This is a genomic window from Nocardioides guangzhouensis, assembly GCF_004519545.1.
GTDB lineage: Bacteria > Actinomycetota > Actinomycetes > Propionibacteriales > Nocardioidaceae > Nocardioides > Nocardioides guangzhouensis.
In genome coordinates, this window is the sequence record NZ_SDKM01000001.1 from 110873 (window position 1) to 226215 (window position 115343).

The 115343-nt window shown below is 71.4% G+C and carries 102 protein-coding genes, 4 tRNA genes and 2 pseudogenes (2 of these 108 running past the window's edge); 41 read left to right on the plus strand and 67 right to left on the minus strand.

Annotated features, from left to right (window positions below; genetic code table 11):
- Positions 1-838 carry the 5' portion of a winged helix DNA-binding domain-containing protein gene (locus EKO23_RS00540; protein WP_134712991.1) on the minus strand. It extends 362 nt beyond the left edge of the window, so only the first 838 of its 1200 coding nucleotides appear in the window; the start codon lies at positions 836-838; its stop codon lies beyond the left edge, outside the window.
- A 161-nt stretch (positions 839-999) separates the two neighbouring features.
- On the opposite strand from EKO23_RS00540, the gene EKO23_RS25745 reads away from it, so the two are divergent.
- The gene (locus EKO23_RS25745; RefSeq protein ID WP_134712993.1) at positions 1000-2001 is read left to right on the plus strand and encodes a hypothetical protein; all 1002 of its coding nucleotides are present in this window, start codon (positions 1000-1002) and stop codon (positions 1999-2001) included.
- 13 nt (positions 2002-2014) lie between these two features.
- Positions 2015-2992, plus strand: a complete 978-nt coding sequence (locus EKO23_RS26375) for a DUF4190 domain-containing protein (RefSeq protein ID WP_175582638.1) — start codon at positions 2015-2017, stop codon at positions 2990-2992.
- A 354-nt stretch (positions 2993-3346) separates the two neighbouring features.
- Here EKO23_RS26375 and EKO23_RS00560 read toward each other — a convergent pair whose 3' ends face one another.
- Genes EKO23_RS00560 through EKO23_RS00570 form a run of 3 tightly spaced genes read right to left on the minus strand, consistent with a single transcriptional unit; the run spans position 3347 to position 7269 of the window.
- A complete protein-coding gene (locus EKO23_RS00560; protein WP_134712995.1) occupies positions 3347-5329 on the minus strand; it encodes a TIGR03960 family B12-binding radical SAM protein in 1983 nt (660 codons plus the stop codon).
- 48 nt (positions 5330-5377) lie between these two features.
- Positions 5378-6295 carry a TIGR03086 family metal-binding protein gene (locus tag EKO23_RS00565; protein WP_134712997.1) on the minus strand — a complete coding sequence of 306 codons (918 nt, stop codon included), beginning with the start codon at positions 6293-6295 and terminating at the stop codon, positions 5378-5380.
- Positions 6295-7269 carry a hypothetical protein gene (locus EKO23_RS00570; protein ID WP_134712999.1) on the minus strand — a complete coding sequence of 325 codons (975 nt, stop codon included), beginning with the start codon at positions 7267-7269 and terminating at the stop codon, positions 6295-6297. Before EKO23_RS00570 ends, EKO23_RS00565 begins: the two co-directional genes overlap by 1 nt.
- Before the next feature lie 79 nt (positions 7270-7348).
- Between EKO23_RS00570 and EKO23_RS00575 the strand changes: the two genes are divergently transcribed.
- Positions 7349-8473, plus strand: coding sequence for a calcium:cation antiporter (locus tag EKO23_RS00575; RefSeq protein ID WP_134713001.1), 1125 nt, complete (start codon positions 7349-7351; stop codon positions 8471-8473).
- A 284-nt stretch (positions 8474-8757) separates the two neighbouring features.
- Here EKO23_RS00575 and rodA read toward each other — a convergent pair whose 3' ends face one another.
- The 12 genes from rodA to ndk form a co-directional block, all read right to left on the minus strand.
- On the minus strand, positions 8758-9924 hold the full coding sequence (gene rodA / locus EKO23_RS00580; protein ID WP_246050827.1) for a rod shape-determining protein RodA: 1167 nt from the start codon (positions 9922-9924) through the stop codon (positions 8758-8760).
- A complete protein-coding gene (mrdA, locus tag EKO23_RS00585; RefSeq protein WP_134713003.1) occupies positions 9921-12044 on the minus strand; it encodes a penicillin-binding protein 2 in 2124 nt (707 codons plus the stop codon). The genes rodA and mrdA overlap by 4 nt, the downstream gene beginning before the upstream one ends.
- Positions 12044-12556, minus strand: coding sequence for a rod shape-determining protein MreD (gene mreD / locus EKO23_RS00590; protein WP_134713005.1), 513 nt, complete (start codon positions 12554-12556; stop codon positions 12044-12046). The genes mrdA and mreD overlap by 1 nt, the downstream gene beginning before the upstream one ends.
- Positions 12553-13470: a rod shape-determining protein MreC gene (gene mreC, locus EKO23_RS00595; RefSeq protein ID WP_134713007.1), complete on the minus strand. Its 918-nt coding sequence runs from the start codon at positions 13468-13470 to the stop codon at positions 12553-12555. The genes mreD and mreC overlap by 4 nt, the downstream gene beginning before the upstream one ends.
- 25 nt (positions 13471-13495) lie before the next feature.
- Positions 13496-14524 carry a rod shape-determining protein gene (locus EKO23_RS00600; RefSeq protein WP_134713009.1) on the minus strand — a complete coding sequence of 343 codons (1029 nt, stop codon included), beginning with the start codon at positions 14522-14524 and terminating at the stop codon, positions 13496-13498.
- 90 nt (positions 14525-14614) lie between these two features.
- A complete protein-coding gene (locus EKO23_RS00605) occupies positions 14615-15157 on the minus strand; it encodes a hypothetical protein (protein WP_134713011.1) in 543 nt (180 codons plus the stop codon).
- On the minus strand, positions 15154-16965 hold the full coding sequence (locus tag EKO23_RS00610; protein WP_134713013.1) for an alpha/beta hydrolase: 1812 nt from the start codon (positions 16963-16965) through the stop codon (positions 15154-15156). The genes EKO23_RS00605 and EKO23_RS00610 overlap by 4 nt, the downstream gene beginning before the upstream one ends.
- On the minus strand, positions 16962-17258 hold the full coding sequence (locus tag EKO23_RS00615) for a hypothetical protein (RefSeq protein ID WP_134713015.1): 297 nt from the start codon (positions 17256-17258) through the stop codon (positions 16962-16964). The genes EKO23_RS00610 and EKO23_RS00615 overlap by 4 nt, the downstream gene beginning before the upstream one ends.
- Positions 17258-17848 (minus strand): hypothetical protein, encoded by a 591-nt coding sequence (locus EKO23_RS00620; RefSeq protein WP_134713017.1) that lies wholly within the window; start codon positions 17846-17848, stop codon positions 17258-17260. Before EKO23_RS00620 ends, EKO23_RS00615 begins: the two co-directional genes overlap by 1 nt.
- Before the next feature lie 120 nt (positions 17849-17968).
- A complete protein-coding gene (locus tag EKO23_RS00625; RefSeq protein WP_134713019.1) occupies positions 17969-20746 on the minus strand; it encodes a PxKF domain-containing protein in 2778 nt (925 codons plus the stop codon).
- Positions 20747-20899: 153 nt separating this feature from the next.
- Complete coding sequence (locus tag EKO23_RS00630; protein WP_134713021.1) at positions 20900-21889, minus strand: hypothetical protein; 990 nt, start codon at positions 21887-21889, stop codon at positions 20900-20902.
- A gap of 60 nt (positions 21890-21949) precedes the next feature.
- Positions 21950-22357, minus strand: a complete 408-nt coding sequence (gene ndk, locus EKO23_RS00635; RefSeq protein ID WP_134713023.1) for a nucleoside-diphosphate kinase — start codon at positions 22355-22357, stop codon at positions 21950-21952.
- A 32-nt stretch (positions 22358-22389) separates the two neighbouring features.
- Between ndk and EKO23_RS00640 the strand changes: the two genes are divergently transcribed.
- Positions 22390-23394, plus strand: a complete 1005-nt coding sequence (locus EKO23_RS00640; RefSeq protein WP_134713025.1) for a Gfo/Idh/MocA family protein — start codon at positions 22390-22392, stop codon at positions 23392-23394.
- A gap of 1 nt (position 23395) precedes the next feature.
- Here EKO23_RS00640 and EKO23_RS00645 read toward each other — a convergent pair whose 3' ends face one another.
- The 3 genes from EKO23_RS00645 to EKO23_RS00655 form a co-directional block, all read right to left on the minus strand.
- Positions 23396-23800: a DUF4233 domain-containing protein gene (locus tag EKO23_RS00645; RefSeq protein ID WP_246050828.1), complete on the minus strand. Its 405-nt coding sequence runs from the start codon at positions 23798-23800 to the stop codon at positions 23396-23398.
- Entirely contained in the window at positions 23797-25161 is a 1365-nt protein-coding gene (gene folC / locus EKO23_RS00650; RefSeq protein WP_134713027.1) for a bifunctional tetrahydrofolate synthase/dihydrofolate synthase, read from the minus strand. The genes EKO23_RS00645 and folC overlap by 4 nt, the downstream gene beginning before the upstream one ends.
- A 125-nt stretch (positions 25162-25286) precedes the next feature.
- The gene (locus tag EKO23_RS00655) at positions 25287-26174 is read right to left on the minus strand and encodes a GNAT family N-acetyltransferase (protein WP_134713029.1); all 888 of its coding nucleotides are present in this window, start codon (positions 26172-26174) and stop codon (positions 25287-25289) included.
- Between the two features lie 113 nt (positions 26175-26287).
- On the opposite strand from EKO23_RS00655, the gene valS reads away from it, so the two are divergent.
- Positions 26288-28894, plus strand: a complete 2607-nt coding sequence (gene valS / locus EKO23_RS00660) for a valine--tRNA ligase (RefSeq protein ID WP_134713031.1) — start codon at positions 26288-26290, stop codon at positions 28892-28894.
- A 335-nt stretch (positions 28895-29229) separates the two neighbouring features.
- Here valS and EKO23_RS00665 read toward each other — a convergent pair whose 3' ends face one another.
- The 5 genes from EKO23_RS00665 to EKO23_RS00685 all read right to left on the minus strand — a co-directional run bounded on the left by EKO23_RS00665 (position 29230) and on the right by EKO23_RS00685 (position 33843).
- Complete coding sequence (locus tag EKO23_RS00665) at positions 29230-29937, minus strand: hypothetical protein (protein ID WP_134713033.1); 708 nt, start codon at positions 29935-29937, stop codon at positions 29230-29232.
- A 209-nt stretch (positions 29938-30146) separates the two neighbouring features.
- The gene (locus EKO23_RS24970) at positions 30147-31028 is read right to left on the minus strand and encodes a hypothetical protein (RefSeq protein ID WP_167880261.1); all 882 of its coding nucleotides are present in this window, start codon (positions 31026-31028) and stop codon (positions 30147-30149) included.
- 166 nt (positions 31029-31194) lie between these two features.
- Positions 31195-32475 (minus strand): ATP-dependent Clp protease ATP-binding subunit ClpX, encoded by a 1281-nt coding sequence (gene clpX / locus EKO23_RS00675; RefSeq protein WP_134713037.1) that lies wholly within the window; start codon positions 32473-32475, stop codon positions 31195-31197.
- A gap of 146 nt (positions 32476-32621) precedes the next feature.
- On the minus strand, positions 32622-33230 hold the full coding sequence (locus tag EKO23_RS00680; RefSeq protein ID WP_134713039.1) for an ATP-dependent Clp protease proteolytic subunit: 609 nt from the start codon (positions 33228-33230) through the stop codon (positions 32622-32624).
- Between the two features lies 1 nt (position 33231).
- Complete coding sequence (locus EKO23_RS00685) at positions 33232-33843, minus strand: ClpP family protease (RefSeq protein ID WP_134713284.1); 612 nt, start codon at positions 33841-33843, stop codon at positions 33232-33234.
- Positions 33844-33966: 123 nt separating this feature from the next.
- Between EKO23_RS00685 and EKO23_RS00690 the strand changes: the two genes are divergently transcribed.
- Positions 33967-35070, plus strand: coding sequence for a sulfite oxidase (locus tag EKO23_RS00690; protein WP_134713041.1), 1104 nt, complete (start codon positions 33967-33969; stop codon positions 35068-35070).
- Positions 35071-35085: 15 nt separating this feature from the next.
- Here the strand turns inward: EKO23_RS00690 and EKO23_RS00695 are convergent, their stop codons facing one another.
- The 7 genes from EKO23_RS00695 to EKO23_RS00725 all read right to left on the minus strand — a co-directional run bounded on the left by EKO23_RS00695 (position 35086) and on the right by EKO23_RS00725 (position 40636).
- Positions 35086-36267: an esterase/lipase family protein gene (locus EKO23_RS00695; protein ID WP_134713043.1), complete on the minus strand. Its 1182-nt coding sequence runs from the start codon at positions 36265-36267 to the stop codon at positions 35086-35088.
- A gap of 109 nt (positions 36268-36376) precedes the next feature.
- A complete protein-coding gene (gene tig, locus EKO23_RS00700; protein ID WP_134713045.1) occupies positions 36377-37786 on the minus strand; it encodes a trigger factor in 1410 nt (469 codons plus the stop codon).
- Between the two features lie 44 nt (positions 37787-37830).
- Positions 37831-37903, minus strand: a tRNA-Pro gene (locus EKO23_RS00705).
- 99 nt (positions 37904-38002) lie between these two features.
- Positions 38003-38076 (minus strand) — tRNA-Gly (locus EKO23_RS00710).
- 79 nt (positions 38077-38155) lie between these two features.
- Positions 38156-39259: a PP2C family protein-serine/threonine phosphatase gene (locus tag EKO23_RS00715; RefSeq protein WP_134713286.1), complete on the minus strand. Its 1104-nt coding sequence runs from the start codon at positions 39257-39259 to the stop codon at positions 38156-38158.
- Positions 39259-40119 carry an Fpg/Nei family DNA glycosylase gene (locus EKO23_RS00720; RefSeq protein WP_134713047.1) on the minus strand — a complete coding sequence of 287 codons (861 nt, stop codon included), beginning with the start codon at positions 40117-40119 and terminating at the stop codon, positions 39259-39261. Before EKO23_RS00720 ends, EKO23_RS00715 begins: the two co-directional genes overlap by 1 nt.
- The gene (locus tag EKO23_RS00725; RefSeq protein WP_134713049.1) at positions 40112-40636 is read right to left on the minus strand and encodes a ribose-5-phosphate isomerase; all 525 of its coding nucleotides are present in this window, start codon (positions 40634-40636) and stop codon (positions 40112-40114) included. The genes EKO23_RS00720 and EKO23_RS00725 overlap by 8 nt, the downstream gene beginning before the upstream one ends.
- A gap of 96 nt (positions 40637-40732) precedes the next feature.
- On the opposite strand from EKO23_RS00725, the gene EKO23_RS00730 reads away from it, so the two are divergent.
- Positions 40733-42229, plus strand: coding sequence for a trypsin-like peptidase domain-containing protein (locus EKO23_RS00730; RefSeq protein ID WP_134713051.1), 1497 nt, complete (start codon positions 40733-40735; stop codon positions 42227-42229).
- 130 nt (positions 42230-42359) lie between these two features.
- On the opposite strand, the gene EKO23_RS00735 is transcribed toward EKO23_RS00730, so the two are convergent.
- Genes EKO23_RS00735 through metG form a run of 3 tightly spaced genes read right to left on the minus strand, consistent with a single transcriptional unit; the run spans position 42360 to position 45361 of the window.
- Complete coding sequence (locus EKO23_RS00735; RefSeq protein ID WP_134713053.1) at positions 42360-42626, minus strand: hypothetical protein; 267 nt, start codon at positions 42624-42626, stop codon at positions 42360-42362.
- 35 nt (positions 42627-42661) lie between these two features.
- Positions 42662-43540: an alpha/beta hydrolase gene (locus EKO23_RS00740; protein ID WP_134713055.1), complete on the minus strand. Its 879-nt coding sequence runs from the start codon at positions 43538-43540 to the stop codon at positions 42662-42664.
- 18 nt (positions 43541-43558) lie between these two features.
- Positions 43559-45361, minus strand: coding sequence for a methionine--tRNA ligase (gene metG / locus EKO23_RS00745; RefSeq protein ID WP_134713057.1), 1803 nt, complete (start codon positions 45359-45361; stop codon positions 43559-43561).
- Positions 45362-45787: 426 nt separating this feature from the next.
- On the opposite strand from metG, the gene EKO23_RS00750 reads away from it, so the two are divergent.
- Complete coding sequence (locus EKO23_RS00750) at positions 45788-46462, plus strand: GOLPH3/VPS74 family protein (RefSeq protein WP_134713059.1); 675 nt, start codon at positions 45788-45790, stop codon at positions 46460-46462.
- Between the two features lie 51 nt (positions 46463-46513).
- On the opposite strand, the gene EKO23_RS00755 is transcribed toward EKO23_RS00750, so the two are convergent.
- Complete coding sequence (locus tag EKO23_RS00755; protein ID WP_134713061.1) at positions 46514-47113, minus strand: DsbA family oxidoreductase; 600 nt, start codon at positions 47111-47113, stop codon at positions 46514-46516.
- A gap of 205 nt (positions 47114-47318) precedes the next feature.
- Between EKO23_RS00755 and pepN the strand changes: the two genes are divergently transcribed.
- Positions 47319-49865 carry an aminopeptidase N gene (gene pepN, locus EKO23_RS00760; RefSeq protein WP_134713063.1) on the plus strand — a complete coding sequence of 849 codons (2547 nt, stop codon included), beginning with the start codon at positions 47319-47321 and terminating at the stop codon, positions 49863-49865.
- 99 nt (positions 49866-49964) lie between these two features.
- On the opposite strand, the gene EKO23_RS00765 is transcribed toward pepN, so the two are convergent.
- Both EKO23_RS00765 and EKO23_RS00770 read right to left on the minus strand, forming a co-directional pair.
- Positions 49965-50351, minus strand: coding sequence for a DUF5130 family protein (locus EKO23_RS00765; protein ID WP_246050829.1), 387 nt, complete (start codon positions 50349-50351; stop codon positions 49965-49967).
- Positions 50338-50724 carry a hypothetical protein gene (locus tag EKO23_RS00770; protein WP_134713067.1) on the minus strand — a complete coding sequence of 129 codons (387 nt, stop codon included), beginning with the start codon at positions 50722-50724 and terminating at the stop codon, positions 50338-50340. Before EKO23_RS00770 ends, EKO23_RS00765 begins: the two co-directional genes overlap by 14 nt.
- Positions 50725-50786: 62 nt before the next feature.
- Between EKO23_RS00770 and EKO23_RS00775 the strand changes: the two genes are divergently transcribed.
- Entirely contained in the window at positions 50787-51836 is a 1050-nt protein-coding gene (locus EKO23_RS00775) for a mechanosensitive ion channel family protein (RefSeq protein WP_246050830.1), read from the plus strand.
- A 112-nt stretch (positions 51837-51948) separates the two neighbouring features.
- On the opposite strand, the gene EKO23_RS00780 is transcribed toward EKO23_RS00775, so the two are convergent.
- Positions 51949-52374 carry an OsmC family peroxiredoxin gene (locus EKO23_RS00780; protein WP_134713069.1) on the minus strand — a complete coding sequence of 142 codons (426 nt, stop codon included), beginning with the start codon at positions 52372-52374 and terminating at the stop codon, positions 51949-51951.
- Between the two features lie 92 nt (positions 52375-52466).
- Between EKO23_RS00780 and EKO23_RS00785 the strand changes: the two genes are divergently transcribed.
- Complete coding sequence (locus EKO23_RS00785; RefSeq protein ID WP_134713071.1) at positions 52467-52883, plus strand: globin; 417 nt, start codon at positions 52467-52469, stop codon at positions 52881-52883.
- 12 nt (positions 52884-52895) lie between these two features.
- Here EKO23_RS00785 and EKO23_RS00790 read toward each other — a convergent pair whose 3' ends face one another.
- Complete coding sequence (locus EKO23_RS00790; RefSeq protein WP_134713072.1) at positions 52896-53768, minus strand: acyl-CoA thioesterase; 873 nt, start codon at positions 53766-53768, stop codon at positions 52896-52898.
- A gap of 46 nt (positions 53769-53814) precedes the next feature.
- Positions 53815-54012 carry a hypothetical protein gene (locus tag EKO23_RS00795; RefSeq protein ID WP_134713074.1) on the minus strand — a complete coding sequence of 66 codons (198 nt, stop codon included), beginning with the start codon at positions 54010-54012 and terminating at the stop codon, positions 53815-53817.
- Between the two features lie 146 nt (positions 54013-54158).
- Between EKO23_RS00795 and EKO23_RS00800 the strand changes: the two genes are divergently transcribed.
- Together EKO23_RS00800 and EKO23_RS00805 are read left to right on the plus strand one after the other, a co-directional pair.
- Positions 54159-54779: a TetR/AcrR family transcriptional regulator gene (locus tag EKO23_RS00800; RefSeq protein ID WP_134713076.1), complete on the plus strand. Its 621-nt coding sequence runs from the start codon at positions 54159-54161 to the stop codon at positions 54777-54779.
- A 69-nt stretch (positions 54780-54848) separates the two neighbouring features.
- Complete coding sequence (locus EKO23_RS00805) at positions 54849-56063, plus strand: acetyl-CoA C-acetyltransferase (protein ID WP_134713078.1); 1215 nt, start codon at positions 54849-54851, stop codon at positions 56061-56063.
- Between the two features lie 14 nt (positions 56064-56077).
- On the opposite strand, the gene EKO23_RS00810 is transcribed toward EKO23_RS00805, so the two are convergent.
- A complete protein-coding gene (locus EKO23_RS00810) occupies positions 56078-57202 on the minus strand; it encodes a DNA glycosylase AlkZ-like family protein (RefSeq protein WP_217702390.1) in 1125 nt (374 codons plus the stop codon).
- A 17-nt stretch (positions 57203-57219) separates the two neighbouring features.
- On the opposite strand from EKO23_RS00810, the gene EKO23_RS00815 reads away from it, so the two are divergent.
- A complete protein-coding gene (locus EKO23_RS00815; RefSeq protein WP_246050831.1) occupies positions 57220-57705 on the plus strand; it encodes a MarR family winged helix-turn-helix transcriptional regulator in 486 nt (161 codons plus the stop codon).
- A 29-nt stretch (positions 57706-57734) separates the two neighbouring features.
- The gene (locus tag EKO23_RS00820; protein WP_134713080.1) at positions 57735-58184 is read left to right on the plus strand and encodes an SRPBCC family protein; all 450 of its coding nucleotides are present in this window, start codon (positions 57735-57737) and stop codon (positions 58182-58184) included.
- 104 nt (positions 58185-58288) lie between these two features.
- On the opposite strand, the gene ettA is transcribed toward EKO23_RS00820, so the two are convergent.
- The 5 genes from ettA to EKO23_RS00845 all read right to left on the minus strand — a co-directional run bounded on the left by ettA (position 58289) and on the right by EKO23_RS00845 (position 65303).
- Positions 58289-59971 carry an energy-dependent translational throttle protein EttA gene (ettA, locus tag EKO23_RS00825; RefSeq protein WP_134713082.1) on the minus strand — a complete coding sequence of 561 codons (1683 nt, stop codon included), beginning with the start codon at positions 59969-59971 and terminating at the stop codon, positions 58289-58291.
- Positions 59972-60043: 72 nt separating this feature from the next.
- A complete protein-coding gene (locus EKO23_RS00830) occupies positions 60044-60550 on the minus strand; it encodes a single-stranded DNA-binding protein (RefSeq protein ID WP_134713084.1) in 507 nt (168 codons plus the stop codon).
- A 130-nt stretch (positions 60551-60680) separates the two neighbouring features.
- Positions 60681-62336: a GTPase gene (locus EKO23_RS00835; RefSeq protein WP_134713085.1), complete on the minus strand. Its 1656-nt coding sequence runs from the start codon at positions 62334-62336 to the stop codon at positions 60681-60683.
- Between the two features lie 61 nt (positions 62337-62397).
- Positions 62398-64179 carry a dynamin family protein gene (locus EKO23_RS00840; protein ID WP_246050832.1) on the minus strand — a complete coding sequence of 594 codons (1782 nt, stop codon included), beginning with the start codon at positions 64177-64179 and terminating at the stop codon, positions 62398-62400.
- On the minus strand, positions 64176-65303 hold the full coding sequence (locus tag EKO23_RS00845) for a PrsW family intramembrane metalloprotease (protein ID WP_134713087.1): 1128 nt from the start codon (positions 65301-65303) through the stop codon (positions 64176-64178). The genes EKO23_RS00840 and EKO23_RS00845 overlap by 4 nt, the downstream gene beginning before the upstream one ends.
- A gap of 154 nt (positions 65304-65457) precedes the next feature.
- On the opposite strand from EKO23_RS00845, the gene EKO23_RS00850 reads away from it, so the two are divergent.
- Positions 65458-66795, plus strand: coding sequence for an aminopeptidase P family protein (locus tag EKO23_RS00850; RefSeq protein ID WP_246050842.1), 1338 nt, complete (start codon positions 65458-65460; stop codon positions 66793-66795).
- A gap of 9 nt (positions 66796-66804) precedes the next feature.
- On the opposite strand, the gene EKO23_RS24975 is transcribed toward EKO23_RS00850, so the two are convergent.
- Positions 66805-66966: a hypothetical protein gene (locus EKO23_RS24975; protein ID WP_167880262.1), complete on the minus strand. Its 162-nt coding sequence runs from the start codon at positions 66964-66966 to the stop codon at positions 66805-66807.
- Between the two features lie 150 nt (positions 66967-67116).
- Here EKO23_RS24975 and EKO23_RS00855 point away from each other — a divergent pair, with 150 nt between their 5' ends.
- Both EKO23_RS00855 and EKO23_RS00860 read left to right on the plus strand, forming a co-directional pair.
- Positions 67117-68163 (plus strand): phosphoinositide-specific phospholipase C-related protein, encoded by a 1047-nt coding sequence (locus EKO23_RS00855; protein ID WP_134713091.1) that lies wholly within the window; start codon positions 67117-67119, stop codon positions 68161-68163.
- A 244-nt stretch (positions 68164-68407) separates the two neighbouring features.
- On the plus strand, positions 68408-70327 hold the full coding sequence (locus EKO23_RS00860) for a PAS domain S-box protein (protein WP_246050833.1): 1920 nt from the start codon (positions 68408-68410) through the stop codon (positions 70325-70327).
- A gap of 40 nt (positions 70328-70367) precedes the next feature.
- Here EKO23_RS00860 and EKO23_RS00865 read toward each other — a convergent pair.
- From EKO23_RS00865 to EKO23_RS00875, 3 genes are all read right to left on the minus strand, one after another.
- Positions 70368-70441: transfer RNA gene (locus EKO23_RS00865), tRNA-Arg, on the minus strand.
- A 267-nt stretch (positions 70442-70708) separates the two neighbouring features.
- A complete protein-coding gene (locus EKO23_RS00870; RefSeq protein ID WP_134713095.1) occupies positions 70709-71218 on the minus strand; it encodes an ester cyclase in 510 nt (169 codons plus the stop codon).
- Between the two features lie 178 nt (positions 71219-71396).
- Positions 71397-72704: an MFS transporter gene (locus EKO23_RS00875; protein WP_134713097.1), complete on the minus strand. Its 1308-nt coding sequence runs from the start codon at positions 72702-72704 to the stop codon at positions 71397-71399.
- Between the two features lie 267 nt (positions 72705-72971).
- Here EKO23_RS00875 and EKO23_RS00880 point away from each other — a divergent pair, with 267 nt between their 5' ends.
- The 11 genes from EKO23_RS00880 to EKO23_RS00925 all read left to right on the plus strand — a co-directional run bounded on the left by EKO23_RS00880 (position 72972) and on the right by EKO23_RS00925 (position 84300).
- Entirely contained in the window at positions 72972-73574 is a 603-nt protein-coding gene (locus EKO23_RS00880; RefSeq protein WP_134713099.1) for a helix-turn-helix domain-containing protein, read from the plus strand.
- A gap of 30 nt (positions 73575-73604) precedes the next feature.
- Positions 73605-76370 (plus strand): winged helix-turn-helix domain-containing protein, encoded by a 2766-nt coding sequence (locus EKO23_RS00885; RefSeq protein ID WP_134713101.1) that lies wholly within the window; start codon positions 73605-73607, stop codon positions 76368-76370.
- A gap of 166 nt (positions 76371-76536) precedes the next feature.
- Positions 76537-76845, plus strand: coding sequence for a hypothetical protein (locus tag EKO23_RS00890; RefSeq protein WP_217702391.1), 309 nt, complete (start codon positions 76537-76539; stop codon positions 76843-76845).
- An 11-nt stretch (positions 76846-76856) separates the two neighbouring features.
- Positions 76857-79037 (plus strand): MMPL family transporter, encoded by a 2181-nt coding sequence (locus tag EKO23_RS00895; protein ID WP_134713103.1) that lies wholly within the window; start codon positions 76857-76859, stop codon positions 79035-79037.
- Positions 79038-79291: 254 nt separating this feature from the next.
- Entirely contained in the window at positions 79292-80035 is a 744-nt protein-coding gene (locus tag EKO23_RS00900; protein WP_134713105.1) for a hypothetical protein, read from the plus strand.
- A 99-nt stretch (positions 80036-80134) separates the two neighbouring features.
- Positions 80135-80797 carry a class I SAM-dependent methyltransferase gene (locus EKO23_RS00905; RefSeq protein ID WP_134713107.1) on the plus strand — a complete coding sequence of 221 codons (663 nt, stop codon included), beginning with the start codon at positions 80135-80137 and terminating at the stop codon, positions 80795-80797.
- Between the two features lie 14 nt (positions 80798-80811).
- Positions 80812-80964, plus strand: a complete 153-nt coding sequence (locus EKO23_RS24980) for a hypothetical protein (protein WP_167880255.1) — start codon at positions 80812-80814, stop codon at positions 80962-80964.
- A 142-nt stretch (positions 80965-81106) separates the two neighbouring features.
- A complete protein-coding gene (locus tag EKO23_RS00910) occupies positions 81107-81340 on the plus strand; it encodes a DUF3099 domain-containing protein (RefSeq protein ID WP_134713109.1) in 234 nt (77 codons plus the stop codon).
- 307 nt (positions 81341-81647) lie between these two features.
- On the plus strand, positions 81648-82991 hold the full coding sequence (locus EKO23_RS00915; RefSeq protein ID WP_167880263.1) for an amidase: 1344 nt from the start codon (positions 81648-81650) through the stop codon (positions 82989-82991).
- A gap of 150 nt (positions 82992-83141) precedes the next feature.
- Positions 83142-83588 carry an SRPBCC family protein gene (locus EKO23_RS00920; RefSeq protein ID WP_175582641.1) on the plus strand — a complete coding sequence of 149 codons (447 nt, stop codon included), beginning with the start codon at positions 83142-83144 and terminating at the stop codon, positions 83586-83588.
- A 13-nt stretch (positions 83589-83601) separates the two neighbouring features.
- A complete protein-coding gene (locus EKO23_RS00925; RefSeq protein WP_134713115.1) occupies positions 83602-84300 on the plus strand; it encodes an alpha/beta fold hydrolase in 699 nt (232 codons plus the stop codon).
- A 425-nt stretch (positions 84301-84725) separates the two neighbouring features.
- Here EKO23_RS00925 and EKO23_RS00930 read toward each other — a convergent pair whose 3' ends face one another.
- Positions 84726-85256: a DUF6326 family protein gene (locus EKO23_RS00930; protein WP_246050834.1), complete on the minus strand. Its 531-nt coding sequence runs from the start codon at positions 85254-85256 to the stop codon at positions 84726-84728.
- A gap of 123 nt (positions 85257-85379) precedes the next feature.
- Here EKO23_RS00930 and EKO23_RS00935 point away from each other — a divergent pair, with 123 nt between their 5' ends.
- Together EKO23_RS00935 and EKO23_RS00940 are read left to right on the plus strand one after the other, a co-directional pair.
- The gene (locus EKO23_RS00935) at positions 85380-86519 is read left to right on the plus strand and encodes a sensor histidine kinase (RefSeq protein WP_134713117.1); all 1140 of its coding nucleotides are present in this window, start codon (positions 85380-85382) and stop codon (positions 86517-86519) included.
- Positions 86516-87172 (plus strand): response regulator, encoded by a 657-nt coding sequence (locus EKO23_RS00940; RefSeq protein ID WP_134713119.1) that lies wholly within the window; start codon positions 86516-86518, stop codon positions 87170-87172. The genes EKO23_RS00935 and EKO23_RS00940 overlap by 4 nt, the downstream gene beginning before the upstream one ends.
- A gap of 5 nt (positions 87173-87177) precedes the next feature.
- On the opposite strand, the pseudogene EKO23_RS26005 reads toward EKO23_RS00940, so the two are convergent.
- The 3 genes and pseudogenes from EKO23_RS26005 to EKO23_RS00945 form a co-directional block, all read right to left on the minus strand.
- A pseudogene (locus EKO23_RS26005) lies at positions 87178-87345 on the minus strand (IS3 family transposase); the annotation flags it as partial.
- Position 87346: 1 nt separating this feature from the next.
- Positions 87347-87479, minus strand: a pseudogene (locus EKO23_RS26635) (transposase); the annotation flags it as partial.
- 190 nt (positions 87480-87669) lie between these two features.
- A complete protein-coding gene (locus EKO23_RS00945; protein WP_134713121.1) occupies positions 87670-89079 on the minus strand; it encodes a hypothetical protein in 1410 nt (469 codons plus the stop codon).
- Between the two features lie 429 nt (positions 89080-89508).
- Here EKO23_RS00945 and EKO23_RS00950 point away from each other — a divergent pair, with 429 nt between their 5' ends.
- Positions 89509-90204 carry a PadR family transcriptional regulator gene (locus EKO23_RS00950; RefSeq protein WP_217702392.1) on the plus strand — a complete coding sequence of 232 codons (696 nt, stop codon included), beginning with the start codon at positions 89509-89511 and terminating at the stop codon, positions 90202-90204.
- Complete coding sequence (locus EKO23_RS00955; RefSeq protein ID WP_167880264.1) at positions 90204-90629, plus strand: DUF1707 SHOCT-like domain-containing protein; 426 nt, start codon at positions 90204-90206, stop codon at positions 90627-90629. Before EKO23_RS00950 ends, EKO23_RS00955 begins: the two co-directional genes overlap by 1 nt.
- Before the next feature lie 229 nt (positions 90630-90858).
- On the opposite strand, the gene EKO23_RS00960 is transcribed toward EKO23_RS00955, so the two are convergent.
- Both EKO23_RS00960 and EKO23_RS00965 read right to left on the minus strand, forming a co-directional pair.
- On the minus strand, positions 90859-92727 hold the full coding sequence (locus EKO23_RS00960; protein ID WP_167880265.1) for a P-loop NTPase fold protein: 1869 nt from the start codon (positions 92725-92727) through the stop codon (positions 90859-90861).
- A gap of 160 nt (positions 92728-92887) precedes the next feature.
- Positions 92888-93460 carry a hypothetical protein gene (locus EKO23_RS00965; protein WP_134713129.1) on the minus strand — a complete coding sequence of 191 codons (573 nt, stop codon included), beginning with the start codon at positions 93458-93460 and terminating at the stop codon, positions 92888-92890.
- 190 nt (positions 93461-93650) lie between these two features.
- On the opposite strand from EKO23_RS00965, the gene EKO23_RS00970 reads away from it, so the two are divergent.
- The 3 genes from EKO23_RS00970 (at position 93651) to EKO23_RS00980 (ending at position 100862) form a co-directional block, all read left to right on the plus strand.
- Complete coding sequence (locus EKO23_RS00970) at positions 93651-97922, plus strand: nSTAND1 domain-containing NTPase (RefSeq protein ID WP_281280831.1); 4272 nt, start codon at positions 93651-93653, stop codon at positions 97920-97922.
- Between the two features lie 535 nt (positions 97923-98457).
- The gene (locus EKO23_RS00975) at positions 98458-99201 is read left to right on the plus strand and encodes a hypothetical protein (RefSeq protein ID WP_134713133.1); all 744 of its coding nucleotides are present in this window, start codon (positions 98458-98460) and stop codon (positions 99199-99201) included.
- Positions 99202-99368: 167 nt separating this feature from the next.
- Entirely contained in the window at positions 99369-100862 is a 1494-nt protein-coding gene (locus tag EKO23_RS00980) for an APC family permease (protein ID WP_246050835.1), read from the plus strand.
- 72 nt (positions 100863-100934) lie between these two features.
- Here the strand turns inward: EKO23_RS00980 and EKO23_RS00985 are convergent, their stop codons facing one another.
- The 7 genes from EKO23_RS00985 to EKO23_RS01015 all read right to left on the minus strand — a co-directional run bounded on the left by EKO23_RS00985 (position 100935) and on the right by EKO23_RS01015 (position 109071).
- Complete coding sequence (locus EKO23_RS00985; protein WP_175582642.1) at positions 100935-101582, minus strand: histone deacetylase; 648 nt, start codon at positions 101580-101582, stop codon at positions 100935-100937.
- A gap of 8 nt (positions 101583-101590) precedes the next feature.
- Positions 101591-103177 (minus strand): peptide ligase PGM1-related protein, encoded by a 1587-nt coding sequence (locus EKO23_RS00990; protein WP_134713137.1) that lies wholly within the window; start codon positions 103175-103177, stop codon positions 101591-101593.
- Positions 103174-104313 carry a response regulator gene (locus EKO23_RS00995; protein WP_134713139.1) on the minus strand — a complete coding sequence of 380 codons (1140 nt, stop codon included), beginning with the start codon at positions 104311-104313 and terminating at the stop codon, positions 103174-103176. Before EKO23_RS00995 ends, EKO23_RS00990 begins: the two co-directional genes overlap by 4 nt.
- Complete coding sequence (locus EKO23_RS01000) at positions 104310-104693, minus strand: response regulator (RefSeq protein WP_134713141.1); 384 nt, start codon at positions 104691-104693, stop codon at positions 104310-104312. The genes EKO23_RS00995 and EKO23_RS01000 overlap by 4 nt, the downstream gene beginning before the upstream one ends.
- Positions 104690-106960 carry a GAF domain-containing protein gene (locus EKO23_RS01005; RefSeq protein ID WP_134713143.1) on the minus strand — a complete coding sequence of 757 codons (2271 nt, stop codon included), beginning with the start codon at positions 106958-106960 and terminating at the stop codon, positions 104690-104692. The genes EKO23_RS01000 and EKO23_RS01005 overlap by 4 nt, the downstream gene beginning before the upstream one ends.
- A 136-nt stretch (positions 106961-107096) precedes the next feature.
- A complete protein-coding gene (locus EKO23_RS01010; RefSeq protein WP_134713145.1) occupies positions 107097-107633 on the minus strand; it encodes an LURP-one-related/scramblase family protein in 537 nt (178 codons plus the stop codon).
- A gap of 85 nt (positions 107634-107718) precedes the next feature.
- On the minus strand, positions 107719-109071 hold the full coding sequence (locus tag EKO23_RS01015; protein ID WP_217702393.1) for an ATP-binding protein: 1353 nt from the start codon (positions 109069-109071) through the stop codon (positions 107719-107721).
- A 308-nt stretch (positions 109072-109379) separates the two neighbouring features.
- Between EKO23_RS01015 and EKO23_RS01020 the strand changes: the two genes are divergently transcribed.
- Both EKO23_RS01020 and EKO23_RS01025 read left to right on the plus strand, forming a co-directional pair.
- Positions 109380-109775, plus strand: coding sequence for a hypothetical protein (locus EKO23_RS01020; RefSeq protein ID WP_134713147.1), 396 nt, complete (start codon positions 109380-109382; stop codon positions 109773-109775).
- Positions 109776-109866: 91 nt separating this feature from the next.
- Positions 109867-110337, plus strand: coding sequence for a PGPGW domain-containing protein (locus EKO23_RS01025; protein ID WP_134713149.1), 471 nt, complete (start codon positions 109867-109869; stop codon positions 110335-110337).
- Positions 110338-110359: 22 nt separating this feature from the next.
- Here EKO23_RS01025 and EKO23_RS01030 read toward each other — a convergent pair whose 3' ends face one another.
- The 3 genes from EKO23_RS01030 to EKO23_RS01040 form a co-directional block, all read right to left on the minus strand.
- Entirely contained in the window at positions 110360-111379 is a 1020-nt protein-coding gene (locus tag EKO23_RS01030; RefSeq protein ID WP_134713151.1) for an adenosine deaminase, read from the minus strand.
- Positions 111380-111486: 107 nt separating this feature from the next.
- A complete protein-coding gene (locus tag EKO23_RS01035) occupies positions 111487-112215 on the minus strand; it encodes a DsbA family protein (protein ID WP_134713153.1) in 729 nt (242 codons plus the stop codon).
- Positions 112215-112715: a MauE/DoxX family redox-associated membrane protein gene (locus EKO23_RS01040; protein ID WP_134713155.1), complete on the minus strand. Its 501-nt coding sequence runs from the start codon at positions 112713-112715 to the stop codon at positions 112215-112217. Before EKO23_RS01040 ends, EKO23_RS01035 begins: the two co-directional genes overlap by 1 nt.
- A gap of 92 nt (positions 112716-112807) precedes the next feature.
- Between EKO23_RS01040 and orn the strand changes: the two genes are divergently transcribed.
- From orn to EKO23_RS01055, 3 genes are all read left to right on the plus strand, one after another.
- On the plus strand, positions 112808-113446 hold the full coding sequence (orn, locus tag EKO23_RS01045; protein ID WP_134713157.1) for an oligoribonuclease: 639 nt from the start codon (positions 112808-112810) through the stop codon (positions 113444-113446).
- 46 nt (positions 113447-113492) lie between these two features.
- Positions 113493-113568: transfer RNA gene (locus EKO23_RS01050), tRNA-His, on the plus strand.
- Positions 113569-113742: 174 nt separating this feature from the next.
- Positions 113743-115149 (plus strand): tyrosine-type recombinase/integrase, encoded by a 1407-nt coding sequence (locus EKO23_RS01055; protein WP_134713159.1) that lies wholly within the window; start codon positions 113743-113745, stop codon positions 115147-115149.
- A gap of 50 nt (positions 115150-115199) precedes the next feature.
- On the opposite strand, the gene EKO23_RS01060 is transcribed toward EKO23_RS01055, so the two are convergent.
- On the minus strand, positions 115200-115343 hold the 3' portion of the coding sequence (locus EKO23_RS01060; protein ID WP_134713161.1) for a HEPN domain-containing protein. It continues 378 nt past the right edge of the window; the window shows 144 of its 522 coding nt (coding positions 379-522); its start codon lies off the right edge, out of view; the stop codon is at positions 115200-115202.

Genomic DNA, 115343 nt, shown 5'->3' on the forward strand with positions numbered 1-115343 from the left:
GCCAGCCGGTTGCGCCGCCGTCCAGCGACACCTCGACCGCGCCCAGGGTGGCCAGCGCCTTCTTCACCGCGCCCACGGTGGAGCCGAGCCACCACTGGAGGTCGCGGATCGTGCCGGGCCCGAACGTGGCCAGCCAGCGCCGCACCAGCTCGGCGTACCCCTCGTCCTCCGGCAGCGGCTGGGCGCCGGCGCCCAGCCAGCGGTCCATCGGCGTCCACAGGTGCCGGCTGACCCGCCAGTGGCCGTCGTTGCCGCCGCGGACGATGGCACCGGAGACGCCGAGCAGCGTGAGCACCCGGGGCGCGATCGGCACGTCGCCGCCCCACTTGGTGCCGGGCGCGACGGAGACCGTGCCGGCGACCTCGGGCACCCGGGCGCGCACCTCGGTGGTCGTGAGCCCCCGATCCTCGCCCTCGAGCACGGCGAGCACCGCCGCACAGGCGGCCTCCAGCCACGCCTCCCCGTCGCCCGCGTGGGCGGCGGCGAGGCCGGAGGCGGCGGCGTCCCGGGCGATCTTGCGACGCTCCTGGCCGGCGACCCGGGCCGACGCGCTCCCCCACGCCGCGGGGAGCAGGTCGCGCGGGAAGACGAAGAGCGTGCGGCGCATCGCGAGCTGGCGGACCAGCGACCGGTCGTCGAAGAGTGCCGCGTCGATGTCGGAGACCTTGATCCCCTCCACCCGCTGTGCCACCGAGAGGTAGACCGTCGGCGGCTCGGTCGCGTGCAGCACGGTCATCGCGCGGGTGGCGGCGACAGCGTCCTCGAGCCGGTGGGCGGGCGCGATCCCGTGCCGGAGGGCGATCCGGTCGCGACGTTCCTGGTCTCCGACGTGGCGCACGAGGGCATCATGCCCGGCAGCACCGACAGCCTGCGCGACCCCGCCGGGAGCGGTTCCGGGCGGTGCGTTTCTTGTGCCCCGGACGGGGGCACCGTTCGGATAGTCTGCGACCGCATTGCCGCGCGTGCGGTCGCCCGATCCACCTCGGAAGGTCAGTGAAGATGTCGAACCAGCCGCCGTACCCCGGATCGCCCGAGCAGGGCGGGGACGAGCCGACCCGGTACAAGGGCGGCGACCAGCCGGGCGAGCAGCGGGGTCAACAGCAGAGCCAGCAGGGCCAGCAGGGCCAGCAGGGCCGACCGGGCGAGCAGGCGGGCAGCCCCGGGCCGCAGCAGGGCCAGCCGTACGGCGGCCAGCCGGGGCAGCCGTATCGCGGTCAGCCGGGGCAGGGCGGACAACCCGGCCCGTACCCCGGGCAGCAGGGAGGCCAGTACGGGCAGAACCCCTACGGCCCGCCGGCGGGGCCGAACCCCTACGGCCAGCCGCAGCAGAACCCCTACCAGCAAGGCCCCTACGGCCCGCCGCCCGGGCAGAACCCCTACGGCCAGCCCCCGCAGCAGCACAACCCCTACCAGCAGAGCCCGTACCCGCAGCAGAATCCCCCGCAGCAGCCCGTGTGGCAGGGCCACCAGGCGCCGCAGCAGCAGTACGGCCAGAGCGGGCAGCAGTGGGCACAGCAGCAGTACGCCCAGCCGCAGCAGCAGAAGCCGCGGAAGAAGTGGCTGGTCCCGGTGATCGCGGTGGTGGCGATCCTGCTCGTGGTGGGTGGCGTAGTTGCCGCGCTGGCGCTCACCGGCGGCGACTCGGCTGCCGGGGTGGCGGTGGACGACCTGTCCGAGGGCGACTGCCTGGTCAGCTCCGACATCGCCGGCGCGAGCGACTCGATCGGCGACATCGAGACCATCGACTGCGGCAAGGACCACGACGCCGAGGTGTTCGCGACGTACGACGTGAGCGGGGACGAGGCCGACGACTTCAGCCTGGACGCGGCCGGGTCGAAGTGTGTCGACGAGCTGCCCTCCAGCACCACGCTCGACGACCTGGAGTCCGACGGCAACGAGGTGCGGCCGCTGGTGGGCAGCGACAGCCCGGCGGAGGGCGACCAGGTGGTCTGCTTCATCCGCAACAGCGACGGCGACCCGCTCACCGACTCCGCGCTCTGAGAGGCTGCTCCCGATGACGCAACCGCCCTCCTGGCCCGGCTCGGGCAACGACGGCTCCGGCGACGGCAACGGTTCCGGCAACGGTTCCGGCAACGGTTCCGGCAACGGTTCCGGCAACGGGGCCGAGGACGACCGGACCCGTATCGCCGGCCAGCCCACCCCCGGCCAGCCCTCCGGACAGCCTCCCGGGCAGCCGGGCTCCGGCCAGCAGCCCCCGTCGTACCCGCCGCCCCCGACGCACCAGGAGTACGGCCGCACGAGCGACCAGCCGCCGGCGTACGGCGACTACGGGCAGCCGGCGTCGGGCCAGCAGCCCTACGGTCAGCCCGGCTACGGCCAGCCCGGTCAGCCGGGCTACGGGCAGCAGCCCTACGGCCAGCCGGGCTACGGTCAGCCCTACCCGCAGGGCGGCCAGTACGGCGCCTGGCAGGGCGGCAACGACGCGAAGCGAGGCACCAACGGCACCTCGATCGTGGCGTTCGTGCTCAACCTGACCCCGTGCGGCCTCGTGGTGCCGGGCTGGGTGTGCGCGGGGATCGGTCTGCGCCAGATCCGCCGCGACGGCACCAAGGGCCGCTGGATGGCGGTGACCGCGATCGTGCTCGGCTTCGTGTGGCTCGCGGCGTTCGTGGCCGGCGGTCTCGGCCTCAAGTACTTCGTCGACCAGTTCGTCACCGTCGACACCGCGCAGGTCGGCCAGTGCGTCGACACGGACACCACCTCGGACAACGAGGTCACGCTGATGAAGAGGGACTGCACCGAGTCCCACGACGCCGAGGTCGTCGCCGTCGGCACCCTCGACGAGGAGAACATGGCGAACCTGCTCCAGGGCGAGCAGACGTTCTGCGAGTCGGTCTACGAGGGCGACGCGGACCTCGACGGCTTCCGCTGGCAGGCGATCGCCGAGGACGTGCCCCCGCAGCGCGGCGACAAGTTCGTGTGCATCGTCGAGCCGAACGACGGCTCGAAGCTCACCGAGCCGGTCGGCTGAGCGTCCAACGGCCGCCATTGGACGGGCGCTCGGGGTCGGCGCCCTGTCACAACCCCGCAATTGCAGCCGTATGACACGTCCTGGACCGTTGGAACTGTCACAACCCCGCAATTGCAGCCGTATGACACGTCCTGGACCGTTGGAACTGTCACAACCCCGCAATTGCAGCCGTATGACACGTCGGGGACCGTTGGAACTGTCCCGAGCCCGCAATTGCAGCCGTACGACATGCCCGGCGCCGTGCCGGACTGTCACAACCCTGCAATTGCACCCGTATGACATGGCGCAGCGCCCGGACCATGCACTCGGGCTGCAATGGCGGCCGAACGACGCCCGGCCACCCGGAGGGCCGTCTCAGACGACCGACAGCGGGAGCAGCTTGCGGCCGGTCGGGCCGATCTGGATCTCGGTGTTCATCTCCGGGCACACGCCGCAGTCGTAGCACGGGGTCCAGCGGCAGTCCTCGACCTCGATGTCGGCACCGTCGGCGGCGGCGAGGGCGTCCTCCCAGTCGGCCCACAGCCAGTCCTTGTCGAGGCCGGAGTCGAGGTGGTCCCAGGGCAGCACCTCGTCGTACTCCCTCTCGCGGGTGGTGAACCAGTCGAGGTCGATGCCGGTGCCGGCCAGGCCGCGCCCGGCGGCCTCCATCCAGCGGTCGTAGGAGAAGTGCTCGCTCCAGCCGTCGAAGCGGCCGCCGTCGCGCCACACCTCCTCGATGATCCGGCCGACCCGGCGGTCGCCGCGGGAGAGCAGTCCCTCGATGATCCCGGGCTTGCCGTCGTGGTAGCGGAAACCGATCGCGCGGCCGAAGCGCTTGTCCTCGCGCACCGTGTCTCGGAGCTTGCGCAGCCGCTCGTCCGTGGTCTCGTGGTCGAGCTGCGCGGCCCACTGGAACGGCGTGTGCGGCTTGGGCACGAAGCCGCCGATGGAGACCGTGCAGCGGATGTCGTTGCGGCCGGAGACCTCACGGCCCTTGGCGATCACCTTCTTGGCCAGGTCCGCGATCGCGAGCACGTCGTCGTCGGTCTCGGTGGGCAGGCCGCACATGAAGTAGAGCTTCACCTGCCGCCAGCCGTGGGAGTACGCCGTGGCGACCGTGCGGATCAGGTCCTCCTCGGTGACCATCTTGTTGATCACCTTGCGCATGCGCTCGGAGCCGCCCTCGGGCGCGAAGGTCAGGCCGGAGCGGCGGCCGTTGCGGGAGAACTCGTTGGCCAGCGTGATGTTGAAGGCGTCCACCCGGGTCGACGGCAGCGACAGCGAGACGTTGGAGCCCTCGTAGCGGTCGGCCAGCCCGGAGGCGATGTCGCCGATCTCGGTGTGGTCGGCGCTCGAGAGGGAGAGCAGGCCGACCTCCTCGAAGCCGGACTTGCGGATGCCGTTCTCGACCATGTTGCCGATGGTCTCGATCGACCTCTCGCGCACCGGCCGCGTGATCATGCCGGCCTGGCAGAAGCGGCAGCCGCGGGTGCAGCCGCGGAAGATCTCGACGCTGAACCGCTCGTGCACGGTCTCCGCGAGCGGGACCAGCGGCTTCGCGGGGTACGGCCAGGCGTCGAGGTCCATCAACGTGTGCTTGGTGACCCGGGCGGGCACGCCCGGACGGTTGGGTACGACGCCCTCGATCGCGCCGTCGTCGGCGTACGCGACGTCGTAGAACTTCGGGACGTAGACCCCGCCGCTCGCCGCCAGCCGGCGCAGCACCTCGTCGCGGCCGCCGGGCTCGCCCTCCGCCCGCCACTCGCGGATCACCTCGGAGATCGCGAGCACGATCTCCTCGCCGTCGCCGAGCACGGCGGCGTCGAGGAAGTCCGCGACCGGCTCGGGGTTGAACGCGGCGTGGCCGCCGGCCAGCACGATCGGGTCCTCGTCGGTGCGGTCGACCGCGTGCAGCGGGATGCCGGCGAGGTCGAGCGCGGTGAGCATGTTGGTGTAGCCGAGCTCGGTGGAGAAGCTCAGGCCGAAGACGTCGAAGGCACGCACCGGGCGGTGGCTGTCGACGGTGAACTGCGGGATCGGGCCCTGTGCGTCGCCCGTGCGCATGACCTGCTCCATGTCCGGCCACACGGCGTACGTGCGCTCGGCGACGATCCAGTCCCGTTCGTTGAGCACCTCGTAGAGGATCGCGACGCCCTGGTTGGGCAGGCCGACCTCGTAGGCGTCGGGGTACATCAGCGCCCAGCGGACCGTCGGCCCCTCGGGCGCGCAGTCCCAGTCCTTGACCGTGGAGTTGAGCTCGCCGCCGACGTACTGGATCGGCTTGGAGACGCCCGGCAGGCGCGGCTCCAGGCGTGCGAAGACGGACTCGGGGGCACGGTGGTCGAGACCCGCGGACACTGCTGCACCTCGGTGTGATCGGGGGGAAGGACGACCCCCAAGGTTACGTCAGCCCTTGACGTACGAGAACTTCTCGCAGATCAGCCCGTCCCGGAACCGGAGCACGTCGACGCCGCGGACGTGGCCTTCCGTGCCGTCCTCGTCGATCCAGTCGTAGCGCCACCGACTGGTCGCCCGGTCGCCGCAGTGGAAGGTGTCCTCTTCCGTGAACTTCGCGTCGGGTGAGCCCGTGAACAGCCGGATCCACTGCTCACGCACCGCACCGGCGCCCTCGTGGCGGACCCCGTCCGGGGCCGGACCGGTCGACTCGAACACGCAGTCGTCGGTCATCTCGGCCATCATCGCGTCGACGTCGTGCCGGGCGGTGGCCTTGCCGAAGCGGGTCAGGCAGGCGTGGTTCGGGCCCCAGTGCGGGTCGCGCCCGAACGCCGCGAGCAGCCGGGACTGCGGGTCGGCCTCGGCCGGCGGGCGCGCCGCGATCGCGCCGGCCTGGCGGTAGAGGTCCTCCCGCTCGGCGAACCACGCCGCCACCTCGGTCACCAGGTGCGGGTCGAGGCGCGGGTCTCCCCCGGTCGCCACCGCGATGTCCCACCCGTGGATCAGGTGGTCGGCGGCGAGCTGGAGGACGTACTCGTCGGCCTTCTCGTCGCCGTACGACAGGTGGACGGTGCCGTGCTGCGGCAGCGTCTGCGCGACGGTCTCCTTGGCTTCCCACGCCGCGTCGAGCGCGCGCCGGATCGGCTCCTCACCGAGCAGGTCGCCGTCGAAGCGGTCCCCCACGTCCGCGATCGTGCTGCCGCGCATCAGGGGCGTGGTCCACAGGTCCTCGCCGGCGACGTGGTTCGCGAGGTCACGGACGGTCCACTCGGTGCACGGGGTGGGCGCGTCCCAGGCGTCGGCGGGTACGGCGTTGACCCGGTCGGCCCAGCTCTCGACCGTCCGGTGGTACAGCGTGTTCAGGTCCATCAGAGTGCTCCGCTCTCGAGCGTGATGCGTGCCTCGCGGACCCACCAGTCGAGGTCCGCCCGTTCCCGAGCCCGGACCGCGGGGTCCGGGTTGTCCACGATGTCCAGCGCCTTGTTCCAGCCCAGCCACACGAGGGCGGCGAGCAGGGCCAGCCGCATCGCCTGCTCGTCGTACGCCGGGCCGGCGGCGTGGGCGTACGTCGCCAGCACCTCCTCGCGGCTCGGCTCGATGACCGAGGAGCATCCGGCCACGAACCGGGCGACGTCGAGGGCGCCCGGCGCCGCGCAGGGCATCGCCCAGTCGAGCAGCACCAGCTTCTCCTCCTCGAACGCCATGTTGACGGTCGCGAGGTCGCCGTGCGCCAGCGTCACCGGCCGCGCGGCCAGGGCGCGGGCCAGCGGCGCCAGGTCGTCCAGCAACGCCAGGACCGGGTCGGCCACGTCGGCGGGGACGCAGTCGGGGAAGAGCTCCCAGCCGCGCAGCGCGAGGCCGACCAGCGGGTTGCGCTCGCGGTCGACGGGCGCCATCGTCCGCGGCGCGAACAGGGCCAGGACCCGTTCCAGTGGCGCCAGCCCGGACGGAGCGTGCCCGAGGTAGGCGCGGTGCAGGGCGGCGACCCGTCCCAGCGCCCACCGGCACTCGGCGCTGCTCAGGTGCCGTCCCCAGGTGAGGACCCGGTGGCCGAGGTCGCGCATCGCCACGACTGTCGTACCGTCCTCGACCCAGGTGTCGACGATCGCGTGCCCGACCCCTTCCGGGAGCCGGGCGAGCGCACCGGTGTGCCAGAGCACGTGCTCCCAGCCGACGTCGCCGCCGGTCAGCGCCAGCGTCAGGTCGCTCTGCGGGGTGAACCGCTTCACCACGAGGGCGCGCCCGTCCGCGAGCCGCACCCGCTCCAGGCCGGCACCCGACTTGCCCTCGTGCCCTGCCAGCGCGACGCGCTCGACGGCGTCCAGCAGGATCTCCCCTGCCACTCCTCCACCGTGGCACCGCGGCCGTCCGGGCGCCATGGCCCGTGCGGGCCGACCACCCCCGGCCCCCTAGGGTGGGGCCATGACCGTGACCGGGGGCCGTTCACTTCTCTCCTGGGCCACGGTGGTCCCGCTGGTCGCGCTGGTGGCCCTGCTGAGCATGTGGAGCCTGCACCCGTCCGACCCGATCGTCCTCACGGTGCTGGCCGCGCTGCTCGTCGGCGCGGTGCTCTCCGCGGTGCACCACGCCGAGGTCATCGCGCACCGGGTCGGCGAGCCGTACGGCTCCCTGATCCTCGCGGTCGCGGTCACGGTCATCGAGGTCGGGCTGATCGTGATGCTGATGACCAGCGGCAGCGAGAGCACCAGCACCTACGCCCGCGACACGGTCTTCGCGGCGGTGATGATCACGCTCAACGGCATCGTCGGCGCCTCGCTGCTGGTGGGCGCCCTCAAGCACCGCCTGGTCAGCTTCAACCCCACCGGCACCGGGAGCGCCCTCTCGACCGTGGTCGCCCTGGCTGGCCTCACGCTGGTGCTCCCGAGCTACACCACCTCCGGCGAGGGGCGGACCTACTCCGCCTCGCAGCTGGCGTTTGCCGCGATCGCCTCGGCCACGCTGTACGTCTCGTTCGTGCTCACCCAGACCGGCCAGCACCGCGACTTCTTCCTGCCGGTGTCGGCGGACGAGTACGGCCGGATGACCGGCGTCCTCGACGAGGACGGCGACGACCACGCCGACCCGCCGTCCGCGGCGGTCGCGTGGCGCAGCCTCGCCCTGCTGCTCGCTGCCCTGGTCTCGGTGGTCGGGCTGGCCAAGCTGCTCTCGCCGACCATCGAGGACGCCGTAAGGGCGCTCGACCTGCCATACGCCGTGGTCGGTGTCGTGATCGCGCTCATGGTGCTGGCGCCCGAGTCGATCGCCGCGATCCGCAACGCCTCCCGGGACCGGGTCCAGATCAGCCTCAACCTGGCCTACGGCTCGGCGATGGCCTCGATCGGCCTGACGGTGCCGACCATCGCGATCGCGATGATCTGGATCGACGGTCCGCTCGAGCTCGGCCTCGAGCAGACCCACGTCGTGCTGCTCGCGCTCTCGGTCATCGTCGCCGTGCTCACCGTCGTCCAGGGCCGGGCCAAGGCCCTCCAGGGCATCGTGCACCTGGTCCTCTTCGCCGCCTTCCTCTTCCTCTCCATCTTCCCCTGACCCCTCCCCCGCCGAGGTGCCCGGTCTTGATGCCCGAGGTGCCCGGTCTTGATGCCCGAGGTGCCCGGTCTTGACGCCCGAGGTGCCCGGTCTTGATGCCCGAGGTGCCCGGTCTTGATGCCGGAGCTGCCCGGTCTTGCACGAGCGGTCACGTCTTGCGCACCCAGTGGCCAGCTGTTGCGATGGCGCGCAGTTCCTGGCCGCTCGACGCGCAACTTCTGGCCCCTCGGCCATCAAGACGGGGCCCTTGGGAGCGCAATTGTGGGCACTTCGGCGGGGTGGGGTCAGCGGGGGACGAGGATCCGGGGGCTGGCGTTGGTGAACCGGGTGGGGAGGGTGGCGGCGGAACGCAGGTGGATGTTCTGGAGCAGGCCGAGCGCGAGCATGCCGGCGAACATCGAGGAGCCGCCGTACGAGACGAACGGGAGCGGGACGCCGGTGACCGGCATGATCCCCAGGCACATGCCGATGTTCTGGAAGGCCTGGAAGCCGAACCAGCAGGCGATGCCGGCGGCGGCGACCCGGCCGAACATGTCCTGCGCGCGGGTCGCGATCACCAGCGCGCGCCAGATCACGATGGCAAGCAGGCCGATCAGGATGCCGGCGCCGACCAGGCCGAGCTCCTCGCCGGCGACGGTGAAGATGAAGTCGGTGTGCTGCTCGGGCACGAAGCCGGCCCGGGTCTGCGAGCCGTGGAAGAGCCCCTGCCCGAAGACCCCGCCGTTGCCGACCGCGATCCGGGCCTGCTCGACGTTGTAGCCGGCGCCGCGCGGGTCGAGAGCCGGGTTCGTGAACGCCATGAAGCGGTCGACCTGGTAGTCCTTGAGAACGCCGGCCGAGACGGCGACCGCGGCGGCGACGATGCCCGCCAGACCGAGCCCGCCCAGCCAGCGGCGTGGCGCCCCCGAGGTGGCGAGCACGCCGAACACGGTGGCGGTCAGCACCAGCATGGTGCCGAGGTCCGGCTGCAGCAGGATGAGTACGGCGGGCAGCCCGGCGATCGCGAGCATCCCCACCACGTCACCGGTGCCGACCTGGCGTCGCCAGGACCCCTCGGAGCGCTCGGCCACCAGCAGCGCCATCCCGATGACCACCGCGAGCTTCGCGAACTCCGACGGCTGGATCGACATCCCGCCGAGCATCAGCCACGACCGCGAGCCGTTGATCGTCGAGCCCATCACCAGCACCAGCACCAGCCCGACAACGGACGCCACGTAGACCAGCGGAGCCACGATCCGTACCCAGCGGTGATCGGTGGCCATCACCAGCACCATGAGCACGACGCCGATGGCCACGTTGACCAGCTGCTTCTTGAGGTACGCCGTGGGGTCGCCGCCGGTGAGCGAGTCCCGGGGGGCGGTCGCCGACCACACCAGCAGCGTGCCGAGTGCGACCAGCGCCAGCGAGGCCAGCATGAGGATCCAGTCGACCCCGGCGGCACGGCGGCTCACGACGCGTCCTTCCCGCGCCGGGGCGGCAGGATCGCGCCGTCGTCGGCGAACACGGGCAGCCCCTTGCCCGCGACCACGCCGGGGATCGCGGACCGGTCCGCCTCCACCTGCTCGCCGTCGACGCCGTACAGCGACTCCCAGATCGCGCGCACCGCCGGCCCGGAGGTGCCGGAGCCGGTGCCGCCCTGGCTGACCATCATCACCACGACGTAGTCCCTGGTGTACGACGCGACCCACGAGGTCGACTGCTTGCCGTAGACCTCCGCCGAGCCGGTCTTGGACCGGATCGTCACGGTGTCGAGCGGGAAGCCGCCCATCCGCCAGGCCATCGTGCCCTGCCGGGTGACGCCCTGCAGCGCGGTGTCGATGTAGTCGATCACCGTCTGCGGGACCCCGACCTTCGCCTGCACCTTGGGCTTGATCCGCTTCACCAGCCGGCCCTCGGGGTCGACGATCGCCTTGCCCACGCGGGGCTCGTAGAGGGTGCCGCCGTTGGACAGCGCGGCGTACGCGCGGGCCAGCTGGAGCGGGGTGACGATCGTGTCGCCCTGCCCGATCGCGAAGTTCACCGCGTCACCGGCCCGGTAGGCGTAGCCCTCGAGGCAGAACTCGCGCGAGAACCGGCGGAGGAAGTCCGAGGCGTCCTTCGGCGGCTTCTTCGCGAGCTTGCAGTAGTAGTCCTTCTGCGACTCGTAGTACGCCCGCTTCCACTTGCGGTCCGCGATCCTCCCCGATGCCTCGCCGGGGAGGTCGATCCCGGTCTCCTTGCCGAAGCCGAACGTCTTGGCCTCCGAGACCAGCGGGTCCTTGGCGTTGACGTCGTCGACGTCGGAGCCGTAGCGGCGCCAGTAGTCGTAGCCGACCCGGTAGAAGAACGTGTTGCACGAGACCTCGAGCGCCTTGTCGAACCCGATGAAGCCGTAGGCGCCGGACTCGTAGTTCTTGAACGCGCGGTTGCCGACCTGGAACGCCGACGAGCAGTTCAGCCGGGTGTCCGGGCCGTAGCCGTGGGTCAGCGCGCCCGCGGTCATCACCGGCTTCCACGTCGAGCCGGGCGCGAACTGGCCCTGCGTGGCCCGCGACAGCAGCGGGGTGCCGGCCTTCTCGGAGTAGAGGCGGCCGAGCTGCTTCTTGCTGATGCCGCCCACCCACACGCCCGGGTCGTACGTCGGCTGGCTGGCCATGGCGACGATCCGCCCGGTCCTCGCCTCCATGACCACGGCGGCGCCGGAGTCGGCGACGTAGTGCCGGTCGGTGACCGGGTCCATCGTCTGCCGCGCGGTCCTGATGGTCTGCGCGAGCTGCTTCTCGACCACCGACTGCACCTTCGCGTCGATGGAGGTGACCAGGGTGTCGCCGGGACGGCCGGTGTCGGCGCTGTCCTCCCCGAGCACCCGGCCCATGGAGTCGACGGCGACCCGCTGGTAGCCGGGCATCCCGCGCAGCCACCGGTCGTAGGACTTCTCGACGCCGGCCCGCCCGACCTGCGAGGCGCCGTTGACGGACACGTCGCTGTCGGCCTCGGCGGCATCGAGCTCGGACTCGGTGATGGGGCTGAGGTAGCCGAGCAGGTGCGCCGCGTTGACGCCGTACGGCTCGGGGTAGGAGCGCAGCGACTGCTGGGTCGCCACCACCGCCGGGTAGTCCTCCCCCTGCTCGAGGATCCGCAGCGCCACCTTCTGCGGCACGTCGGTGGCCACCGGGATCGGCTGGTACGGCGACCCGTTCCAGCACTTCCCGGACACCGCGCCGGCGTCGCCGCAGTTGAGCAGCCGGGACCGGATCTCGGCCGGCCGCAGGTCGACCGCACGGGCCAGGCGGCCGACCAGCGTGCGCTGCTCGTCGTCGGAGAGCTTGCCGAGGACGGTGCGGTCGACCGAGACCACCCACGCGCTGCGGTTGGCGACCAGTGGCCGCCCCTGCGCGTCGACGATCAGGCCGCGGTCGGGCTGCACGACGATCTCGCGGATCGACTGCGAGGCGGCCTTGGCCTGGTAGTCCTCGCCGCTGGCCACCTGGAGGAACCACAGGCGCGCGAAGAGGGTGGCGAACAGCGAGAAGACCAGCGCCTGCACCACGATCAGGCGCAGGCGGCTCTTCTCGGACGGGGTGACGGCCATCAGTACGCGACCTCGGCCGGCTGGAGCCGGCGGAACAGGGCCATCACCGGCGGCAGCACGAACGGCGTGAGCAGCACGTCCCACACGACCGCCACCAGGATCACCTGCAGCATCTCGGGCACGGAGACCACGGGGTCGTGCAGCACCAGCCCGGACAGCGCGAACACGGAGGTGCCGACGAACGACGACGCCGCCACGGTGAGCACCACCGATCCGGCCGTGGGCCGGAGGTCCTGCCGCACCCGGCCGGCGACGTACCCCACGACCACGAGCGCCAGCGCCCAGCGGCCGGCGATGTGGTCGGCCGGTGGGGCGAGGTCGATCGCGACACCGGCGACGAAGCCGAGGACGGCGGCGAACTGCGGGCCGCGGACCAGCGCGGCCGCGACCACGACCAGCAGGGCGAGGTTGGGCACGACGCCCTCCCACGCGAAGTGCGGGAACAGGCTGACCTGGAGGACCACGGCCAGGCAGACCACGGAGAACGCGACCAGCGCGCGCAGCAGGCTCATCGATGGTGACCCCCGTCCGCCTTGATCACGCCGCGGCCGGTCCGGGCGCCGTCGGGCACGACCACCCCGACCAGGTCGAGGGAGGTGAAGTCGACCAGTGGCTCGACCACCGCGCGGCGGGAGGTCTCGCGCGGGCTGCTGTAGACCGCGGTCACCTTGCCGATCGGGATGCCCGAGACGTACGGCGCGCCCCCGTCGCTGCCGAACGTGCTCACCACGTCGCCGGGCTCGGCGACCACGGAGTCGTCGACCAGCTCGAGGTCGAGCGGCGACTGGGTGCCGGTGCCGCGTCCGCGGAGCACGCCGATCTCCATGCTCGAGCCCAGCCGCCCGCCCACGACGGAGTCGGCGTCGACGACGAGCACCACCGTCGCGGTGGTGCGGGTGGCGCGGACCACCCGGCCGACCAGGCCGTCGTTGTTGAGGACGGTCATGTCCGCGTGCACGCCGGAGCTGGTGCCGGCGTCGATGGTCACGGTGTGCGAGAACGACTGCCGCGGCCCGAGCGCGATCACGTTCGCGGGGACCAGCGAGTAGCCGGTAGAGCGGGCGGTGCGGGTCAGGCCCTCGAGCTCGGCGAGCCGGTTGCGGTCGAGGTCGGCGGTGTCGACCTCGCGGCGCAGCCCGGCGTTCTCGGTCTGGAGGCGATTGATCTCCTCGCGCAGGTCACCCTTGGACCGGAAGTACGACGGCACGGCGGTGAACGGCCGCACGAACGCCGACGTGGTGCTCTCCACCGGGCCGAACCCCTCCCCCACGGCGCGGCGTACCGGCTCGACCGGCGAGTCGCTGCCTCCGCGTGCGTCGAGGGTGATCAGGGTGACCGACGCGAGCACCAGGGCGACCAGCACCGAGCGCCTCGGGCGGTCACCCGCCTCGAGGCGCCCCTTGCTCTTCCAGCGCTTCTCCCCCATCAGTCCGTCCCCAGGCTCTGGTCCATCAGAAGCGCCTCGGCTCCGAGACCAGCACCTGCTGGAGGGCCTCGAACTCCTCGACGCACTTGCCTGAGCCGAGCGCGACCGAGGTCAGCGGGTCCTCGGCGACGTGCACGGGCATGCCGGTCTCGTGGCGGATCCTCTCGTCGAGGCCGCGCAGCAGCGCGCCGCCACCGGTGAGCACGATGCCGCGGTCCATGATGTCGCCGGCCAGCTCGGGCGGGGTCTGGTCGAGGGTCGACCGGACCGCGTCGACGATCATGTGCAGTGGCTCCTCGAGGGCCTGGCGCACCTCGGCACTGGACACCACGACCGTGCGGGGCAGGCCGGAGACCATGTCGCGGCCGCGGATCTCCGCCTCCGGCTCGCTGGTCAGCGGGAACGCCGACCCGAGCGTCATCTTGATCTCCTCGGCGGTGCGCTCGCCGAGCATGAGGGAGTACTCCTTCTTCATCCAGGCGATCACTGCCTGGTCGAGGTCGTCGCCGGCGGTGCGGATGCTGAGCGAGGTGACGATGCCGCCGAGGGAGATCACCGCGACCTCGGTGGTGCCGCCGCCGACGTCGACGACCATGTTGCCGGTGGCCTCGTGGACGGGCAGCCCGGCGCCGATCGCCGCGGCCATCGGCTCCTCGACGATGTAGACGCGGCGGGCGCCGGCCTGGTAGCCGGCCTCCTTGACCGCGCGCTGCTCGACGGCGGTGATGCCGCTGGGCACGCACACCACGAGCCGCGGCTTGGCGAAGTAGCGCCGCCGGTGCACCTGCTGGATGAAGTAGCGCAGCATCTGCTCGGTGGCGTCGAAGTCCGCGATGACGCCGTCCTTGAGCGGCCTGATCGCGGTGATGTTGTCGGGGGTGCGGCCGATCATCCGCTTGGCCTCGTGCCCCACGGCGAGGATCTCGTTGGTGGTCGAGTTCAGGGCGACCACCGACGGCTCGTCGAGCAGCACACCCTTGCCGCGGACGTAGACCAGCGTGTTGGCGGTGCCGAGGTCGACGGCCATGTCGCGGCCGATCAGACTGTTCGCCATGCGCGGGTACCTCTGTGACTCGTGGGGAAGATGAGACGAGCGTAGGTTCCGGGCACGCCGAAGCCGTGGAGGACACGCTGCGGACAGGGGTCAGCCGAGCTGGATCGGGTCCTTGTCGACGGAGTAGTCGCCGGCACGGTCGCGGCCGATCCCGAAGCACTCGTCGGTGCCCCCGGAGAAGAGGTACGCCGGCTCCTGGTCGAGCCGCGACAGGCGGAGGGTGAGGTCGTCCTTCGTGCCGCGCACGGTGGCCTCGTCGACCACCTCGGCCTCGAAGCCGGCCTGGGTCAGCAGTCCCGCGAGCCGGGTGAGGTCGGCCCGGGTGGGAGCCACGGCGAGGTCGAGCCGCCCGTTGACGGAGTAGGCGTAGCCGGTGGCACCCCGGAGGTCGCTGCGGCACGTGTCGTAGTTGCCCTGGCTGAACCGCAGCTGCGCGGGCAGGCCGGCGGTGACCGTGTCGAGGGCGGCGGTGAGCTCCGTGACCGTCTGGTCCCGGCTGTCCCGCAGGCCCTGCTCCTGCGCCTCCTCCTCACCCGAGCCCGGTCGGCACCCGGTCATCGCCACCACCCCCAGGATCACGCCCACCAGCACGACGGCCAGCCGGACGACCGGACCGGACCCGCGGCCCATCATGGCACCCGCTGACGTGTCGACGGACGCTCGATGTCGGCGTCGGCCTCCGGGTCGCGCGGGCCGTCGTACCACGGGTCGTGGACGTGGTCGGCCCGCATCAGGTCCTCGTCGCCGGTGTGGCCGGTGACCACCTGGCTCATGTTCCACAGCGACTCCGTGTCGGGGTCGTAGTAGCCGGTGTGCATGTCCAGCGAGTTGCTGTGCTCCCAGACGATCGTGTCGGGGACGCCGGGGGTCGGGTCGACCCACCAGTCCGGCGGGCCGCCGCGTGCGACGTCCTCGGCCTGGAACCGCCGGCCACCGAAGTCGTCCTCGGCCGGGTCCCGGCCGAGGCCGGCCCCGAGCGCGTCCCCCTTGTTGACCCAGCCCTTGTCGCCGAGGTCGGCCACCGGGTCGTCGGAGTTGCGGCCCACGAAGAAGTGGCCGTCCGGCACGTCGAGGTCGCCCACGTCGGCGGCGTTCGCGCCGAGGCCCGGGCTGCCGATCGCCACCGCCTCGTCGACGTCGACGTCGTGGTCGGTCAGGCCGTGACCCATCGTCGTCGAGCCGTAGGAGTGGCCGATCACGGTCAGGTGCGCCGGGTCGTCGCGGGAGGCCCGCAGCCCGTCGAGGGTGTCCGCGAGGCGGCTGCCGCCCTCGGTGGCCGCGCCCTCGAAGCCGACCCGGCCGCTGTCGAGGCCGCTGGGCGCGTCGTACCCGATCCAGGCGAGCGTTGCGGTCGTCTGGTCGGGGTGCATGCTGCGGGAGGCCTCGTAGAGGTCGCGCACGTTGGTGGCGTTGCCACCGATGCTGGTCATCTCGGTGGTCAGGCCCGGGACCGAGACGCTGACGTTCTGCGCGGAGTCCAGGTCGCCCACCGAGACCGCCACCCGCCCGTCCCCGTCGAACGCCGCCGGGTCGTAGAGGTAGAGCTGGGAGACCAGCGGCTCACCGGTGACCGGGTCCACCCGGCTGCGGGTGTCGGCCAGGGCGTCCTGCGCGGACCGGGCGTTCTCCAGCCAGCCGCGCTCGTCGTCCGTGATCGAGCCGTTGAACTCGAGCATCTCCCACGCCGCCACGTCGCGGGTCAGCGAGGTCTCGTTGGCCTCGCCACGGGCCCAGGCGGGGACGCCGTCGAGGTTGCCGATGGACCCCGGGGAGGCGGAGATGATCGCCAGCTGCTCGTCGCGGGTGAGCCCGTCCCACCAGGCTCTGACCTCCTCGGGCATGCCACCGCGGGGCATCCGCGACAGCGGCTCGTCGGCGGGGTCGGGGACGCCGCCGTACTTCTTCTCCACCTGCTCGACGGTCGCCACCCGCGAGAACGTCTGAAGCATGCGTCGCTCCGACGCCCGCACCCGCCGCAGCCAGCCGGCCACGTCGTCGGCGAGCGTGTCGCACGCGGTCTGGCAGCGCGCCGCGTCCGCCTCGAGGGCCGGGACCTCGTCCTCGCCGAGGTCGCGCGAGCGCTGCCACAGCCCCGAGATCCACTGCATCGCGTGGCCGCGGCGCTGCTCGAGGTCGGTGCGCTCCTCGACGAGCGCATCCATCTCGTCGGCGTGGTCGTCGGCCTGCTGGTGCACGCTGCGCAGGGCCAGCGACATCGCGTCGGCACGGTGGCCGATCGGCGCGATGTCCTGGTGGTACGCCGCGGCGTCGCTGCCCTGCCAGTCGCCGATGCGCGCGCTGCCGCCCACGAAGGTGCCGAGGTCGTCGATCTGCGCGGACGCCGAGCGCAGGCTGCGGGCGAAGCCGCGGATGGTCTCCGGCTCGACGTCGAGCTCCGGCGCCTCCGGCGGGTTCGCGGGGATCACGACCCGGTCGTTCATCGCCGCTCCTCGACGTAGGCCTGGAGCAGGAAGCGGCTCGCGACCACGCCCTCGGTGTCGAGATAGGTGCGGATGACCTCGCGCAGCCCGTCGGCCTGGCCCTCGGATCGGGTGCCGAGAGCGTCGGTGAACCGCTCCCAGTCCCCGATGAAGCGGGCGGCCGGGCCGGCGACCGCGGCGGTGAAGCCGCTGGTGGTGGCGCCGCCCACCAGGTCCGCGGCGGAGGCGAGGTCGATGTGCTGCTGGTCCCAGGCGCGGGAGGCCAGGCCGACGGTGACCGGGACCAGCTCCATCAGCCGTCCCCCTCGACCGGGTCGACGGCCGGGTCGACGGCCGGGTCGACGGCCGGGTCGACGGTCGGGTCGACGGCAGGGTCGACGGTTGGGTCGACGGTCGGGCCGACCACGACCGGCGGCGAGGCGACCTCGAGGACGACCACCCCGGTGGCCGGCGCGTGCGAGGCGGTGACGGTGGCGCCGGCCCGCTCGGCGAGCAGCCGGTCGACAGGGCCGGGGATCCGCTGCACGGTCCAGCCGTGGAGGGCGTCCCGGAGCCGGGACAGCATCGCCGCGCCGTCCCGGGTCTCGCGAGCGACCGCCTGGGCGGTCGCGACCCGGACCCCGGCGCCACGCCGGGTCAGCCGGGCCCACGGGGCGTCGGTGTCGACGGCGTCGCCGCCCCGCATGAGCTCCCAGAGGCGGGTGGCCTCGGCGCCCGTGCGCTCGGTGAGGGCACGGGCTGTGGCCTCGTCGACCACCGCGACCGGACGGCTGCGGGTGCCCGCCTCCTCGGGCAGCACCACGACGTCGACGTCGGGGTGACGGCGGTGCACCTCGTCGAGGAACGGGTCCCCGATCGGACCGGGAGTGCGCGTGAAGTCCATGCCGGGCATCGTTGCCCCGGAGGCGCGCGGCGAAACAACGCCGTCCACAGGCACCCCGGAAGGCGGCGGCAGAAGAGGGACCGGCCGCCCCCGACAGCCGATCCCCCTCCCGGGCCCGGGCTACTTCAGCAGGAACGTCGCCGAGGTCGTCGACCCGTCCGCGGTGGTCAGCGTGACCCGGTAGCAGGACCCCTTGCCGGCCGAGGGGGTCGCCCAGTTCTGGATCCACTGGGTCCCGTCGTACCGCAGGGTGGTGCTCCCGGTGTCGGCGATCATCTCGACGGGGTCCGGCAGGTCGCCGGAGTCGCAGCCCACCTTCTTCATCGTGATCGCACCGACGGCGCCGGACGTGATCCGCGTGCCGGCCGGGCCACCCTTGTAGACGTTGAACTTCAGCGGCACGGTCGAGCCCGCCTTGACGGTGTTGACCACGCTGCTCGCCGAGCTCACGGGCTTGTAGAAGCCGTCGATCGTCCAGGCGCGGACGGTGTAGCGGCGGGTGGACCGAGCCGTGTTCCCGGCCCGGTCCGACGCGGCCGCGGCGAGGGTGTGCTCCCCCACCCCCGTCGCGGCAGCGCTCACCACGCACCCGTCCGGCGTCACGCCGGAGGTCACGTCGGAGGCCTCGCAGGCAGTCGCGGGCAGCGGGTCGCCGAAGTCGTACACCCCGCCGTCCACCGGCCCGGCGGTCCAGCGGACCTCCGGCCCGGTGGCGTCGCGCTTCACGGTGACAGCGTCCTGGGTGGCGTTGCCCGCGGCGTCGGTGGCCACACAGGTGAACACCATGTCCGCGGTGTCGGACCGGAGCGGGTCGGGGTCGCAGCCCGACCGGGAGGCCACGCCGGCCAGGGCGTCCGAGACGGAGAAGTCCACGTCGACGTCCGAGACGTACCAGCCGTCGCGGCCCGGGGTACCGGTCACGGTGTGGGTCACGACGGGTGCCGTCGCGTCACGCCGGACGGTCACGCTGTCGGTGGCCTCGTTGCCGGCCGCGTCGACCACGCGGCACGACCACGTCGTGCCGGCGCTGTCGTCGGTGAGCGGCGTCGGGTCGCAGCCCTCGTCGGACGCGAGCCCCGACATCGCGTCGGAGCGGGTGAAGACCGCGGCGACGTCCGAGGTGTACCAGTCGGCCTCGCCCAGGGTGCCGAGCACCTCGTGGCTCACCTCCGGCTTCGTCCGGTCCACCTTGACCGAGACCTCGTCGGTCGCCGCGTTGCCCGCGGCGTCGGTCACGGTGCAGGTGTACGTCGCGCCCGGGGTGTCGAAGGTCAGCGGCTCGGGGTCGCACCCGACGGTGGTCGCGACGCCCGAGGTCGCGTCGCTCCGCGTGAACCGGACGTCCACGTCGGAGGTGTACCACCCGTTCGCGCCAGGCGTGCCATCGACGTCGTGGTCCACGACCGGGGCCGTGGCGTCCTTGCGCACCGTCACCGAGGCCCCCTCGCTGGCGTTGCCGGCCACGTCGGAGACCACGCAGGTGTGCACGGTGCCGGTCGTGTCGTCGGCCTGGACGATGCGGTCGCAGCCCTCGGCGACCCCCGAGCCGCCGCCGTCGGTGGCGTCCCAGTCGACCGTGACCGGGCCGACGTACCAGCCGTCGTCGCCCTCGTCCCCGGTGACCCGCGCGGTGGCCGCCGGGGCGACCGTGTCGACCTTGAGCTCGACGGGCAAGCCGGTCGTGGCCAGTCCGGCCGCGTTCGTGGCGACGCAGGTCAGCGTGGTGGCGGCGGTGTCCCCGACCGTCGTGTCCTCGCAGCCGGCGAGGGCCACGGGCGTCGACGTGCCCTCGGTGACGGTCCAGTCGACGTCGACGGGCGAGGTGTGCCAGCCGTTGCGTCCGAGGGTGCCGGTGACCGTGCGGGAGACCACGGGGGCGGAGGCGTCCCGCTTCACCGTCGTGCTGACCGTGGTGGTGTTGCCGGCCCGGTCGGTCACCGTGCAGGAGTACGACGTCTGGGCCTTGTCGGTGGTGACCGGGACGTCGGGGCAGGCGGCCGGGTCGACGAGACCGGAGCGCGCGTCCCCCACCTTCCAGTGCAGCAGTGCGTCGCCGGTGTACCAGCCGTCGGCGCCCTGGTCGCCGCTGACGACCGCCTCGACGACCGGCGCGGTTGAGTCGAGGCGGACCGTCACGTTCACCGGACCCACCTGGCCGCCGGCGCTGCGCGCCGAGCAGCTGAAGGTGCGTCCGTCGGTCTCGGCGGACTGGGTGGCGTCCTCGCAGCCGGTGGTCGTGACCGGCGACTCCGGGTCCCGCACGGTCCAGTCGATGGAGACCGGGCCGGCGTACCAGTCGGACGCTGACGGCGTCCGGTCGAGGACGTAGCTGATGTCCGGCGGAGTGCTGTCGGCCGGCGTGCACCCGGTGGTGGCGACCGTCCAGCTCACCTCGACTGGGACGGCTCTGTCGACCTCGCCGCCGTTGTAGCCCGCACCGCGACCGGTGAAGGTCAGCGTGGTGCTCTGGGCACCCGGAGCGGCGCCCTCCGGCACCGCGACCGTCACGGTCGAGGAGGTCGCGGGCACCGTCTTGCCCTTGTCGGCGTTGCCGGACGTGCCGGTGACCCAGTTCGCCGGGGTGGTCGCGCTCGCCGCCGTCGCGGTCACGTTCGGGGAAGCAGGAGTCGACTCCGTCAACGTGATGCTGACCGTGGTCGAGTTCGCCCAGATCTGGTTGCCGCTGCTCTGCCGCACCAGGTCGAAGCCGACCGTGCCACTGGCGCTGGCGCCCGGACAGATCGACCCCAGGCGCACGGCGGCGGTGTTGCCGTTCAGCCCGTCGCCGTCGGCCACCACCTGGTCGGCGTGGGCGACGGACAGACTCGTGGCGACCAGCAGCGCCGCTGCTGCGGCCGAGGTGGCACCGCCGAGAAGACGACGTACGGACAGAGACATCGATACCCCCACGGTCGACGTTCGAAGGTGGATTGGACCACCTGCCAGTGCTCTGGACCGTAGGGCCAGAACGAAACGGCGACCCCAGATCTCCGTCATCCCGGGGGCAAGTGACGCGGAATGACCATGTCGCCTGGTTCCTTCCGACTGGGGTCAGGAGGCGCAGCGCGACGACCGGGACATCACCGCGGCGCGATCCAGGCGGAGCACCGCCGGGACCACCGGCTCCCGCGGGTCGAGGTACGGCCGGGTGCCGCTCTCGCTGACCGTCCAGATGTCCCGACCCACGAGCTCGACGTCCTCGCCGCCGGGGACGAACGCGTGCCGGCGCCCGTCGGGGGCGACCAGCTCTCCGCAGGCGGTCCGGGACACGCTCGACCACAGCCCTCCGCGAGCCCAGGTCAGGCCCTGGAGCCGGGGCAGCGCACGACGCCTGCCGACCGCACGGGCGTCGGTCGCGTCGCCGCGCAGCCGCAGGTCGTCGACGCCGTCGGCCAGCACGTCCGCCACCCGGAACCGGACGACGCGGGCCGGACCGCGGGCCCGGAAGCTGCCGATCGCGAGCCGGCCGTCGCCGATCGCCAGCGTGGAGCCCTTCACGGACCGGTCGAGCCGCCACACCCGCAGCACCAGGTCGCCCCGCGCGCCGAGCCGCTCGGGGTCGAGCAGCCACAGCCGCTCTGCCTCCACCACCCACAGCCCCTCAGCGGTCGCCTCGAGGCCGCCGCCGTGCCGGCAGAACGTCGGGGTCGGCCGGTACACCGGGGCCGCGAACCGCTCCACGAACGCACGCACCTTCCCGGTCCGGAGGTCCAGCACCGCCACCTGGCAGGGCCGGTCGCCGTACGCGCGCGCCCACCGGTAGCCCCCGACGTACGCCGTGGCGCCGTCGACCTCCAGCGCCTGCGGGACGAACCATCTGTCCACGTGTGGCAGCCAGTACGCCGCGCAGACGCTCCCGTCGGCCGGGTAGGAGGCCAGCTCGGGCGCACCCGCCCGCGGTGCCCGGCCCCGGACCTCGTCGAAGCGGACGCCGTGGCAACGCGCGGCCTCCGCCTCCGTGGCCGGCCGGTCCGCGTCGGCGGTGCAGGCCGCGAGCAGGCCCGACATCAGCGCCGCGGTCAGGACGGCGACGGCGGCCACCGGGACCGCCGTCCGCCCACGTCGTACCGTCGCCCCCCGCGCCACGGTGTCAGGAACCGCTCAGAGGTCCGGGAACCAGAGCGCGATCTCGCGCGCCGCGGACTCCGGGGAGTCGGAGCCGTGGACGAGGTTCTCGCGGTTGGAGACGGACAGGTCGCCGCGGATGGTGCCGGGCGCGGCCTTGCGGCCGTCGGTGGCGCCGTTGATCGCCCGGACCACTTCGATCGCCTCGTCGCCCTCGAGCACCAGGGCCACCAGCGGGCCGCTGGTCACGAACGCCCGCAGTGGCGGGTAGAAGTCACGCTCGACGTGCTCGGCGTAGTGCCGGTCGGCCTGCTCGCCGTCGATCAGCCGCTGCTCGAGCGCCACGACCGTGAGGCCCTTGGACTCGAACCGGCCGAGGACGTTGCCGACGAGGCCGCGCCGGACGGCGTCGGGCTTGATCAGGACGAGCGTTCGCTGGGTCATGGGCGGCAGCCTAACCGGCTACCTTGAGGTCCATGAGCGCCCCCGATCCCCGTGACGCGCCGCCCCTCCGCTGGGGGGTCCTCGGCGCCGGACGCATCGCCGCCACCTTCACCGCCGCGGTCAGGACCCGCACCCGCTCCACGGTCGTCGCGGTCGGATCGCGCGACGCGCCCAAGGCCGAGGCGTTCGCCGTCGCGCAGGGTGTCGACGGCACCGCGCACGGCTCGTACGCCGGGCTGGTCGCCGACGACTCCGTCGATGCGGTCTACGTCGCGTCCCCGCACTCCGAGCACCGCGACCACGCGCTGCTGGCGATCGACGCCGGCAAGCACGTGCTCGTCGAGAAGGCGTTCACCCGGAACGCCGTCGAGGCCGAGGAGGTCCTGGCCGCCGCCCGGGAGGCCGGAGTGTTCGTGATGGAGGCCATGTGGACCCGCCACCTCCCCCACGTCGCCGCGCTGCACGAGGTGGCGGCCTCCGGAGAGCTCGGCGAGATCGTCAGCGTCACCGCCGACCACGGACAGTGGTTCGCCTACGACCGGGCCTCGCGGCTGTTCGCGCCGGAGCTGGCGGGCGGCGCGATGCTCGACCTCGGCGTCTACCCGGTCTCGTTCGCCCACGACTTCCTCGGCGCGCCCGAGGAGGTCACCGCACGCGGGTCCCTGACCGCCGACGGGGTCGACGCGCAGGTCTCGGTCGTCCTCGACTACCCCGGTGACGTGCAGGCCACGCTGCACACGACGCTGCTCGCGCGCACGCCGACGGTGGCGGCGATCTCCGGGACGGAGGGGTACGTCGCGGTCGAGGGGCCGTTCTACCGGCCGACCTCGTTCACGGTGCACCGCCGGGGTGCCGAGCCGCGCCGCGCGGCCTACGTCGAGGAGCACGGGTTCGCCCACGAGGTCGCGGAGGTGGCGCGACGGGTCGAGGCGGGCGAGACCGAGAGCCCGCGGATGACCTGGCAGGGCACGCTCGAGGTGCTGCGGACCATCGACGAGGTGCGCGCCCAGGTCGGGGTCCGCTACCCGGGCGAGTAGCTCAGCCCTCGGACTGCCGGGCGTCGTGGGCGGCGAACGCCTCGGCCCGCTCGCGCTCGATCTTGCGGCCGAGCAGGTCGGCGGTCCCCCACAGCACCGCGAAGATCGCACCGAGCACGAACATCATCGGCACCAGGAGGCCGAGCGCGACCGCCGCGACCTGGATCGCCCAGCCCGCGACGTACGCCCAAGGGCGGCGGAGCAGGCCGGCGACGACCAGGCAGGCCGCCGCCAGGCCGAGGCCGATCGCCAGCGCGGTGCCGAGCGCGACCTCGGAGATCGTCACCAGCACAGGCGTGGTCAGGCCGAGCGCGATCGACTCCAGGGTGAGGATCGCGGCGCACATGCCGCGACGCGGCGACTTGCCCCGCTCGGCGTCCAGCGGGTCGGGGGCGGGGTGGCTCACCGCTCGGCCCGCCGCAGCATCGCCCGGGCCTCGCCGACCGTGACCACCGAGCCGGTGACCAGCACGCCGCCGGATCCGAGCGGGTCGCCGAACGCCTCGCCGGCCTCGGCCATCGTCGCCGCCTTGTCGATCGCGTCCGCGAGCCGCGGCTCGACGGTGACCCGGTCCTCGCCGAAGACCTCGCGGGCGGTCGCGGCCAGCTCGGCAGCCGGCATCGCGCGCGGGGTGGAGTTCTGGGTCACCACGAGGTGCTCGAGGTGCGGCTCGAACGCCGCCAGCAGGCCCTCGTGGTCCTTGTCGGCCATCACGCCGATCACGCCGACCAGCGGGGAGAAGCGGAACGAGTCCTCGATCGCGACCGCGACCGCCTCCGCGCCGTGCGGGTTGTGGGCGGCGTCGAGCAGGATCGTCGGGCTGCGCCGGACCACCTCGAGCCGACCGGGCGAGGTGACCTCGGCGAAGGCGTCCCGCACGACGGCGTCGTCGAGGGGCTGGTCTCCGAGGAACGCCTCCACCGCGGCCAGCGCGACCGCGGCGTTCTGCGCCTGGTGGGCACCGTAGAGCGGCAGGAAGACCTCGTCGTACCTCGCGCGCAGGCCCTGCAGGCTGACGGTCTGGCCGCCGATCGCGGGGGTCCGCGAGACCACCCCGAACTCCAGGCCCTCGCGGGCGACGGTGGCACCGACCTCGGCCGCCCGGTCGAGCAGGATCGTGGCGACGTCCGCGGTCTGCTGGGCCAGGATCGCGACCGCGCCGGGCTTGATGATGCCGGCCTTCTCGCGGGCGATGGCGGCGGGGACGTCCCCGAGGTACTGCGCGTGGTCGACCGCGATCGGGAGCACCACGGCCACCTTGCCGTCGGCGACGTTCGTGGCGTCCCACGACCCGCCCATCCCGACCTCGACCACGGCCGCGTCGACCGGGGCGTCGGCGAACGCGCTGAACGCCATCCCGACGACGGTCTCGAAGAACGACAGCGGGTGCGGCTGCTCGGCGTCCACGAGGTGGGTGTACGGCGCGACGTCGTTGAACGCGCGCACGAACGCCTCGTCGTCCATCGGCTCGCCGTCGATGCAGATCCGCTCGCTCATCCGCTCGACGTGCGGGCTGGTGAACCGGCCGGTGCGCAGGTTGAGCGCGCGGAGCAGGGTGTCGATCATCCGCGAGGTCGACGTCTTGCCGTTGGTGCCGGTCAGGTGGATGACGGGGTAGGCCCGCTGCGGCTCGCCGAGCAGCTCGGCGAACGCCTGGATCCGGTCGAGGGACGGCTCGAGCCGGGTCTCGGGCCAGCGGGAGAGGAGCGCGTCCTCGACCTCGGCGTAGGTCTCGGCGAGACGGGCCTGCTGGGGAAGGTCACTCATGGCGCCCCCGAGTCTAGGCGTCTCGCCCGCCCCGTTGAGTCGCGCCTCGCTCACCGTCGAGTCGCGCCTCCCTCACCGTCGAGTCGCGCCTCGCTCACCGTCGAGTCGCGCCTCGCGCGCCCGCCTCAGGGCCGGACCAGGAGGTTCGCCATGTCGACGACCCGGCGGTAGCCGATCGCCTCGTAGATCTTGTTCGACGTCGGGTTCGCCTGGTCGGTGAACAGGCACACCCGGGCGCCGGCGTCGCGCAGCCGGAGCGAGACCTCGGCGACGCCGGCACTGGCGTAGCCGCGGCCCCGGTGCTCGCGCGGGGTGTAGACGGGCCCGATGCGCGCCACGCCGTACGCCGGGAGGTTGTGGCCGGTGAGGTGCACCGGCCCGCCGTCGTCCCAGAAGTAGACCCGGCGTTCCCGGATCCGGCGCAGCATGTCGTCGAGGTCGAAGTGCAGGAACCGGGCGGACTCCCCTGGCGCCCGGCCGGCCTGTTCGTCGGCGTCGTCGTGGAACGCGAGGAACCAGTCGAGCGCCAGCGGCGCCTCGTGCTCCTCGACCAGGCGCAGGTGCCCCGGCGGCGGCACCGGGGGGGCGAGCTCGCGGAGCTCGAACAGCCGGGTGTGCTGGTCGACGACCACGGCCCCGCCGGCCAGCCGGACCGTCTCGTCGGCGATCAGCCGCACGGCGGGCAGGGCACCGTTGACTCCGCCCAGGGCCTCGCCGCGTTCGTGCAGGGTGCGGGCCAGCAGCAGCGCCGCCTCGTCCGGCATCGGCAGCGCGAACAGGGGGTACGGCGCGAACGGCGCGGTCCGCATCGCCACGCCCACCACCGCACCGCGGTCCTCCACCGTCCCGAACCAGAACGGCCGGTCCACGGGACTCGGTTCGCCGCTGGACTCGTCCCGGGCGCGCTTCTCCGCGACCGTGGCGACCACGGTCCCGACCAGCGGGTCGGCGGCCAGGTGCTCCCCCGCCACGCGCAGGAACGCACCCGCGTCGGTGGTCAGGACCAGCTCCATGGTCGGAGGCTAGACACCCGGGTGTCAGCCCGCCACTCCGGAGCCGGCGACACGGACACCTCCGGGCAGATCTGATTCGCGGCCTGACCTGCAGGTTCCGTAGGCTTTCGCCCATGACCGAGACACCCACACGCACCGACCTGTCCGAGACGACGCCCCAGCGCGCCGTCGTCGTACCGGACAAGCCGGCCCTCGAGGGTCTCGAGTCGCGCTGGGTCGAGACGTGGAAGTCGGACGACACCTACCGCTTCGACCGGTCGCAGACGCGCGAGAACGTCTACTCCATCGACACGCCCCCGCCGACCGTGAGCGGCAGCCTGCACGTCGGGCACGTGTTCTCCTACACCCACACCGACCTGATCGCGCGCTACCAGCGGATGACCGGCAAGTCCGTCTTCTACCCGATGGGCTGGGACGACAACGGCCTGCCCACCGAGCGCCGGGTCCAGAACTACTACGGCGTCCGCTGCGACCCGTCGCTGCCGTACGACGAGGGCTTCACGCCGCCCGAGAAGCCGGACCCCAAGCGGCAGGTCCCGATCAGCCGCCCCAACTTCGTCGAGCTGTGCGAGGAGCTCGTCCAGGCCGACGAGGAGGTCTTCGAGCAGCTGTGGCGCACGCTCGGCCTCTCGGTGGACTGGAAGGAGCACTACACGACCATCGGGCCCAAGGCCCAGGCGGTGAGCCAGCGCGCCTTCCTGCGCAACTTCGCTCGCGGCGAGGCGTACCTCCAGGAGGCGCCGACCCTGTGGGACGTCACCTTCCAGACCGCGGTCGCGCAGGCCGAGCTCGAGGCCCGCGACTACGCCGGCCACTACCACCGGGTCGCCTTCCACCGGGCTGACGGGAGCCCGGTCCACATCGAGACCACCCGCCCGGAGCTGATCCCGGCCGTGGTCGCGCTGATCGCGCACCCCGACGACGAGCGGTACGCCGACCTGTTCGGGCAGACCGTCACCTCGCCGGTGTTCGGGGTCCAGATCCCCGTGCTCCCCCACCCGCTCGCCGAGCCCGACAAGGGCGCCGGCATCGCGATGTGCTGCACGTTCGGTGACCTCACCGACGTCCAGTGGTGGCGCGAGCTGAACCTGCCGGTCCGCACGGTGATCGGTCGCGACGGCCGGCTGCACCGCGAGACGCCGGAGTGGCTGGCCGCCGCCGACGCGGCGTACCAGCAGCTCGCGGGCAAGACCGCGTTCAGCGCGCGCGAGGCGATGGTCGCCCTGCTCCGCGAGTCCGGGGACCTGGAGGGGGATCCGACCCCGACCCAGCGGATGACCAACTTCTACGAGAAGGGCGACAAGCCCCTCGAGATCGTCGCCACCCGTCAGTGGTACATCCGCAACGGCGGCCGCAACGCGGAGCTGCGGGCCGAGATGCTCGAGCACGGCGCCGAGATCACCTGGTCCCCGGCGCACATGAAGCACCGCTACGACAACTGGGTGGCCGGGCTCAACGGCGACTGGCTGATCTCCCGCCAGCGTTTCTTCGGCATCCCGTTCCCGGTCTGGTACCCCCTCGACGAGGAGGGCGAGCCCGACTACGACCACCCGCTGCTCCCGACCGAGGCGGAGCTGCCGCTGGATCCCACCACGGTCGCGCCGCGCGGGTACGACGAGGCGCAGCGCGGCAAGCCCGGCGGCTTCCTCGCCGACCCCGACGTGATGGACACCTGGGCGACGTCGTCGCTGACCCCGCACATCGCGGGCGGCTGGACCACCGACGACGACCTGTGGCAGCGGGTCTTCCCGATGGACCTGTGCACCCAGGCGCACGACATCATCCGCACCTGGCTGTTCTCCCGGGTGGTCCGGGCCCACTACGAGAACGGCGTCGCGCCCTGGTCGCACGCCATGGTCTCGGGCTTCATCCTCGACCCCGACCGCAAGAAGATGTCGAAGTCGAAGGGCAACGTCGTCGTCCCGACGGACGTCCTCGAGAAGTACGGCGCCGACGCGGTCCGCTGGCGCGCCGCGATGGCGCGCCCGGGCCTGGACTCCCCGTTCGACGAGACCCAGATGAAGGTCGGACGGCGGCTGGCGATGAAGGTCCTCAACGCGTCGAAGTTCGTCCTCGGCAGCGTGGGCGCCACGGCCCCCACCCCGTCCGCGATCAGCGATCCGGTCGACTGCGCGCTCATGGGGCGGCTCGCGAACACCGTCACCGCGGCCACCGAGGCGTTCGACGCCTACGACTACACCACCGCCCTCGAGGTCGCCGAGCGCTTCTTCTGGGAGTTCTGCGACGACTACCTCGAGCTGGTCAAGGAGCGGGCGTACGCCGAGGACGGCGGTATCGCCACCGCCTCCGCGAAGGCCACCCTCGCCCTCGCCCTGCACGTCCAGCTCCGGCTGCTCGCGCCCTTCCTCCCCTACGTCACCGAGGAGGTCTGGTCGTGGTGGCAGGAGGGCTCGGTGCACCGGGCTGCCTGGCCGAAGGCCACCGACCTCGGCTCCTCCGCCGCGTCGAACGACTCGATCATGACCGCGGTCGCCGCGGCCCTCACCGGCATCCGCGGCGCGAAGTCGCAGGCCAAGGTCTCGATGCGCGCCGAGCTGTCCCGGGTCGAGCTGACCGGCACGGCGGCGATGATCGACGGCATCCGCAAGGCGGAGCAGGACCTGCGCCAGGCCTGCAAGATCAGCGGCGACCTGGTGCTGACCGAGGACGAGGGCGCCGAGGAGCTGCGGGTCGACGCCACCCTCGCCGAGACCGCCTGACGCACGACGCACGGCGGGCGACGCCAGCGCAGCGGCGTACGTCGAGTGCGCGGTGGGCGACCTGGTGCTCTCGGCGTCGCCGGAGGCGTGCCGAGACTGTCCTTCGGCTGCAATTGCGATCGTATGACAAGAAATCGGCGGCCGGCGCTGTCACAAGGCCGCAATTGCAGCCGCATTGCAGATTTCCGGCCCCGGAACATGTCATGCGGCTGCAATTGCGGGGTTACGACAGCACCCTGAGCCAGGTCGCGCTGTTCTCCGGCCGCGCGAGCGATGCCGGATCCACCCGGAGGTCGAGGAGGGCGCTCTTCGCCCGTCTCGAGACCGCCCCGGCCTCAATGCCCGCCGCGCCCCTTGCCGTGCCCCTTGCCGTGGGTCTTGGCGTGGCCCTTCCCGTGGGTCGTGCCGTGCCCCTTGGCCTGGCCGTGTCCCCGACCGGGGTGTGACGACGGGGCGGGCGCGACCGACGCGGAGTCGTCGCCGTCGGTGGAGTCGTCGCCGTCGGTGGAGTCCTCCGGCTCCTGCGTCTCGTCGGGCTCCTCCGCCGAATCCTCGTTGGCAGCGTCGCGCTCGGCGATGACGCACCAGCCGTAGTGCTTGCCGCGGGTCCAGCCCGGGTGACTGGCCGGGTCGGTATCGGTGGCGGCCCGGTGCGGCGGTGCCGTCAGCGTGCACGGCTCCTTCGCCTCACTGCCGTCGCCGCCCTCGGCGTCCTCGGCCGCGGTGTCACCGGCGTCGTCACCGGCGTCCTCCCCCGAGGACTCGTCCGTGGTCTCGTCCGTGGTTTCGTCCGTCGTCTCGTCACCCGGATCCCCGCCCTCGGTCGACGCGTCGTCCGTCGACTCGTCGGCGTCGTCGCTGGTGGCCTCGTCCGCAGGGTCCGACGGATCGGTCGTGTCAGCCGGGTCTCCGGAAGCGGTGTCGGCGGCGGTGTCGGACGACACCGTGGCCAAGCTGCCCCAGGCGGCGAAGGAGGCGCCGAAGACGACGGCGATGGCGGCGATGACGCCGACCACGAGGCGGCGCAGGGGGTGGATGCTCATGACGCGATTGTGGAGCGCCACCGTGATTGGTGAGAGGCAGTCACCAAGACCCGGGCTCATCGGTCCAGACCACCTGAGCCGACCGCTCGACCCGCAAGACCTGGCCGCTCGGCGCGCAACACGTGGCCGCTCGGCGCGCAAGACCTGACCGCTCGACCCGCAAGACCTGGCCGCTCGGCGCGCAACACGTGGCTGCTCGGCAGGGTGGATCAGCGGTGGTGCTTGCCGAGAGCGTGCCGCTTGCCGGGCCTGTCGGCCTTGCCGGGCGTGTCGGCCGTGCCCGGCTTGTCGGCTTTGCCGGGCTTGTCGGCCCCGCGGCGCAGGCCGGGCTTGTCTGCCCTGCCGGGCCTGTCGGCCCTGCCGGGCCTGTCGGCCTTGCCGGGCCTGTCGACCCCGAGGGGCTGGCGTGGCGTGTCGGCACGAGGTCGGGTCGCGGCGGGAACGGTGCGGGTCACGGTGCGGACGACCTGCGTGCCGACGCCTCCGACAAGGCTGCGGGCGCTCACCGGGGCAGGGTCGGTCTGGCCGTGACCGGTGCCGCCGCCGAGGGTCCGCTCGCCCTTCGTGCGGCCCGGCGGCACCGTGCTGCTCGCGTTCGCCGGCGTCGGCGCACCGGCGCCGCCCGACGAGCTGTCCGGGGCCGGAGTCCGGGAGGCACGGTTCCCCGCGCCGTTCCCCTGGCCCTGGCCGGGCTTCCCGTTGTTCCCGTTGTTCCCCTGGTTCCCCGTGCTCCCCTGGTTGCCCTTGTCCGGCTTGTCGGTCCGCCCCGGACCCTTGGTGGTCGAACGGTCGGGGCTGCCTCCACCCGTGCGGACGGTCGAGGCTTCCTCGACGCCGGCGGTCACCGGGACCACCACGGTGACCGTCCGGGTCGGCTGCCGCGCGCCCGGGCCGGTGGCCTCGCCCTCGCCCGAGGTGTCGGGGTCGATACGGACCGCGTCAGCGACCCGGTGGTGCGCGGTGAACGGCTCGGTCTCGGTGATGACCTGGATGATCCCCTGCGTCATCAGCGCGTGGCCGAGGAAGGTCCCGCAGCCCACGGTGAGGGCCACGCAGGCCACGAAGGGCCCACGGTGCTGGGGGGATCGCATGGGGGTGTCTCCCGAGAGGCACGAAGAATCGAGAAGCGGACCTTCCCATTCTCTCGGGTTCGTGAACCGATTCCCAAGCGATACGAAGGAAATGGCCCGAATGGACCATGCCCGCCGACCGGGCACCCGACAGCGGCCGGGCCGGCGCCCTGACGGGCGCCGTCGCTCAGGCCGACTTCTTCTTCTTGGCGGCGTCCTCGCGCGGGATCAGCGTCGGGTTGACGTTGTCCTCGACGACCTCCCGGGTCACCACCACCTTGGCGATGTCGCCGCGGGAGGGGACGTCGTACATCACGTGGAGGAGGACCTCCTCGATGATCGCGCGCAGGCCGCGGGCGCCGGTGCCGCGCTCCATCGCCTTGTCGGCGATCGCGACCACGGCGTCGTCGCTGAACTCGAGCTCGACGCCGTCGAGCTCGAAGAGCTTCTGGTACTGCTTGACCAGCGCGTTGCGCGGCTCGGTCAGGATCTGCACCAGGGCGGCGTTGTCGAGCTTGCTGACCGACGCGATCAGCGGCAGCCGGCCGATGAACTCCGGGATCAGGCCGAACTTCGTCAGGTCCTCCGGCCGGACCTGCGCCATCAGGTCCTCGGCGTCGCGCTCGGCGGCACCGCGCACCTCGGCGGTGAAGCCCAGCGACTTCTTGCCGACGCGCTGCTCGACGATGTGCTCGAGGCCGGCGAAGGCACCACCCACGATGAAGAGGATGTTGGTGGTGTCGATCTGGATGAACTCCTGGTGCGGGTGCTTGCGCCCGCCCTGCGGGGGCACCGACGCGGAGGTGCCCTCGAGGATCTTGAGCAGCGCCTGCTGCACGCCCTCGCCGGAGACGTCGCGGGTGATCGAGGGGTTCTCCGCCTTGCGGGCCACCTTGTCGATCTCGTCGATGTAGATGATGCCGGTCTCGGCCTTCTTGACGTCGTAGTCGGCGGCCTGGATCAGCTTGAGGAGGATGTTCTCGACGTCCTCGCCGACGTAGCCGGCCTCGGTGAGCGCGGTCGCGTCGGCGATCGCGAACGGGACGTTGAGCATCCGGGCCAGGGTCTGCGCGAGGTAGGTCTTGCCGCAGCCGGTGGGGCCGATCACGAGGATGTTGGACTTGGCGACCTCGACCGCCTCCTCCTTGGAGTGCTTGCCGTTGCCGTTGGTGCCCGCCTGGACCCGCTTGTAGTGGTTGTAGACGGCGACCGCGAGGGACTTCTTCGCGTGCTCCTGGCCGATGACGTAGGAGTTGAGGAACTCGAAGATCTCCTTGGGCTTCGGCAGCTCGTCGAGGCTGACCTCGCTGCGCTCGCTGAGCTCTTCCTCGATGATCTCGTTGCAGAGGTCGATGCACTCGTCGCAGATGTAGACGCCCGGTCCGGCGATCAGCTTCTTGACCTGCTTCTGGCTCTTCCCGCAGAAAGAGCACTTCAGGAGGTCGCCTCCGTCACCAATGCGTGCCACGCGCGGTCATCCTTCGCATTCGGCCGGAGCGGTTCCGGCGTCGTCGTCCAACTTCTCGACGGTACCCCGTGCCACCCCCGAATGGGGGGTGGACACGAGGTCTCGACGTACGTCTGCCACGTCCGAGTATCCCGTCACCCGCGCGCTCAGGCGAGCGCGGGGACTCCCTTGCGGGACTCGAGCACCGCGTCGATCAGGCCGTACTCGACGGCCTGCTCGGCGGTGAGGATCTTGTCGCGCTCGATGTCGCGGCTCACCTCCGACACGTCCTTGCCCGAGTGCTCGGAGATCATCTTCTCGAGCAGCTCGCGCATGCGGAGGATCTCGTTGGCCTGGATCTCGATGTCGGAGGTCTGGCCGAAGGTGCCCTCGGTGTAGGGCTGGTGGATCAGGATCCGGCTGTTCGGCAGCGCGAGCCGCTTGCCGGGGGCGCCGGCCGCGAGCAGGATCGCCGCCGCCGAGGCCGCCTGGCCCAGGCACACGGTCTGCACGTCGGGCTTGATGAACCGCATCGTGTCGTAGATCGCGGTGAGCGCCGTGAACGAGCCGCCCGGGCTGTTGATGTAGATCTGGACGTCCTGGTCGGGGTTCATCGTCTCCAGGCACAGCAGCTGGGCCATCACCGCGTTGGCGATGTCGTCGCTGATCGGGGTGCCGAGGAAGATGATCCGCTCCTCGAAGAGCTTGGCGTAGGGGTCGATGCGGCGGAAGCCGTACGACGTCCGCTCCTCCCACTGCGGGATGTAGTAGTTCATGTCAGTCCTTGTCCGTGGTGTGCGCGGGCCGACCCTCGTCGGCGGCCTCGCGGGCGCTCTTGATGACCTGGTCGACGAGGCCGTACTCGAGAGCCTCCTGGGCGGTGAACCAGCGGTCGCGGTCGGCGTCCGCGGTCACCTGCTCGACGGTCTGGCCCGTGTGCTCGGAGATCAGCTCGAGCAGGACCTTCTTGATGTGCAGCGACTGCTGCGCCTGGATCTTGATGTCCGAGGCCGAGCCGCCCATGCCGGAGGAGGGCTGGTGCATCATGATCCGCGCGTGCGGGAGGGCGTAGCGCTTGCCCTTGGTGCCGGCGCACAGGAGGAACTGGCCCATCGACGCGGCCAGGCCCATGCCGACCGTCGCGACGTCGTTGGGGATGTAGTTCATCGTGTCGTATATCGCCATGCCGGCGTCCACGGAGCCACCCGGGCTGTTGATGTGCAGGAAGATGTCGGCCTCGGGGTCCTCGGCCGAGAGCAGCAGCAGCTGGGCGCAGATCGCGTTGGCGTTCTGGTCGCGCACCTCGGAGCCGAGGAACACGATGCGCTCCTTGAGCAGCCGCTGGTAGACGTTGTCGTCGAGGCCGTACGACGACTGCCCGCCGTTCATCTGCGGGCCGTTCTGGAGGCTGTGGTCGATGTTCACGAGGGCGACACTAGCCGGAAGCACGGACGTATCCACGGCTCGCCCATCCCTGTTCGCCAACAGCGGATTCCGTGCCAAGGTGGGGAGATGGACGACCCACTGGACTCGCTGCGGGTGCCCGGGCGGGTGGCCGACCCGGACGAGGGCGTCACCCTGGACGAGGTCGGGCTGGCCGCACGCAACCACGGGCTGCCGCTCGAGCTGCTCCGCGACGACGTGACGCCGCCGGGTCTCCACTACGTGCTGACCCACTACGACATCCCCGCCGTCGACCCCGACGGCTGGCGGCTGACCGTGGACGGGGCGGTCGACCGGCCGCTGGACCTCGACCTCGCGTCCCTGGCCGCGATGCCACGGCACACGGTGCACGTGACCATGGAGTGTGCCGGCAACGGCCGGGCCGCGCTGCACCCGCGGCCGCTGAGCCAGCCGTGGCTCACGGGCGCGGTGGGCACGGCCGACTGGACCGGCGTACCCCTGGCCGACCTGCTGGCCGACGTCGGCGTGGCCGACGACGCGGTCGACGTGGTGTTCACCGGTCTCGACCACGGGATCGAGCGCGGCGAGGAGCAGGACTACCAGCGCGGGCTGCCGGTGTCAGAGGCCCTGGCCGGCGACGTGCTGGTGGCCTACGAGATGAACGGCGGCCCGCTGCCGGTCCAGCACGGCTACCCGGTCCGGGTGGTGGTGCCGGGCTGGTACGGCATGGGAAACGTCAAGTGGCTCACCCGGATCAGCGTGGCCACCGAACGCTTCGACGGGTTCCAGAACCGCGCCTACCGGCTCCGGCAGGAGGCCTCGGAGGAGGGCGAGCCGGTCACCCGGATCGAGCCCAGGGCGCTGCTGGAGCCGCCCGGCTTCCCGGACTTCTTCACCCGCGCCCGGGTGGTCCGCCCCGGCACGGTGGGGCTGCGCGGCCGGGCCTGGTCGGGGTGGGCGCCGGTGGAGCGGGTCGAGGTGAGCACCGACGACGGCGCGACCTGGCAGGACGCCGAGGTCGGCCCGGACCGCGGCCGCTGGGCCTGGCGGTCGTTCACGGCCACCTGGCAGGCAACGCCGGGCGAGCACCGGCTGCGGGCTCGGGCACACGACGCCTCCGGCCGGGTGCAGCCGGTGGACGCCGCCTGGAACCGCGGCGGGTTCACCAACAACGCCGACCAGGGCGTGCGGGTGGTCGTCGCCGACGCCTGACGGCCCGACCGCGGCTCAGGCCAACCAGCGCCGGAGGGCGGCGTGCACGTCCGCGTGGTTGAGCAGGTCGAAGTGGTCGGCCCGCGGCACGTGCAGGGTCTCGGCGTCCGGGAACAGGTCGGGCCTCCCCCGGGTCCGGCCGTAGGCCGACGGCTGCCGCACCAGCAGGTCGCCGAGTACCGCGCCCACCGGGTGCCGCGGCGAACGGGTGAGCGTCGCGGACACCAGCCGGTAGCGCGCCTCCGGCAGCGGCGGCACGTCCTCGGCCAGGCCGGCCACCAGGTCGTGCACCCCGACCGATCGCCAGTCCAGGATCCGCCCGAACCCCGCGGACTCCGGCAGCCGGCCGAGCGCCGCGCTGCCGTGACCGACGTACGACGCCAGCGGGGCGCCGAGGTGTGGCGCACCGAGTGAGACCACGTCGGTGACGAGTCGGGTCCACGGCGCCTCGACGTCCGTGGCGACCGCGCCGGCCGCCCGCATCACGAGCGCGCCCATCGAGTGCCCGACCAGCGCCACCTGCTCCACGCCGCCCGGCCACGCGTCGACCAGGGTCTGGAGCAGTGCGGTGAGGGCGACGCCGTTCTCGCGCAGCGGCAGCCCGCTGTTCATCCGCAGCACCACCGGTGTCCAGCCGAGCTCCACCAGGGTCTGCGGGTACGTCGTCCCCACCGCGGTGCGGTGCACCTGCCAGGCCGCGTCGCTCTCGCACAGGCCGTGCAGCAGCACCGCGACCCGGCGGCGCGGCTCCGGGAAGGCTGCCGCCAGCGCCACCGGCTCGGCCGCCACGTCCCGCCCGCCGACCCGGACCGCGAGCGGGATCGCCAGTCGCGGCCGCTCCTGCTGGAGGCGGTCCCCGATCAGCCCGTTGACCGCGGCGCTGAGGAACCTGCCGCGGACGTCGTCCTCCAGGCGCGGGCCCCTCCCGGTGGCCGCGGCCCGGTCGAGGCCGCGCGAGGCGGCGCGCAGGCCCGCGCCCAGCCCGCCGTACACGGCGGCAGCGATGCCGCGGTGGAGCGCCTCGCCGGCCGACCGCCCGCTCGCCCCGGTGGCGCGACGCCCCAGCCCGTGCACGCGGTCGAGCACGGCGACGTGGGTGTCGCGGACGGTACGCAGGACGAGCTCGTCGGCAACCTCGGAGAGCAGCGACAGCGCGTCCAGCACTGTCGGCCCGGCAGCGGTGCGTGCGGTCTGCATGCCGCCCATCGTAGGCGTTGAGTGAACAGGCGTACACCCAATCGGCCGAGGAGACGACCGCGTCCCGGACGGCGTGGCCGTCCGGGACGCGGGTTCGTTGCTGGCGGGGTCAGGCCTTGTCGGCCGACTCCTCGGGGGCCTCCTCGGCTCCGGTCTCCTCGGCCTCCTCGGTGGCCTCGTCCTCGGGCTCGCCGATGGTGCCGTCCGGGCGCAGGTTCTTCAGCTCGACCACGTTGCCGCTGGCGTCCTTGACCGTCGCCGACTCGACGATCGTGGCCAGCGCCTTGCCGCGCAGGATCTCCTGCACGAGCTCCGGGACGTGGTTGTGCTCGAACATGTGGTTCGCGAACTCCTGCGGGTCCTGGCCGGACTGCTGGGCCCGGCGGACCAGGTGCTGGGAGAGCTCGTTCTGGTCGACGCCGAGCTCCTCCTTCTTCGCGACCTCGTCGAGGATGAACTGCGCGGCGACGGCGTCGCGGACCCGGCGCTCGAGATCGGCCTCGAACTCCTCGACGGTCTGGTTCTCGTCCTCGAGGTACTTCTCCATCGTGATGCCGGCGAACACGAGCTGCTGCTCGACGCTCTGGCGGCGGGCGTTCAGCTCCTCGGTCACGATGCCCTCGGGCAGCGGGATCTCGACCTGCTCGAGCAGCTTCTCGAGGACCGCGTCGCGGGCGGCGGCGGCCTGCTCGAGGCGCTTGCCGCGGCCCAGCCGCTCGCGCACGTCGGCGGTGAGCTCCTCGACGGTGTCGAACTCCGAGGCCATCTGGGCGAAGTCGTCGTCGAGCTCCGGGAGCTCCTGCTCCTGGACCTGGGTGACGGTCACCGCGACCTCGACGTCCGCGCCGACCAGGTCGCCGCCGACCAGCTGCGAGGCGAAGGTCTTCTCGTCGCCGGCCTTCATGCCGGCCAGGGCCTCGTCCAACCCGTCGAGCATGCCGCCGCGGCCGACCTGGTAGCTCATCCCCGCGACCTCGGCGCCCTCGACGACCTCGCCGTCCTGGGTGGCCTTGAGGTCGATGACCACGAAGTCGCCGTCGGCCGCCTCACGGTCGACGTCTGTCAGGCTCGCGAAGCGCTCGCGCAGCGACTGGACCTGCTCCTCGACGTCCGCGTCGGTGACGGTGACGTCGTCGACCTCGGCCTCGAGACCGTCGTACGACGGGAGGACCACCTCGGGCTTCACGTCCACCTCCGCGGTGAACTCGAGCACGTCGTTGTCCTCGAACTTGGTCACCTCGATCTCGGGCTGCGCCAGCGGCTCGAGATCGTTGGTCTGGAGGGCCTCGATGTACTTCGAGGGGATGACGTCGTTGATGGCCTCGTCGAGGACCACGCCCCGGCCGACCTGACGATCGATGACCATCGGCGGCACCTTGCCGCGGCGGAAGCCGGGGACGTTGATCTGCTGGGCGATCTTCTTGTACGCCGCGTCGAGGCTCGGCTTGAGCTCCTCGAAGGGCACCTCGACGGTCAGCTTGGCCCGGGTCGGGCTCAAGGTCTCGACGGCGCTCTTCACAGGTTGTCTCCTCATGTTGTTCAGGTGGAATGGTGCGGGGGCTGTCGGGGCGACAGGACTCGAACCTGCGATCTCCTGCTCCCAAAGCAGGCGCGCTAGCCACTACGCTACGCCCCGCCAAGGCGGCTGCAGGTTTCCCCGGGGCCCCGGGGAATCCCGCACTCACCGGGGCATTCCGCACCGTGAAAGTGCAGGTTTGCCCCGGGAAGTTCGCCTTGGAGCGGATGACGGGAATCGAACCCGCGTAGCCAGTTTGGAAGACTGGGGCTCTACCATTGAGCTACATCCGCCAGCACATTTGTGCGGGTGACATGGTGCCACACGCGCACCCGCCCCTCCCAAACGGGACGAGGCCCGAAACCCTTCCCGTCAGCGGCGGTGGACCAGCAGCAACGCCCGGTCGTCGTTGCGGGTGCCCACGGTGTCGATGAGACGGCGGGCACCGTTCTCGAAGCCCTGCTGGAGCAGCCGGTCGGCCTGGCCGAGCATCTTGTCGATGCCGAGCTGGATGTCGCGGCCGCGCACCTCCACCATGCCGTCGGTGTAGAGCAGGATCGCGTCGCCGTGGTTCAGCCGGCCGCGGACCGGGGCGTAGTCGGCCTCCTCGATCAGGCCGAGCGCCGGACCCTCGGACTCGTGCACGGTCCAGCGGCCGGACCCCGCGTTGAGCTGCAGCGCCGGCGGGTGCCCCGCCGACCGCAGCTCGAAGTCGCCCGACTCGAGGTCGACGGAGATGTGGATCGCGGTCGCGAAGCCCTCGATCCAGTGCTGGCGGAGGAGGTACTCGTTGGCGGCCGGGAGGAACTCGCCGGGCGGCAGCGAGGTGATCAGGCCGCCGAACGCGCCGGTGAGCAGCAGGGCACGGGTGCCGGCCTCCTCGCCCTTGCCGGACACGTCGCACACGCAGAGCTCGAGCCGCCGGCCCCAGCCGGGCCGCGCGGCGACCACGAAGTCACCTGCGAACGGGGTGCCGCCGGCGGAGCGCAGCGCGGACTCGGCGTACCAGCCGGGCGGCAGCGCCGGGAGCATGCCCTGGCTCATGATCCGGTCGCGGAGGTCGACCAGCATCGACTCACCGATGGTGCCGGCCACGCCGAGCCGCGAGCGGCGGAACGACGTGAGCAGCACGATGAAGCCGACCGCGAAGATCACCGCGACCGCGATCACGCGTCCGGCGGTGACCTCGCCTAGCCGGGTGGTGACGACCACGGACAGCGCGGTCAGGGCAGCCAGGTTGAAGACCACGAACCACGGGAGGACCCGCGGGCCCAGGACGAGGTGAGCGGCCACCATCGGCAGCACCAGCAGGGTCAGCGGCCAGAACCGCGGCCAGGTCGTGACCAGGACGAAGAAGAAGACCGTCACCGCGACCAGGAAGACCAGCCACCACGTCTCCTTGCTGGTGGTACGGCGGCGCAACCGGCCGACCGAGCGGCGCATGCGCGCGCCGACGGACGACGAGGAGGAGGACATCACGCGTCACTTCCATGTGAGGCACGGGAGCGGAACCGCGGCTGGCAGCGCGGGCACCAGAACAAGTTTCGCCCCACAAGCACCTCGGTGCGCACGTTTTTCCCACACACGTGGCACGGCATCCCGTTGCGGCGGTAGACGTAGACCTCTCCCCCGTGGTCGTCCTTCCGCGGCGAGCGCCCCATCGCCTCGGGGGTGTGCTCGGGCCGAACCGTGTCGATCCGGCCGGTGCGGACCCCCTCGGTCATCAGCGCGACGAGGTCGTCCCAGACCGCCCGGAACTGGCTGCGGCGCAGCGTGTTGCCCGGCCGGAGCGGGTGCAGCCGGTGCCGGAACAGCACCTCCGCGCGGTAGACGTTGCCGACGCCGGCGATGACCTCCTGGTCCATGAGCAGGTCGCCGATCGGCCGGTGGCTGCGCGAGATCCGGTGCCACGCCCGCTCGGGGGCGGCGTCGGGCCGCAGCGGGTCGGGGCCGAGGCGCGCCAACACCGCGTCGCGCTGCAGGAGGCCGACCAGCTCGCACTGGGTGGCACCCCGGAGGTCGGCGTACGACGCGTGGTCGCCGTCGGCGGCCACCAGCCGGAGTCGCACCTGGCCGACCGGCGGAGGCACCGCGGCCGCCCCGGTGTGGACCAGGAAGGTGCCGATCAGGCCGAGGTGGACGTGCACGAACCGCTCGCCCGCGAACTCCACGAACAGGTGCTTGCCGGCCGCGTCGGCACCGAGCAGGGTCTGCCCGTCCAGCACCGCCGCGTCGGCGGCGAACCGGCCCTGCGGGCTGCTGACGTGCACCGTCCGGCCGGCGAACGCGCCGGCCAGGTCGTCGGCGAGCCGACGGAGGGTGTGCCCCTCAGGCATCGGTGTCCGGGTCCGGTGTGTCCCCCAGCAGCGCCGACGGGGGCAGCGGCGGCAGCTCCCCGGTCGACTCGTAGGACGCGAGCTGGCCGATCCGGCGGACGTGCCGCTCCACGCCGGAGAACGGGGTGGCGAGGAAGACCTCGACGAAGCGGGTCATCTCGTCGACCGTGTGCATGCGCCCACCAACCGAGACCACGTTGGCGTCGTTGTGCTCGCGGGCCAGCACCGCGGTCTCCTCCGACCACACCAGCGCGGACCGGATGCCGGCCACCTTGTTGGCGGCCATCTGCTCGCCGTTGCCGGAGCCGCCGATCACGACCCCGAGCGCCGCGACGCCCTCGGACTGGTCCGCGGCGACGGCCTCCGCGGCGCGCAGGCAGAAGACCGGGTAGTCGTCTTCCGCGTCGTAGACGAACGGACCGTGGTCGACCGCCTCGTGGCCCTGGTCGACCAGCCAGGTGAGCAGGTGGTCCTTGAGTTCGAGGCCGGCGTGGTCCGATCCGAGGTGCACGCGCATGGGCGAGAGTCTGGCAGACCCGGTCGCGGCGAGTTCACATGGTTTCCACAGCATCGTCGAACCACCCTGTCAGGATCACGCGCTGGAATGAGTGCCATGGACACCACGAACCCGCACCCCGACTCCGAGGGGCCGCAGGAGCCGCGCGAGGAGACCACCCAGGACACCCGTGAGATCCCCGGCGCCGGCGCCGCCCCGACCGGGCCCGCGCCGTACCCGGCGTACCACCAGTACCCCGCCCCGCAGTACCCCACCGGCTACCCCGCCCCCGGGCAGCCGGCCCCCCAGCACGCCCCCCAGCACGCCCAGCCGGGTCAGCAGCCGGGTCAGCAGCAGCCCCGCCAGCCCGGCCAGCCGTACGCCCAGCAGCCGTACGCCCAGCAGCCCTGGCCGACCCACCCGTACGCCGCCTACCCGCCGTACGGCAGCCACCGCGGCCGCCGTCCCTGGCGCGCGGCCCTGGTCGGCGGCCTGGTCGGCGGAGTCGCGGCGGCCGCGATCGGCATCCCGCTGACCTGGGCGATCGCCGACCATGCCGCCGCCCCGGTGGCCGGCCAGTCCCCGAGCGCCAACGGGGGCACCCAGCCCAACGAGGGCTCGAACGGCGGTTCCGAGGGCCTGGTGCCCCAGATGCCCGGAGGCGGCTCCCGCCAGTGGACCGTCCCGGGGGCCAACACCCAGGCGACCGGCACCGCGGCGACCGACCAGCAGTCGAAGGGGGTGCTCCTGGTCAACACCGAGCTTCCCAACGGCGCGGGCGCCGGCACCGGCATGGTGCTGTCGTCGAGCGGTCTGGCGCTGACCAACTACCACGTCGTCGAGGGCTCGACCTCGGTCACCGCGACCGTCGCCAGCACCGGCAAGACCTACGACGCGGACGTGGTCGGCTACGACGCGAAGTCCGACGTGGCCCTGATCCGCCTGCAGGACGCCTCCGGCCTCGACACCGTGCACATCGACAACGACGGGGCCACGCTCCAGCAGCAGGTCACCGCGGTGGGCAACGCCATGGGCCAGGGCGAGCTGCTCGCGGCCTCCGGCACGATCACCGCCGAGGACCAGTCGATCACCACCCGCGAGTCCGGTTCCGCGGCCGCCGAGCACCTCTCCGGCCTGCTCGAGACCGACGCACCCGTGGTGTCCGGCTACAGCGGCGGCCCGATGTACGACGCGCAGGGCGAGGTGGTCGGGATCAGCACCGCCGCGTCGTCCGGGATGTCCTCGACCGGTGCGGTCGAGAGCTATGCGGTCCCGATCCACGACGCGCTGTCGATCGTCGACCAGATCGAGGCCGGCAACGAGTCCGGTGACGTCACCATCGGCCCCGCGCCGTTCCTCGGCATCGTGGCCGGCCAGTCGTCCGGCGGTGTCGGCGTGGCCGAGGTCGAGCAGGGCGGCCCGGCTGCCAAGGCCGGCGTCACCGCCGGCGACACCGTGACCGCGGTGGACGGCACGAAGGTCGGCTCCCTGGCCGCGCTGCGCGACGTGCTCGCGCAGCACGAGCCCGGCGACTCGGTCGCCATCACCTGGCGGGACGCCTCCGGCGCCCAGCACTCGGGCACGGTGCACCTGGCGGAGAGCCCGGTCAACTGACCCCCGTCAACTGATCACCTGAGCCCCGGCCGGTCCGGGGGCCTCCGCGGCCCCGGGCCGGCCGGCCGCCATCTCGGGCGGCCCCGGGCCGGCCGGCCGCCATCCCGGCCGGCCCAGGCCTGCGGGTCAGTCAGGCGAGCAGCAGCTCGCCGAGGATCAGCAGCGCCACCAGCACGGTGGTCGCGCCGAACCACTGGCGGGCCCGTCCGGACCACGGCTCGTGCCGGCCGTGCCAGCGCAGGTCGTCCAGCGCCTGCAGCGCCATCGCGACTGCGAAGCAGCCGAAGCCGATGGCCGGCAGCCAGTCCTGCTGCACCGCGTTGAGCGCGGCCAGCGCCGCGGTCACCACGCCGAGGAGGACCGCCACCCGCCCGTTCACCCAGGAGTACGTCGCCACCGCGCGAGGCTATCGCCCGGCGACGAGGGCGCGGGTCAGGCGTGCTGCCGGAGGAAGCCGGCGACCTGGCGAGTGAGCGGCTCCGCGGCGTCGAACACGTCGGCGTGCCGCCAGAAGCCGTGCACCTGGCCGAGGTAGCGGGTGCCGACCACCTCCACGCCGGCCTCCGCGAGGACGGCGACCAGGTGCTCGCCCTCGTCGCGCAGCGGGTCGTGCTCGCCGGTCACCACCAGGGCCGGCGGCAGGGTGCCGAGCCGGTCGGAGAGCAGCGGCGCGAGGTCCGGGTCGACGAGGTCGGCCGGGGACCCGGCGTACTGCTGCCAGTACCAGGCGGCCTCCTGGATCCCGAACCCGTCGGCCGCGGTGTGGTAGCTGCCGAAGCCGGCGGAAGGGTCGAGGAACGGGTAGATCAGCACCACCGCCCGGAACCGGCCCGGGTTGCGGAGCGCGGCCACCAGGGCGAGGTTGCCGCCCGCGCTGTCGCCGTGGACGTACGTCGGGCCCGGGCCGGTCTCGCCGGTGCGCTCGAGCCAGCGCAGCACGGTGTCGACGTCGTCGGGGGCAGCGGGGAAGCGGTGCTCGGGAGGCCGTCGGTAGTCGACGCTGAGCACCGTCAGGCCGGACCGGTTGGCGAGCCGGCGCGCGGCCGCGTCGTGCACGTCGACGTCGTTGAAGACGAAGCCGCCGCCGTGCAGGTGCACCACCGTGCCCGGCGCGGCCCCGGCGGGCACGTAGACCCGGCAGGGCACGCCGTCGGCGTCGACGTCACGCACCTCGGCGACGTCCTCACGGGGCTGGGCCAGCGCGGCCTCGCGGTCGGCGGCACGGGCCGCCGCGATGTCGCGGCCGGGCGTCCACACGGGCGGGACGGAGGCCGACGCCGCCACGGCGGCGCGGGCCTGCGGGTGCAGCACCAACGCTGCTCCTTCCGGTCAGGCGCCCAGGCGGGCGAGCTCCTCGTCCACGACCGCGGTGTCGAGCTTGGTGAACACCGGGGTCGGCTTCGCCACCTTCGCCCCGACCGTGACCGGCCGTGACGTCCACGACGGGGTCCCGGCGTAGTCGCCGGTGATCACCGGGTAGAAGGTGGTCCCGGCCCCGTGGTCGGGGTCGAGGTCCTCGACCTGCTCCACCCGCGGCATCGGCATGAACTCGCCCTCACCGCCGAGCACCAGGTGGATCTTGTTCGCCGAGTGCGGCAGGAACGGGGCGAGCAGGGTGTTGCAGTCCACGACGCACTGGGCGGCGACGTGCAGCACGGTGGCCAGCCGCTCGCGCTGGGACTCGTCCTTCATCTTGTAGGGCTCGGTGACCGTGAGGTACTTGTTCACCTCGCCGACCACCCGCATCGCCTCCGCGATGGCGGCCCGGAGCCGGTGCCGGCCGATGAGCTCGCCCACCGTGTCGAAGCCGGCGCGCACCGCAGCGAGCACCTCCTCGTCGACCGGCTCGAGGGCGCGGGCCGGCGGGAGCTCGCCGAAGTTCTTCGCGATCATCGTGGCGGTGCGGTTGACCAGGTTGCCCCAGCCGGCGACCAGCTCGGAGTTGTTGCGGGTCACGAAGTCGGACCAGGTGAAGGCGGCGTCCGAGGTCTCCGGGCCGGCCGCGCAGATGAAGTAGCGCAGCGCGTCCGGGCCGTAGCGCGCCAGGAAGTCGCCGACGTACAGCACGTGGCCGCGGCTGGAGGAGAACTGCCGGTCGCCCATCGTGAGGAACTCCGAGGAGACCACCTCGGTGGGCAGGTTGAGCGCGCCGTACTCCCCCGGCTCGCCGCCGCGGGTGCCCCGGCCGTCGTACGCGAGCAGCTCGGCCGGCCAGATCTGGGAGTGGAAGACGATGTTGTCCTTGCCCATGAAGTAGTAGGCGAGGGCCTCGGGGTCGTTCCACCAGCGGCGCCACGCGTCGGGGTCGCCGGAGCGGCGGGCCCACTCGATGGAGGCGGAGAGGTAGCCGATCACCGCGTCGAACCAGACGTAGAGCCGCTTGGTCGGCTGGTCCTCCCAGCCCGGCACCGGGATGCCCCAGTCGATGTCGCGGGTCATCGCCCGCGGCCGGATCTCCTTGAGGATGTTCTGGGAGAACTTGATGACGTTGGGCCGCCAGGTGCCTGACGCCTCGCGCTCGTCGAGCCACTCCCCCAGCGCGTCGGCGAGGGCCGGCAGGTCGAGGAACCAGTGCTGGGTCTCGACGAACTCCGGCGTCTCGCCGTTGATCTTCGAGCGCGGGTCGATCAGGTCGGTCGGGTCGAGCTGGTTGCCGCAGTTGTCGCACTGGTCGCCGCGCGCCTCGCCGTACCCGCAGATCGGGCAGGTGCCCTCGATGTACCGGTCGGGCAGGGTGCGACCGGTCGACGGGCTGATCGCGGCCTGCGCGGTCTGCTCGACCATGTAGCCGTTGCGCTGCACGGTGCGGAACATCTCCTGCACCGTCAGGTAGTGGTTGCCCGTCGTCGTGCGCGTGAACAGGTCGTAGGACAGCCCGAGGTCGAGCAGGTCCTGCACGATCACCGCGTTGTTCTTGTCCGCGAGCTCCCGGGCGGTCACGCCCTCCTTGTCGGCGGCGACCAGGATCGGCGTCCCGTGCTCGTCGGTACCCGACACCATGAGCACGTCGTGCCCGAGCATCCGCATGTACCTGCTGAAGACGTCGGAGGGCACGCCGAAACCGGCCACGTGGCCGATGTGGCGCGGGCCGTTCGCGTACGGCCAGGCGACGGCGGACAGGACGTGGGTCATGGTGGGAATCCTAGGAGGCTGGACCGCGACCGCGCGCACCGGTTTGCGGGCGCGGCCCCGGCCGCCGGCACCGGCAACGGAAAGTGGCGGCGGACGACACCCCCCAACATCGATGCCACACATCACGTGCCGCAGGCGGAGCAGGGTCTTCCACGGCGACTCGGCCCGGCCATCGGCGAACCGCTGCGCGCGGCGCAGCGCCGGTGCGCCCCGTCGACCGGGGACAGGACACACCTCGCGGTGCCGGCTGGCACGGACCTCGGGACGCACAGGCCGGACGCTCGGACAGCGGCCTGGGGACGACCGCGTCGGGCGACCGGGTTGTGCACGGAAAGTGGTGCGGCACGACGCGGCGTCCCCGTCCGAGCCTGTCGTCCGCCGCCACTTGCCGGATGGAACGGCCGCGGTGCGGGCTAACCTCGGCGCATGCCCTTGATCGCGGAGGACCTGCTCCTCCTGCTGCTCGACGACGAGAAGGGCAGCCTGACCTCCACGGCGTACCCGCACACCGTCCTCGGCGGGGCGCTGCTGCTGGAGCTGGCCCTGGCCGGGTCGGTGGAGGTGCGCAAGGAGGGGGCGTGGCGGTCGGCGAAGGTGCGCCCGACCGGGACACCGGCGCTGGACGACCCGCTGCTGGTCGACGCGCTGGCCACCGTGGCCGAGCGGCCGCGGTCCGCGCAGGACCTGGTCAACCGGCTCGGCAAGGGGCTGAAGGAGACGCTGACCGGGCGGCTGGTGGCCGCGGGCGTGCTCGAGGAGCGGCGGGGGCGGGTGCTCGGGGTGTTCCCGCGGACCCGGTGGCCGGTCGCGGACGTGGCCCGCGAGGACGAGGTACGGCGCCGGCTCACCGCGGCGCTGGTGCAGGGGCTGACCCCGGACGAGCGGACCGCCGCCCTGGTCGCGCTGCTGCACGCGATCGGGCGGGCGCACAAGGTGGTGCCGCGCGACGGCGTGCCCGCCTCGGAGGTGAAGCGGCGCGCAAAGGAGATCTCCGAGGGAGCCTGGGCCGCCAGAGCGGTCAGGGACGCGATCGCCGCGGCGACCGCGGCGGTCTCCGCGGCTGTGGTGGCCTCGACGGCGGCCACCGCCGGCGGAGGCTAGGCCCGACCCACCCCGGGCCAGGCCCAGCCGAGCAGGCTCAGCCGAGCGTGCTCAGCTGAAGTCGAGCTCGCCGGTGCGGCTGCGCTTGATCTCGTAGAAGTACGGGAACTCCGCCAGCGCGACGGCGCCGTCCCACAGCCTGCCGGCCTGCTCGCCACGCGGGATCCTGCTGAGCACCGGGCCGAAGAACGCGGACCCGTTGAAGGCGATGGTCGGGGTGCCGACGTCGTCGCCCACCTGGTCCATGCCGCGGTGGTGCGACTTCCTGACCTCCGCGTCGTACTCCGTGGAGTCCATCGCGTCGGCCAGGTCGGTGGAGAGGCCGACCTCCTCGAGCGAGGCGACGACCAGGTCGCGGTCGATCGGCTGCTTCTCGAGGTGGATCCGGGTGCCCATCGCGGTGTACAGCGGGAGCAGGACGTCGTCGCCGTGCTGCTGGGCCGCGGCGACCAGCACGCGGACCGGGCCCCAGGCCGGCTTCAGCATCTCGCGGTACGCGTCGGGGATGTCCTTGTCCTGATTGAGGTAGCCGAGACTCATCACGTGCCAGTCGACGCGGATGTCGCGGACCTTCTCGACCTCGAGCATCCAGCGGGAGGTGATCCAGGCGAACGGGCACATCGGGTCGAACCAGAAGTCAGCAGTGTCCATGCTTGGTACAACCAAGGCAAGGTCCAGACATTCCCGGTCAGGTGGTGAGCCCGACCACGCGTGCCACCTGCCGGGACATGGTCCCGAGCCGCCGGAGGTCGCGGCCACCTCCCCGACGGAACGCGATGATGATCGTCCGCCTCTTCCGTCACTCACCCATCCTGCCGATGCAAAAATGCTGTGACCCAGGTGACATGATGCGGCCATGCCTGGAACCAACCTCACCCGCGAGGAGGCGCAGACCCGCGCCGGCATCCTCGCCGTCGAGTCGTACACCATCGACCTCGACCTCACGACCAGCGAGACCACCTTCGGCTCGACCACGACGATCCGGTTCACCTGCTCCGAGCCGGGTGCCGAGACGTTCGCCGACCTCGTCGGCGCGACCGTGCACCGGATCACGCTGAACGACGTCGAGCTGGACCCGGGCACGGCGTACGCCGACAGCCGGATCGCGCTGATCGGCCTGCAGGCCGACAACGTGCTGGTCGTGGAGGCGGACTGCACGTACAGCCGCAGCGGTGAGGGCCTGCACCGGTTCGTGGACCCGGCCGACGACCGCGTCTACACCTACTCGCAGTTCGAGGTCCCCGACGCCCGCCGGGTGTTCACCACGTTCGAGCAGCCCGACCTCAAGGCGTCGTTCGTGTTCAACGTGACCGCGCCGGAGCACTGGAAGGTCGTGTCCAACGCGCCGACCCCGCAGCCGCGCGACCTCGGCGACGGCAAGGCGGTGTGGGAGTTCCCGCCGACGCGGCGGATGTCGACGTACATCACCGCCGTGGTCGCCGGCGAGTACCACGAGTTCCTCGACACGTACGAGGGCGAGCACGGCACCATCCCGCTCGGCCACTACTGCCGCCAGTCGCTGGTCGAGCACCTCGACCGCGACGAGCTGGTCAAGCTGACCAGCCAGGGCTTCGCCTACTTCGAGAAGGCGTTCGGCTTCCCCTACCCGTTCGAGAAGTACGACCAGCTCTACGTGCCGGAGTACAACATGGGCGCGATGGAGAACGCCGGCTGCGTGACCCTGCGCGACGAGTACCTCCCCCGCAGCCGCCAGGACCGCTCGTTCTACGAGTTCCGCTGCTCGGTGATCCTGCACGAGATGGCGCACATGTGGTTCGGCGACCTGGTCACCATGCGCTGGTGGGACGACCTGTGGCTCAACGAGTCGTTCGCCGAGTGGGCTTGCTACCACGCCGCCGTCGAGGCCACCGAGTTCGACGAGTCGTGGACCGGTTTCACCAACGCCCGGAAGAACTGGGCCTACCGCCAGGACCAGCTGCCCAGCACCCACCCGGTCGCCGCCGACAACTACGACCTGCACGCGGTCGAGGTGAACTTCGACGGCATCACCTACGCCAAGGGCGCCAGCATCCTCAAGCAGCTGGTCGCCTGGGTCGGCCTCGAGAACTTCCTGGCCGGCCTCAAGGAGTACTTCCACGCCCACGCCTACGGTTCGGCCGAGTTCGCCGACCTGGTCGGTGCGCTGGAGCGCTCCTCCGGCCGTGACCTCGGCCCCTGGGGCCAGGAGTGGCTGCAGACCTCCGGCGTCAACACGTTCAGCTCCGACTTCGCGCTCGACGAGGAAGGCCGCTACACCGCGTTCTCGGTGGTGCAGACCGCGGCCGCGGACTACCCGACCCTGCGCCGGCACCGCATCGGCATCGGCCTGTACGACGACGTGGACGGCCGGCTGGTCCGTCGCCGCAACGTCGAGGTCGACATCCAGGGTGCCGCCACCGAGATCGCGGACCTGGTCGGCGAGAAGCAGCCCGACCTGCTGCTGCTCAACGACGGCGACCTGACCTACGCCAAGATCCGCCTCGACGAGCGCTCGCTGGCCACCGTGGTCGGCGGCCTGGCCCGCCTGGACGACTCGCTGGCCCGGGCGCTGTGCTGGGGCGCGGCGTGGGACATGACCCGCGACGCCGAGATGAGCGCCTCCGACTTCGTCGACCTGGTGCTGGCCAACATCGGCACCGAGACCGACGCGTTCGGCGTGAGCCGGATCCCCGGCTACGGCGCGCAGGCGGCGAACAGCTTCTCCGCGCCGGCCAACCGCCCGGCCCTCAAGGAGCGCTGGGAGCAGGGCCTGCGCAAGCTGCTGGAGAACGCCCTCCCGGGCAGCGACCACCAGCTGTCGTTCGTCCGCGCGTTCGCCGCGGCCGCGCACAGCGACCAGGCGCTGACCGACCTCGAGGGGCTGCTCGCCGGCACCCTCGCCTTCGAGGGCCTGGAGGTCGACACCGACCTGCGCTGGACGCTGCTGCACGGGCTGGCCCGGGGCGGTCGTGCCGACGCCGACATGATCGACGCCGAGCTGCAGCGCGACAACACGATCTCCGGCCAGGAGCACGCCGCCGCCGCGCGGGCCGCCCGCCCGACGGCCGAGGCCAAGGCCGAGGCGTGGGAGCAGGCGATGGTCCGCGACGACGTGCCGAACGAGACGCACCGCTCGGTGGTCCTCGCCTTCCAGGCGCCGGGCCAGGACGCCGTGCTCGCGCCGTACGTCGACCGCTACCTCGACGCCGTCGACTCCACCTGGGAGCGGCTGGGCACGCACAAGGCGTCGACCGCACTGGAGTTCATCTTCCCGCGGCCGCTCGCCTCGCCGGAGCTGCTGGACAAGGTCGACGCGTGGCTGGAGACCACCACTGCGAACCCCGGCGCGATCCGCTACGTCCGCGAGGGCCGGGCCGACGTCGCCCGCTACCTCGCCGGGCAGGCCCGGGACGCGCAGGGCTGACCGGCCACTCCCCTCACGTCGCTGACCCGGCACATCTTGTGCCGGGTCAGCGTGGCTCAGGAGCGGCGAGCCGGCACATCTTGTGCCGGGTCAGCGAATTCAGGCCTCGGCGTGCAGGGTGCGCTGCGGCGTGGCGTGCTCGGCGAGCATGTTGATGCCCCGGGTGAGGCCGTCGAGGAGGTCGCCGGTGGCGAACGACGACTGCATCTCCAGGACCACCAGCTCGACCTCGCTGTCCCGGAGGTCGCGGCGCACGTCGGCCCCGGTGACGATCTCGAGCAGCCGGGCGACCGGGTCGACCATCACCAGGATGCTGCGGGCGGGTGCGGCCAGGGCCGCGTGCAGGCGCTGCGCGAACGGCTGTGACTCGGACTCCGCGGCGCCCACGAAGACCGAGATCTCGTAGCGGCACTGCGTCTCGGCCCGGCGGATCGCCTTGTCGATCTGCTGCCGGTCGCGGGCGGAGAGGTGATCACCAGCGGCCACTTGCCCCACCCGTTCCCTTGCCCTCGAGCTCCTTGACGTCGACCTTGTCGGCCGCCTCGACACCCTGGCGCGGGCCGCCGAACCACTCGTTCTCCGGTTCGGCCGCGCCGGGAGCCACCCGCTCGCCACGTGCCAGCGCGGGTGCGTAGACGAGGAAGGTGATCACCACGAACAGCAGGATCGGGCCGCCGATCAGCAGGGCCATGGCATACGCCGGGTCGACCTTCTCGGGGTTGCTCCACCCCTCGGGCGTCCCGGTCGCGTGGGCGGGCGTCGTGAGCAGCGTCACGGCGGCCACCAGACCCAGCGACGTGAGGGCGGTCACGCGGCGCGCCGCGCGGCGTACAGAGGTCTGGACGGGGGTCGGGTTCACACCCGGAATGGTATCGGTTCCCCGACTTGACCCGCGCCACCAGATCCGTAGCCTCGTTACCCATGCCCGGACTCAAGGAATACGCCGCGTGCGCGCCCGACCAGGACCTCTCGTGCCGCGTCATGTGGAAGATGACCGCCAACGAGACCGCGTCAGACGCCGCATCCTGGCTGATCGGGAAGCCGCTCGCGATCGCCGGCCTCATCATCATCGGGTTCGTCGCACGGTGGGTGATCAACAAGCTGATCGACCGGGTCGTGAAGCGCGCCGAGGACGGCGTGCTCCCCGGTCGGATGAGCCGGATGTCGGTGGGCCAGACCTCCGTCGGCGCCGCCCTCAAGCAGGCGGACCCGACGGCGGCCACCCGCCGCGTGCAGCGGGCCCGCACCATGGGGACGCTGCTCAAGAGCATCTCGTCCGGTGTGATCTTCACCATCGTGATGATCATGGCGATCTCGGAGCTCGGCTACGACATCGCACCGCTGATCGCCAGCGCCGGGATCCTCGGCGTCGCCCTCGGTTTCGGCGCCCAGAGCCTGGTGAAGGACTTCCTGTCCGGGATCTTCATGATCTTCGAGGACCAGTACGGCGTCGGTGACGTCGTCGACCTCGGCGAGGCCAGCGGCACCGTCGAGGCGGTGAGCCTGCGAGTGACCCGGCTCCGCGACGTGAACGGCACCGTCTGGTACGTCCGCAACGGCGAGATCATCCGGGTCGGCAACATGAGCCAGAACTGGGCGCGCACCGTGCTCGACGTCGGCGTCGACTACAGCGAGGACCTGGTCAAGGTCCGCAGCGTGCTCAAGGACGTCGCCCACGACCTGTGGGAGGACGAGGAGTTCAAGGGCCTGATCATCGAGGAGCCCGAGGTCTGGGGCGTCGAGGCGATCGGTCCGGAGGGGGTCACCGTCCGGGTCACCCTCAAGACCGCGCCCATGGAGCAGTGGGCGGTCGCCCGCGAGATGCGGCAGCGGATCAAGGCCCGCTTCGACTACGAGGGCATCGCGATCCCCTACCCGCACCAGGTGATCTGGCACCGCGACACGGCCACGCCGTCGGCCGGCGTGCGCGAGCCGCAGGAGTCGTCGGCCGGCGACGTCGCCACGTCCTAGCGCAAGACCTGGCCGCTCGACCCACAAGACCTGGCCGCTCGGCCGGAGCCGGACGCAGGACGGCGCCGGTCCGGGGAGTCCCAGCCGGCGCCGTCGTACGTCGCGTGGTCGCTCAGGCCAGCGAGGCCGACAGGGTGATCGTGGTGCCGGTGAGCGCCTGGCTGACCGGGCAGTTGGCCTTCGCGTCCTCGGCCGCGGCCACGAAGTCCTCCTCGCTGATCCCCTCGACGGTGCCGGTCACGGTGAGGTGGATCCCGGTGATTCCGGTGCCGGGGGTGAACTCGACGTCCGCCTTGGTGTCGAGCGAGGTTGGCGGGGTGCCGGCCTTGGCGAGGCCGTTGGAGAAGGCCATCGAGAAGCAGGCCGAGTGGGCGGCTGCGATGAGCTCCTCGGGGCTGGTCTTGCCGTTCGGCTCCTCGGCGCGAGCGGGCCACGAGACGTCGTACGTGCCGAGACCGCTGGACTCGAACGTCGTCTTGCCGGCGCCCTCGAACAGGGAGCCCTCCCAGCGGGTCGTGGCGGTGCGGGTGGTAGCCATCTGCGAATCGCTCCTTCGTCGGTGCGGGTGGTCGCTTGCGAGTCTTCCACGCCCGATTCGGAACCGGTGGGCCGCATCTGCACAATGGTCGGGTGACCAGTGAGGCGACGACGTTCTACGACGAGATCGGTGGGTACGACGTCATCCACCGCATCGTCGAGGTGTTCTACGAGGGCGTCGCGACCGACCCGGTGCTCCGACCGCTCTACCCCGAGGAGGACCTCGGCCCGGCCGAGGAGCGCTTCCGGATGTTCCTCGTGCAGTACTGGGGCGGCCCGACGACGTACTCCGAGCAGCGCGGGCACCCGCGGCTGCGCATGCGGCACGCGCCGTTCGCGGTGACCCCGCGCGCCAAGGAGCACTGGCTGACGCACTTCCGCGCGGGCCTGGACGCGGTCGACCTGACCCCGGAGCAGGACCAGCAGTTCTGGGACTACGTCACGCACGCGGCGCAGTTCATGGTCAACACGTTCGACGAGGACATCCCCGCCGGACCGAACCTGCTCTGACGGCTCGCGCGCTCAGCTGGTGCGGGCCAGCTCGGCCCGGAGCAGCTCCCGGTAGGCCTCGGGCGCCGGCGCCGCCCGCTGGGTGGCGGCGTCGAAGGTGACCGCCACGACCCGGGCCCGGCTGAGCAAGGTGTCGCCGTCACGGATCTCGGACTGGACGACGAACGACGACCGGCCGACGGCGGAGACCCAGCTGTGGACGTCGTACGGCTCGGGGCGGAAGAGGATCGGCACCTTGTAGTCGACGTCCATCTGCGCTATCACCAGCGGGACCTCGCGGTCGCCCGGGGCGGCGGCTTCCCAGACGCTCATGAGGTAGCGGATCCGGGCCTCCTGGAAGTACTCGAAGTACTTCACGTTGTTGACGTGCCCGTAGACGTCGACGTCGGAGAACCGGACGTGCAGCGGGTAGTGCCCGCCCGCCAGCTGCTTCGGCTCGCTGCGCTCGCGGACCGTGGCCAGCGGGTCGTCGCCGAGGAACCGCTCGAGCGTCGCCCGCTCGTCGGGGGTGATCCGGCGGGGACGCTCGTCGGCGAAGACGTACGGCGTGAGCACGGTCTTGGCCTGGGCGTAGACGGTCCGGCCACCGTCGTCGGCGTCGTCATAGATCTCGTAGGCCATCGTGAACGAGGCCGCGCGGATGTCGGTCACCCAGGACTCGATCTTCACCGGGTGGAGCCGGAAGGTCATCGGCGCCACGAAGCTCACCTCGTGCCGGACCACGACCACGCCCTCGGCCAGGTCCTCGGCCCGGCTGTCGGGCGCGTGGGTCAGGAGCATGTCGACCCGCGCCTCCTGCAGGTAGTCGACGTACGTCACGTTGTTGACGTGGCCGAGCAGGTCGAGGTCGGCCCAGCGGACGGGGCACTCGTAGACGTGGCGCACCCCCCGATGGTGTCAGACCGCCCGGCGGGCGCCGGGCGGGTCCTGCTCAGTGGGCGTGGGTGACGTGTCCGTAGTAGTCGCGCAGCGACTGGCGGCGCGAGCGGCGGGTCGTGCGGTGCCGGGCAAGGGTTCGCACACCGGGTGCGGCGAGGGTCGCGACACCGACCAGGCCGACCAGGGCGACGACGGCGACCAGGCCGACGAAGAGGCGGACGACGGCGGGGTCGAAGAGCTCGAAGGTCATGGCAGTTCTCCTCTCGGATGTTCTCTACGTATGTAGAAACTACATCTGTAGAAAGGCCGTGGCAAGACCAGCCGATAGTGTTCTGAACCACAGGCGCCCGGACGTCGACCGTCGCCAGGGACAGGCCGTCAGGACAGGAGGACCGGATGCTCGAGGCCGACCAGCTCAGCCCGCGCCGCCGGCTGCTCGTCGACGCCGCGATCGAGGTGGTCGCCGCCCACGGGCTGCGTGGGCTCACCCACCGCGCCGTGGACCGCCAGGCGGGACTCCCCGAGGGCAGCTGCTCGGCGTACCTCCGGACTCGCCACGCCATGATCAGCGCCCTGGGCAGCTACGTCGCGAGCCGGCTCACCACTGACGTCCGAGCCCTCAGGGATCAGCTGGCCGGCTGCACGGGAGACCACGAGCGGGCCGTCGAGCTGACCTCGGAGCTGTTCCTGCGCTGGCTCGATGCGCGCGCGCTCCTCGTCGCCAAGCTCGAGCTCACCATGGAGGCCACTCGAGACCCCCAGCTCGCCGCCGTCTTCACGACCTGGCGCAGCGAGCTCGTCGACGCCGTCGACGGGATCCTCGAGCAGGCCGGTCGGGACCGCGGCCAGAACCGCTCAGCGACGCTGGTGGCCGCGCTCGACGGGGTGCTCATGGGAGCGCTGCTCCAGCCCGCCACACGACGCCGCCCGTACGTCGAGGAGAGCGTCGCGCTGCTCCTCGGCGCGGTCACCGGCCATGAGGAATCCCACACGGTCGCGGGCGGCGCCCGGGGCTAGGGTGGCGTCGTCCCCAGCGATCCACCGCGGCGGTCCGGTGCGGCCCGCCCCGTCGAACGGAGTCTCCGCATGCCCGAAGCCGTCATCGTCTCCGCCGCCCGCACCCCGATCGGGCGCGCCAACAAGGGGTCGCTCAAGGACTTCCGTCCCGACGACCTCGCCGCCCTGATCGTCCGGGAGGCGCTGGCGAAGGTTCCGGCCCTGGAGCCCGCGGACGTCGACGACCTCTATCTCGGCTGCGGCCTCCCCGGCGGCGAGATGGGCTTCAACATGGGCCGCGTCGTCAACGTGATCAACGGGATGGACACCGTCCCGGCTGCGACCATCACCCGCTACTGCGCGTCGTCGGTGCAGACCACGCGGATGGCGTTCCACGCGATCCGGGCCGGCGAGGGCGACGTGTTCGTCTCCGCGGGCGTGGAGACCGTGTCCCGCTTCCGCAACGGCACCTCCGACCACATCCCCGGCACCCAGAACCCGCTCTTCGGCGACGCCGTCGCGCGGACCGAGAAGCAGGCGGAGGGCGGCCAGGTGTGGCACGACCCGCGCGAGGGCGGGGCACTCCCCGACGCCTACATCGCGATGGGTCAGACCGCGGAGAACCTCGCCAGCCAGCGCGGCCTCGACCGCAAGGAGCTCGACGAGTTCGGCGTCCGGTCGCAGAACCTCGCCGAGAAAGCCATCGCCGACGGCTTCTGGGCGCGCGAGATCACGCCGGTCACGACGCCGGACGGCACGGTGGTCACCGCCGACGACGGCCCGCGCGCGGGCGTCACCTACGACGCGGTGTCGCAGCTCCAGCCGGTCTTCCGGCCCGACGGCGTGGTCACCGCCGGCAACTGCTGCCCGCTCAACGACGGCGCCGCCGCGGTGGTCGTCATGTCGGACACCAAGGCCGCCGAGCTCGGGCTGACCCCGCTGGCGCGGATCGTCTCCACCGGCGTGTCCGGCCTCTCCCCCGAGATCATGGGCCTCGGCCCGGTCGAGGCGACGAAGAAGGCCCTCGCCAACGCCGGCATGTCGATCGGCGACATCGACCTGGTCGAGATCAACGAGGCGTTCGCGGCGCAGGTCGTGCCGTCGTACCAGGACCTCGGGATCGACCTCGACAAGCTCAACGTCAACGGCGGCGCGATCGCCATCGGCCACCCGTTCGGCATGACCGGCGCCCGGCTCCAGAACACGATGCTCAACTCGCTGGACTGGCACGACAAGAGCACTGGCCTGATCACGATGTGCGTCGGCGGCGGCCAGGGCATGGCCCTGATCCTCGAGCGGGTCTGACCCCGGCCCGGACGTCAGCCGTCCACGAAACCGTCGAACGCCTGGCCGCGGTGCGCGGCCAGGCGTTCGCCCTGCTCGGCCACGCCGTCGGGCATGTCGCCTCCGGACCACATGGTCACGGCGAGGCGGAGCTTCCTGCCCGACGAGCGGGGCCGCCAGGACCCGACCACCTCGTGGCCGGCGAGCACCCCGCCCGGGCGGCCGAGCACCCGCCACAGGTCCTTGCGGGCCGCCGGGTCCGGCACCACGAGCTCGCGGTCGCGGCCCTGCAGGAACAGGTCGAACGGGCCGAGCAGCAGCACCCCGTCGACCGGCACCGGGTCGCGCAGCGCCGCGACGTCGTCCGCGAGCGCGTCCAGCGTCGTGCCCTCGACCTCGACCGGCTCGACGTCCTCGGGCCAGTGCGCCCTGATCTCCTTCACCGGCGCGTCGACGTACGCCGCGACCTGCTGCGGCGTGGACGGCCCGAGCAGCCGGAGCGCCGCCCGGACCGGGTCCAGGTGCGCGGGCACGCTCCGCGCCGGGCCGCGCCAGCCCGGGATCCGGTGCAGCACCGGCGGTGACGTGCCCGGCTCGAGCTCCAGCCCGGCCCGCAGCGCGGAGAGCCGGAACGTCTGCTCGTAGGAGTGCGTGGCCTGGCACGGCCGGCACCAGCGGAGGTACGGCGCGTCCAGCCGCTCGGTCAGCGCGCTCGACAGGTCGCCCTTCCCGGTCGGCTCGGTGACGATGTCGCGCATCTCGGCGGCCACCCGGTCGAGGGCGTCGAGCACCGGGATGCCGGCCTCCCGCAACGGCTTCGACGCGTCGAAGACCCGCTTGGCGGCGTCCGCCTCGCTGAGCGGCGCCACCGCGGCGGCGACGTGGGCGCCCTCGGCCCGACGGTAGAAGTGCGGCGCCCCGCGCAGCGTCCAGGCGAGCACCAGCTCCTCGGCCGGGACCGTGCACCCGCGCAGCGCCAGCGCCCACGCTGCGCCGTCCGGACCGGTGTCCTGGGCACCCAGGTCGAGGATGCTCGCGTCGTCCCCGGGACCGGAGCCGTCGAGCTGTGGGCGTGCACGCGGTGACGGAGGACGGCGTCGCGGGTGACCTGCATGCGACCATCGTGCGCCACGCCGCGGACACGGTTTCAGGAGTGCCACGCCCTAGACTGCTGACCGTGACCGACACTCGGGCCCGTTGGCTTGACCAGGACCAGCAGCACACCTGGCGCGCCTACCTGGTCGGGCAGACCCTCCTCATGGACCGACTCGACGACGAGCTGCGCGAGGCCTTCGGCATCGGCCTCAACGAGTACGAAGTGCTGGTCCGGCTCTCCGAGGCCGACCAGCACGCGCTCCGGATGTCGACCCTCGCCGACGCGATGCGCTTCAGCCGCAGCCGGATCACGCACACGATCTCGCGCATGGAGGCGGCCGGCTGGGTCGAGCGCTGCAAGTCCGGCGACGACGGCCGGGGCATCGTCGCGCAGCTCACCGACCAGGGGTACGCCCTGCTGGTCGAGGCCGCGCCTACGCACGTCACCGGAGTGCGCGAGCACCTCGTCGACATCGCCGACGCCGACGACTTCGCCGCCATGGGCCGGGTCATGGACGCGGTCGTGGACAAGCTCAGTGCCGCGCACCCCGAGGTCGACATCCGCTGACCCGGCGGGTCACGGGACAGGATTCCAGGATGCTCTTCCACTTCCATCTCGAGACCCGGGCCACCCCTGCCCAGGTCCTCACGGCGTTCACGGACTTCTCCGACCAGCGGCTCACGACCTGGCGCCGGACCCTCGATCCCGCGAAGTACCGCCTCGTCGAGCAGGGCGACACCTGGGCGGTGGCCCGGGAGGGTAGCGCAGGTACGGCCATCTGGGTGCAGCTCCGCTACGAGTGGCCGGACTCTCGGCACATCCACTGGGACCTGCTGGACAGCGACCACTGCGACGCGGGCACCGGCGACATCGACATCCACGGCCTGCCCGATGGCGGCAGTCGGCTCGAGTGCGCCGTCGACCACCACGACCCGCGCGGGCTGCGCGGCAGTGCGATCCTGCTCGGGCAACGGCTCATCGGTCCGGTCGCGTTCCCGCGCCTGTGGCGCTCCGCCCTCGACGCGTACGCCGACTCCCACCACTGACCCGGCACATCCTGTGCCGACTCACCACGCAAGATCGACGGTGACCCGGCACATCTTGTGCCGGGTCACCGTGGGTGGAGCGGGGTGGCTGTGGAGGACGGGGGTCAGTCGCGGGTCAGGCGGCGGTGCGTGACCCGGTGCGGGCGGGCCGCCTCGACGCCGAGGCGCTCGACCTTGTTCTCCTCGTAGGCCGCGAAGTTGCCCTCGAACCAGAACCAGCTCGCCGGGTCCTCCTCGTCGCCCTCCCAGGCGAGGATGTGGGTGGCGACGCGGTCGAGGAACCACCGGTCGTGGGAGGTGACCACGGCACAGCCCGGGAAGTCGAGCAGCGCGTCCTCGAGCGAGGACAGGGTCTCGACGTCGAGGTCGTTGGTCGGCTCGTCGAGCAGCAGCAGGTTGCCACCCATCTTCAGCGTGAGCGCGAGGTTGAGACGGTTGCGCTCACCGCCGGACAGGACGCCGGCCTTCTTCTGCTGGTCCGGGCCCTTGAACCCGAACGACGCGACGTACGCACGGGAGTTCATCTCGAAGTTCGCGACCTTGATGAAGTCGAGCCCGTCGGAGACCACCTCCCAGACGTTCTTGATGGGGTCGATGCCGCCACGGCTCTGGTCGACGTACGAGATCTTCACGGTCTGCCCGACGGTGAGGTCGCCCTCGTCGGGCTGCTCCTGGTCGGTGATCATCCGGAACAGGGTCGTCTTGCCGACGCCGTTCGGGCCGATCACGCCGACGATGCCGGCGCGCGGCAGCGAGAACGACAGGTCGTGCATGAGCGTGCGGCCCTCGAAGCCCTTGCCGAGACCCTTCGCCTCGAGCACCACGTCACCGAGCCTCGGACCGGCCGGGATGTTGATCTCGGAGGTGTCGATCTTGCGCATCCGGTCGGCCTCGGCCGCCATCTCCTCGTAGCGCTGGAGGCGCGCCTTGCTCTTGGCCTGGCGTGCCTTCGGGTTCGACCGGACCCACTCCAGCTCCTTCTCGAGCATCCGGGCGCGCTTGGCGTCCTTCTGGCCCTCGATCTTGAGGCGGTCCTTCTTGGTCTCGAGGTACGTCGAGTAGTTGCCCTCGTACGGGTGCGTCTTGCCACGGTCGAGCTCGAGGATCCACTGCGCGACGTTGTCGAGGAAGTACCGGTCGTGGGTCACGGCGAGGACGGCGCCCGGGTACGACGCGAGGTGGCCCTCGAGCCACTGGACGGACTCGGCGTCGAGGTGGTTGGTGGGCTCGTCGAGCAGCAGCAGGTCGGGCTGCTGCAGCAGCAGCTTGCACAGCGCCACGCGGCGCCGCTCACCACCGGACAGGTTGTCGACCAGCACGTCGGCAGGCGGGCAGCGCAGCGCGTCCATGGCCTGGTCGAGCCGGCTGTCGAGGTCCCATGCGTTGGCGTGGTCGAGGTCGGTCTGCAGGTCGCCCATCTCGGCGAGGAGCTTGTCGTAGTCCGCGTCGGGGTCCGCGAGCTCCTCGGAGATCTTGTTGAAGCGATCGAGCTTCCCCTTGATCTCGTGGACCGCCTCCTCGACGTTCTCGAGGACGGTCTTGCCCTCGCTCAGCGGCGGCTCCTGCTGGAGCATGCCGACCGTGGCGTCGGGGTCGAGGATCGCGTCGCCGTTGTTGGCGTGGTCGAGCCCGGCCATGATCTTCAGCAGCGTCGACTTGCCCGTGCCGTTCGGACCGACGACGCCGATCTTGGCGCCGTGGAGGAAGGACAGGGTCACGTTGTCGAGGACAACCTTGTCGCCGTGCGCCTTGCGCACGTTGCGCAGTGTGAAGACATAGTCAGCCATGGCCGTGAGCCTACGGCGCGGCTGTCCGGTGGCTCCAATCGGGCGGGCTGCGCGGACCCCGCTCGGGACACCTCACGCCGCGGTGCCGTCGGTCGCGGGGTCGGGCGCAGCGCCCTCCTCCCGGGCGACCGCCTCCCCGTCGATGCTGCTGACCTGCGGCCCGGCGTTGCCGAGCGCGGCGTTGTGCTCGCGCAGCTCGGCGTCGTCGGGCTCGGCCGGGCGCACCTGCTTGGTGAACGCGCTGGTGCCGCGGGAGAGGTCGTGGCCGACGCTGACCGCCTCGATCACCAGCGTCACCCGCTCGTGGCCGTCCTGGTCCTTCCACACCTGGGAGGTGAGCCGGCCGTGCACCACGACCGGGTCGGCCCGGCGCAGCGAGGAGGCGCAGTGCTCCCCCAGCGCCCGCCACGCGTTGACGGTGAACCAGGTGGTGTCGCCGTCGGTCCAGGCGCGGTCGCGGCGGCTCCAGTAGCGCGGTGTCGACGCCACCCGGAACGTCGCCACCGGGGCCTCGCCCGCCTGCCTGAGCTCCACGTCGTTGCCCAGCCAGCCCTGCACGGTCACAAAGGTCTCGTTCATCGGCTTCTCACTCCTGTCGTCGGTGCCCTTGCGACGACAAGGCTGCGCGCGACCGCCGACGCCGGCGGCGCGCCGGCGTACGGCCTGTGGAGAACCGGCCGGCGACCCGTGCCTGTGCACGGAAACCGGGTCAGGAGAGGGCGTCGTTGAGCCCGTGGCGGACCTTGTTGTAGGCCTCGAGCTCGGCGTCGATCGGCTTGGTGACCAGGTCCGCGATCACGGAGCGGATGCCGGTCCGCAGCCGCCGGTCGGCGGCATGCGCGCGGGCCCGGGCGGTGAACGCCACCAGCACCCAGCAGAGCACGCCCAGCAGCACGCCCAGCAGCACGCCACCGAGCAGCATCAGCGTGGGCACCGGGACCCCGATCACCGACGGGGTCTCGGGCTCGGGCAGCTTGAGGTAGGACATCACCGCCAGCACCGCCAACCAGCCGGCTCCGGCCACCGCCGAGGTGATCAGCAGCCACTGGAGCACGCGCACGACGCCCGCCCAGACCGGGATCCGGGCGACGCCCAGGTCGGTGCCGGCGAGGGTGGAGTCGAGCCGGTCTCCGATGTCGTCGAGGTGCTGGACCGACGCCCTGCGCACCGCGTCCTGCCACGGCCGGTGGAGGTCCTTCGCGACGTCGTCGGCCAGACCGCGCACGGCGGCGTCGACGCGGGCCCGCTGCACCCTGGTCGGCTCGGGCACCGAGGTCCGCGCCGCCTTCGTCAGCGCCCTGCCCTCGCTGCCGAGGTCGAGGTGCAGCCGCCTGAGCGGGTCGGGTCGCAACCGGGAGAGCCACGACGTGACCGGCCAGCCGGTGGCCCGGCGGGCGCGCAGGCGGGTGGAGGCAGCCACGGCGTCGACCACGATCGGCACCCCGGCCGCGTCCGCGAACGACTCCTCGAGCTCGGCGGTGCGGTCACGGGCCGGCGTACCGGGCCGGCCGGTGCCGGACGCCGTCGCCATCGCGCCGGCAGCAGCGCGGACGTCGGCCTGGAGCCGGGTGCGCATCGCCTTCTTGGACGTGGCCCGCTCGACCATCTCGTCCTTGAGCCGGTCGAGGCCGATGCCGTGCCGGGCACTGATCGCCAGCACCGGGACGTCGGCCAGGCCGTCCTGGTCGAGCAGCCGGCGTACGTCGGCCAGCATCGCCTCGCGACGGTCCTCGGGCACGGTGTCGATGTGGTTGAGCACCACCATGGTCACGTCGCCGTAGCCGGAGAGCTTCTTGAGGTAGCGGTCGTGGATCGCGGCGTCGGCGTACTTCTGCGGGTCGAGGACCCACACCAGCAGGTCGGCGAGCTTCACCAGACGGTCGACCTCGAGGTGGTGGGAGACCTCGGTGGAGTCGTGGTCGGGCAGGTCGAGCAGCACGGTGCCGTCGAGGCGCCGGTCCTCGCGGCCGACGTCGAGCATCGAGTCGCGGGTGACCTGGTGCCGGGCCGGGATGCCCAGCCACTCCAGCAGCTCCGGGGCGCCCTCGGTGCCCCACACGCAGGCAGTGGCCCACGACGTGGTGGGGCGGCGTACGCCGACCGCGGAGAGCTCCAGCCCGGTGAGCGCGTTGAAGGTCGACGACTTGCCGGACCCGGTGGCGCCGGCGATCGCGATGATCGTGTGGTCGGCGGTGAGCAGGAGCCGGCCCGAGGCACGGTCGACGACCTCCTGCGCGGCGTCGACGAGCTCGTCGTCGAGGCGCCCGCGGGCGTTGGTCACCGCGGTCTCGAGCCCGGCGACCAGGGCACCGACGTCGGAGGACCGGGAGACCAGCTTCTTGGCTCCCTCCAGCAAGGTCGTCATCTGCTCCCTCTGAGCGCACACGGGTGGGGCAACAACTGTAGAGGTCGGGTAGTGCGGCCTTCTATTCGGCCGGTTGTTCGGCGTGGCCCTCCGCGTGGCCGTGGGGGTGCGCCGCCCGCTCCTCGCGGACGTCGACCGCGCGCCGCGCGAACCACTCGTCGTCGACGCGCCGCGCGGCGTTCCGCAGCCGGTCCGGGGCCGCCCGGTCGACGGCGAGGGAGTCGAGCAGCGCGGTCCAGCGGCCCCGCTCGCCTGCCATCAGCTCGACGACCCGGCGGTCGAGGTCCTCGCGGGCGCGGGCGGCGAGAGTGCGCACGGCCTGGTCGCCGAAGACCGCCTCGAGCAGCTTCTGCCCGAGCACCGCCGAGCCGCCGGCGATCCCGGCCTCGGCGCCGGTGAGGCCGGCGGTGTGGGCGAAGACCACCACCATGAGCGCCACCGACAGCCCGTTGACGCCGAACGCCAGGAACCGCGCGGTGGTGCGCTTCTCGGCGCCCTCCGTGCGGACCATGTCGAGCACGCCCTGCTGCCAGTCACGCACCGTGCGCTCGGCCTGGCGTCGGAACTCCCGCGACGCCCGGCCGATGTCCTGCGGGGCGCCCTCCAGGAGTGCGCGGCCCGGGCCGACGGAGTGCCAGGAGGCCTCGGCCCGCTCGGCGGCGGCCTCGGCGTGCTCGAGCAGCAGCGTCTCGAGGCCGCTCTCGACGGCGACGGTGACCCGCTCGACCTGGGCCGGCTTGCCGCGGACGGCGCCGACCACCCGGTCGCGCACCCGCCCGACCCGGGACTCCAGGGACTTGAGCAGCTCGCCGGTGCCGACGAACTCCTGCCAGCGGGCAAGCACCTCGCCGCGGAGCAGCGTGCCGTCGGCGCTGGCCTTGTTGACCGCCTCCAGCGCGCCGTCGTACGCCGCGTCCACCTGCTGGCGCAGCGACGTCGCGGCGGCGGTCTGCTCGTCGAGTGCGTCGGCGACGAGGTAGGCCCGCCGGGAGACCGAGCGGATGGCACCCTCGAGGGTCTGCTTGACGACCGCACCGCGGGCATCGGTGTCGGCGGCGAGCGACTGGAGCCAGCCGCGGATGTCGGCGACCGCCTCGGGGGGCAGCAGCCCCTCGTCGCTCACCTTCCCCTCGCGGACCACGAACAGCGGCGAGTCCTTGAGGCCTCGGCTCGCGAGCATCCGGGCGAGGTGCGACGAGACCGTCTCGACGGCCTCGTCGGGGGTGCGGTCGAGCACGATCGCCACGGCGGTGCTGCGCTCGGCGGCCTGGCGGAGGAAGCCCCACGGCACCTGGTCGGCGTACCGCGCCGCGGAGGTGACGAAGAGCCACAGGTCGGCGGCGGCGAGCAGCTGCGCGGCCAGCGTCCGGTTGCGCTCCTCGACCGAGTCGACGTCGGGGGCGTCCAGGATCGCCAGTCCCGACGGGACGGAGTCGGCGGGCACCAGCTGGAGGGCGTGGCTGTCGGTGGTGGGCCGGTCGGTGCGCTCGAGGTCGGGAAGCACCCGCTCCTGGCCGAACCACCTGCCGTCCTCCGGGTGGTGCACCAGGACCGGCGAGCGGGTGGTCGGACGCAGCAGCCCGGGCTCGGTGACCCGCCGGCCGACCAGGGAGTTCACCAGCGTCGACTTGCCGGCGCCCGTGGAGCCGCCGACGACCGTCAGCAGCGGCGCGTCGATCGTCATCAGCCGCGGGATGACGTAGTCCTCGAGCTGGTCGACCATCTCGGTGCGGGACTGCCGCTGGCCGTCGGCACCGGGCACCTCAAGCGGCAGCTCGGCCTGCTGGAGCGTGTGGTGGAGCTGCACCAGTGCGGTCAGCATCTCCTCGGACTGGATCTTCACCGGAGCACCCTTCCGTGCGCCCCCGGGAACGAGATGTACGGACGCGCGGCCTGCATGCGGTCCACGAATCCCTGGCCGCGGGCCGAGAAGTTGCGGGGAGCGGTGCCGCGCAGGAAGCGGTGGTGCAGGAACGCGAGCTCGATCGCGGCCTGCTGGTAGCTGCGCATGGCGGCCAGGCCGTCCGGGCCGCCGTGGACGCGTGCGAACTGGCGGGCCCGGCGACGGGCGCCGAGGTTCACGAGGTGCGGGATGTCGTCGTACGGCAGGAGGCCGCGCAGCGCCGCGTCCGCCAGCGCTCCCTGCAGGATCCGGGCCTCCCGGGAGCGGGCCCAGACCGCCAGGAACGTCAGCGTGACGAACACCGGGACCATGACGATGGCGTAGACGGCGAAGAAGCCTGCTCCGTCGGCGAGCAGCGTGGAGGAGTTCCAGAGGGCGTGGGCGAGCACCGCGACGCAGTACCCCAGGAACGGCGCGAGCACGCGTACGACGCGCGAACGGCTGGTGATCGCGATGCCGACCCCGATGCCGGTGAACGCCGTGAAGAGCGGGTGCGCGAACGGGCTGGCGATGCAGCGCAGGACGAACGTGAACCCGAGCTCCTCGATGCCGCCCGGGCCGGCCCCGTCGGTGCCGTTGTACGCCGCCGCGAGGTAGAGGATGTTCTCGGTGAAGGCGAAGCCGATGCCGACCATCCCGGCGTACACGATGCCGTCGAGGACGCCGTCGAGCTCGTTGCGGCGCCACACCAGCAACAGCACCAGGAACAGCCCCTTGGTGGCCTCCTCGGTGATCGGCGCGACCAGCGAGAGCCTCTCCGTGTCGGTGAAGCCGGCGACCAGCCCGCCGAGCCCCTGGAGCACCAGCGCCAGCAGGGTCGCGACGAAGGCGCCCCACGCGAGCCCGGTCACCAGCAGCGAGCGGGGTTCGGGCTCGTAGCGGTCCAGCCAGAGGTAGCAGGCCACCAGCGGACCCACCGGGACCAGCGCGAAGAGGGCCGCCAGGACGACCGTCGTACCCCCGCCGGAGAGGGCGATCACCAGCGCGATCGGCACCGCCGCAACGGCCGCGATCGACGACACGACGGCCGCGAACACGACGTTCTCGTTGCGGGGGGAAGGCATGGGGCGAAGCGTAACGTGGCTCGGAGAGGCCCCCGCGTATGGTGGAGCCGTGACCGAGAACGAACTCACCGAGGGCTCCCACGCCGAGTCCCTGCACACCTCCACCGAGCCCGAGGGGCACGACCCCAAGGTCCCCGAGGCCTGGTCGGCGTTCATGCGCCAGGGGTGGGGTGACCGCGAGCTCGACCTCCCGCCGCACCCGATCACGCCGTACGCCGCCGCCCGCCGGGCGAAGCTGGCCGACACGTTCCCGGGCGAACGGCTGGTGATCCCGGCCGGTGGCTACAAGGTGCGCGCCTACGACACCGACTACCGCTTCCGTGCGGACACCGCCCATGCCTACCTCTCCGGCAACCTGACCTCCGACGCGGTGCTGGTCGTCGACGGCGGCGAGGCGGTGCTCTACGCGCGTCCCCGCTCCGACCGCGACACCGACGAGTTCTTCCGCGACCGCCAGTACGGCGAGCTGTGGGCCGGTCGCCGCCCCTCCCTGAAGGAGATGTCCGACTCGCTCGGGCTCACCTGCCGGCACATCGACGACCTGCCCGGCGCCCTGCGCGCCTCCGGCAAGACCCGCGTGCTGCGCGGCGTGGACGACCGCGTCGACGCCCTGGTGACGGGAGACGAGGGTCTCGACCGCGAGTTCTCGCGGGTGCTCTCCGAGATGCGCCTGGTCAAGGACGAGTGGGAGCTCGGCGAGCTGCAGGCCGCCTGCGACGCCACCACGCTGGGTTTCGAGGACTCGGTCGCCGACTGGGCCAACGTCCTGAAGTACGGCGAGCGCTGGATCGAGGGCACGTTCTTCCGCCGGGCCCGCGCGATGGGCAACGACATCGGCTACGACTCGATCGTCGGCGGCGGCAAGCACGCCACCACGCTGCACTGGATCGAGAACTCCGGGTCGATCACACCCGGCGAGCTGGTGCTGCTCGACATGGGCGTCGAGGGCCACAACCTCTACACGGCGGACGTCACCCGAACGCTGCCGGTCAACGGCAGGTTCACGCCGCTGCAGCGCGACCTCTACTCCCTCGTCTACGCCGCCCAGGAGGCCGGCATCGCGGCCGTGCGTCCCGGCGTGGCCTTCCGCGAACCGCACAACGCCGCGATGACCGTGCTCGCGCACGGGCTCGGCGACCTCGGCCTGCTGCCGGTCTCGGTCGAGGAGGCGCTGGACCCGGACTCCAAGGTCTACTCCCGCTGGACCCTGCACGGCACCAGCCACATGCTCGGGATGGACGTGCACGACTGCGGGCAGGCCTCTCCCGAGGCGTACGCCGAGGGCACCCTCGACGCGGGCATGGTGCTGACCGTCGAGCCGGGGCTCTACTTCCAGGAGGACGACCTGCTCGTCCCCGAGGAGCTCCGCGGCATCGGCATCCGGATCGAGGACGACGTCGTGGTCACCGACACCGGCTGGACCAACCTCTCTGAGTCCCTGCCCCGCGAGCCGGGCGAGGTCGAGGCGTGGATGGGCCGCCTGAAGGGCTGACGGGGTCGCTCACGCGGCCGGCGGGTGCTGGTCGCGCTGGTCCGGTGGGGGCTCGTCGACGGAGTGGTCGAAACGGACCTGGCTCGCCCGCGCCCGCCAGGTGCTGATCGCCACCCAGACGAGCATCACGGCAACGACGACCGCGAGCGCAAGGAACCACAACCGCTCCACGGCGACCTCCCGTTTCGCATGGATGGTTGCTTCGACGGTAGGGCCGCCACCCCTCCAGCACCATGACCCACACGTGCCTGCCCGCGCGGGTCAGCCCCTGAGGGTGTCGAACATCAGGTCACCGGGTCCCGCGCCCGCGATACTTGGGCCGTGGCCAGGCATCGGAGGACGGTCGCGGTCGTCCTGGCGACGCTCGCGGCGCTGGCTGCTGCGAGCACCGGCCTGGTGGTCCTGCGCGGCATGTCCTCCGGCGGCGCCGACGGCGGGAGCTGGACCGGCACCTGCGCCGGGTCCGCGGAGCTGTGCGACCGCAGGCTCGACCAGGTGGCCTTCGCGACCACCCACAACTCGATGAACGCCGCCGCCGACGGGTTCGGCTACCCCGACCAGCAGAGCGGGATCGCGGCCCAGCTGGCCGCCGGGGTGCGCGGCTTCCTCGTCGACGCCTACCTCGGGTCGGTCCGCTCAGTCGACGGCAAGCAGGTGGTCTACACGGACATCACCACCACCTCGCGCGCCAACCTGCTGGTGCAGGCCACCCACAAGGAGTCCGTACGGCGTGCCGTCGACCTCCGCCGTCGGGCCGGGGCCCCGTCCGACGACGCCCCGCGCCAGGTCTACCTCTGTCACCAGTTCTGCGAGCTCGGCGCGCAGTCGATGACCAGCGTGGTCGCCACGTGGCGCCGGTTCCTCGACGAGCACCCGGACGAGGTCCTGGTGATCGTCATCCAGGACGAGATGCCGGCCGAACCGCTGCGGGATGCCCTCGACGACCTCGCGCCGTACCTCGCGACGCTGGATCCCGCGAAGCCGTTGCCCACGCTCGGCGAGATGCTCGCCTCCGGCCGGCGTGCCGTGGTCGGCCTGGAGAACGGCGACCTCGGCCCTGACCTGCCCAACGTCTTCACCGACGGCCTGGTGCAGGAGGTGCCGTACACGTATCGCCGCACGTCGTCCCTCGAGAGCCCCCTGTCCTGCCGCCGCCACCGGGGATCCACCAGCGCCCCGCTGTTCCTGCTCAACCACTGGATCACCCCGGCCTCCGAGAGCGCCGCGGCGAGCGTGAACGAGGCCGACGTGCTCGGCGACCGGATCGACATGTGCGCGCGACTGCGCCGGCAGCCGGTCAACCTGGTCGCGGTCGACTTCTACGAGTCCGGTGACCTGCTCCCCGTCGTCGCCGCCCTCAACGAGTGACCGCGTCTCGGCGCCTCTCGGATTCAGTGACGACCCGGTGCGAACCCGGTCGTCCGGGCGTAGAGTCGGTCCCGGCGGGGGCCGGCAACGTGGCGCCGCCCGGTGTCACGCACCTCCCGGGCGGCGCACCCGTCCAGGTGCCCGGCTCGATCGGGTCGGTCCCGCCGAGGTGTCGATGGGTCCGCGAAGGATCTCGTGGCGCCGACCCAGCATGACGCCGCTCACCGGCGGGAACAGGCGGCACGTGAACGTCGTACCTGACGGACCGAAGCCCTCCGTGGTCCTGGTCGACGACTCCCCGGAGGTGCGTTCGCTCGTACGCCGGCGGCTCGAGCTGTCAGGACTCTTCGAGGTCGTGGGCGAGGGAGCGGACGGCGACCAGGCGATCGGCCTCGTCTACCGGCACGAGCCGGCGCTGCTGCTGCTCGACGTGTCGATGCCCACCGCCGACGGTGTGGAGGCCTTGCCGGCGATCCTGGCCGTGAGCCCCGCGACGAAGGTGGTGATCTTCACCGGCTTCGAGGCGCAGGGGCTGGCGCAGCGTGCGCTCGAGTACGGCGCCACCGACTTCATCGAGAAGTCGATCGACCTCGACGAACTCCCGGCAAGGCTGATGCGGTCGCTCGACAGCGAGACCGGCCCGACCCCACGACAGAGGCTGAGCGTGGTGGAGGAGCTGTCGGACGACGAGCAGCGTGTCCTCGCCGGGGAGCAGCGCGTCCTCGACGAGCACCTCGAGCAGTTCCGGATGCTGTTCGACCAGGCGACGATCGGGATGGCGGTGCTGACGGTGACCGGGACGGTCGTGCGGGCCAACCGTGCCCTCGCCGACCTGATGTCCTGCAGCCCCTTCGACCTGGTGGGGGTCGACTATGGTCGGTTGACGGGCGGGGAGGGTGACGCGCTCGACCGCGGGTTGCGCACGATCTACCGCGCCGGCCGGGACCTGGCCACGTTCGAGCACCTGCTCCCCGTCCCCGAGGGCGAGGAGCCGTCCCGCGTCGTGCGGGTCACGCTCGCCCCGGTCCGTGACTCCCTGGGCCGGGCGCTCTACACCTTCGCGCAGGTCCAGGACATCACCGCCCAGCGCGCAGCCGAGGGCGACCTGCGACGCAGCGAGGCGACCTTCCGGCTGCTGGTGACCGCGGTCGCGGAGTACGCCATCTTCATGCTCGACGTCGACGGGAACATCGTCAGCTGGAACGCCGGCGCGCAACGCATCAAGGGGTACACCGCCGCGGAGATCGTGGGCCGCTCGTTCCGGGTCTTCTACCTGCCCGAGGAGCGGGCCAGTGGCCATCCCGAGCACAATCTCGAGGTCGCGCTGCGCGACGGGACGCTGGCCGAGGAGGGCTGGCGGGTCCGCAAGGACGGGAGCCGGTTCTGGGCGAGCGTCGTGATCAGTCCCGTGCACGACGACGCGGGGCGGCACATCGGTTTCGCCAAGGTCACCCGGGACCAGACCGAGCAGCTGGCGCACGAGGAGCACCGCAGGACCGCGATCGCCGACCAGGCCCATCTCCTCGCCGTCACCGCCCACGAGCTCCGCAGCCCCACGGCCGTCATAGACGGCGCGGCCGCCACCCTGCAGTCGTTCTGGGACCGGATGTCGGCGGACCAGCGCGCGGAGCTCCTCGACGGCATCCGTACCAGCGCGCACCGGCTCCGCCGCTTCGAGTCCGATCTCTCCGCCGCCTCCCGGGTGCACGTGGACGCGCTCGAGCTGCGACGCGACGACGTCTCCCTCAGGACGACCATCCAGGGCGCGACGACCCGTCGGAAGGTCGCCGACCCCGGCGCGCAGGTCGAGGTCGACGTCCCCCACGACATCGTCGTGTGCGTCGACCCCGAGCGGCTGGGCCAGGCGCTCGACAACCTGGTCGACAACGCCCTCCGCCACGGCCTCCCTCCGGTGGAGATCCTGGGCACGGCCGCCGGCGACGAGGTCAAGATCCGGGTGACCGACCGCGGCCCCGGCGTCCCCGCCGACCTCGTCCCGCGTCTGTTCGAGCGCTTCGTGGTCGGGGAGACCACGGGCGGCACCGGGCTCGGGCTCTACCTCGTGCGCGAGATCGCCCGCGCGCACGGCGGCGACGTGACCTACCTGCCACCCGCGGACGGCGAGCCGCCCACGTTCGAGATGCGGCTCCCGCGGGAGACCTGACGCGGAATCCTGCTGCGGTGCTGCTGCTGCGGTGCTGCGGTGCCCCCGACAGGATTCGAACCTGTGACCGGCGGATTAGAAGGCCGCTGCTCTGTCCAGCTGAGCTACGGAGGCGGGGGGTCGGAAGCACGGTCGGGACATGCATCGGATGACAGTCGTGTGGTTCCAACCGTGCTCTCGGCCCACGGCGTCATTGTGCCCCACCGTCTGGCGCCGGCCGAGGCTGGCCGTCGAGACATGCACGGGGACCTTGGGAGCCGGGGCAGTCATGGGCGACGAGCGGAGTCACACCGACCTGTCCGGGTAGCCGACTTCCGGCGACTCCGACCATGCCGTTCAGCCTGGGCGCCCCACTTCGCCCATCAAGACGCAGCGGAGACGCTAGCGTGAACGGCGCAGCGCGTGAATGGCCTTGGTCTTGGTGTTGAACGCCGCCTTGAGCGCTTTGTCGACTGCAGATCCGTCCGGTGGCATGAGGCCCACCTGACGGGCAAACGCCAGCTGGTCGAAGACGACGGTGTTGGTCACGACCCTCCCTTCACGCAGCACGAAGTGGTCGCTGCCGTCGAGCTCGAGCGGCTTCCCGGTTCCGGCGACTCCCAGCAGCGTGCCGGTGTGGCGACCTGTCACCCGCCAGTGCACGAGGACATCGTCGCCGGATTCGGCAATCGCCACGACCTCGAGGTGGAAGCCCTCGATGGCGGCGAACTTGTCCGAGAAGTAGGCGGCCACCTGATCTGCTCCGCGACACGTGGCATCAGGGAAGTACTCCACGGTCTCTTCGGTCCAGAAGGGACGCGGACTGACCACATCGTGAGCATTGATGCGTTCAAACACCCAACGCACGAGTTCGGTGGACGTCACATCGACCGGGAAGACGAGACCTGCCATCTGCCAACGATGGCACTCGGGCGATGCCACGACAACGGTCGCACCGGGTCAACGGTGGGTCGCACCGCCGCACGAGCGCGTGGCTCCACGGCGTCCCAAGCGAACTCCGGAAGTCGCGCGCCCGTCGACTCCAGGAACGAGTCCCCGACTGGCCCCAGCCAGAGCTGACTGACCGGGGTCAGCGGACGCCCTTGACCGGGAAGATGGAGGCCGCGCCGGCGACGGCACAGGCGCCGGCTACGCCGAAGAGCGTTCGGTAGCTGTCGCCGCCGACCGCGAGGATGGCGGGCGCGATGGCAGGGGCGAGCGAGAACGGGAGGGCGCCGGCGATGTTGAGGACACCGAGGTCCTTGGCTGCCTGGTGTGTGTCGGGGAGTACGTCGACGACGAGCGCCAGGTCGACGGCCATGTACATGCCGAACCCGACTCCCCCGAGCCCCATGCCGACCAGGTAGGTAGTGAGGTCATCGGCGCCGGCGATCACGAGCAGGGCGGTCCCGTACACCAGTGCGGCCCCGCACACGAAGGCCTTCCGCCGGCCGGTGTGGTCGGACAGCTTGCCGGTGACAAGAGCCGAGGCGACGAGAGCGGCGGACTGGATCAAGGTGCCCAGGTAGATCTGGTGTGGGACGTCGGCTTCGCTGGTGCCGAGATGTTCGAGCAGGTAGTAGGCCTGGTAGGTGACCAGGAACGCGTACGCCGTGACCAGCAGGAACCGGCTCGCGAACACCCAGGCGAAGTCGGGGTTGCGGCGGGGGTTGACGTAGAACGTGCTCAGGAGCTCCCGGATCGACCACGGCGGCCTGTGGCCGGGCTCGAGCCGGCGGTCGGTGAGTCGCGCGACGAACAGGAGAACCAGGGACGCGCCGACCGCACAGGGCACCATCAGCATCGTGAGGACGTTCTGGTCGAACAGCTGGACCAGGAAGGTTCCGAGCACGGACGCGACCGGGAGGCAGATCGCGATGATCCCGGAGACCATGCCGCGTTGGTCGGTGGGGACATGGTCCGGCATGACGGCGGCCATCGCGGCGAGCAGGGCGTTGAAGAACACCTGGGCGATGCACCAGCCGACGAGGACGACGGCGACGTTGGGCGCCAGGGCGACCGCGAGGATGCCGAGGCTGCCAGTGGTGAGGCCGACCAGCATCCACGGCCGGCGCATCCCCCACGCCGAGGAGGTGCGGTCGCTCAGTCGGCCGAAGAACGGGTTCGCGATCATCGCCAGCAAGGAGCCGACGCTGGTGACCAGCGCCAGCCGGCTCGGGGCAGCGCCGATGCCAACGAGGTCGTTGACCTTCAACGCCAGCGACACCAGCAGCGGAGCCAAGAACAGCAGCGACGTGCCGGTGTAGGCGAGCGCGTACAGGGTGATGAAGCCCCAGCCGACGCGAGCAGGCTCCGCGGGTGCGCCACAGAGCGCGACGTCGGCGCTGCGTTGGCCGGCGCTCGGCGTGCCTCCCTTCCGTGAGGTCGGACGGCCCATGCAGCACCCCCTGGGACGTGGCTGGTGCGGCCATTGCTCGAACGCGCTTCCCAGCGTGCCCCGGACTGGCGGTTCGGCGCACCTTCATCGCAAAGACTCGGGGACCTTCCGCAAAGGGGTGGTAGGCGAATGCCCCAGCAGGGGCTTGCGTCGCGGCAGCGCCTCCACCGATGACCACGACGTTGTACTCGTTCATGCCGGCCAGGTTCACCCATCCCCAGACAACGAATGTTGCTGTTTCCGGGAACGAGGCGGTGCAATGGATCCATGCCGCAGCGTGGGACGCAGGACTCGACGAGTATCGGCGCGGCGCTCGACGGCGTCGCTCCGAGGCTGCGTCAGGTGCGCGAGCACCGCGGTCTCACGCTGACGGAGATCTCGCAGCGCACCGGAATCTCCAAGAGCACGCTCTCGCGGCTCGAGAACGGTCAGCGCAAGCCCAGCCTCGAGCTGCTGCTACCACTGGCCCAGGCGTACCGGGTGCCCTTGGACGACCTGGTGGGCGCCCCGCATGTCGGGGACCCCAGGATTCGGCTCAAGCCTCGCAAGGTGAACGGCCGGACGGTGCTGCCGCTGACCCATCCCGGCGGCGTGCAGGCGTGGAAGATCGTCATCCCGGGGACCCAGTCCGAGCCGAACCCGCGCTCACACGACGGGTTCGAGTGGCTCTACGTCCTGTCCGGGCGGATGCGACTCGTCCTGGGCGACCGGGACCTGGTGCTCGAGGTCGGTGAGGCTGCGGAGTTCGACACGCAGGTACCGCACTGGTTCGGCAGCACCGGCGACGGACCGGCCGAGGTCCTGAGCATCTTCGGCCGCCCCGGCGAGCGGATGCACGTCCGGGCCCGACCCGATGACGACAGTGAGTGAGTGGCCCGTGGTGCACCGGGGGTGGTGGTCGTGAGCGGTCCCTTGGTGGAGTCGAAGCTGTTCGTGCCCGCCGCACGCTCGGGCATCGTGACCCGGCCCCGCATCACCGATCGGCTACCGCGCGCAGGTGGCCGCCTGGTGCTGGTCTCGGCTCCGGCCGGGTTCGGCAAGACGACCCTGCTCGCCGACTGGCTGGCCGGATCTGACCCCGACCGAGAGTTCGTCACCGCGTGGGTCTCCCTCGACGAGGGCGACCGATCCGCTTCCTCGTTCTGGACCTACGTGTTCGCCGCCCTGGACAGGGCGGTCCCCGGGGTCGGAGAGGGTGCGCTGCAGCAGGTCCGAGGAGGCCACGAGCCCACGCACGGGGTGCTGGCCGGGCTGGTGAACGAGCTGAGCGTGCTGCCCGGGGAGGTGAGGTTGGTCCTCGACGACTACCACTTGGCAGAGGGGCCGGGCGTCCGGTCCGGGATGACGTTCCTGGTCGACCATCTGCCGCCGCAGCTGTGCCTGGTCATCAGCACTCGAGCCGACCCGGCCCTGCCCCTGGCCCGTCTGCGCGTGCGCGGCGAGCTCTCCGAGGTCCGGGCAGCGGACCTCCGGTTCACCACCGAGGAGACGGACGCCTATCTCAACGACACCGGCGGCCTGGACCTGGCCGCGGGCGACATCGCGGCGCTCGAGGCGCGCACCGAGGGCTGGGTCGCCGCGCTCCAGCTGGCCGCCCTCTCCCTGCGGGGGCGCTCGGACCCGTCGGCGTTCGTGGCCGGATTCGCCGGAGATGACCGGTTCGTCGTCGACTACCTCCTCGAGGAGGTGCTCGACCGGCAGCCCGGCCCGGTGCGCCGGTTCCTGCTCGAGACTTCCGTGCTGGACCGGCTCAGCGGTCTGCTCTGCGATGCGGTCACCGGAGGGTCTGACGGCACGGTGATGCTCGAGCGCCTGGAGCGGGCGAACCTGTTCCTGGTCCCGTTGGACGACCAGCGCCGCTGGTACCGCTACCACCACCTGTTCGCAGACCTGCTCAGGTCGCGGCTGGTCCTCGATGACGGAGGAGCCGACGGAGTCGCGGAGCTGCATCGCCGCGCGAGTGCCTGGTACGACCAGACCGGGCACGCGGTGTCGGCGGTGCGGCACGCCCTGGCTGCCGGTGATGTGGACCGCGCCGCCGAGCTGGTGGAGCTGGCCGTGCCCGGCCTCCGCCGCGACCGGGAGGAAGCGACGCTACGCCGGTGGATCCGGGAGCTTCCCGACGCCGTCGTCCAGCGCCGTCCGGTGCTTGCGGCGGGGTTCATCGGTGCCCTGATGTCCACGAACGAGTTCGATGAGGCCGAACGCCGGCTCGCCGACCTCGAGCGGTTGCTCGGACCCTCCGCCGAGGAGCCGTCGGCGGTGGCGGAACGGCCCGGACTGGTGGTGGTCGACACGGCCGAGCTGGCCCGCGTGCCCGGCTGCCTCGAACTGTGGCGGGCCGGTCTCGCGCTGGTCGGCGGAGACCTCGCTGGCACGGTGCGCCACGCTCGCCGAGCCGTCGAGCTGGCACCTGTGTCCGACGACCTGACGCGTGCCTCCGCAGCTGCGCTCGCGGGGCTGGCGTCGTGGACAGTCGGCGACCTCGACGGTGCGCACCGCGGGTACACCGACGCCGCCGCTGGGCTGGGCCGCCTTGGGTACGTCGCGGACGTGCTGGGTTGTTCCACCACCCTCGCCGACCTCGAAACCACCCAAGGCAAGCTCCGCCAGGCGAAAGAAACCTGCGAGCAGGCCCTCCTCCTTGCGGCCGGGAACCCATCGCTGCGCGGCACCCGCGACATGCACACCTGTCTGGCAGAGCTGGCGGTGCAACGCAACGACCTGACCACCGCGGACGAGCACCTGCGGCGCGCCGAGGAGCTCGGCGAGCAGGCGGGCATGCCACGCAACCCCTACCGGTGGCGCGCGGCGATGGCGCTGCTCCGCGACGCCGAAGGCGACCGCGAGGCGGCACTCGGGCTGCTCGCGGAAGCCGAGCGGGTCTACGTCGGCGACTTCGCACCCGACGTACGGCCGGTGCCAGCCATGCGTGCCCGGCTGCTCGCGGCGCACGGCGACCTGCCCGCAGCCCGCGCATGGGCACGCGAGAGAGGTCTGGTGCCAGGCAACCGGCTGTCCTACCTGCGCGAGTACGAGCACGTCACCCTCGCCATGATCCTGCTCGCCGAGCACATCAGCGACGGAACCACGCAGGCACCGGAGGACGCGATCGGGCTGCTCGAACGGCTCCTGGCGGCGGCCGAAACCGGGGCCCGGGACGGCACCGTCATCGAGGTCCTGACCCTTCTGGCGCGCGCGCACCACGCAGCACACGACGAGACCTCGGCGCTCGAGGCCCTCGAACGCGCCCTCGACCTGGCCGAACCGGAGGGCTACGCCCGAGTCTTCCTCGACGGCGGTTCGTCGATGACCCAGCTGCTGTCGACACTGAACCGGCGACGGCCCGGCCGGCCCTACCTGCGCCAACTCCTCGACGCTGCCCGCCCAACGTTCCAGTCGAGCGATGCCGAGCCGGCGACCGGTGTCAGCAGCGCCAGCACGGATCAGCTGGTCGACCCACTGACCAGACGGGAACGTGACGTGCTGCGGATGCTGGCCAGCGAGCTCGATGGCCCGGGCATTGCCCGCGAGCTCGTCCTGTCACTCAACACGGTCCGCACCCACACCAAGAACCTGTACGCCAAGCTCGGCGTCACCAACCGGCGCGCCGCGGTCAACCGTGCCCACCAGCTCAACCTGATTTCGCGCACCAACGCCGACTGACCCGGCGCACATCGCCGCCGAACGGCCGAAATTCACCAACCGATCTCACCATTCGATGTGATCCGGTCTCACCACATCGGCTCCTAACGTGCGGACACGAGACAGACCCCGTCAGACGGACCCACTCGGCGGGCGACATCCGTGAAGTGCGACACGAGGAGCAGCCATGAACACGCCCGTCACCAGCCGACCCGATGGCAGCTGGTACGAGATCCGCCTTCGGGGGCGCCTCGACGCCCGGTGGTCGGCGTGGTTCGACGGCATGACCCTCACCTCCGGCGACGGCACCACCACCCTCACCGGCCCCGTCGTGGACCAGGCCGCCCTGCACGGCCTGCTGCAACAACTCAGGGACCTCGGGCTCCCCCTGATCTCGGTCACCCCGGTGGAGCCCGGCGCGACCACGTCACCAGCACGACAAGGGCATCCAGCACCAGATGCCACGAGCACCACGCGCCCCACCCGACAACTCTGAGAGGCATGATCATGAATCGACTCACCCGCGCCGTCGCCCAGGCCAGCGCGGGGCACCCGTGGCGCACCATCGCCAGCTGGGTGCTCGCCCTGGCCGCACTCTTCGCCCTCGCCGCCGGCGCGGGCGGCACGTTCGCCGACGACTTCGCCGCACCCGGCAGCCAGAGCGCCCGCGCACTGGACGTCCTCAACGAGAACTTCCCCGAAGCCGCCAAGGGCAAGGCCGTCGTCGTGTTCGAGGCCGAGGACGGCACCACCATCGGGGAGGAACGGGCCGACGTGACCGACGTACTGGACCAGGTCACCGGCCTCGCCCACGTCGCCTCCGTCACCGACCCCTATCGGGCCGACACCATCTCCGCCGACGGCCGCATCGCCTACGCCGAGCTCACCCTCGACGTCCCCGAACGCGACATGGGCAAGCCCGCGTTCACCGTCCTGTCGAACGGCGTCTCGAGCCTCGAAGGCGCCGACCTGCGCGTCGAGCTCGGCGGCGACGCCGTCTTCCTCAATTCCGAGGACAGCACCTCCGGCCACGTCGGCATCGGCCTGCTCGTGGCCCTCGTCGTCCTCCTGGTCGTGTTCGGCACCGCCGTCGCCGCCGTCCTGCCGATCGGCCTCTCCCTGGTCGCTGTCGGTGCCGGCATCGGCGCCATCACCTTGCTGGCCAACCCCATGACCGTGTCGGTGTCCGCCATTCCCGTCGCCGGCCTCGTCGGTCTCGGTGTCGGCGTCGACTACGCCCTCTTCGTCGTCGCCCGCTACCGGGAGAACCGAACCAACGGGCAGGACAACGGCCGGGCGCTGCGCAACGCCATGGGTTCCTCCGGCGCCGCAGTCGTCTTCGCCGGCGGCACCGTCGTCGTCGCGACCACGGCGCTGGCGATCACGGGGGTCGGCGTCCTCACCTCGATCGGCCTGGCCACTGCGCTGATGGTCGCCTCCGCGGTTGCCGCCGCGATCACCCTGCTGCCCGCGCTGCTCAGCCTGCTCGGTGACCGCATCGACAAGGGCCGCATCGGACGCCGGCACCACACCGCCAAGGCCGCCGAGGAGACCATCTGGTGGCGGTTCGGACACCGCGTCTCGGCCCGGCCCTGGCCCTACCTGGTCGCGTCCGTCGTCGCACTGCTCGCCGTCGCCGCACCGGCCGTGGCGATGCAGACCGCCTTCCCGGCCGCCGGCGACGCGCCGGAAGAGACCACCCACCGGCAGGCGTACGACCTGCTCACCGACGGGTTCGGCGAAGGCATCAACGCGCCCCTGACCCTGGTCGCCGACCTCGACGCCGCGGGTGTCGACGCCGACGGAATCGAGGCAGTGGCCGAGGACATCGCGGCGGTGCCCGGCATCGCGTCGGTCGGTCAGCCGCTGACCTCCGCCGACGGCGACACCGTCGTCTTCACCGCGACCCCGACCACCGGGCCGGCCGACCCCGACACCTCGACCACCATCGACCGCGTTCGCGAGATCATCCCCGGCAACGTCTACGTCTCCGGCATCACCGCCATCACCGACGACCTCAACGCCCAGCTCAGTCGCACGCTGCCGCTGCTCATCGGGGCCGTCATCGCCGTGTCCTTCCTGCTGCTGATGATGGTGTTCCGGTCCATCGCAGTCCCGCTCAAGGCCGCGGTCATGAACCTGCTCTCCATCGGCGCCGCCTACGGCGTCCTGGTCGCGGTCTTCCAGTGGGGCTGGGGCGCCAACCTCCTCGGCCTCCAGGGACCGACGCCGATCACCTCACTCATCATCGTCATCATGTTCCCGATCCTGTTCGGGCTCTCCATGGACTACGAGGTGTTCCTGCTCTCGCGAATCAAGGAGGAGTACGACGCCACCGGCGACAACGTCGAATCCGTCGCCCGCGGCCTCGCCGGCACCGGCCGGGTCGTCACCTCCGCCGCACTGATCATGGTCGCTGTCTTCCTCAGCTTCGTGGCCAGCCCAGTCCCGTCGCTCAAGATGCTCGGGCTCGGCCTCGCCACCGCGGTCCTGGTCGACGCCACCATCGTCCGCATGGTCCTCGTCCCGGCCACCATGGCCCTGCTCGGCAAGGCGAACTGGTGGCTGCCCGGCTGGCTCGACCGGGTCCTGCCCCACCTGTCCGTCGAACGGGACGCCCGGCTCGACAGCCATCCGGGCACTCCGACGGGCAGCGACCCTGTGAACGAGGAGCTCGTCGGTCGCTGACGCTCAGCGAAGACCAGCACGAAGCCGCTCGCCGGCCCCCGCACTCCCCGGGGGTCGGCGGAGGCGCGTTACCGGGAGCGGCCTCGCGGCACCGACCGCTTCAACGCGAGCTCGGTGCGGCCGTCGAGCTGCGCCATCGTCACCGTCGGCGGGGTCGAGCCCGTTTCGGCGGGGTCGATCGGGCTATGGACCGGGAGGCTCCATCTGTTCCACGCTGGTCGCGGGAGGGCGACGCCGAGACCGAGGGAGTCGCCATGATCCAGTCACCGCGTCTGTCCACCGTGGGAGCGATCTCCGCCATCTCCACGGTCGGGTGCTTCGTACTCGGCGGGGTCGCGCTGGGCTCGAGCGGGGTCGAGGACCTGCTTCCGGAGACCGGCCGGTCGGGCCGTCAGTGGATCGCGGACGTCGATGACGCCGGGGAGCTCTTCTTCACCGGCGCCTGGCTGATCATCCTGATGGGCTTCCTTGGCATCGTGGCGCTCTTCGGCTTCTACGACGTCCTCCAGGACGCCGGTCGTGTCATGATCCTCGCGCCGGTGCTCGGTGCCGTCGGCCTGACGCTGGTCACGTTCTCGCACCTGCTCCCGATCGCGATGGCCTACGAGCTGGTGCCGGCGTACGTCGACGCGGGCCCCGCCGGTCAGGCGACGATGGGCGCGACGTTCGACACGCTGGCGGCGACCGCCCTTGTCACGAACGGTGCCGGGAACTTCCTCGGCTGGGGGATCGCCCTGCCCATGCTGGGGATGGCGATCCTGAAGACGCACGCGGTGCGCGCGTGGATCGGGTGGCTCGCGCTCTTCGTCGGCTTCGTTGGCGGGTGGCTCAGCCTGCTGAGCCCGCTGTCGGGAGTGATCGAGGGCCTGTCGGTGCTGGGGTTCCTCGGGTTCTTCGTGTTCATGGCCAGCATGGGCATCTCCATCCTGCGGCGCCGAGGCGCACCGAACCGGGTCGACGTGGACGAGGGCGAGGTCGCACGCCCCACGGGCGACTGACCGAGCCGACGCCGCCGGGTGATCGACGCGGACTCCCCACCGCAGCTGGGAACGATCCACGCTGGTCCTCGCCGTCTGGCGCGCGTCTACAGTCGAGCCATGGCGAACAAGACGATCGGCATCTCCGACGAGTTGGCGGCGTACGTCGTCCACGTCGGCACGCGGGAACCCGCCGTGCTTGCTCGGCTGCGCGCGGAGACCGCAGCGCTTCCCCAACACGGCATGCAGATCGCGCCGGAGCAGGGAGCCTTTCTCGCCCTGCTGGTCAAGCTCATGGAGGCGCGCCGGTGCATCGAGGTCGGCACCTTCACGGGGTACTCGTCGACGGCCGTCGCGCTCGCTCTTCCCGAGGACGGTCAGATCGTCTGCTGCGACATTTCTGAGGAGTGGACAGCGCTGGCCGGCAAGTACTGGAACGAGGCAGGCGTCGCGGGCAAGATCGACCTCCGCATCGCGCCCGCCAACGAGACGCTCGACCAGCTGCTCGCTGCCGGCGAGGAGGACTCGTTCGACTTCGCCTTCATCGATGCCGACAAGGCCGGCTATGACGGGTACTACGAGCGGTTGCTTCGACTGGTGCGGCCCGGCGGGCTGATCGCCCTGGACAACACCCTCTGGGACGGAAAGGTGCTCCAGCAGGACGCCGATGACAAGGACACCCGGGCGATCCAGGCGCTGAACGCAAAGCTCGCCCAGGACGACCGGATCACCCTCTGCCTGCTGCCGATCGCAGATGGCGTGACCCTGGCTCGACGACGATGACTGGCCTGACAACGATGATCGACCCGACGATGGTGACCGGCTCGAGGCCGATGAAGGGGGTGCCCGATGAGCGGACGTGCAGCGTTGCGGTCTCCGGCCTGCCGCAGCTGGAGGATCACCGGCTCGTCGTCGAGGTCCTCGAGGCAATTCTGGCCACGGGCCTCTGACGGATCGGAGCACGCCAGCTCGGGCGACGGCGACACGTCCCCGGATTTGCTGCAGTCAATCCGCGAGCAGCACAGGGATCGTCCCGCTGAGCGACTCGTCGCACCCCGGCATTTCCGACACCAAGGTGGAAGGGTGGAGGTGATGAGACGACACCAGCGCGTCACGGCTGGCGGCGTGCGCAAGCCGCAGAGCGAGCGCCTGCGCCGGCGGCAGCGATGGTACTTCGCCCTGATGGGCGTCTGCCTGGTGCTGATCCTGCTGGCCTGGAACGTGGTCCGCTTGTGGTCGACGTCGGCGGCCGTGGCCATGTCGGTCGTGGCCGCCCTGCTCCCACCGATCGCCGCGATCGTCGCCAACTGGGGTGAGGACCGTTGACGACCACGGTGGCGGTGGTTCTGTAAGGGGCGCTGACCGCGCGACGGCTCAGGCGGCGCCCGGCGTGTCGACACGCTGTCGCGTGCGTTGCTCCATCCGGAATTCATCTGATGCTTTCGCCATCGTGTCCCATTCCGGCTCCCATTCCGTGCCGGGCGCTACGAGACACATGCACGTGGCGGATGAGCGGCCGCGAATGCGGCTCACATGGTGTCATCGGTTCGCGTGTCATGATGCGGTGATGGCCGCTCGTGCTGGCCCGGTACTGCAGACCGCCGAGGCTGTTCGGACGAGGCGGGTTCGAGCAGTGGACGCCGTCGAGGAGGCGCTGCGGCGGATCGAACGGCTCGACCCGGCCCTCAACGCGGTCGTGGATCTTCGCGCTGAGCAAGCCATCGCCGAGGCCCGAGCGATGGATGGATCCACACCGTTGGGACGGCTCTGCGGTGTTCCCGTGCTTGTGAAGGACCTGGAGGATGTCGCGGGCATGCCGACCCGCAAGGGTTCCGTCCTGCTCGCCGATGCTGCCCCCGCCCAACGCGATGGACTTGCTCCTGCGCGCCTTCGGGCGGAGGGCGCGATCGTGGTCGGCAAGACTGCTCTGCCGGAGTTTGCGTGCGAGGGCTTCACGGCGAATCTGCTCACGGGCGTGACACGCAATCCTTGGGCGCTTGACTATTCTCCGGGGGGTTCCAGCGGCGGATCTGCTGCCGCCGTGGCCGCCGGGATGGTGCCGATCGCGACGGCGACCGACGGTGCTGGGTCGATCAGGGAGCCGGCTGCGTTCTGTGGGCTCGTCGGCATCAAGCCCACCCACAACATGGTGGCGCGACGGCCGCTACCGGACTGGATCGACCTGTCCACCGACGGTCCGTTGGCCACTACCGTCGCCGATCTGCGACTGCTACTTGACATCCTCGCCGGACATGAGCCCGGCGACCCCGACGTCGCGCCCGGGCAGGGCATCCGGGGCGGTGGCACGCACCCCGCCCTGCCGACTCGGCTCCTCGTGGGGACAGGATTCAGCGACGGGATCCCGCTGCCGGCACTGGTGGCAGCAGCGTTCGAGCAGGCTTCGGCGGAGTTCGCTGAGCTCTGTCGGTGCCCGGTCGAACGACTTGGCGTTGGCCAGCCAGTCGAACGCGACGAGCTGGTCGATGTCTGGTTCACCCTCGCATCGGCCGAGCACGTTTCCGCTCTAGGCCGCGACTGGGTGACGGAGGGCCTTGACCGGATGCATCCAAGTGCCCACAGCTTCCTGGCCGATGCACTCACCATCGGGATCGACGAATACCTCGCGGCCAGACGACGACGTTTCGACTTGTCCAGGGCCGTCGACGACCTCCTCGGTGCAGACCGGCTCCTTGCTACCCCGACAGTCGGCGTGGCGGGGTTGCTCGCGGAGGGAGGACCCCACCCCGACGATCCCGATGGGAAGATCCGGGACAACGTCTACGTGAATTTCCTCCAAAGCGTCACGGGCCACCCGGCCATCACCCTCCCAGCAGGTATGTGCGGGGCGGTGCCGTTCGGCCTTCAGATCACGGGCCCTCGGTACTGCGATGGCTGGCTGCTCGACCTCGCTGCCCACTGGGAGAGAGAGCACCCCTGGCCCCAGGCGGCCGCCGGCTACGAGCCCTTCCGCCTCTGACGGCGTGCCCGGCTCGGCATGTCGAGCCATGGCAACGGTTCAAGCATGAGCCGTGGCTGCGCGTCGTTGGTCAGATCGGGCTATGGCCCTACGGGCAACCGGGCAACAATGTGGATTGACAGGCCTTCGCATTCGAGAGGGGTGGGGACCATGCCCACCGTCGAAGAGTCCATCGACATCGACCGCAGCCCTGAAGATGTGTTCGCGTTCCTGACTGCCACCGAGACCATCCCGGCGTTCGAGAGCCAGATCAGCCACATCGAGCAGGTCACCGCCGGCGACGTCGGGATCGGCACGCAGTGGAGGGGCGCGACCAACGTCCTCGGGCGGAAGTTCGACTGGGTCACCGAGGTCGTCGAGTACGACCCACCGGCCCGGTCGCACACCAAGAGCGTGGAAGGGAAGCTGCCGTTCGAGATCTACTACACGCTCGAACCCACCGCCAGCGGCACCAGGTTCACCTACCGGATCGACGCCGAGTCCGGACTCGGCGGTATCTTCGGCAAGCTGGGCGACCCGATCGTGACCCGAGCCCAGGCTCGGACGGTGCGTACCAACCTGGCGAATCTGAAGGAGATGCTCGAGGCCGACACCTGACCCCGAACCCTCGATGACGCACTTCGTCCTGATCCACGGCGGCTGGGGTGGCGGCTGGCAGTGGCGCGCAGTGGCGCAACTGCTCAGGAAGGCGGGCCACGACTCCACAGCGCCGACCCTGACCGGCCTCGGAGAGCGCGCCCACGCTGCACCGCCCGACATCACACTGCTCACGCACATCGAGGACGTGGTCCAGCACCTGTGGTTCGAGGATCTCCACGACGTCGTCCTCGTCGGCTGGTCCTATGGCGCGGTCGTCGCCGACGGAGCAGCCGACCGAGTCCCGGAACGGCTGGGCCGTGTGGTCAGCCTCGACGGCTTGGTCCCTGAAGAAGGACAGCCCATCGAGTGGGAGCCGACCGTCGAGCAGCTCGCGGCGGGGTGGTTGCCGCCGCCTACCGCCGACGATCTGTCTGACACCCTGTCGGACCCGGCACTGCGGGCATTCGTGGCGGAACGCGAGAGGCCGCAACCGCTCGCCCAAGCCGACGTCTACCCGGACACCGGGGGCCAGCGCTGGCAGGTCCCGCACACCTACCTGCTCTGCATCGAACCGCCCGAAGGAGAAGACGTCGACGACGAGGACCGGGAGCTGATCGACACGATCCGCCATGACGCCCGCTGGGACCTGCGGGAACTGGCCCTGAACCACCTGGGCTTGCTCTACGCACCCGACATCGTCGCGGCAGCCTTGATCGACCTGGCCGAGTAGCCGCACCATCGCCAGGTCAGGCTGATGAGTCGGATCCATCGCCCAAGACGGCGAATCTTCGCGAAGCCGTCTCGGTCGCTTGGTGCGCGACATTCCGCGTGTTGCCTATCGGAAGCATCCGCCTGGCTCGGGTGAGGCCTGAGCCGGCTGGAGCAGCCACCGAGACCTCCGGTGATCCGTCCGGGTCCTGTCTGCGCGACACCCGGGCCCAACCCCCGGGACCCATACGCCGAAGCCGATTCGCGCTCGTGCGTGGATCGACACACTCACGTCAAGTGAGGTGCGTCATTGGCTACGTGCCGGATGTCGGCTCAGGCCGTTCGGGCGGTTGCCCGAATCGACGATGCGGTGGGCCTGTGTGCGCATCCGGGGACCTGACCTGCCGGTAGGGCCTTGGAGGGCCAGGACGGGGACTGCTCTTGGGTTCACGCTTGCTGCCGGGCGCGAACGGCTTCACGGTCCGGGCTGGTCGCCATGGTCGCCGACGGTGCGGTGCGGGGCCAGGTCCAGGCGAACCGCACGATGAGGGCGAGAAGGATCAATTCCAATACGATGCCAAGGCCGTAGAAGTACAGCCAGGACTCGCCCACCGCGTTGAATGCCGTGACGGGAACGTAGAGCGAGGCCACGATCAGGTTCGTGATGCGGTTCGCCCGGGCGGGCAGCGTCATCGACGACACGACCATGAGGATCGGGATGGCCACGAGGGTCAGGGCCGTGGTCGAAAAGGTCTGGGAGAGGTCGAACTCGAAGACCTTGCCGTCGAGGATGTCTTCGATGACGCCGGGCGTGAAGAAGTTGAGAATGTCCACGTAGGCATAGAGGAACATGAAGCTTGTCCACGTTGCGGCGAGCTTGGCTCTCACCGGGATCCGCTGGTCTTCCAGTGTGGCGGTGGTGGGTTGACGTGTTCTCATCATGGGCTCCGTTGTTGTGGTGAGGATCGGAAGGTCCACGATCGCTGGGTCCGGCGGCGGGCGCCTCGGCCCGGAGGCTGGGGTTCGCCTGGCCGATGGCATGGTCTCTCTCTCGTTCTTTCGGCGGGTACGCCGAGGCGCACCGATCCCTAGGCTGGAGCCGTGGTCACTGTCCGGCGCTCCATCTGGCATGAGCCGCGGCCTGCTGACGCCCCACCCATCGGTCGTCTCGACTGGCTGCTGGTGGGCGTGTTCGCGGCCGCCGCCCTGGTCGAGGGCATCGTGCGGCCGGGCTTGGCCTGGCGACCCCTTGTGACGGTGCTCGCCCTGGCGCTGATGCCTGCCCTGCTCTGGCGGCGGGGCCGCCCCCTGATGGCCGCCCTGGTCGGGTGGGGCGTCGCCGGGCTGCTCTCGGTCCTCCAGCTGACTGCGCACGCCGGGGACCTCGGCCTCTACTCCATGATGGCCGTCCTGATCCTGCTCTACTCCCTGGTGCGGTGGGGCTCGGGACGGGAGATGGTCTTGGGGACGGTGTTCGTGACAGTCGTCGTCGCGCTGGGCATGTACGCCTCCTCTGCGGGCTGGGCCGACGTTTTCGGCGGGAGCGTCCTCTTGCTGTTGTTCGTCGCCCTCGCGGCGGTGTTCCGCTACCGCGCGGACCTCTGGCATCGCCAGCAGCGCGAGATCCGCAACCAGGAGCGGGTGGCGCTGGCGCGCGAGCTGCACGACACCGTGGCCCACCACGTCTCGGCCATCGCGGTGCAGGCGCAGGCCGGTGGCGTGGTCGCCGGCATCCAGCCAGAGAAGGCTGCCGAGGTCCTGGCCGCGATCGAGTCTGAAGCGTCGCGAACCCTGGCGGAGATGAGATCCATGGTGCGGGTGCTGCGTGAGGAGGAAGCCGTCGCCTACTCACCGCAGCCGGGTGTCGCGGACCTGCCTGCTCTGGCGCGCGCCGACGCGACGCCCACCGTCGAGGTCTCGCTGGACGGTTCGTTGACCCGGCTGGCACGGCCCGTGGATGCCGCGCTCTACCGGCTCGCGCAGGAGTCGCTGACCAACGCCGTACGGCACGCCCGGAGCGCGACCCGCGTCGGGATCGACGTACGCCGGGAGGGCGACGCCGTCAGGCTGCGTGTCAGCGACGATGGACAGACCGAGCCGGGGCCTGCCCCGGAGCCTGGGTTCGGCCTGCTGGGCATGGCCGAACGCGCCCAGCTCCTCGGCGGATCGCTCTCCGCGGGGCCGGGGCCCGAGGGTGGCTGGGTGGTCGAGGCCGTGCTGCCGGTGGAGGCGCTGGCATGAGCATCCGCGTCGTCGTAGCCGACGACCAGGACTTGGTCCGGACCGGGCTGGTGATGATCCTCGGCGCGCAACCCGACCTCGAGGTCGTGGGAGAAGCAGCAGACGGGCTCGCAGCGCTCGACATGGCGAACCGGCTGCGTCCCGATGTCCTCCTCGTCGACATCCGGATGCCCGGGCTCGACGGCGTCGAGGTGACGCGCCACCTGGCCGGGCCAGACGTGACGGACCCGATGGCGGTCGTCGTGATCACCACCTTCGACCTCGATGAGTACGTCCTCGGCGCCCTACGCGCCGGCGCCCGCGGCTTCCTGCTCAAAGACGCCGGGCCGGAGCTCCTCGTGCAGGCCATCCACGCGGCGGCCAACGGGGACGCGCTGATCGCCCCCAACGTCACCCGCCGGCTGCTGGCGACCTTCGCCGACCAGGCGCCGGTGGTACCGGTCCAGCCCATCGACCCGCTCACCGAGCGCGAGGAGGAGGTGCTCGCGCTGGTGGCACGGGGCCGGACCAACGCCGAGATCGCCACAGAGCTCTTCGTCGGCCTGAGCACGGTCAAGACCCACGTCGCATCGTTGATGACCAAGCTCGGCGCCCGCAACCGCGTCGAGATCGCGATGTGGGCATACGACACCAGACGCGTGAGAGCCGACTAGTGGGGGATCTTGACCGGCCGACCATCGGTGGTCGAGTCGAGCTGGAAGTCGATGGCCCACACCATGTTCGGGCCGGTCGCGGACGGCACCGGCCGCACCGTGGAGGACCCGACCCGCGTGCGGCGACGCTTCAAGACCACACGGAGGCCTTCCTCGCGCCGCAGCCGCTGGATCCCAGGTCTGCTCGCTGACGCCCAACTGGCGCGCGACCTCGGCGGTATTGGCGCCCTGGGCGAGCAGCCGGTCAGCCTCGGTCAGCTTCCGGACCACCTGCTCAGGCAGTGTGCCGCTTCCTCTTCGTCGACAGGGTGTAAGCCTTCCCGCCCGCTCCCGCAGGCTGCAAGGACTCTCACAATCGATGGACCGACTAACCGGGGTCACGCCATGAGCATGCGAGTCGACGCGCACTGGACGACGTCGATGGTGTGGACCCGTCCGGCGTTGTTCCTCCCGTTCAAGACCCGGGTGTGGGTGCCGGCCAACTTGGCCGTGGTGCTTCAGTCGGGCCGCTGCTCGGCGACCCACACGGCGCCGTCGGATCCCTTCCAAGCCACGTGCATGAGGTCGTTGGTGTCGAGGTAGGTGCCCGCGAATCGTCGGGTACCGGCTCCCATCGGGGCGAGTGTCGTGGCTTCGGACCAGGTGCCGTCGGTGCCGCGCGTGCGCAGGGTGGGATCCCAGTGTTCGAAGTTGTAGGACGGGGTTTCCTGCCAGTGGACGACGACGCGTCGGTCGGAGGTGATGTGTGCCCCTGGCCACGCTGCCTGACGGTTTCGCGGCGAAAGGCGGGTTGCGGGACTCCAGCCGCTGCTGCCGCGGACCCGGATGCCGATGTAGCGCCGGTGCTCGGGCCACGGAAGCAGGGAGCCGGCGGGTGCGGTCCAGGTCAGGGTTCGCAGGCCGGCTGCGGCGGCGAGGTCGTAGGAGTCGATGTGGCGTCCCTTCGTCATGACCGTTGGCTTGGTCCAGCGGCCTGCGCTGCTCCGGGACGCCACCGTGACCGGCCCGTAGCCTGCGTAGTCCCACGCGATGCTGGCCCGCCCGCCCGGGACGGCGGCCACGTCGGCGCGGTTGGCCTCCTCCGTGGGGGCCGTGATCCGCTCGACCTCAGACCAGCCGGTGCCGGGGATGTGGGTGCGGGCGCGCAGCGCCTGCAGGCGGGGGTGACCGGGTCGGGTGAAGATCCCGGTCCAGGCGACGGTGACCTCGCCTGTGGGTGCCGCGTCGAGGGCGACGGATCGGACGCGGGTGCCGGTACCGGTCAGGAAGCGGGGTTGCGACCAGGTTCCGCCGGCGGGGCGATGGGCGATCACCAACCGCAACGGTTCGCCGGCGCCGACGCGGCGCTGCACCCAGGCGGCCGTGATGTTGCCTGCTCCGTCGATCGTCAGGCCGAAGTCGTAGGTGTGGCTCCCGGGCGGGTTGACCCTCACGGGCGTGTCCCAGATGCCGTCCGGGCTGCGGGTGACGGTCCACAGGTCTGGCAGGTACATCGGGTCACGCCACCGCCAGTAGCCGACGGTCAGCTCGCCTGATTCGGCCAACAGCAGTGTTGGGCTGGGGTCTGACTCCAGACTTGCGGACGCGTTGGGGTCCAACGCGAGCGGGTCGTTCCAGACGCCAGTGTCTGGATCCTTCGTGCTGGCGTACAGGCCGGTGCCGCCGTCTGGGAACCAGGTGACCGTGGTACGGCCGCTGGGCTCGGCAAAGACCTGGGCTTCCTCAGGGCGGAGATCCGCCGGCACGACCAGTTCGGGTGTTGCCCAGATCGGATCGGCCGCGGTGACCCGAAGGGACCGGCTGGCGGTGATGCCGGTCGCTGGTGTGATGTCCAGGCACCCGGGCAGCAGAGCGGTACAGGTGACGAACGCAGCGGCGGCGTTGACCGTCAGCAGTCGCAGCGGCATCGGCCCTCCCGCGCGTCAGCGAGGCTCGAGCTTCGAGCACATCCAGAATGCCCGGGCTGCTCAGCCCGGTCCATCCGCAGAGTTGCGGATGGACCGGGCTGAGCAGCCCACTTGAGAAATGATCACAGCAGCACCGGTCCGGGCCGGGTGCGCCGGACCGCAGCGTCCGTGCAGCCACGGGGCCGACCACGGGGCCGACCACGGGGCCGACCATCGGTGGTCCAGGTGGTCTCCGGATCGCAGGGCGACGCCAGCAGCCCGCAGCTTCTGCCCGGGCTGCCTGTCCAGATGGGCCCCGCCCAGGGGTTGACCGGGCATCTGCCTTGCGCTGGCGCACCGCCCGACGTACGCTCACGATATATCGCGACAGTGCGACGACAGTCACCAATCGTCGTCCACGCGCCCCGGCAGACACATGGGAGTACGGACGTGGGATCCAAGGGATACAACCGACAGTGGGCGCGCCACGGCGAGCAGCAGTGGCACCAGCACGGCCGTCGCGGCGGGGCGGGCGGCCCGTGGGGTGGCTGGGGACCGGGCGGCTTCGGCCGGCCGGGCAATCCGGGACCGCCGCCGTGGGTGGCCGGCCTGTTCGGCCTGGCCCAGGCCGAGCCCGGGCGGGGGCCGCGGGTCCGCCGCGGCGACGTGCGGTCCGCGATCCTCGACGTGGTGCACACGGCGCAGCAGAACGGCGAGGAGATCAACGGCTACCAGGTCATCCAGAAGATCAGCGAACGCAGCAATGGCGCCTGGCGGCCGAGTCCGGGCTCGGTGTATCCGACCATCCAGCAGCTCGAGGACGAGGAGCTGCTCCAGACCGTCGAGCTGAGCAGCCGCCGCAGCCTCAAGCTGACGGCCGCGGGCGAGCAGTACGTCACCGACCACGCCGACCAGCTGACGGCGGTGTGGGCGCCGTTCGCGGATCCGGACGGAGCGGACACGGGCGGCTTCGGCGACCTACGCCCCGAGATCGGCCAGCTCATGGGGGCGGTGTGGCAGATCGTCAGCACCGGCAGTGACGCCCAGCGGCGGGCTGCCGTCGGGATCCTCGTCGAGACCCGCCGCAAGCTGTACGGCGTGCTCGCCGATGGCGACCCCGACCAGGACACGGCCGAGGACGCATGATGGACGACGACCAGCTGCGGATCAGTGACGCGGAGCGAGAGAGAGCCGCCGCCGACCTCGCCGAGCACTACACCCAGGGACGGCTCTCGACCGAGGAGCACGCCGAGCGGTCGGACCGGGTCTGGGCCGCACGCACCAAGGGCGACCTGCTCCCGATCTTCCGCGACCTGCCCGGTCCCTACGGCCCGCCCCGGGAAGCCGAACCCTGGGCACGGCCAACGGAACGCGCCCACTGGTCGACCGGCCCGCGCCCGTGCGCCGGACGGCGCGACGCATCGGCTCCCGTAGTGGTCGTCCTCGTGGTCCTGCTCGGGATCACTGTGGCCATGCATGTGCCGGTGTTCCTGGCCGGGCTCCTGGTCGTGGCGTTCGTCCTGAGCCGGCACCGCCGGCGAGCCATGTGGGGTCGCCCCTCGCCGCGTTGACGGGCGGAACCCCAACCCAACAGACGTCGCCACGTCCGAGAGAGGCCCAGACCGGCGCCAGCACATCCACAACCTGCCGACCAACAGGTGCCGGAGGACCGGCGCGTGACTGCGCGCCGAACCGGTGCGACGCTTCGACTTCGACTCGCCGAGCGGGAGCGAGACCCTGGCGGGTGAGGTCCAGAGTCCGAGGGCGTCGACGTCTGCCGCCGAACGTCTGCAGGGACACCTACGAGGCGGACACGCCCGTGCCCGGACTGAGCTGTCCCAACACTTCCAGGATCCGACTTGCATCGGCAGCAAAGGTCTCGGGGCTCATCCGAAGCGCATTACGCCTCGAAAGCCCGGCCAACGATGGTGGGAGTTGGCCCGGGCTCGGCATTGGTGCCCCGTCGATGAGGATCGGGACCACGCGCTTTCCGAGTTCCAACGCAAGCTCGACTTCCTGTCGAACGTGGTCGGCGGGGTCATCGAGTCGCCGCCGTCCAGAGCCGGACTCGAAATCCAGCCACTGCGGCCCGATCAGGACGAGCACCGCCATGGCGTGCTCGATCCCGGTCCGGAGAGCGTCGGGGTATGTATCGCCGACCTTGATGCTGTCGACGTCGAGAAACACTTGACCGGAACCCAATGCGTTGCGCAGGAAGTCTCCGAGTCGGGCCGCCACATGCGCGGCATCGGACCGTCGATACGAGATGTAGACACGTCCGCCTCCACTCCCTTCGGTCGGTATTGGTGCTTCACGTGGGAGCTCGCTGGGCTCGGTCGCAAGGGGTAGTCCAGCCGTCGACCAGCGCAGCTCCAGCTTCTGCAGCAACCTCTCGCGCTCGGGCCCTGCTCCGATGTTGCGAGCCAGTTCGACGAACTCCTGGTCATTGGAGCACTTGAGGACTATCGATGGAACCTCCTCCTGCAGAACGCGCAGTGTCTCCTCCGCAGGAGCTTTCCCGACCATCTCGGTATTGAGGTTGTAAGAGATGAACACCGCCTTGATGACGGCGAGTTCCTCGTCGTCCAGATTCGCCCCACCTCCGCGCAGCAGTCGCCGTGCTTCAACGAAGTCGAGGCACTCCTGGAAGAGGTCGGCGCCTCTTCGACGCCAGATCGACTCCATGGCGTCGGGGTAGTACATCTGCAGGATCAAGGCGCGCAGAAGACTCTCGGCGCCTATGTCGCGCCATTCTTGGTCGAGCTGGTAGGCAAGAACGAAGTTGTTGATGAAGCGTTTGATCCTGCGCGGGTTTCGTCCGCTCCTGTCGATGACAAAGTTGCGCTCGGAGGACTCAACGAGTCCTCCGATGTTGGCCGTCGTCAGGTAGTCATCGATGAGGGCCTGGGCAAGGTCGTCGGTGGGGGGAGTTATTCCGTAGGAGAACTGGACGATCTTCTCGAGGTAGTCGAGGGCCGTCACCTCGTCCTCGTAGCCCAGTTCTCCGGAGATGGCTCGAGAGATGATCTGCTTGTCGTATCCGATGACAAAGATGAACCCGGTCGCGTTCAAGTAGAGCTTCATGCCTTCGAAGACCTGCAGGACGCTGGCGGGCGAACACCGATCCAGGTCATCGATGAAGACCACAAGCAGCCGACGACCGACCCCCGAATCCCTGGACATCCAGTCATCCATCGTCGACTGCACAAGCGCCTGGATCTCGTTTCGAGTTTCCACATTGACTTGCATCTGACGCCAGAGCTCGTCGGCGAGGGACCTCACCCTGAGGACGTCCAGTACGAACATCACGGCCACACGGGAGACGGTCAACAGCCGTTTCCGCTTCATCGCCCGGCGCAGGATGTTGGTGTCGATCCTGTTCAACACCGACTTGATGAGGCTCTCAAGCACGTCCTTTCCTTCTGCGGTCCACGCGTTGAACCAGACAGTCTCGACATCGTCCCGGCGATCCAGCTCAAGCTTGAGGCGCATCATCAACGAGCTCTTGCCCGACCCCCACCCGCCGTCCACACCGACGGTGAAAGGGGACGACTGGCGCGAGGTGATGACCAGCTCGCTGAGACGCTGGCTGACATCATGGAACCCGAGCGCGTCGGAGCCAGACGTGCTGGGTTGGTCTCCGAGGAGTCGATACTCCTGACTCTCCACGCGACCAGTCTGGCCTCGCCCGTCAGAACACGACAACCTGCGACTGGGCATACAGCGGCCGGACCGACACCTCCTCCACCAACAGGGCGAGCGCCTGGGTGGCGACGCCGCGGCCCCACCACTCGCGAACGTCCCGACGAGCCGGGACGGGGGCGCGAGACTAGCCGACGGCCTGGATGACCGTCGCGCAGAAGTCAGCCGGATTGCCGACGTCCTTGATGATCACCTCCTCGAGGAACTCGTCGTCGTACGGGTCCGTCGGAGTACCACCGTTGTCCCACAACGCCTCGAAGCGGACGAGGGTCGCGCCGCGCGCAATCACCCGGCCGTCCTGGAGGTACACGACGCGCGCTGGTCTTTGCGAAATGATGGTCGAGGTGCCATCCCCGTTGTCCGTCACCTTCAGGTCCGCGAACCTGAGGTCGATCACCTGGGTCACGGACTCGCCGGTTGCCACGTTGGTCACCGTGCGAGCAACCTGCTCCAACGCCGCGTAGTAGTGCATACCGTCGGGGCCATGGACGGTGACCTTCGACCTGCCGTCCACCACGAAGACTTGCTCCAGCGTCAGGCCGGGCACGCCGCAGCTGTCCTCCTCGACAAAGCTGAACTCGTTGTGGAACGCCTCCCACTCTCCAGGCGCCGCGGAGGCGGTGGCCTCGACGCCGAGCGCGGGGATGGCCAATCCTGCAAGCAATGCCGCGAAACTGGTGAGCGAACGAAGTCGGATCATCAGAGACTCCTCTGCTTCGCGAGACATGGTTGTCCCGGCTGTCTTGACCGTTCTCGCAGGACCCGGTGCCTCTGCGGTGTCCGCGCGGTATCCCGTCGTCGCCACGCCGGTACCTCGGTTGCGCTCCGCTGGTATCTCTGCGGTACATGCGCCATTGACGGCCCGTGGCGGGGGCGCGGACTGTGAGGAGATGGGTATCGCCCTGTTGGGGCCGTTGGTCGTGAACGATGGCGCCGTCCGGCTCGGTTCACGTGATCGGATCGTGCTGACGGCCCTCGCGATGCACCCCGGCGAGGTACTCAGTGCGGAGCGTCTGGCCGATGCGGTGTGGCCGGGCATCCCGCCGGCGTCGTGGCACAAGAACCTGCAGGGGTGCGTGGTCCGGCTGCGCAAGGCGCTCGGTCCCCAGTCCATCGTGACGTCGCCGGGTGGCTACCGGCTGGCCCTTCCCGCCGACGCCGTCGACGGCCAGGTGTTCGAGCGAGCGGTGGAACGAGGCCGCGAGCTACTGACGTTGGGAAGCCACGAGCTCGCCGCGTTCACGCTCCGCGACGCACTCTCGCTGTGGCGCGGACCCGCCCTGGTGGACCTGGAGGAGTGGGAGCCCGGCAACCAGTACGCCGAGCGCCTCGAGGAGCTGAGACGGGAGGCAGAGGAGCTGTGGCTCGAGGCCGCGTTGAAGGCCGGACATCACCGCGAGGTGCTGGCCGAGGCACAGGCGATGGTCCGTGCGGCGCCGCTCCGGGAACGACGATGGCAGCTGCTGGCGCTGGCGCAGTACCAGTCGGGTCGGCAGGGTGAGGCGTTGCGGACTCTGCATCGGCTGCGGCAGGTGCTGGTCCGCGAGCTCGGGTTGGACCCGGGCCCCGACCTGGTGGCCTTCGAGCAGGCCATCCTGCGGCAGGAACCGGGCCTTCTCGTCGAACCCGCGCGGGCTTCTCCCGAGGAACGGTGCCCCTACCGCGGACTGACGCCCTATGACGTGACCGACGCAGAGAGCTTCTTCGGTCGCGACGGCGACGTGGCCGCGTGTCTGGAGCTGCTGGCCGCGGAGGGTGTCCTGGCCGTCGTCGGCCCGTCCGGCAGCGGGAAGTCGTCGTTGGTGCGAGCCGGGGTCGCGGCCGCGCTGGAACGAGACGGCCGATCGGTCGTGACCATCGTTCCCGGCGCGCACCCCCTGGAAAGATCGTCAGCGCTCCCGGCCCGCCGGTCCCGGCCCGCGACCCTGGTCGTGGACCAGTGCGAGGAGGTCTTCTCGCTGTGCCACGACGCCGCCGAGCAACGTGCGTTCCTGGACTGGCTGGTCGAACATGCGCGGGCCGCTCCCGTGGTTGTCGCGCTGCGCGCGGACCGCATGGGCGACGTGTCGGGACATCCCGGCTTCGCCAAGCTGGTACAGCGGGGACTGTACGTGCTCGCCGCGATGGCCCCCCAGGACCTCGAGGCCGCGATCGAAGGCCCCGCACGGCAGGTCGGGCTCATCGTCGAACCAGGGCTGGTGGACCTCCTGGTCCGCGAGGTCGAGGGCGAACCGGGCGCCCTGCCGATGCTCTCCCACGTGCTGCAGGAGACCTGGCTGCGCCGGGAGGGCCGGACCCTGACAGTGGCCGGCTACCAGGCTTCCGGGGGCATCAGAGGGGCCGTGGCCCAGTCGGCGGAGGACGTCTACGGAAAGGTGGACGAGGACGAGCGTCGCGCGCTCCGCGACCTGTTGCTGCGGCTGGTGATCCCGGGGCTGGACGGTCAGCCGGTGCGCAGCCGGGTCCCGAGGAGACTCGTGGTCGGCGACCCCGCCCACGACCACCTCATCGACCTGCTCGTGGGGACGCGGCTCGTCACCAGCGACGACGGCGTCGTGGAACTGGCCCACGAGGCACTGGCCCGCGCATGGCCCCGACTCGGAGCCTGGCTGCAGGAGGACGTCGACGGTCAACGCATCCTCCACCACCTCACGGGCGCCGCAGACGCGTGGAACTCGTTGGGACGCCCCGACAGCGAGCTCTACCGCGGCACGCGTCTCGCTAAAGCGCTCGAGTGGCGCGGCAGGAGCGGTTCTGTGCTGACTCCGGACGAGGCGGCGTTCCTGGATCGTGCCGAGGCGGTGGCCCTCGGCGAGCAGCGCGCCGCACGGGACCGGGCCCGCGCCCAGGCGCGACTGATCCAGCGGCTCAGGGTGGCCCTCACGGGCGCAGTCGTCTTCCTGGCGCTCGCCGCAGTCGCAGGCGCGTTCGCCGTCGTACAGAAGAGGTCGGCCGACGACAACGCCGCCGGCGCCCTCCGGGCGGCCACTGCCGCCGAAGCCCGTCGAGCCGGTGCCCGAGCACTGGTCTCGGAGGACACAGACGAGTCGATGCTGCTTGCCGTCGCGGGGGTCAAGCTCGACGACTCACCGGAAACCCGCAGCAGCCTGCTCGGTGCGCTCGCGAGACGCCCCGGGCTGATCGAGTCCACCCAGCTGACCGGCCCCCACATCATCTCCTTCGACATGAGTCCTGACGGCCGTACCGTCGCCACCTACGACAAGACCAACCACGTGCGCCTCTACGCGACGGGGACCGGGCGGCAACTCGGGGAGTACCAGGCCGGGTCGAAGGCACAGCTCTCGTGGTGGAGTGGCCAGGCCTCGTTCAGCCCCGACGGTGACACGCTTGCCGTCGTGATCGCGGCGCCGGCCCGGCAGCCGGTGATGCTCCTCGATGTCCGCACCCTGAAAGCCCGGCGCCTGCAGCCCGAGGCCCCTCCCCGGAGGCGCTGGCAGGTCAACGACCTGGCGTGGAGCCGCGACGGACGCCATCTGGCAGCCACGCTGTGGCGCGTCCGGGGCAAGGGCGCCACCCTCCGGAGGACCTCGCCCCAGGCGGTCGTGTGGGACCTGGACGCTCCCTCGCGACCCACCAGGATCGGGCTGCACGAGGCCGTCAGTGTCGCCCTCAGCGTCGATGGTCGCCGCCTCTACACGACCGCCCCCTCCGACCCGATCGAGCAACTCACGATTCACGACCTCCCCACCGGGACGTCCGTCGGGGTGCACCTGGCCGAGCCGGTCGAGGAACTGACCATGAGCCCGAACGGGCGGTTCCTGGCCGGATCCGACGACGCAGGGCTGGTGCTGCTCGACGCCGAGACCGGCGACCTGCGACGGCACCTCAGGGGAGCCGGGGAGAGCGGGTGGATTCCGAGCTTCTCCCCCGACGGAAGCAGGGTCGCGACGGTGACCTTCAACCGGGAAGCCGTCGCCTGGGACGTCGCCACCGGCGAGCTGTTGGACCGGTTCCCCCTCGGGGAGGCCGGGGATGTCGTCGACTTCGGTGCAGATCGCTCAACCCTCTACACGGCCGGGGGACACAGCGCGCTGCGGCACTGGGACCTGGACGGGCAGCGACGGTTCATCCGCCAGGTCACCGTTGCCCCACCGGAGCTCGGTGGTGGAGAGGTCGGCGTCCAGCCCGCTCCCGGTGGCAAGCTCATCGCCTACTCGAACGTCTCCGACGAGGGCACGCGGACCACCGCCCCCACCCAGAGCCACGTGAGCTTCCTCGACGTCGATTCCGGACGCGTCGGGACGAGGCTGGACCGCGGCCACGGCTACCGCCCCGCCCGGGGCGGGGGAAGCTGGCATCCTGACGGCATCCACTACGCCCTGGCGACCGGCGGCGAGATCCGGATCTGGAATGCGCAGTCCGGCCGGCTGACCGGGATGGGCCGATCGTCGGGCCCCTACGTCAGCGCGATCGACTACAGCACCGACGGCAGCCGCCTCGCGATGGCCGAGCTGTCCGGGCGGGTGAGCATGCTCGATCCGACCTCCCTGACCCCGGTGGGTCGCTCGGTGGAGCTCGATGAACCCGTCTGTTGCGTCTCGGCCGGGCCGGACAACCACACGGCCCTGGCACTCACCGGACCTCTGGACCCAGCAGGTTTCTGGGCCGAGTCGATCACGGGCTGGGCCCTGGTCGACCTCGAGTCGGGCGACGTTCTCGACCACGATCACGTCGACATGGACCTGGGAAGGGTCGCCTTCTCCCCAGACGGCCGCCATGCCGCCATCGGCGGAGCCCGGAGCGGGCGTGGTGAGGTGCTGGTGCTGGACACCGAATCCGGTGAGCCGGTCCGGCCGCCGGTGGTCGGCCACGACGGTGTTGTCGACTCCCTCGCCTACTCGACCGATGGCGAGCGCATCCTGACCACCGGTGCCGACGGATCTGTCAGCCTCTGGAACGGCGAGACAGGTCTCCAGCTCGCCCATGTCGCCACACCGCAGCACCCCATCGCTGCAGAGTTCGGCGAAGGTACGGACTCGGTCATCATCGCACCGCTGTGGGAGGGGCCCGTGTACGAGTGGGACACCAGCACCGACTACGCGATCACGTTCGCCTGTCGCCTGGCGGGTCGTGACTTCACCAAGGCCGAGTGGGAGGAGCACTTTCCTGGCCGGAGGTACCAGGAGACCTGTCCGTCCTGAACCACCACCGACCTTGCGGTACCGCGCGATTCGCGACCTTGCCGGAGCGTCCGGAAGGGGACGCCATCAGCCGGCCTTCGGGTCTGGCACCGAGGACGCGTGCACCCACACATGGCCGCGCCCGTCGCATTCCTCACGTTCACAGATCAGGGTCCCACCCGGGGACGTAGCGGTGCACATCGCGGACTCCTTCGCTCCACGGCCGAGAACTGCTCTCGGGCCAACCCCGACCGTGGCGGTGCCGCTGTGATCCTCACACTCCCCGAACACCTACCTACCCGAAAGGGCGTACCCGACGCCGGAATCTGCAAACTCCCGCCCGTCGGCACTGGGACCAGCCGCAAGGACAGGTCGCAGCGGCCCAGCAAGACCACCCGCAGGGGTGAACCGCAGGCCGCGGCATGCTTCGTACCCTCGAATCGCCCCTAGACCGTGGAGTCCCCGGCCCGGTCGGGGCGCCCGTCGCTCAGCTGGGTGGGACCAGGCCGAGCGATGTGGCCCAGGCACCGTCGCATGCGCAGTCAGGGGGACCAGCATGACCTTGTACACCTACGATCCGGCCACGCCGGAGAAGCCGGGCGGCACCCGGGTCTGGGCCTTCGTCGGCGGGGCGCTCGCCGGAGCGCTGGTCGTGGCGATCGTCTGGTGGGGCGCAACCGCGCTGGACCCCGAGGCGGTCTCCACGCCGCCGGCGGGGGACCAGCAGCGCGCGGCGCTCTCGGGAGACCACCCGGACGACGCGGCGGCCTCGCCGGCCTCCTCGCGCGACACCGGCGGCACGACGTACCTGACGCGGTGTCGCGAGGTCTTCGCGGCGCAGGAACGGCCGCTGAAGGCGGCGGCGGCCTCGCTCGCCCAGTGGCAGGTGCACATCGGCGCCATGAACAAGCTCGTGACCGGTGTGATCACCCTCGACCAGGCCACCCAGTTCTGGGACCAGACCCGGGTCGGAGCCTCGCGACGGCTGGAGCGCGCCGCGGCCGGCCGGCGGCACTTCGACCGGCGCACCGCCCGTTGCCCGGCACCACCGGCGTCGGCGCGGCGGGACCCGGAGGAGCGCACGTGCCACCGGGCCGTGGCAGCACGCAACCAGACGATGCGCCTGGCGACGACCGCTCTGGGGACCTGGCAGGAGCACGTCCACCACATGGAGATGCTCCGGCGCGGGGAGATGACCCCGGAGGAGGCGACACAGATGTGGCTGCAGAGCTGGCACACCGGCAACGACCAGGTTCGCGCCTACCGGGCGGCGGCCGCAGCGACCCGGTCCCGCTGCTGACGGCCGCGCCCGCGCGCTCCGAGACCTCGAGGGCAGGGACGCAATGTCGAGCGGACGGCCCGGAAGTACGACGAACTGTCCCTACGTGACGTCCGCGGCTCGGCTCTAACGTTCCCGCGGCGTCTGTGACACCCGTCACGGGCGTGGCTCGTTCCCAAGGAGAGCTCGTGACGGTCACCAGCACGGATCCACACCACCATGACGACGACGCGCACCTCGCGTCGCTCGGTTACACCTCGGACTTCAAGCGCGACATGAACCTGTGGGGGAACTTCTCCCTCGGGTTCACCTACCTGTCCCCGGTGGTGGGCGTCTACAGCCTGTTCGCCTTCGCGTTGGGCACCGGCGGCCCGCCGATGATCTGGGCCGTCGTGCTGGCCGCCGTCGGGCAGCTGCTGGTCGCTCTCGTGTTCGGCGAGGTGGTCGCGCAGTTCCCGGTCTCGGGTGGCATCTACCCCTGGGCCCGTCGGCTCTGGGGGCGCCGCTGGGCGTGGATGACCGGCTGGGTCTACATGATCGCGCTGGTGGTGACCATCGCGAGCGTCTCGTACGGCGCGGGGCCGTTCGTCGCGATGCTTCTCGGCATCGACCCGACGGTGAACATCACGATCGCCTGCGCGCTGGCCGTGATCGCCCTGGCGACCGTGCTCAACCTCGGCGGCACCCGGCTGCTGGCCAAGGTCGCGTTCTTCGGCTTCGCGGCCGAGCTGGCCGGGGCCCTGGTGGTCGGCGGCTGGCTGCTCCTGGCCCATCGTGAGCACGGGCTCGGCGTCCTGTTCGACTCCTTCGGCGCCGGCGGCTCCGGCTCCTACCTGCCGGCGTTCCTGGCCTCCGCCCTGATCGGCGTCTACCTCTACTACGGCTTCGAGGCCTGCGGCGACGTCGCCGAGGAGGTCCGCGACCCGGGTCGCCAGATCCCGAAGTCCATGCGGATGACGATCTACATCGGTGGCGCCGCGTCGTTCTTCATCACCCTGGCGCTGGTGCTGGCGGTGCCGGACTTCGGCGCCGTGATCTCGGGCGCCGACCCGGACCCGGTCACCACGGTCCTGAAGGACGCGTTCGGTCCGGTCGGCTTCCGGCTGGTGCTCGCCGTGGTGCTGATCTCGTTCGTGTCCTGTGCGCTCAGCCTCCAGGCCGCCGCCAGCCGCCTGATCTACGCCTACGCGCGCGACGAGATGATGCCCGCCAGCCGGCTCTTCGCCACGTTCAACACGAAGGCCGCGGTGCCGCCGTACGCGCTGGCGCTGGCCGCGGTGCTGCCGGCCGTGATCATCATCGGTTCGAAGGTGTCCGCGGACGCCCTCACCAAGATCGTGTCCTTCGCCGCGCTCGGCATCTACATCGGCTTCATGATGGTCGTGCTCGCGGCGCTGCGCGCCCGCCTCCGGGGCTGGACGCCGTCGGGGAAGTTCACCCTCGGCCGGTGGGGCCTCGCCGTCAACGTCGCCGCACTGGTCTACCAGGTCGGCGCGGCGCTCAACATGGCGTGGCCGCGCACGCCGGACGCCGCGTGGTACGACAACTACATCGTGCTGCTCTCCGCGACCATCGTGGTCGGCGTGGGGCTGGTCTACATGACGCTCCTCAAGCCGCACCTCCGTTCCGAGGCCCCGCACGGCGACGCCACCCCACGCGTGGACGAGGTCGCGTCGAGCTGAGCGGCCGCGGCGCGAGCCGCAGGCCGACCGCGACCGGTCCGGTCCGTCCCGGAGGGGGCGGGCCGGGCCGGCTCACGCGCGCGGCGGGACGGCCGAGCCGTCGGCCACCCAGGCGGCGATCTCCCCCGCGGTCCACGCCCCGGCGGCACCGGGCACTCCGGCGAGGTAGGCCCCGATCCGGGCCGCGGTCCAGCCGTGCGCCTCGCGCAGCCCGCAGGCGATCGACCACAGGTACGGCGCCGTCGGGGCCGTCGGCTCCAGGCCGGCGACGTCGTCGTGGGTCACCGTGAACATCGGCGCACCGTCCTGCTCGCCGAGCCGGGCCACCGTCTCGTAGCGGCCCGGCCCCATGGCGTGCACGAGGTCGACGTCCGGGAGCAGTCCCGCGAGGTCCCGCGCGAACTCCCCGCCGGGCGGCCGCCGCATCTCCTGCGCCGCAACGTCCGCGAACTGCTCGGCGGTGACCAGGTAGGCACGGCAGGCCACCCGGCCCGCGCCGTCGGCGTCGTAGAAGGCCATGCCCCCGCCCCACACCCCCGACTCCCCACCGAAGACCAGACGGCCCGGTACGTCGAGGACGGTGATCCGGTCGGGGACGCTCGGGTCCCGGCAGCCGGCGTACTCGCGCTGGCCCCCGGCGGGCGTGCCCCCGGACAGGTAGCACTGGAACCGTGCCCGGCCCAGGTTGGACCCGTACGCGACGTACCAGACGCGCTGCACGGTGCCCCTCACACCGGGAGCGGGCGTTCCTCGACGGCGGCCCGCGCCTCCTCCAGCAGGATTCGCTCGGCGGTGCGATAGCGCTGCTGCGCCTCCGCGGGAGAGTCGCCGACCGCGGTGAGCCCGACCCGCCCGTGCTCGGTCAGACAGCTGATCATGTGGAACACGACGCCGGACTGGAGCGCGTGGTCGAAGTGGAGGCCGTGCCGCGCCACGATGTCGAACAGGTCGGTCGGGACCAGCCCCCGCAGGACGTGGGACTCGAGGTGGTCCGTGGCGACCAGGTGCTTCTCCCGGCCGAGCCGGGTGACGAACAGCCCGGTCGACGCGTCGTACCGGCCGTCGGTCAGGAACTGCAGGGTGAGGAACGGGTGCGTCGTCCCACCTTTGCGCAGGTTGAGCTCGATCGCGTACGGCGTCCAGGCGCCGGTGGCGTCGCGGACGACCACGAAGTCGACGGCGAACCGGCCCAGCGCCCCGTCCCGGGCGAGCCGCTCGCCGATCGTCCGGGCGTGCTCGGTGATCGCGCGGGCGTACTCCGGGGCGGCCGGGAACGTGCACCCGAGGTAGCTCTGGCCGCTGGCCCCGCCCAGTAGCTGGTCGTGCGTCGAGAGCAGCTCGACCTCCCCGCCGGGCAGCACCCGGAGCTGGACGCTGGGGCTGCGCAGCTCCTCCCCCATGATCCGCTCCTCCACGATGCCGGCGCCCTCGGCGAACTTGGCGAGGTAGACGTCGAGCGGCGTGGTCTCGGACTCCAGCTCCATCTCCTTCAGCCGGACCAGCACGGCCGGCCGCTCGTCAGAGGACCCAGGGGCCGGCAGTCCCTCCAGCCGTACGACGGCGTTGCCGGCGCCTGAGACCCCCTCGTTGAGCTTGACGATGACACTGCGCATCGGGCGCCGGGCACGCATGGCGACCACGGCATCGGCCATCTGGTCGAGGGTGCGCACGTCCTCGGTACCGAGGGGGTGCGGGACGCCGACCTCGGCGAACATCCGGCGGCAGCCGCTCTTGGACCCGAGCGGAGCCAGCCGCGGGTCCGCGCCGTACATCGGCACGCCCAGGCTGAGCGCCACGTCCCGTTCGAGCTCCGTCGTGTTGTACGGCACGAGGTGCGCGCGCTCGGGGTTCGGGATCAGCGACGCGATCCGGGCCATCAGGGCCGGCCGCTCGAGGAGCTTCTCGCTCAGCGACCGCGGCGAGAGGTCGTGCACCGCGACCAGCGACAGCCGGGCGCGGGCATGGCTCGGGATGACCCCGGGCAGCAGGGCCAGGTAGTAGTCGACGATCTCGGGCGCGATCGGCACCGACGTCACGTAGACCATCCGCAGCCGGGGCTGGCGCAGCAGCATCAGCAGGAAGAGGAACCTCTCCTCGTAGGACTGGGTCAGGCTTCCGCTCGACGCGACCGCACGGTCCAGGGTGATCGAGGGGATGACGACGACCGACTCGTCGTCGAGGTTGAGCCGCATCGCGTCCCAGACGCCGTCCATCCGGGCCTGCAGGCGGTCGAACCGCTGGTAGCGCTCCTCCTCGGTCAGCGTCGACAGTGCCCGGTCCGCACTGACCGGCGGCGTCCAGAGGTCCCCGCTCACGAGACGGCCCTCGCACTGTCGACGCCCTTGACGTCGTACGCGTGGATGCTCCGGCTGAGGCCGCGCAGCTCGCGGGTCCCCGCGTCGTCGGCCACCACGGACGCGCCGGCGGAGGAGTACACGCGCTCGGTCACCAGGATCTGCCAGGCCGACGCGTCGTCGCACAGCCGGGACGCCAGGTTGGTCACCGTGCCGATCGCGGCGTAGTCGAGGCGCGCGTCGAAGCCGACCTTGCCGAGCGTGGCGTAGCCCTGGGCGATGCCGATGCCCAGCGAGAGGTCGTGTCCCTGGCGGGCCCAGCCCTCGGCGAGCGCGCGCACCCGGGTCCGCATCGCGATGCCCATCCGGATCGCGCGCAACGGCGCGTCCTCGACCGGCACCGGGTCGTTGAAGAACACCATCAGGCCGTCGCCGGCGAAGCGCTCCAGAGTGCCCTCGAACCGGAAGATCAGGTCGCCGAGCGCCTCGTGGTACTGCCCGAGGACGCCCATCACCTCCTCCGGCTCGCTCGACTCCGCGAACGCCGTGAACCCCCGCAGGTCGCAGAAGACGACCACGATCTCGCGGCGGTGGCTCTCCAGGAACGACTCGTCGCCGGTGTCGACGATCAGCTCGGCCAGCTGCGGGGACAGGAAGCGGCGGAGGCGTCCCATCCGCTCGAGCTGGGCGACCTGGGTCTCGACCCGGGTCTCGAGCTCGCGGTTCCAGTCGGCGAGCTCGGAGGCCTGGCGCTTGATCGTGTCCTGGTAGCGCTTGATCCGGGCCAGCGACGCGACGCGGGCCAGCAGCTCGCTCTGGTTGATCGGCTTGGTCAGGAAGTCGTCGGCCCCCGCCTCGAGCGCCTTCACCTTCTGCTCGTCGCCGCTGGCGGTGACCATGACCACCGGCAGGTACGCCGTCTCGGTGCGCTCGCGGATCTTCCGGCAGACCTCGTAGCCGTCCATGCCGGGCATCACGATGTCGAGCAGGACCAGGTCAGGCTCGGACCCGGCGATCATCGCCAGCGCCTCCTCGCCGGACGACGCGCTCGAGACGTCGTACCCGCGCGGGGTCAGGATCGCCTCCAGCAGCCGCACGTTCGGGGCCTGGTCGTCGACGACCAGGACTCGGGCACCCGCAGCGGGCCCGTCCGTCATGACGCACCCCCCAGCCTGAGGAAGTCCTCGACCTGCTGCGGCAGGCCCCGGACGCTGATCGGCTTCTCGACGTACCCGTTGAAGCCCCACTCGAAGGCGCGGTCACGGTCGTCGTTCATCGCGAACGCGGTCACCGCCACCACGGTGACCTGTGAGTTGGTCCTCCCCACCCGGATCTGCCGCAGCGCCTCCGCGCCGTCGATGCCCGGCAGCTGCAGGTCCATGAGGATCAGGTCCGGGGCCATCTCCCCGGCCAGGCGCACACCGTCCTCCCCGGTCGTCGCCTCGATCACCTCGTACCCGCAGAACGTGAGGACGTCCCTGACGAGCTTGAGGTTCTTCGGGTTGTCCTCGACCACGAGGATGCGGCTGGGGGTCATGTCGTCACCTCTGTTCCCTCTCCCTGCGACGGGGCCGGCACCGGCGCCCCCGCGTCCCGCAGCGCGGCCAGCAGGTCGTCGCGCCCCACCGGCTTCACCAGGTACGCCGCTGCGCCCAGCGCGACGCCCCGCGCCTGCTCGTCCACGATCGAGACGACGATCACCGGGATCGCCCGGGTCTCCTCGTCCGACTTCAGCGCCTGCAGCACCGCCCACCCGTCGATGCCCGGGAGGCGGATGTCCAGCAGCACCGCGTCCGGCCGCACCCGGCGTACGGCGTCGAGCCCGGTCTGCCCGTCGCGGGCCGCGGTCACCCGCAGCGCCGCACCCGCCAGGTAGGCGGTCATCAGGTCGAGCGACGGCCGGTCGTCCTCGATCACCACGATCTCGCCGGCCGTGGTGGCGTCCGCGCCGACCGGGGGCTCGGCGGGCCGACCGACCGGCAGAGAGAAGCCGAAGGTGCTGCCCACCCCCACCTCGGTCTGCAGCCACATCCGCCCGCCCAGCAGCTCCACGAGGCGCCGGGACAGGGTCAGACCGAGGCCGGTGCCCTCCTCGCGCGAGCTGCCCCGGCCACCTTGCTGGAAGGACTCGAAGATGCGCTCGCGGTCCGCCTCCGGGATGCCGATGCCCGTGTCGGCCACGGTGATCTCGACCTCCGTCCCGGTACGCCGGGCGGTCACGGTGACCGACCCGCCGTCGCCGGTGAACTTCACCGCGTTGGTCATCAGGTTGATCAGGACCTGCTTGAGCCGCAGCTCGTCGGAGTACACCTGGTCGACGTCCCCGGCGACCTCGGCCCGCAGGCCGATCCCGTGGGCGGCCGCGCGCTCCCGCAGCATCGACGTGGCGTCGACGACCAGGGCGCCCAGGTCGAACCAGGAGTAGGCCAGCTCCATCCGGCCGGCCTCCACCTTCGACAGGTCGAGGATCTCGTTGAGCAGCTCCAGGAGGTGCTTCCCGGAGCCGTGGATGTCGCGGAGGTACTCCTCCTGGCGCTCGTTGATGTCGCCGAACATCCGCTCCAGCAGCACCTCGGAGAAACCGAGCACGGCGTTCAGCGGGGTGCGCAGCTCGTGCGACATGCTGGCCAGGAACTCCGACTTGTGCCGGCTCGCCAGCTCGAGCTCCCTGCTCTGCTCCTTCAGCTCGCGGAACAGCTGGGCGTTGAGCAGGGCGATGGCGGACTGGCTGGCGAAGGTCTCGAGCAGGTCGACGGTCTCCTCGGTGAAGTCGCCGGGTCGCTTGCGGCGCACGATCAGCGACCCGACGATCTGCTCGTCGCGCAGCATGGGGACGGCGACGATCGACCGCCAGCCCGCGTCGTAGAGGATCCGCAGGTGCGGGTCGAGCTCGGTCTCGGCAAGGTCGGGCACGGCGATCGGGCGGCGCTGCCGGGCGGCGCGGCCGACCAGGGTCTCGTCCAGGTCGATCCGGATCGCGTGCAGCCGGTCCACGACGTGCTGCTCGGTGCGGTAGACGCTGCGGACCAGGAAGCAGTGGTCCTGCTCGGCGTACTCCATCATCGAGCCGCCGTCCGTCCCGGACAGCTCGACCGCATGCGTGACGATGGTGGTGAGCACGTCGTCGACGTCGAGGCTGGAGCTGACCGCCTCGCCGACCTCGCTCAGGGCCTCGAGCTCGTCGACCTTCCTCGCGAGCTCGGCTCCGCGGGCCTCGAGCTGCTGGACGAGCCGCACGCTGTTCACGGCCATCGCGGCCTGGGCGGCGAACGCGGTCACGATGGCCATCTCCCGGTCGTCGAGCGGGCTGACCTCGTTCCGCCACACGCAGAGCGCCCCCACGACCCTCTCGTCGACGAGCAGCGGCGCGCCCATGGTGGTCCGGAAGCCCGCGGTCTGCTGGAGGTCCAGCCGGCGGTACTCCGGGTCGGCCAGCACGTCCGCGATCTGCCCGGCACGACGGTCGAGCCCGACCCGTCCGATCAGGGTGTCGCGGTTCACCGGGATCGGGCGCTCGGCGATCAGCCGGATCGACTCGTCGGACAGCCCGACGGACGTGATCACCCGGTACTGCCCGCCCTCGAGGAGGTAGAGGATGGCTGCCTGCGCCCGGCACAGCCGGCAGGCGCTCTCGATGATCGTGGCGAGGACGGCGTCCGGGTCACCCGCCGACCGGCCCAGGGCGGTCAGGACCTCGTCGGCGGCATCGAACTGCCCCTTCAGGGCCGCGAAGTCCCGGCGGAGCCGCTCGTGCTCCGCGGCGCTGACTGTTCCCTGCGCAGGAAGTGGAGTCCGCTCGGCCATCGCCTTCCTCCGCACCGCCGGTGACCACGGCGCACCCGGCGATGTCCCTTCGAGTCTCGCGAAGAACGAGCGGGTCGGCAATCGCCCCTTGGGGCCATCGGGGGTGGGTCGTCATGCCCCTCGGGAACGGCCGGGATCAGCGACCCTCGTGGGTCATGCTGTCCACGGCCGCCGTGACTGCCAGGACCAGCACCGGGTCCTCGCCGCCGCGGACCTCGACGCCGTACGTGTCGGCGACCCGGAACCACTTCTTCGAGACCTCGGCGATCGTGTCGCCGTCGCGGTCCACGTGGTACTCGTGGTCGACGATGTTGCCCTTCACCTCGAGGTCCTCGCCGTGCTCGACGTGGACGTCGAAGCGCTCCCGCAGCGGCGTGATCAGGGCCTTCTTGACGGTGGCGACGGTGCGGCCGTCGGCGTCCTCGATCTCCACCGTGTCGCGCACCCGGAGCTTGCGCTCCTGGATCTTGAGCAGCTCGCGGCCGGACGCGTCCTCGAACACCATGGTGTCCCGGATCCGCATCGCCTTGCCGTTGACCTTGAAGACCCGGTTGCCCTGATCGTCCTCGATCCAGAAGTCGTCACCGATCGCCACCAGCTTCTGGCGCATCCGGTACGTCGTGGCGCTCCGTCGTTCCTCGCGGCGCTCCTGGCGCCGATCCCGCAGTCCCATGCCAGTCTTCCTCTCTCAGGCCTTCCTTCATCCAAGGCGGGGCGTCCGGGCGGCGTCAGGGTCGAAGGTCCCCCGGCCGCGCACGTCAGACCCCCGGTACGGCGACGTCCCGACCACCCTCCTGGGTCAGGCGCTGGCCCATCCGGACGATGCTCGGCCGGGCCGCGAACGTGCCCGCGACCAGCGCCTCGCCCTGCGTGAACGACGGCGAGGTGGCCAGCAGGGCCGGTGGCGCGAAGCCGAACATCTCGGTCAGCTCGGCCACGTCGCCCGGCGAGTTCATCCGCATCAGCACCAGGTTGTCGCACTGCGAGAGCACCTGCGGGTGGATCTTCGACGGCCGCTGGCTCGACAGGAAGAGCCACAGGCCGTACTTCCGGCCCTCGGCGGCGATCTGGATCAGCCGCTCGACCAGCAGCGTCTGGATCGGCCCCTGCGGGACAGCGGGGCACAGGTTGTGCGCCTCGTCGACCACGATCAGCGTCGGTGTGCGCGACCCGCGCTGGAGCCACAGCTGCTCGATCAGGTCCAGCGCGACCGCGACCGGCTCGTGCGGGTCCATGAACCCGCTCAGGTCGGCGACCGTGACCCGGGCCCCGGAGCCGACTACCTCCGAGGCCGACGGCAGGTCGCCTGCCCACACCTCCCAGGACCCCAGCCCGAGGTTCTCGATCCGCTTGGCCAGCGCGCGGGCCGCGTCGTCGCCTTCGCGGAGCCGGCGTACGACGTCGACGATGTCGGTGTCCCCCGACCGCACCTCGATGTTGAGGTAGGCGTTGTACTCGTCCCGGTCCCTGATCGGGTCCAGCCGCAGCACGGCGGCCTGGGCGGCCCGCGGCATCGCGGTGAACCGCAGCCGGAGCGGGGTGGCCCCGGTGGCGTCGGCCCCGAGCACGCGTACGTCGAGGCCCCGCAGCTTCGCGGACTGGTCGGCCGATGCCTCGTCCCGGACGTCGCCGAGCCCGACGAAGTCGGCGTTCGGGTCGAGGATCACCATCCGCAGGCCGGTGCCGATGAGCACCTGCTCGAGGATCACGCCGAGCGCGTAGGTCTTGCCGGACCCGCTCTGCCCGCAGAGGAACGTGTGCCGCCCGAAGCCCTGGGACCGCAGTCGGGCCGGGACCGTGACGTCGCCGCAGGTCCAGGTGCCGATCGGCAGGTCCGCGCCTCGGGCAGCCTGGAGCGCCTCGAGGTCGGCGGCCTGCGCCGCGCCGACCTCGGCGGAGGCGAACCGGCGCCCGACGGCGTTCGGGCCGGGGTCGGCGAGCAGCACGCCGTTGCCGACGCCGTCGAGGACCTGGACCGCGATCGGGTCGGTTTCACCCGGGGGGCGGACCAGCACCACGTCACCCGCGGCGATGCCCCCACCCGGCGGACTGCTGACCGTCACCGTCCGGCCGTCGGCCGAGCTCGCGAACGCTCCCGTCATCGTCTCCATCGCGCCCTCCGTCCCTCACCCTGGTCAGCCCGAGGCTGGCGCGGATCCCGGGGCGTGCGCATCCCCCCTTCCGGGTGGGCGTGCCGGCCGGACCAGACCGGCTCGGGTCACCGGCAACGGATCGGTTGCGCCCGACCCACAGGACGGTACGGACCTGGCAACGCGACGGTATCGACCTCTTTGTCCGGGTCCGCGGCGGGCGGGGGGCGACCTAGCGTTCGTCGTACTGGAAGCGGACCGGTCGGGGGGCCGGTTCGCGGGGTAGGGCGCGGAGGCGCACTCCGGGCTCGTGTCTGTGGGGTGAGGACATGGGGAACGCAGCAGCACTGGTGGACCGCTGGCCGATCAGGGAGAGCCGGTCGGCCCGGGTGCAGACGATGGCCGGCGCCTGGATGTGGGCCGAGGTCCGGGGGCGGAACACGGAGTCCGAGGAACCGGACTCCCTGGTCGCCGATCCGACCGTGCCCCTGCCACGCGCCGACGTCGAGCACCTGCTCGTCCTCCAGTCCGTCGACGGTGGACCGGCTGTGGGGGTGCCGGTCCAGGCGGTGGTCGGGCGCTTCCTGCGGGTCGCCCCGCACGGCGCCCGTCCCGGGATGGAGTTCGGCCCGGTCGACGTGGCCGTGCTGCGTCGGCTCGTGGTCGAGGCCGCGCCCGACCTGCTGGACCGCGGGGGTGCCCGGCAGGCCAGGCGCGGCGCCTGACGCCGGGCCGACGTCGCGCGCCGGATCGTGGGGGCGGCGCGCGGCGTCGCACGCCCGCGCGCGCGTGGACCGGTGTGTCATGGTTTCCCCCATGGTGGGAGGCAAGGCCGCCAAGCGGCTGGGGCTGGAGATTCTCGGGTGGACGCTGGTCGTCCTCGGCCTGGCCGCGCTGGTGCTGCCCGGCCCCGGCCTGCTCATGCTGTTCGCGGGGCTCTACGTCCTCTCCCAGCAGTACGAATGGGCCGAGCGGAAGGTCGAGCCGGTCAAGGTCGCAGCGTTCCGGGCCGCCGCCGAGGGCGTCCAGACGTGGCCGCGGATCCTGGCCTCGTTCTGCGGCGTGCTGGTGATGGTCGCGATCGGCATCACCTGGGGCCTGCGGCCCGAGGTGCCGGGCTGGTGGCCGATCGCCGAGCACTGGTGGCTGCCGGGCGGGTGGGGCACGGGGATCTCGCTGATCGTGTCCGCGGCCGTCGCGTTGACGCTGATCGTGTTCAGCTACCGCAAGTTCCACGGGGTCGAGAACCCGCTGGAGGTCGCCGAGGCCGCGGCCCGGGACGACTGACCGCTGTCGACCGCCGCCCGGCTCACCCGTCGTACGCCGCGATCTCCGCGCGCAGCCGCGTCTTGACGTCGTCGGGGGCGAAGGACACCTCGACCGCCGTGGTCGCCAGCGCCCGGAGGCCGTCGCGGTCGAGGTCGAGCAGGTCGGCCGCGATCTCGTACTCCCGGTTGAGGGTGGTGCCGAACATCGGCGGGTCGTCGGAGTTCACGGTGATCGTCACGCCGGCATCGCGGAACGCGCGGATCGGGTGCTCCTCGAGCGTGGCCACCGCCCGGGTCGCGATGTTGGACGACGGGCAGACCTCCAGCGGGATCCCTGCGTCCGCGAGGTGCTCGAGCAGCCCCGGATCGGCCGCCGACGAGGTGCCGTGGCCGATCCGCTCCGCCCCGAGCAGGCGTACGGCGTCCCAGACGGTCTCCGGGCCGGTGGTCTCGCCCGCGTGGGGGACGCTGCGCAACCCCGCCGCGCGGGCCGCGTCGAAGTGTGGCTGGAACTGCGGCCGCGGCACGCCGATCTCGGGCCCGCCGAGCCCGAACGCGACCAGCGCGTCGGGGGCGTGCTCGAGGGCGTACTCCAGGGTCGCGTCGGCGGCCGGCAGCCCGGACTCCCCCGGGATGTCGTAGATCCAGCGCAGCACCAGCCCGAAGTCGCGCTCGGCGTGCACCCGTGCCTGCTCGATCGCCTCGGTGTAGGCCTGGATCGGGATGCCCCGGAGCACGGAGGTGTACGGCGTGCAGGTGAGCTCGGCGTACCGCAGGTTCTGGCCCTCGGCCATCTCGCGCGCGACCTCGTAGGTCAGCAGGTGGATGTCCTCCGGCGTCCGGATCAGGTCCACCACCGCGAGGTAGACCTCGACGAAGTGCGCGAAGTCCCGGAACGCGAAGAAGTCCGCCAGCGCCTGCGGGTCGGCCGGCACCACGCCGGGGTGCCGCTCGGCGAGCTCGGACACGATCCGCGCGGACGCGGACCCGACGTGGTGGACGTGCAGCTCGGCCTTCGGCAGGCCGGCGACGAACGAGGAGAGGTCGGTGGGTTCGGTCACAACGGGGAGTCTGCCAGCGTGTCCTCCCCGGAACCGAAACCGCGACGCCGTTGAATGGCACTGGCCCCGCAACGTATGAGGTTGCGGGGCCTGATGCTTCTCCCGGGTCAGCTGCCGTTCTGGATGCGCTGCATGACCTGCGTGTCGAGGTCCTCGATCGAGGTCGCGCTGACCGACTCGCCGTTGACGAAGACGGTCGGCGTGGAGTTCACGCCGCGGCGGGAGGCGTCGTCGTTGGCGTTGACGGTCCACTGCTGGAACGAGCCGTCCTCGATGCCCTTGCGGACCGCGGCCTCGTCGGCGCCGGCGGCGACCGCCTTCCGCACCAGCCAGTCGTCGTCGGGCATGGCGCCGCCCTCGCTCGGCTGGTCGGCGTACAGCTCGTTGTGGAAGCGGAGCGCGGCCTCTCCCCCGGCCTCGTCGAGGACGACGCCGAAGGCGTTGAAGGCGCGGGTGGAGTAGTCGCCGAGGAACGCCATCGGGCGGTAGACGACGTACACCTTGCCGTCGGCGGCGGCCTGCTGGAGCTTCTCGTGCGAGATCGCCTCGAGCTGGCCACAGTACGGGCAGAGGAAGTCCTCGAAGATCTCGACCTTGACCGGCGCGTTCGGGTCACCGACGCCGAGGCCGTACTTCTCGGCGAGGCCCGCCTGCACGGCCCCGTTGCCGGTGGTCGACCCGTCGGGCGTGCTCGACGACGACGAGCCGCCGGGGGTCGCTCCGTCGTTGCCGGTGGTGTCGCGGCTGGCCTGCACGGCGACCCCGACGCCGACGACGATGGCGAGCACCACCACCACCGCCAACGCCACCAGTCCGTTGCGCGGCTTCGTCTTCATCAGGTCGTCTCCTCGATCGGTTGGGTCCGTCCGGCCGGCGCCTTCTCGGCGGACGGGAAGAGCAGGGTGTCCAGGGCGAGCTTCGTGCGCGGCCGCCACACGAGGTACGCCGAGAGCAGCAGCAGGCCGGCGTCGCGGGCGATCTCCCACGGGTACTCCGACGACGCGCCCTCGCGGTAGCCGCCCCCGCCGAAGCAGCCGCACTCGATCTGGAGGCCGCGCGACCACGCCGACGCGATCCCCGCCACGAACGCCGCGAACAGCACCGCGGAGGCCACCGCCATCACGCGGGTGAGGAGGCCGAGCACGAGGCAGACGCCGACGACCACCTCGAGGACCGGCAGCACGTGGCCGACGGTCGGCACCACGGCCTCGGGCAGCAGGTCGTAGGCGCGGACCGCGCGCACGCTCGCGGCGGGGTCGGGCAGCTTCAGCAGGCCCGCGACGATCCAGACGCCGCCGACCACGAGACGGGCGGCCAGCCCGAACCAGACCTGCATGGCCGCCACGGTACGTCGCCCGGCTGAGACGAACCTGAGCCGGACGGCACGCATCGAGGGGACCAACGACCCGACGAGTAGGGTGGCGAACCGTGAAGGAACGCCTGGTGTGGATCGACTGCGAGATGACCGGACTCGACCTCGGGGCAGACGCCCTCATCGAGGTGGCGGCGCTGGTCACGGACTTCGACCTGAACGTGCTCGGTGACGGAGTGGACCTCATCATCAAGCCACCCGCCGGGGCGATCGAGCAGATGAACGACTACGTCCGCGAGATGCACACGACCTCCGGCCTGCTCGACGCGCTCGCCGACGGCATCTCGATGGCCGAGGCCGAGAGCCAGGTCATGGACTACGTCCGCGAGCACTGCCCCGACGGCAGCCGCCCCCCACTGGCCGGCAACACCGTCGCCACCGACCGCTCGTTCCTCGCCCGCGACATGCCCACGCTCGAGGCGTTCCTCCACTACCGCAATGTGGACGTCTCCTCGATCAAGGAGCTGGCCCGCCGCTGGTACCCCCGCGCGTACTACGCGTCCCCGCCCAAGCGCGGCAACCACCGGGCCCTGGCGGACATCCAGGAGAGCATCGAGGAGCTCCGCTACTACCGCGAGGCGGTGTTCGTCCCGGCCCCCGGACCCGACTCCGAGACGGTGCGCGCGATCGCCGCCCGGCACGGCGGTTCGCTGACCGGGATCAGCGACGACCCCGATTCGCCGGACACCCCCTGAGTGCCGTTACACTCGTCCCCGGTCCGACGCCCTGCGTCGGCCCGTGGTGGGTATAGCTCAGCTGGTAGAGCGCTGCGTTGTGGTCGCAGATGTCGCGGGTTCGAGTCCCGTTACTCACCCCAACACGATCGAGCCCCTGACCTGCGGCAACGCGGTCAGGGGCTCGACGCTTTCCGGGAGTGCCCCCCAGATTGGGGGGCACTCTGGGGGGCAGTGGCGGGGTGATTGCACAGCGGGAACGCCCGCGCACCGTCAGGCCGGTCAACCCAACCGACCGACACGACGGAGCACCCACCATGTGGATCGAGAAGCGCGGCCAGCAGCACCGGGTCTACTGGCGCAACCGCAGCCAGGACGGCCCCAGGAAGCCGTATGAGCCGTTCGGTACCCAGGCGCAGGCCGAGACGTTCATGACCTTGGCCCGGGCCAGCAGCCTGCTGGGGGCGCTGGAGTACCTGCAGAACCCGACGCCCGAGGGCCTCCTCCGACTGCTGGGCAAGCCGGTCCGCCCGGCCGCTGCCCCCTCGACGACGGACCTGGCCGTCACCGGGATCACGCCACCCCCGCCCGGGGCCGGCGCCCGGCTCGAAGCCCGGGTCGACGTCACCTTCGAGCACCTGTGGATGACCTTCCTCAAGCAGCAGCGCCACCTCGAGGAGACCACCATCGACCTCTACGAGGAGTACGGCAAAAACCACTTCCTGCCGTTCTTCGAGGGCCTGGACATCGGGCTCATCCAACGCACTCCCCCACTCCGCCCCTCGGACGCGATCCCCGGGGCCGTCTACGTGGACGACTGGGTGCAGGAGATGCTGAAGAAGGAGAAGCGGAACAACGCCGGTCGCCCGCGCCCGGGCACGGTGCTGTCCATCAAGTTCATCACGAACGCCCTCACGGTGCTCGCTCAGGCGTTCGACGTGGCGTTGCAGGCGCGTCCCGCGGCGCTGCTTCAGGTGAACCCCGCGCGAGAGATCCGGCTCCCGAAGCAGGACCGCCGCGAGATGTTCTTCCTCGAGGACGGGGCCACCTACGACCGGCTCCGCTCGGCCATCCACGAGCACTTCCGCCCGCTGCTGGACTTCCTCGTCGGGACCGGTGCCCGGTTCGGCGAGGCGGCCGGACTCCTCGCGCGACACGTCCACCTCGACGTCGAACGCCCCTACATCGAGATCCGCCTGGTGTTGAAGTGGGCCCGCAAGCGCTGGAAGCTCGGACGCCCCAAGACGCGCTCGTCCGTCCGGCGCATCTCGCTCTCGCCCAAGCTGGTTGCCTTGCTGCGCCCGCTGGTGGCGGAGAAGACCGGGGACGACCACGTGTTCACCATGGTCGAGGGCGGGCCCATGCACCACGGCAACTTCACGAACCGATACTTCAGGCCGGCCGTGAAGGCGGCCGGCGGGAAGGTGCCCAGCCGCCTGCGGATCCACGACCTTCGGCACACGCACGCAGCCTGGCTGCTCAGTGACGGCGTTCCGGTGTTCGTCGTGCAGCGGCGACTCGGGCACAGCAACAGCGGCACGACCCAGGACATCTACGGCCACCTGACCCCGGAGGCAGACGACCACACGCTGGCCCTGGTGGACCGGCGGCTCCCGGACGTGCTGTGCCGCGACGAGGATGAAGCACGAGTCATCAAGCTCACCAAGAGGGAGAGCGCCCTCCCCGAGTTCGACGTCGATGACGACGACGATCTGGCGGCATGAGCTGCCACCGGGCACTGGCGCGGCCGGGCGCCGGCCGGCCGGCCGCAAGGCTACCGGCTGCCCGGGAAGTTCCATCCGAAGTGGCTGCGCATCCCCTCACCGAGGCTCCACAGTGAGCGCCCGAAGATGCGCTGGCTGGGGTCGGTCGAGCTGGCGCAGCTGTCCAGAAGCACCGCCGTCAGAAGCCAGCGGGC

Coding starts and splice junctions, on each gene's coding strand:
- EKO23_RS24980 (WP_167880255.1), top strand. CDS start 80,812: ATGATCGACCCGACGATGGTGACCGGCTCGAGGCCGATGAAGGGGGTG.
- metG (WP_134713057.1), bottom strand. CDS start 45,361: ATGACCCACGTCCTGTCCGCCGTCGCCTGGCCGTACGCGAACGGCCCG.
- EKO23_RS00900 (WP_134713105.1), top strand. CDS start 79,292: ATGATCCAGTCACCGCGTCTGTCCACCGTGGGAGCGATCTCCGCCATC.
- EKO23_RS01005 (WP_134713143.1), bottom strand. CDS start 106,960: ATGGCCGAGCGGACTCCACTTCCTGCGCAGGGAACAGTCAGCGCCGCG.
- EKO23_RS00850 (WP_246050842.1), top strand. CDS start 65,458: ATGCGCCAGGGGTGGGGTGACCGCGAGCTCGACCTCCCGCCGCACCCG.
- EKO23_RS01015 (WP_217702393.1), bottom strand. CDS start 109,071: ATGGAGACGATGACGGGAGCGTTCGCGAGCTCGGCCGACGGCCGGACG.
- EKO23_RS00755 (WP_134713061.1), bottom strand. CDS start 47,113: ATGGACACTGCTGACTTCTGGTTCGACCCGATGTGCCCGTTCGCCTGG.
- EKO23_RS00685 (WP_134713284.1), bottom strand. CDS start 33,843: ATGAACGGCGGGCAGTCGTCGTACGGCCTCGACGACAACGTCTACCAG.
- EKO23_RS00690 (WP_134713041.1), top strand. CDS start 33,967: ATGGACGACCCACTGGACTCGCTGCGGGTGCCCGGGCGGGTGGCCGAC.
- EKO23_RS00715 (WP_134713286.1), bottom strand. CDS start 39,259: ATGTCCTCCTCCTCGTCGTCCGTCGGCGCGCGCATGCGCCGCTCGGTC.
- EKO23_RS00565 (WP_134712997.1), bottom strand. CDS start 6,295: ATGGACCTGAACACGCTGTACCACCGGACGGTCGAGAGCTGGGCCGAC.
- EKO23_RS00720 (WP_134713047.1), bottom strand. CDS start 40,119: ATGCCTGAGGGGCACACCCTCCGTCGGCTCGCCGACGACCTGGCCGGC.
- valS (WP_134713031.1), top strand. CDS start 26,288: ATGACCGAGACACCCACACGCACCGACCTGTCCGAGACGACGCCCCAG.
- EKO23_RS00880 (WP_134713099.1), top strand. CDS start 72,972: ATGCCGCAGCGTGGGACGCAGGACTCGACGAGTATCGGCGCGGCGCTC.
- EKO23_RS00955 (WP_167880264.1), top strand. CDS start 90,204: ATGGACGACGACCAGCTGCGGATCAGTGACGCGGAGCGAGAGAGAGCC.
- EKO23_RS00940 (WP_134713119.1), top strand. CDS start 86,516: ATGAGCATCCGCGTCGTCGTAGCCGACGACCAGGACTTGGTCCGGACC.
- EKO23_RS25745 (WP_134712993.1), top strand. CDS start 1,000: ATGTCGAACCAGCCGCCGTACCCCGGATCGCCCGAGCAGGGCGGGGAC.
- EKO23_RS00800 (WP_134713076.1), top strand. CDS start 54,159: ATGCTCGAGGCCGACCAGCTCAGCCCGCGCCGCCGGCTGCTCGTCGAC.
- EKO23_RS00680 (WP_134713039.1), bottom strand. CDS start 33,230: ATGAACTACTACATCCCGCAGTGGGAGGAGCGGACGTCGTACGGCTTC.
- EKO23_RS00805 (WP_134713078.1), top strand. CDS start 54,849: ATGCCCGAAGCCGTCATCGTCTCCGCCGCCCGCACCCCGATCGGGCGC.
- EKO23_RS00895 (WP_134713103.1), top strand. CDS start 76,857: ATGAATCGACTCACCCGCGCCGTCGCCCAGGCCAGCGCGGGGCACCCG.
- EKO23_RS00780 (WP_134713069.1), bottom strand. CDS start 52,374: ATGGCTACCACCCGCACCGCCACGACCCGCTGGGAGGGCTCCCTGTTC.
- EKO23_RS00925 (WP_134713115.1), top strand. CDS start 83,602: ATGACGCACTTCGTCCTGATCCACGGCGGCTGGGGTGGCGGCTGGCAG.
- pepN (WP_134713063.1), top strand. CDS start 47,319: ATGCCTGGAACCAACCTCACCCGCGAGGAGGCGCAGACCCGCGCCGGC.
- EKO23_RS00920 (WP_175582641.1), top strand. CDS start 83,142: ATGCCCACCGTCGAAGAGTCCATCGACATCGACCGCAGCCCTGAAGAT.
- EKO23_RS01020 (WP_134713147.1), top strand. CDS start 109,380: ATGGGGAACGCAGCAGCACTGGTGGACCGCTGGCCGATCAGGGAGAGC.
- EKO23_RS00910 (WP_134713109.1), top strand. CDS start 81,107: ATGAGACGACACCAGCGCGTCACGGCTGGCGGCGTGCGCAAGCCGCAG.
- EKO23_RS00975 (WP_134713133.1), top strand. CDS start 98,458: ATGACCTTGTACACCTACGATCCGGCCACGCCGGAGAAGCCGGGCGGC.
- EKO23_RS00965 (WP_134713129.1), bottom strand. CDS start 93,460: ATGATCCGACTTCGTTCGCTCACCAGTTTCGCGGCATTGCTTGCAGGA.
- EKO23_RS01040 (WP_134713155.1), bottom strand. CDS start 112,715: ATGCAGGTCTGGTTCGGGCTGGCCGCCCGTCTCGTGGTCGGCGGCGTC.
- mreD (WP_134713005.1), bottom strand. CDS start 12,556: ATGAGCCTGCTGCGCGCGCTGGTCGCGTTCTCCGTGGTCTGCCTGGCC.
- EKO23_RS00820 (WP_134713080.1), top strand. CDS start 57,735: ATGCTCTTCCACTTCCATCTCGAGACCCGGGCCACCCCTGCCCAGGTC.
- EKO23_RS00730 (WP_134713051.1), top strand. CDS start 40,733: ATGGACACCACGAACCCGCACCCCGACTCCGAGGGGCCGCAGGAGCCG.
- EKO23_RS00995 (WP_134713139.1), bottom strand. CDS start 104,313: ATGACGGACGGGCCCGCTGCGGGTGCCCGAGTCCTGGTCGTCGACGAC.
- EKO23_RS01000 (WP_134713141.1), bottom strand. CDS start 104,693: ATGACCCCCAGCCGCATCCTCGTGGTCGAGGACAACCCGAAGAACCTC.
- EKO23_RS01025 (WP_134713149.1), top strand. CDS start 109,867: ATGGTGGGAGGCAAGGCCGCCAAGCGGCTGGGGCTGGAGATTCTCGGG.
- EKO23_RS00575 (WP_134713001.1), top strand. CDS start 7,349: ATGACCGTGACCGGGGGCCGTTCACTTCTCTCCTGGGCCACGGTGGTC.
- EKO23_RS26375 (WP_175582638.1), top strand. CDS start 2,015: ATGACGCAACCGCCCTCCTGGCCCGGCTCGGGCAACGACGGCTCCGGC.
- folC (WP_134713027.1), bottom strand. CDS start 25,161: ATGAGTGACCTTCCCCAGCAGGCCCGTCTCGCCGAGACCTACGCCGAG.
- EKO23_RS00640 (WP_134713025.1), top strand. CDS start 22,390: ATGAGCGCCCCCGATCCCCGTGACGCGCCGCCCCTCCGCTGGGGGGTC.
- EKO23_RS00695 (WP_134713043.1), bottom strand. CDS start 36,267: ATGCAGACCGCACGCACCGCTGCCGGGCCGACAGTGCTGGACGCGCTG.
- EKO23_RS00830 (WP_134713084.1), bottom strand. CDS start 60,550: ATGAACGAGACCTTTGTGACCGTGCAGGGCTGGCTGGGCAACGACGTG.
- EKO23_RS01055 (WP_134713159.1), top strand. CDS start 113,743: ATGTGGATCGAGAAGCGCGGCCAGCAGCACCGGGTCTACTGGCGCAAC.
- EKO23_RS00870 (WP_134713095.1), bottom strand. CDS start 71,218: ATGGCAGGTCTCGTCTTCCCGGTCGATGTGACGTCCACCGAACTCGTG.
- EKO23_RS00655 (WP_134713029.1), bottom strand. CDS start 26,174: ATGGAGCTGGTCCTGACCACCGACGCGGGTGCGTTCCTGCGCGTGGCG.
- EKO23_RS00600 (WP_134713009.1), bottom strand. CDS start 14,524: ATGGCGAACAGTCTGATCGGCCGCGACATGGCCGTCGACCTCGGCACC.
- EKO23_RS00605 (WP_134713011.1), bottom strand. CDS start 15,157: ATGATGGGCCGCGGGTCCGGTCCGGTCGTCCGGCTGGCCGTCGTGCTG.
- EKO23_RS00775 (WP_246050830.1), top strand. CDS start 50,787: ATGCCCGGACTCAAGGAATACGCCGCGTGCGCGCCCGACCAGGACCTC.
- EKO23_RS00625 (WP_134713019.1), bottom strand. CDS start 20,746: ATGTCTCTGTCCGTACGTCGTCTTCTCGGCGGTGCCACCTCGGCCGCA.
- ettA (WP_134713082.1), bottom strand. CDS start 59,971: ATGGCTGACTATGTCTTCACACTGCGCAACGTGCGCAAGGCGCACGGC.
- EKO23_RS00875 (WP_134713097.1), bottom strand. CDS start 72,704: ATGGGCCGTCCGACCTCACGGAAGGGAGGCACGCCGAGCGCCGGCCAA.
- EKO23_RS00665 (WP_134713033.1), bottom strand. CDS start 29,937: ATGAGCATCCACCCCCTGCGCCGCCTCGTGGTCGGCGTCATCGCCGCC.
- ndk (WP_134713023.1), bottom strand. CDS start 22,357: ATGACCCAGCGAACGCTCGTCCTGATCAAGCCCGACGCCGTCCGGCGC.
- EKO23_RS00610 (WP_134713013.1), bottom strand. CDS start 16,965: ATGAACGACCGGGTCGTGATCCCCGCGAACCCGCCGGAGGCGCCGGAG.
- EKO23_RS00845 (WP_134713087.1), bottom strand. CDS start 65,303: ATGCCTTCCCCCCGCAACGAGAACGTCGTGTTCGCGGCCGTCGTGTCG.
- EKO23_RS00615 (WP_134713015.1), bottom strand. CDS start 17,258: ATGGAGCTGGTCCCGGTCACCGTCGGCCTGGCCTCCCGCGCCTGGGAC.
- EKO23_RS00970 (WP_281280831.1), top strand. CDS start 93,651: ATGGGTATCGCCCTGTTGGGGCCGTTGGTCGTGAACGATGGCGCCGTC.
- mrdA (WP_134713003.1), bottom strand. CDS start 12,044: ATGGCCGTCACCCCGTCCGAGAAGAGCCGCCTGCGCCTGATCGTGGTG.
- EKO23_RS01010 (WP_134713145.1), bottom strand. CDS start 107,633: ATGGGACTGCGGGATCGGCGCCAGGAGCGCCGCGAGGAACGACGGAGC.
- EKO23_RS24970 (WP_167880261.1), bottom strand. CDS start 31,028: ATGCGATCCCCCCAGCACCGTGGGCCCTTCGTGGCCTGCGTGGCCCTC.
- EKO23_RS00750 (WP_134713059.1), top strand. CDS start 45,788: ATGCCCTTGATCGCGGAGGACCTGCTCCTCCTGCTGCTCGACGACGAG.
- EKO23_RS00795 (WP_134713074.1), bottom strand. CDS start 54,012: ATGACCTTCGAGCTCTTCGACCCCGCCGTCGTCCGCCTCTTCGTCGGC.
- EKO23_RS01035 (WP_134713153.1), bottom strand. CDS start 112,215: ATGAAGACGAAGCCGCGCAACGGACTGGTGGCGTTGGCGGTGGTGGTG.
- EKO23_RS00905 (WP_134713107.1), top strand. CDS start 80,135: ATGGCGAACAAGACGATCGGCATCTCCGACGAGTTGGCGGCGTACGTC.
- EKO23_RS00945 (WP_134713121.1), bottom strand. CDS start 89,079: ATGCCGCTGCGACTGCTGACGGTCAACGCCGCCGCTGCGTTCGTCACC.
- EKO23_RS00835 (WP_134713085.1), bottom strand. CDS start 62,336: ATGACGACCTTGCTGGAGGGAGCCAAGAAGCTGGTCTCCCGGTCCTCC.
- EKO23_RS00620 (WP_134713017.1), bottom strand. CDS start 17,848: ATGGACTTCACGCGCACTCCCGGTCCGATCGGGGACCCGTTCCTCGAC.
- mreC (WP_134713007.1), bottom strand. CDS start 13,470: ATGGGGGAGAAGCGCTGGAAGAGCAAGGGGCGCCTCGAGGCGGGTGAC.
- EKO23_RS00725 (WP_134713049.1), bottom strand. CDS start 40,636: ATGCGCGTGCACCTCGGATCGGACCACGCCGGCCTCGAACTCAAGGAC.
- EKO23_RS00890 (WP_217702391.1), top strand. CDS start 76,537: ATGAACACGCCCGTCACCAGCCGACCCGATGGCAGCTGGTACGAGATC.